This window comes from Shinella sedimenti, assembly GCF_022601905.1.
Classification (GTDB): domain Bacteria; phylum Pseudomonadota; class Alphaproteobacteria; order Rhizobiales; family Rhizobiaceae; genus Shinella; species Shinella sedimenti.
In genome coordinates this window covers 171,923-286,548 of sequence record NZ_JAKVIN010000005.1, presented here as the reverse complement: position 1 = coordinate 286,548, position 114,626 = coordinate 171,923, and the positions used below count along the sequence as shown (strand labels likewise).

103 protein-coding genes, 2 pseudogenes and 1 riboswitch (2 of these 106 running past the window's edge) are annotated in these 114,626 nt (G+C 61.5%); of the genes and pseudogenes, 68 read left to right on the top strand and 37 right to left on the bottom strand.

Going from position 1 to position 114,626, the window contains the following annotated elements; all coding sequences use genetic code 11:
• On the top strand, positions 1-2,469 hold the 3' portion of the coding sequence (gene ligD / locus MKI86_RS13615) for a DNA ligase D (protein ID WP_241601449.1). Its footprint begins 87 nt before the window's first position; 2,469 of the gene's 2,556 nt are visible here — the last part of the coding sequence; the start codon falls outside the window, past its left edge; it ends in the stop codon at positions 2,467-2,469.
• Between the two features lie 2 nt (positions 2,470-2,471).
• On the opposite strand, the gene ku is transcribed toward ligD, so the two are convergent.
• The 3 genes from ku to MKI86_RS13600 form a co-directional block, all read right to left on the bottom strand.
• Positions 2,472-3,269 carry a non-homologous end joining protein Ku gene (ku, locus tag MKI86_RS13610; RefSeq protein WP_241601448.1) on the bottom strand — a complete coding sequence of 266 codons (798 nt, stop codon included), beginning with the start codon at positions 3,267-3,269 and terminating at the stop codon, positions 2,472-2,474.
• Positions 3,269-3,490 (bottom strand): hypothetical protein, encoded by a 222-nt coding sequence (locus MKI86_RS13605; protein WP_241601447.1) that lies wholly within the window; start codon positions 3,488-3,490, stop codon positions 3,269-3,271. Before MKI86_RS13605 ends, ku begins: the two co-directional genes overlap by 1 nt.
• Positions 3,491-3,592: 102 nt before the next feature.
• Entirely contained in the window at positions 3,593-4,054 is a 462-nt protein-coding gene (locus MKI86_RS13600) for an MgtC/SapB family protein (protein WP_241601446.1), read from the bottom strand.
• Positions 4,055-4,376: 322 nt separating this feature from the next.
• Here MKI86_RS13600 and MKI86_RS13595 point away from each other — a divergent pair, with 322 nt between their 5' ends.
• The 5 genes from MKI86_RS13595 (at position 4,377) to MKI86_RS13575 (ending at position 10,413) form a co-directional block, all read left to right on the top strand.
• Entirely contained in the window at positions 4,377-4,934 is a 558-nt protein-coding gene (locus MKI86_RS13595) for a DJ-1/PfpI family protein (protein ID WP_241601445.1), read from the top strand.
• Positions 4,935-4,999: 65 nt separating this feature from the next.
• Positions 5,000-5,362 (top strand): ribbon-helix-helix domain-containing protein, encoded by a 363-nt coding sequence (locus MKI86_RS13590; protein ID WP_241601444.1) that lies wholly within the window; start codon positions 5,000-5,002, stop codon positions 5,360-5,362.
• Positions 5,363-5,437: 75 nt separating this feature from the next.
• On the top strand, positions 5,438-7,309 hold the full coding sequence (locus tag MKI86_RS13585) for a sigma-54-dependent Fis family transcriptional regulator (protein ID WP_241601443.1): 1,872 nt from the start codon (positions 5,438-5,440) through the stop codon (positions 7,307-7,309).
• Between the two features lie 165 nt (positions 7,310-7,474).
• On the top strand, positions 7,475-8,548 hold the full coding sequence (locus MKI86_RS13580) for a 2,3-butanediol dehydrogenase (RefSeq protein WP_241601442.1): 1,074 nt from the start codon (positions 7,475-7,477) through the stop codon (positions 8,546-8,548).
• Positions 8,549-8,613: 65 nt separating this feature from the next.
• Positions 8,614-10,413 (top strand): NAD(P)/FAD-dependent oxidoreductase, encoded by a 1,800-nt coding sequence (locus MKI86_RS13575; protein ID WP_241601441.1) that lies wholly within the window; start codon positions 8,614-8,616, stop codon positions 10,411-10,413.
• A gap of 105 nt (positions 10,414-10,518) precedes the next feature.
• Here the strand turns inward: MKI86_RS13575 and MKI86_RS13570 are convergent, their stop codons facing one another.
• Positions 10,519-11,595 (bottom strand): ABC transporter ATP-binding protein, encoded by a 1,077-nt coding sequence (locus MKI86_RS13570; RefSeq protein WP_256465734.1) that lies wholly within the window; start codon positions 11,593-11,595, stop codon positions 10,519-10,521.
• A gap of 100 nt (positions 11,596-11,695) precedes the next feature.
• On the opposite strand from MKI86_RS13570, the gene MKI86_RS13565 reads away from it, so the two are divergent.
• From MKI86_RS13565 to apnL, 15 genes are all read left to right on the top strand, one after another.
• The gene (locus tag MKI86_RS13565; protein WP_370879975.1) at positions 11,696-12,373 is read left to right on the top strand and encodes a GntR family transcriptional regulator; all 678 of its coding nucleotides are present in this window, start codon (positions 11,696-11,698) and stop codon (positions 12,371-12,373) included.
• 167 nt (positions 12,374-12,540) lie between these two features.
• Positions 12,541-13,353 (top strand): alpha/beta hydrolase, encoded by an 813-nt coding sequence (locus MKI86_RS13560; protein ID WP_241601439.1) that lies wholly within the window; start codon positions 12,541-12,543, stop codon positions 13,351-13,353.
• A gap of 24 nt (positions 13,354-13,377) precedes the next feature.
• Complete coding sequence (locus MKI86_RS13555; protein WP_241601438.1) at positions 13,378-14,577, top strand: ABC transporter substrate-binding protein; 1,200 nt, start codon at positions 13,378-13,380, stop codon at positions 14,575-14,577.
• Between the two features lie 74 nt (positions 14,578-14,651).
• A complete protein-coding gene (locus MKI86_RS13550) occupies positions 14,652-15,575 on the top strand; it encodes a carbohydrate ABC transporter permease (RefSeq protein WP_241601437.1) in 924 nt (307 codons plus the stop codon).
• Positions 15,572-16,405, top strand: coding sequence for a carbohydrate ABC transporter permease (locus MKI86_RS13545; RefSeq protein WP_241601436.1), 834 nt, complete (start codon positions 15,572-15,574; stop codon positions 16,403-16,405). The genes MKI86_RS13550 and MKI86_RS13545 overlap by 4 nt, the downstream gene beginning before the upstream one ends.
• A gap of 58 nt (positions 16,406-16,463) precedes the next feature.
• On the top strand, positions 16,464-17,345 hold the full coding sequence (locus MKI86_RS13540) for a sugar phosphate isomerase/epimerase family protein (RefSeq protein ID WP_241601435.1): 882 nt from the start codon (positions 16,464-16,466) through the stop codon (positions 17,343-17,345).
• Positions 17,342-18,337: a Gfo/Idh/MocA family protein gene (locus tag MKI86_RS13535; protein WP_241601434.1), complete on the top strand. Its 996-nt coding sequence runs from the start codon at positions 17,342-17,344 to the stop codon at positions 18,335-18,337. Before MKI86_RS13540 ends, MKI86_RS13535 begins: the two co-directional genes overlap by 4 nt.
• A gap of 56 nt (positions 18,338-18,393) precedes the next feature.
• On the top strand, positions 18,394-19,530 hold the full coding sequence (locus MKI86_RS13530) for a mannitol dehydrogenase family protein (protein ID WP_241601433.1): 1,137 nt from the start codon (positions 18,394-18,396) through the stop codon (positions 19,528-19,530).
• A 167-nt stretch (positions 19,531-19,697) separates the two neighbouring features.
• Positions 19,698-20,123, top strand: a complete 426-nt coding sequence (locus MKI86_RS13525) for a GlcG/HbpS family heme-binding protein (protein ID WP_241601432.1) — start codon at positions 19,698-19,700, stop codon at positions 20,121-20,123.
• Between the two features lie 515 nt (positions 20,124-20,638).
• Entirely contained in the window at positions 20,639-21,466 is an 828-nt protein-coding gene (locus MKI86_RS13520; protein WP_241601431.1) for a phosphogluconate dehydrogenase C-terminal domain-containing protein, read from the top strand.
• Between the two features lie 179 nt (positions 21,467-21,645).
• Positions 21,646-22,614, top strand: a complete 969-nt coding sequence (locus tag MKI86_RS13515) for a TRAP transporter substrate-binding protein (protein ID WP_241601430.1) — start codon at positions 21,646-21,648, stop codon at positions 22,612-22,614.
• Between the two features lie 58 nt (positions 22,615-22,672).
• Positions 22,673-23,161, top strand: coding sequence for a TRAP transporter small permease (locus tag MKI86_RS13510; RefSeq protein WP_241601429.1), 489 nt, complete (start codon positions 22,673-22,675; stop codon positions 23,159-23,161).
• Positions 23,158-24,426 (top strand): TRAP transporter large permease, encoded by a 1,269-nt coding sequence (locus MKI86_RS13505; RefSeq protein WP_241601428.1) that lies wholly within the window; start codon positions 23,158-23,160, stop codon positions 24,424-24,426. The genes MKI86_RS13510 and MKI86_RS13505 overlap by 4 nt, the downstream gene beginning before the upstream one ends.
• 102 nt (positions 24,427-24,528) lie before the next feature.
• Complete coding sequence (locus tag MKI86_RS13500; RefSeq protein ID WP_241601427.1) at positions 24,529-25,563, top strand: Gfo/Idh/MocA family protein; 1,035 nt, start codon at positions 24,529-24,531, stop codon at positions 25,561-25,563.
• A complete protein-coding gene (gene apnL, locus MKI86_RS13495; protein WP_241601426.1) occupies positions 25,560-27,422 on the top strand; it encodes a D-apionate lactonase in 1,863 nt (620 codons plus the stop codon). Before MKI86_RS13500 ends, apnL begins: the two co-directional genes overlap by 4 nt.
• On the opposite strand, the gene MKI86_RS13490 is transcribed toward apnL, so the two are convergent.
• The gene (locus tag MKI86_RS13490; protein ID WP_241601425.1) at positions 27,395-28,141 is read right to left on the bottom strand and encodes a transcriptional regulator NanR; all 747 of its coding nucleotides are present in this window, start codon (positions 28,139-28,141) and stop codon (positions 27,395-27,397) included. The two genes, apnL and MKI86_RS13490, sit on opposite strands and share 28 nt — an antisense overlap.
• Positions 28,142-28,291: 150 nt before the next feature.
• On the opposite strand from MKI86_RS13490, the gene oiaX reads away from it, so the two are divergent.
• Positions 28,292-29,548 carry a 3-oxo-isoapionate-4-phosphate decarboxylase OiaX gene (gene oiaX, locus MKI86_RS13485; RefSeq protein ID WP_241601424.1) on the top strand — a complete coding sequence of 419 codons (1,257 nt, stop codon included), beginning with the start codon at positions 28,292-28,294 and terminating at the stop codon, positions 29,546-29,548.
• 2 nt (positions 29,549-29,550) lie between these two features.
• Entirely contained in the window at positions 29,551-30,864 is a 1,314-nt protein-coding gene (locus tag MKI86_RS13480) for a four-carbon acid sugar kinase family protein (RefSeq protein WP_241601423.1), read from the top strand.
• Here MKI86_RS13480 and MKI86_RS13475 read toward each other — a convergent pair.
• The 7 genes and pseudogenes from MKI86_RS13475 to MKI86_RS13445 all read right to left on the bottom strand — a co-directional run bounded on the left by MKI86_RS13475 (position 30,852) and on the right by MKI86_RS13445 (position 38,510).
• Positions 30,852-31,745 (bottom strand): shikimate dehydrogenase family protein, encoded by an 894-nt coding sequence (locus MKI86_RS13475; RefSeq protein WP_241601422.1) that lies wholly within the window; start codon positions 31,743-31,745, stop codon positions 30,852-30,854. The genes MKI86_RS13480 and MKI86_RS13475 overlap by 13 nt on opposite strands.
• A gap of 1 nt (position 31,746) precedes the next feature.
• Entirely contained in the window at positions 31,747-32,970 is a 1,224-nt protein-coding gene (locus MKI86_RS13470; protein WP_241601421.1) for an amidohydrolase, read from the bottom strand.
• Positions 32,971-33,068: 98 nt separating this feature from the next.
• Positions 33,069-33,896: pseudogene (locus MKI86_RS13465) on the bottom strand (ATP-binding cassette domain-containing protein); the annotation flags it as partial.
• Positions 33,893-34,873 (bottom strand): ABC transporter ATP-binding protein, encoded by a 981-nt coding sequence (locus tag MKI86_RS13460; RefSeq protein ID WP_241601420.1) that lies wholly within the window; start codon positions 34,871-34,873, stop codon positions 33,893-33,895. The pseudogene MKI86_RS13465 and the gene MKI86_RS13460, both read right to left, overlap by 4 nt.
• Before the next feature lie 11 nt (positions 34,874-34,884).
• Complete coding sequence (locus MKI86_RS13455) at positions 34,885-35,835, bottom strand: ABC transporter permease (RefSeq protein WP_241601419.1); 951 nt, start codon at positions 35,833-35,835, stop codon at positions 34,885-34,887.
• Positions 35,835-36,809 carry an ABC transporter permease gene (locus MKI86_RS13450; protein ID WP_241601418.1) on the bottom strand — a complete coding sequence of 325 codons (975 nt, stop codon included), beginning with the start codon at positions 36,807-36,809 and terminating at the stop codon, positions 35,835-35,837. The genes MKI86_RS13455 and MKI86_RS13450 overlap by 1 nt, the downstream gene beginning before the upstream one ends.
• Before the next feature lie 90 nt (positions 36,810-36,899).
• Complete coding sequence (locus tag MKI86_RS13445) at positions 36,900-38,510, bottom strand: ABC transporter substrate-binding protein (protein ID WP_370879970.1); 1,611 nt, start codon at positions 38,508-38,510, stop codon at positions 36,900-36,902.
• A 160-nt stretch (positions 38,511-38,670) separates the two neighbouring features.
• On the opposite strand from MKI86_RS13445, the gene MKI86_RS13440 reads away from it, so the two are divergent.
• Positions 38,671-39,570 carry a LysR family transcriptional regulator gene (locus MKI86_RS13440; RefSeq protein ID WP_241601417.1) on the top strand — a complete coding sequence of 300 codons (900 nt, stop codon included), beginning with the start codon at positions 38,671-38,673 and terminating at the stop codon, positions 39,568-39,570.
• A gap of 66 nt (positions 39,571-39,636) precedes the next feature.
• A complete protein-coding gene (locus MKI86_RS13435) occupies positions 39,637-40,674 on the top strand; it encodes a DUF535 family protein (RefSeq protein WP_241601416.1) in 1,038 nt (345 codons plus the stop codon).
• A gap of 70 nt (positions 40,675-40,744) precedes the next feature.
• On the opposite strand, the gene MKI86_RS13430 is transcribed toward MKI86_RS13435, so the two are convergent.
• Both MKI86_RS13430 and MKI86_RS13425 read right to left on the bottom strand, forming a co-directional pair.
• Positions 40,745-41,911, bottom strand: a complete 1,167-nt coding sequence (locus MKI86_RS13430; RefSeq protein WP_241601415.1) for an ATP-binding protein — start codon at positions 41,909-41,911, stop codon at positions 40,745-40,747.
• Complete coding sequence (locus tag MKI86_RS13425) at positions 41,908-42,600, bottom strand: response regulator (protein ID WP_241601414.1); 693 nt, start codon at positions 42,598-42,600, stop codon at positions 41,908-41,910. The genes MKI86_RS13430 and MKI86_RS13425 overlap by 4 nt, the downstream gene beginning before the upstream one ends.
• Before the next feature lie 299 nt (positions 42,601-42,899).
• On the opposite strand from MKI86_RS13425, the gene MKI86_RS13420 reads away from it, so the two are divergent.
• Together MKI86_RS13420 and fabZ are read left to right on the top strand one after the other, a co-directional pair.
• Positions 42,900-43,643, top strand: a complete 744-nt coding sequence (locus MKI86_RS13420; protein WP_241601413.1) for a phosphatase PAP2 family protein — start codon at positions 42,900-42,902, stop codon at positions 43,641-43,643.
• A 26-nt stretch (positions 43,644-43,669) separates the two neighbouring features.
• Complete coding sequence (gene fabZ, locus MKI86_RS13415; RefSeq protein WP_241601412.1) at positions 43,670-44,143, top strand: 3-hydroxyacyl-ACP dehydratase FabZ; 474 nt, start codon at positions 43,670-43,672, stop codon at positions 44,141-44,143.
• Positions 44,144-44,199: 56 nt separating this feature from the next.
• On the opposite strand, the gene MKI86_RS13410 is transcribed toward fabZ, so the two are convergent.
• Complete coding sequence (locus MKI86_RS13410) at positions 44,200-45,114, bottom strand: LysR family transcriptional regulator (protein WP_256465733.1); 915 nt, start codon at positions 45,112-45,114, stop codon at positions 44,200-44,202.
• A 115-nt stretch (positions 45,115-45,229) separates the two neighbouring features.
• Here MKI86_RS13410 and MKI86_RS13405 point away from each other — a divergent pair, with 115 nt between their 5' ends.
• From MKI86_RS13405 to MKI86_RS13370, 8 genes are all read left to right on the top strand, one after another.
• Positions 45,230-46,084 carry a branched-chain amino acid aminotransferase gene (locus MKI86_RS13405; RefSeq protein WP_241601410.1) on the top strand — a complete coding sequence of 285 codons (855 nt, stop codon included), beginning with the start codon at positions 45,230-45,232 and terminating at the stop codon, positions 46,082-46,084.
• A 21-nt stretch (positions 46,085-46,105) separates the two neighbouring features.
• Entirely contained in the window at positions 46,106-46,516 is a 411-nt protein-coding gene (locus MKI86_RS13400) for a carboxymuconolactone decarboxylase family protein (RefSeq protein WP_241601409.1), read from the top strand.
• A gap of 12 nt (positions 46,517-46,528) precedes the next feature.
• Positions 46,529-47,518 carry a quinone oxidoreductase family protein gene (locus MKI86_RS13395; RefSeq protein WP_241601581.1) on the top strand — a complete coding sequence of 330 codons (990 nt, stop codon included), beginning with the start codon at positions 46,529-46,531 and terminating at the stop codon, positions 47,516-47,518.
• 193 nt (positions 47,519-47,711) lie between these two features.
• Entirely contained in the window at positions 47,712-48,641 is a 930-nt protein-coding gene (locus tag MKI86_RS13390; protein WP_241601580.1) for an ABC transporter permease, read from the top strand.
• Positions 48,642-48,724: 83 nt separating this feature from the next.
• The gene (locus MKI86_RS13385) at positions 48,725-49,753 is read left to right on the top strand and encodes a sugar ABC transporter substrate-binding protein (RefSeq protein ID WP_241601408.1); all 1,029 of its coding nucleotides are present in this window, start codon (positions 48,725-48,727) and stop codon (positions 49,751-49,753) included.
• Positions 49,754-49,813: 60 nt separating this feature from the next.
• Positions 49,814-51,937, top strand: a complete 2,124-nt coding sequence (locus MKI86_RS13380; RefSeq protein ID WP_241601407.1) for an ABC transporter permease — start codon at positions 49,814-49,816, stop codon at positions 51,935-51,937.
• On the top strand, positions 51,934-53,004 hold the full coding sequence (locus tag MKI86_RS13375; protein WP_241601406.1) for an SMP-30/gluconolactonase/LRE family protein: 1,071 nt from the start codon (positions 51,934-51,936) through the stop codon (positions 53,002-53,004). The genes MKI86_RS13380 and MKI86_RS13375 overlap by 4 nt, the downstream gene beginning before the upstream one ends.
• Positions 53,001-54,488, top strand: coding sequence for a sugar ABC transporter ATP-binding protein (locus MKI86_RS13370; RefSeq protein ID WP_241601405.1), 1,488 nt, complete (start codon positions 53,001-53,003; stop codon positions 54,486-54,488). The genes MKI86_RS13375 and MKI86_RS13370 overlap by 4 nt, the downstream gene beginning before the upstream one ends.
• Before the next feature lie 35 nt (positions 54,489-54,523).
• Here MKI86_RS13370 and MKI86_RS13365 read toward each other — a convergent pair whose 3' ends face one another.
• Positions 54,524-55,729, bottom strand: a complete 1,206-nt coding sequence (locus MKI86_RS13365) for an ROK family transcriptional regulator (protein ID WP_241601404.1) — start codon at positions 55,727-55,729, stop codon at positions 54,524-54,526.
• Between the two features lie 199 nt (positions 55,730-55,928).
• On the opposite strand from MKI86_RS13365, the gene MKI86_RS13360 reads away from it, so the two are divergent.
• The 6 genes from MKI86_RS13360 (at position 55,929) to MKI86_RS13335 (ending at position 61,971) form a co-directional block, all read left to right on the top strand.
• Entirely contained in the window at positions 55,929-57,167 is a 1,239-nt protein-coding gene (locus tag MKI86_RS13360; protein WP_241601403.1) for an extracellular solute-binding protein, read from the top strand.
• A 70-nt stretch (positions 57,168-57,237) separates the two neighbouring features.
• Positions 57,238-58,122, top strand: coding sequence for a carbohydrate ABC transporter permease (locus MKI86_RS13355; protein WP_241601402.1), 885 nt, complete (start codon positions 57,238-57,240; stop codon positions 58,120-58,122).
• Positions 58,122-58,967: a carbohydrate ABC transporter permease gene (locus MKI86_RS13350; protein ID WP_241601401.1), complete on the top strand. Its 846-nt coding sequence runs from the start codon at positions 58,122-58,124 to the stop codon at positions 58,965-58,967. The genes MKI86_RS13355 and MKI86_RS13350 overlap by 1 nt, the downstream gene beginning before the upstream one ends.
• A gap of 2 nt (positions 58,968-58,969) precedes the next feature.
• Positions 58,970-59,986 carry an SIS domain-containing protein gene (locus MKI86_RS13345; RefSeq protein WP_370879967.1) on the top strand — a complete coding sequence of 339 codons (1,017 nt, stop codon included), beginning with the start codon at positions 58,970-58,972 and terminating at the stop codon, positions 59,984-59,986.
• Positions 59,987-60,910, top strand: a complete 924-nt coding sequence (locus tag MKI86_RS13340; protein ID WP_241601399.1) for a PfkB family carbohydrate kinase — start codon at positions 59,987-59,989, stop codon at positions 60,908-60,910.
• Positions 60,907-61,971 (top strand): ABC transporter ATP-binding protein, encoded by a 1,065-nt coding sequence (locus MKI86_RS13335; protein WP_241601398.1) that lies wholly within the window; start codon positions 60,907-60,909, stop codon positions 61,969-61,971. Before MKI86_RS13340 ends, MKI86_RS13335 begins: the two co-directional genes overlap by 4 nt.
• Before the next feature lie 15 nt (positions 61,972-61,986).
• Here the strand turns inward: MKI86_RS13335 and MKI86_RS13330 are convergent, their stop codons facing one another.
• The 3 genes from MKI86_RS13330 to coxB are packed head-to-tail and all read right to left on the bottom strand — an operon-like array spanning position 61,987 to position 65,503.
• The gene (locus MKI86_RS13330; protein ID WP_241601397.1) at positions 61,987-62,304 is read right to left on the bottom strand and encodes a hypothetical protein; all 318 of its coding nucleotides are present in this window, start codon (positions 62,302-62,304) and stop codon (positions 61,987-61,989) included.
• Positions 62,301-64,802 (bottom strand): cytochrome c oxidase subunit I, encoded by a 2,502-nt coding sequence (gene ctaD, locus MKI86_RS13325; RefSeq protein WP_241601396.1) that lies wholly within the window; start codon positions 64,800-64,802, stop codon positions 62,301-62,303. The genes MKI86_RS13330 and ctaD overlap by 4 nt, the downstream gene beginning before the upstream one ends.
• On the bottom strand, positions 64,799-65,503 hold the full coding sequence (coxB, locus tag MKI86_RS13320) for a cytochrome c oxidase subunit II (RefSeq protein WP_241601395.1): 705 nt from the start codon (positions 65,501-65,503) through the stop codon (positions 64,799-64,801). The genes ctaD and coxB overlap by 4 nt, the downstream gene beginning before the upstream one ends.
• 27 nt (positions 65,504-65,530) lie before the next feature.
• On the opposite strand from coxB, the gene MKI86_RS13315 reads away from it, so the two are divergent.
• The gene (locus MKI86_RS13315) at positions 65,531-66,031 is read left to right on the top strand and encodes a DUF2231 domain-containing protein (protein ID WP_241601394.1); all 501 of its coding nucleotides are present in this window, start codon (positions 65,531-65,533) and stop codon (positions 66,029-66,031) included.
• Here MKI86_RS13315 and MKI86_RS13310 read toward each other — a convergent pair.
• The 8 genes and pseudogenes from MKI86_RS13310 to MKI86_RS13275 form a co-directional block, all read right to left on the bottom strand.
• Entirely contained in the window at positions 66,009-66,509 is a 501-nt protein-coding gene (locus MKI86_RS13310) for a CopD family protein (RefSeq protein WP_241601393.1), read from the bottom strand. The two genes, MKI86_RS13315 and MKI86_RS13310, sit on opposite strands and share 23 nt — an antisense overlap.
• On the bottom strand, positions 66,506-67,243 hold the full coding sequence (locus tag MKI86_RS13305) for a cytochrome c oxidase assembly protein (protein WP_241601392.1): 738 nt from the start codon (positions 67,241-67,243) through the stop codon (positions 66,506-66,508). The genes MKI86_RS13310 and MKI86_RS13305 overlap by 4 nt, the downstream gene beginning before the upstream one ends.
• Positions 67,244-67,468: 225 nt before the next feature.
• Positions 67,469-68,542: an AI-2E family transporter gene (locus MKI86_RS13300; RefSeq protein WP_241601579.1), complete on the bottom strand. Its 1,074-nt coding sequence runs from the start codon at positions 68,540-68,542 to the stop codon at positions 67,469-67,471.
• A gap of 122 nt (positions 68,543-68,664) precedes the next feature.
• Positions 68,665-69,473 (bottom strand): annotated as a pseudogene (locus MKI86_RS13295) (transglutaminase-like domain-containing protein).
• A gap of 76 nt (positions 69,474-69,549) precedes the next feature.
• A complete protein-coding gene (locus tag MKI86_RS13290) occupies positions 69,550-69,930 on the bottom strand; it encodes a DUF6481 family protein (protein WP_241601391.1) in 381 nt (126 codons plus the stop codon).
• A gap of 33 nt (positions 69,931-69,963) precedes the next feature.
• Positions 69,964-70,188 (bottom strand): hypothetical protein, encoded by a 225-nt coding sequence (locus tag MKI86_RS13285; RefSeq protein ID WP_241601390.1) that lies wholly within the window; start codon positions 70,186-70,188, stop codon positions 69,964-69,966.
• Between the two features lie 130 nt (positions 70,189-70,318).
• Positions 70,319-70,528, bottom strand: coding sequence for a cold-shock protein (locus tag MKI86_RS13280; protein WP_241601389.1), 210 nt, complete (start codon positions 70,526-70,528; stop codon positions 70,319-70,321).
• A 164-nt stretch (positions 70,529-70,692) separates the two neighbouring features.
• The gene (locus MKI86_RS13275) at positions 70,693-71,007 is read right to left on the bottom strand and encodes a hypothetical protein (protein WP_241601388.1); all 315 of its coding nucleotides are present in this window, start codon (positions 71,005-71,007) and stop codon (positions 70,693-70,695) included.
• Positions 71,008-71,058: 51 nt separating this feature from the next.
• Between MKI86_RS13275 and MKI86_RS13270 the strand changes: the two genes are divergently transcribed.
• From MKI86_RS13270 to MKI86_RS13255, 4 genes are all read left to right on the top strand, one after another.
• Positions 71,059-72,135, top strand: coding sequence for an MraY family glycosyltransferase (locus tag MKI86_RS13270; RefSeq protein WP_241601387.1), 1,077 nt, complete (start codon positions 71,059-71,061; stop codon positions 72,133-72,135).
• Between the two features lie 10 nt (positions 72,136-72,145).
• On the top strand, positions 72,146-72,979 hold the full coding sequence (locus MKI86_RS13265) for a glycosyltransferase family 2 protein (RefSeq protein ID WP_241601386.1): 834 nt from the start codon (positions 72,146-72,148) through the stop codon (positions 72,977-72,979).
• A 76-nt stretch (positions 72,980-73,055) separates the two neighbouring features.
• Positions 73,056-74,336: a hypothetical protein gene (locus MKI86_RS13260; protein ID WP_241601385.1), complete on the top strand. Its 1,281-nt coding sequence runs from the start codon at positions 73,056-73,058 to the stop codon at positions 74,334-74,336.
• Positions 74,333-74,926, top strand: coding sequence for a putative colanic acid biosynthesis acetyltransferase (locus MKI86_RS13255; RefSeq protein WP_241601384.1), 594 nt, complete (start codon positions 74,333-74,335; stop codon positions 74,924-74,926). The genes MKI86_RS13260 and MKI86_RS13255 overlap by 4 nt, the downstream gene beginning before the upstream one ends.
• 11 nt (positions 74,927-74,937) lie before the next feature.
• Here MKI86_RS13255 and MKI86_RS13250 read toward each other — a convergent pair whose 3' ends face one another.
• Genes MKI86_RS13250 through MKI86_RS13240 form a run of 3 tightly spaced genes read right to left on the bottom strand, consistent with a single transcriptional unit; the run spans position 74,938 to position 78,622 of the window.
• Positions 74,938-76,134, bottom strand: coding sequence for a glycosyltransferase (locus MKI86_RS13250; protein ID WP_241601383.1), 1,197 nt, complete (start codon positions 76,132-76,134; stop codon positions 74,938-74,940).
• Complete coding sequence (locus MKI86_RS13245; protein WP_241601382.1) at positions 76,131-77,363, bottom strand: glycosyltransferase family 4 protein; 1,233 nt, start codon at positions 77,361-77,363, stop codon at positions 76,131-76,133. Before MKI86_RS13245 ends, MKI86_RS13250 begins: the two co-directional genes overlap by 4 nt.
• Positions 77,360-78,622 carry a glycosyltransferase family 4 protein gene (locus MKI86_RS13240; RefSeq protein ID WP_241601381.1) on the bottom strand — a complete coding sequence of 421 codons (1,263 nt, stop codon included), beginning with the start codon at positions 78,620-78,622 and terminating at the stop codon, positions 77,360-77,362. Before MKI86_RS13240 ends, MKI86_RS13245 begins: the two co-directional genes overlap by 4 nt.
• A gap of 296 nt (positions 78,623-78,918) precedes the next feature.
• On the opposite strand from MKI86_RS13240, the gene gmd reads away from it, so the two are divergent.
• Both gmd and MKI86_RS13230 read left to right on the top strand, forming a co-directional pair.
• Positions 78,919-79,989, top strand: a complete 1,071-nt coding sequence (gene gmd / locus MKI86_RS13235) for a GDP-mannose 4,6-dehydratase (RefSeq protein ID WP_241601380.1) — start codon at positions 78,919-78,921, stop codon at positions 79,987-79,989.
• On the top strand, positions 79,973-80,962 hold the full coding sequence (locus MKI86_RS13230; protein ID WP_241601379.1) for a GDP-L-fucose synthase family protein: 990 nt from the start codon (positions 79,973-79,975) through the stop codon (positions 80,960-80,962). Before gmd ends, MKI86_RS13230 begins: the two co-directional genes overlap by 17 nt.
• Here MKI86_RS13230 and MKI86_RS13225 read toward each other — a convergent pair.
• Positions 80,953-84,150: a response regulator gene (locus MKI86_RS13225; RefSeq protein WP_241601378.1), complete on the bottom strand. Its 3,198-nt coding sequence runs from the start codon at positions 84,148-84,150 to the stop codon at positions 80,953-80,955. The two genes, MKI86_RS13230 and MKI86_RS13225, sit on opposite strands and share 10 nt — an antisense overlap.
• A gap of 424 nt (positions 84,151-84,574) precedes the next feature.
• On the opposite strand from MKI86_RS13225, the gene MKI86_RS13220 reads away from it, so the two are divergent.
• From MKI86_RS13220 to MKI86_RS13205, 4 genes are all read left to right on the top strand, one after another.
• Positions 84,575-85,267: a LuxR family transcriptional regulator gene (locus tag MKI86_RS13220; protein ID WP_241601377.1), complete on the top strand. Its 693-nt coding sequence runs from the start codon at positions 84,575-84,577 to the stop codon at positions 85,265-85,267.
• Between the two features lie 103 nt (positions 85,268-85,370).
• The gene (locus MKI86_RS13215) at positions 85,371-86,747 is read left to right on the top strand and encodes a glutamate-1-semialdehyde 2,1-aminomutase (RefSeq protein WP_241601376.1); all 1,377 of its coding nucleotides are present in this window, start codon (positions 85,371-85,373) and stop codon (positions 86,745-86,747) included.
• A 129-nt stretch (positions 86,748-86,876) separates the two neighbouring features.
• Positions 86,877-87,947 carry an NAD-dependent epimerase/dehydratase family protein gene (locus MKI86_RS13210; protein WP_241601375.1) on the top strand — a complete coding sequence of 357 codons (1,071 nt, stop codon included), beginning with the start codon at positions 86,877-86,879 and terminating at the stop codon, positions 87,945-87,947.
• A 9-nt stretch (positions 87,948-87,956) separates the two neighbouring features.
• Positions 87,957-89,276 (top strand): DUF4910 domain-containing protein, encoded by a 1,320-nt coding sequence (locus tag MKI86_RS13205; RefSeq protein ID WP_241601374.1) that lies wholly within the window; start codon positions 87,957-87,959, stop codon positions 89,274-89,276.
• Here MKI86_RS13205 and rfbC read toward each other — a convergent pair.
• Positions 89,267-89,812: a dTDP-4-dehydrorhamnose 3,5-epimerase gene (rfbC, locus tag MKI86_RS13200; protein WP_241601373.1), complete on the bottom strand. Its 546-nt coding sequence runs from the start codon at positions 89,810-89,812 to the stop codon at positions 89,267-89,269. The two genes, MKI86_RS13205 and rfbC, sit on opposite strands and share 10 nt — an antisense overlap.
• Before the next feature lie 290 nt (positions 89,813-90,102).
• Between rfbC and MKI86_RS13195 the strand changes: the two genes are divergently transcribed.
• The 6 genes from MKI86_RS13195 (at position 90,103) to MKI86_RS13170 (ending at position 97,206) form a co-directional block, all read left to right on the top strand.
• Positions 90,103-91,398, top strand: coding sequence for a class I SAM-dependent methyltransferase (locus tag MKI86_RS13195; protein ID WP_241601372.1), 1,296 nt, complete (start codon positions 90,103-90,105; stop codon positions 91,396-91,398).
• Positions 91,395-92,207, top strand: a complete 813-nt coding sequence (locus tag MKI86_RS13190; RefSeq protein WP_241601371.1) for a glucose-1-phosphate cytidylyltransferase — start codon at positions 91,395-91,397, stop codon at positions 92,205-92,207. Before MKI86_RS13195 ends, MKI86_RS13190 begins: the two co-directional genes overlap by 4 nt.
• Positions 92,204-92,857 carry a PIG-L deacetylase family protein gene (locus tag MKI86_RS13185; RefSeq protein WP_241601370.1) on the top strand — a complete coding sequence of 218 codons (654 nt, stop codon included), beginning with the start codon at positions 92,204-92,206 and terminating at the stop codon, positions 92,855-92,857. The genes MKI86_RS13190 and MKI86_RS13185 overlap by 4 nt, the downstream gene beginning before the upstream one ends.
• Positions 92,858-92,924: 67 nt before the next feature.
• Positions 92,925-93,728 (top strand): response regulator transcription factor, encoded by an 804-nt coding sequence (locus MKI86_RS13180; RefSeq protein WP_241601369.1) that lies wholly within the window; start codon positions 92,925-92,927, stop codon positions 93,726-93,728.
• Positions 93,729-93,754: 26 nt separating this feature from the next.
• Positions 93,755-95,938 (top strand): GumC family protein, encoded by a 2,184-nt coding sequence (locus tag MKI86_RS13175; protein WP_241601368.1) that lies wholly within the window; start codon positions 93,755-93,757, stop codon positions 95,936-95,938.
• Positions 95,939-95,949: 11 nt separating this feature from the next.
• Complete coding sequence (locus MKI86_RS13170) at positions 95,950-97,206, top strand: polysaccharide biosynthesis/export family protein (protein WP_241601367.1); 1,257 nt, start codon at positions 95,950-95,952, stop codon at positions 97,204-97,206.
• 4 nt (positions 97,207-97,210) lie between these two features.
• Here MKI86_RS13170 and MKI86_RS13165 read toward each other — a convergent pair whose 3' ends face one another.
• The 3 genes from MKI86_RS13165 to MKI86_RS13155 form a co-directional block, all read right to left on the bottom strand.
• Positions 97,211-98,182: a glycosyltransferase family 2 protein gene (locus MKI86_RS13165; RefSeq protein ID WP_241601366.1), complete on the bottom strand. Its 972-nt coding sequence runs from the start codon at positions 98,180-98,182 to the stop codon at positions 97,211-97,213.
• Positions 98,183-98,185: 3 nt separating this feature from the next.
• Positions 98,186-99,640, bottom strand: a complete 1,455-nt coding sequence (locus MKI86_RS13160) for an oligosaccharide flippase family protein (protein ID WP_241601365.1) — start codon at positions 99,638-99,640, stop codon at positions 98,186-98,188.
• Positions 99,641-99,772: 132 nt separating this feature from the next.
• On the bottom strand, positions 99,773-101,011 hold the full coding sequence (locus MKI86_RS13155) for a polysaccharide pyruvyl transferase family protein (RefSeq protein WP_241601364.1): 1,239 nt from the start codon (positions 101,009-101,011) through the stop codon (positions 99,773-99,775).
• A gap of 218 nt (positions 101,012-101,229) precedes the next feature.
• Here MKI86_RS13155 and MKI86_RS13150 point away from each other — a divergent pair, with 218 nt between their 5' ends.
• From MKI86_RS13150 to MKI86_RS13105, 10 genes are all read left to right on the top strand, one after another.
• On the top strand, positions 101,230-102,429 hold the full coding sequence (locus MKI86_RS13150; protein WP_241601363.1) for a glycosyltransferase family 4 protein: 1,200 nt from the start codon (positions 101,230-101,232) through the stop codon (positions 102,427-102,429).
• Between the two features lie 27 nt (positions 102,430-102,456).
• Positions 102,457-103,800, top strand: coding sequence for a glycoside hydrolase family 140 protein (locus tag MKI86_RS13145; protein WP_241601362.1), 1,344 nt, complete (start codon positions 102,457-102,459; stop codon positions 103,798-103,800).
• 56 nt (positions 103,801-103,856) lie between these two features.
• Positions 103,857-104,003: riboswitch (FMN riboswitch) on the top strand.
• An 86-nt stretch (positions 104,004-104,089) separates the two neighbouring features.
• On the top strand, positions 104,090-104,725 hold the full coding sequence (gene ribB / locus MKI86_RS13140) for a 3,4-dihydroxy-2-butanone-4-phosphate synthase (RefSeq protein ID WP_241601361.1): 636 nt from the start codon (positions 104,090-104,092) through the stop codon (positions 104,723-104,725).
• A gap of 188 nt (positions 104,726-104,913) precedes the next feature.
• Positions 104,914-106,320 carry an LLM class flavin-dependent oxidoreductase gene (locus tag MKI86_RS13135; RefSeq protein WP_241601360.1) on the top strand — a complete coding sequence of 469 codons (1,407 nt, stop codon included), beginning with the start codon at positions 104,914-104,916 and terminating at the stop codon, positions 106,318-106,320.
• A gap of 125 nt (positions 106,321-106,445) precedes the next feature.
• Positions 106,446-107,240, top strand: coding sequence for an ABC transporter ATP-binding protein (locus tag MKI86_RS13130; RefSeq protein ID WP_241601359.1), 795 nt, complete (start codon positions 106,446-106,448; stop codon positions 107,238-107,240).
• Complete coding sequence (locus tag MKI86_RS13125) at positions 107,237-108,118, top strand: branched-chain amino acid ABC transporter permease (RefSeq protein WP_241601358.1); 882 nt, start codon at positions 107,237-107,239, stop codon at positions 108,116-108,118. The genes MKI86_RS13130 and MKI86_RS13125 overlap by 4 nt, the downstream gene beginning before the upstream one ends.
• Before the next feature lie 3 nt (positions 108,119-108,121).
• On the top strand, positions 108,122-109,174 hold the full coding sequence (locus MKI86_RS13120; RefSeq protein ID WP_241601357.1) for a branched-chain amino acid ABC transporter permease: 1,053 nt from the start codon (positions 108,122-108,124) through the stop codon (positions 109,172-109,174).
• 17 nt (positions 109,175-109,191) lie between these two features.
• The gene (locus MKI86_RS13115) at positions 109,192-110,520 is read left to right on the top strand and encodes an ABC transporter substrate-binding protein (protein ID WP_241601356.1); all 1,329 of its coding nucleotides are present in this window, start codon (positions 109,192-109,194) and stop codon (positions 110,518-110,520) included.
• A 54-nt stretch (positions 110,521-110,574) separates the two neighbouring features.
• Positions 110,575-111,924 carry an ABC transporter substrate-binding protein gene (locus MKI86_RS13110; RefSeq protein ID WP_241601355.1) on the top strand — a complete coding sequence of 450 codons (1,350 nt, stop codon included), beginning with the start codon at positions 110,575-110,577 and terminating at the stop codon, positions 111,922-111,924.
• A 49-nt stretch (positions 111,925-111,973) separates the two neighbouring features.
• Positions 111,974-112,750: an ABC transporter ATP-binding protein gene (locus MKI86_RS13105; protein ID WP_241601354.1), complete on the top strand. Its 777-nt coding sequence runs from the start codon at positions 111,974-111,976 to the stop codon at positions 112,748-112,750.
• Between the two features lie 39 nt (positions 112,751-112,789).
• On the opposite strand, the gene MKI86_RS13100 is transcribed toward MKI86_RS13105, so the two are convergent.
• Together MKI86_RS13100 and MKI86_RS13095 are read right to left on the bottom strand one after the other, a co-directional pair.
• Entirely contained in the window at positions 112,790-113,848 is a 1,059-nt protein-coding gene (locus tag MKI86_RS13100; RefSeq protein ID WP_241601353.1) for an amino acid ABC transporter permease, read from the bottom strand.
• Positions 113,845-114,626, bottom strand: partial view of an amino acid ABC transporter permease gene (locus tag MKI86_RS13095; RefSeq protein ID WP_241601352.1) — the 3' portion only. It continues 364 nt past the right edge of the window; the window shows 782 of its 1,146 coding nt (coding positions 365-1,146); its start codon lies beyond the right edge, outside the window; its stop codon occupies positions 113,845-113,847. Before MKI86_RS13095 ends, MKI86_RS13100 begins: the two co-directional genes overlap by 4 nt.

Below are 114,626 nucleotides of genomic sequence, written 5' to 3'. Positions count from 1 at the left end.
AGCTTCGTCATCCAGAAGCACGACGCCACACGGCTGCACTACGATTTTCGTCTCGAAATGGATGGTGTCCTCAAAAGCTGGGCTGTGACGCGCGGCCCAAGTTTGGTGCCGAGCGAAAAACGTCTTGCCGTGCACGTGGAGGACCATCCTCTTGCCTATGGCGACTTCGAGGGGACGATCCCCAAAGGTGAATATGGCGGCGGCACAGTCATCGTCTGGGACCGCGGAACATGGGAGCCGATCGGCGACGCCCGAAAGGCCTATGCAAAAGGGCATCTCGAATTCACGCTCGACGGTGAGAAGCTGCATGGGCGCTGGCATCTCGTGCGCATGCATGGCAAGCCCGGCGAGAAGCGGGAAAACTGGTTGCTCATCAAGGGCGATGATGAATTCGCAGTAGCTGAGGGGGAAGACGACCTGCTCGAGAAGCGTCCGCAATCGGTAAAAACGGGACGAGACATCGCCGATGTGGCTGGTGAAGAGCCCGGCTGGTCGTCAAAAACGGGACGCATCCGCAAATCATCGAAGGCAAAAAAACAAGAAAAGGCCGCAGAGGTCGAAGAGACGGCAACGAAGGCACCTGACCCTTCGGATATGAAAGGTGCTCGCAAAGGGAAGCTGCCGGATTTCCTGCCGCCGACGCTTGCGACGCTCGCCAGCGCTCCGCCTGCCGGCGAACGATGGCTGCACGAGATCAAGTTCGACGGGTATCGCCTTCAGGCCCGCATCGAGGCAGGCCGGGTCAAGCTGCTCACCCGAAGCGGGCTCGACTGGACCAAGAAATTCGGCAAGGCCGTGCCGGAAGCGCTGCGGGACTTGCCATTCGGGACGGCCATCCTGGATGGCGAACTTGTCGTGGAGACCGGCACCGGCGCCTCCGATTTTTCAGCCTTGCAAGCCGATCTCAGCGCTGGACGCGACGATCGTTTCACCTTCTATCTCTTCGACCTCCTCTATCTCGACGGATATGATCTGACGGGTCTGCCGCTCGAGCAACGCAAGCGCCTGCTCGAAAAACTTGTTCCGGGAGCGGAGGGGCCGTTGCGCTATAGCGGCCACTTCGACGAAAACGGCGCTCTCGTTTTACGCCATGCTTGCCGCCTCAGCCTAGAGGGCGTGGTATCGAAGCTGCGCGATGCGCCCTATCGGGCCGGGCGCAGCAAAAGCTGGATAAAGTCGAAATGTTCGGCGCGGCAGGAGTTCGTCATCGGCGGCTACGTGCCTTCCACCGTTTCACGCAAGGCGATCGGCTCGCTGGTGCTCGGTGTCTACAACAAGGGCGAACTGGAGCCGGTCGGCCGTGTCGGCACGGGCTTTTCTGCGCTCGTGGCAGAGGATATCTTCAAGCGTCTGTCGCGCATTCGGACCGAGGAAAGTCCCTTTGGCCGGAAGCTGACGGCGGAAGAGGCGCGCCAGGCCCGTTACGTGCGGCCCGAGCTGGTGGCGGAGGTGGAATTCCGTGCGTGGACGGCCGACGGCCATCTTCGGCACGCATCCTTCCGGGGTCTCAGGGAAGACAAGCCCGCACAGGAGGTCGTTGCCGAAATGCCCAAGTCAACGAAAGCCACCGCGGCGAAAGCGCCAAACCCGCAACGCCGTACCGTGCGCCTCACCCATCCCGACCGGGTCTACTGGCCCGAAGAAGGGGTTACCAAGGAGGGGCTCGCGGACTATTATACCGAGGTCTGGCGCTATATCGCGCCGCACATCGTCGGTCGGCCGCTTGCGCTTTTGCGTGCGCCCAGCGGCATCGATGGACAGACCTTCTTCCAGAAACATGCCTGGAAGGGAATCAATACAAACGTTGTCGAGGTGCAGGACCCTGCGGAGAAGGACGACGAGCCCTATGTCGCCATCAACGATCTCGATGGCCTTATAGGTCTCGTTCAGGCGGCGGTGCTTGAAATCCACCCATGGGGCTCGACGCTTGCGGACTGGGAGCGGCCCGACCGCATCATCATGGACCTCGACCCCGGCGAAGGCGTCGAATGGCAGACGGTCATCGACGGCGCGGAAGAGACGCGCAAGCGCCTTGAAGCTGCGGGCCTCAACGCTTTTGTCAAAACCTCGGGTGGCAAGGGCCTGCATGTCTGCGCGCCGCTCAAGCCTTCCGCGCGCTGGCCCGCAGTCAAGGCCTTCTGCAAGGGCATTGCCGACTCCATGGCAAAGGACAGCCCGGACAAATATGTGGCGACGATCACCAAATCGAAGCGTCGCGGAAAAATCCTGATCGACTACCTGCGCAATCAGCGCGGCATGACCGCGGTCGCCCCGTACTCGACGCGAGCGCGACCCGGCGCCGCCGTCTCCATGCCGCTTGCATGGGATGAACTCAGCGCCGATATCGGCCCGGCCTATTTCACGGTCGAAAACACACCCGCACGACTCCAGTCGCTGAAGGCTGATCCATGGACTGATTTCACGGGCGCCGCCCGGCCGTTGAAGACTGTAAGGCAGAAGAAGACCTGATCCTATTTGCCCTTGCCTTCAGCCTTGATGCTCTTGCGCAGTGCATCCATGATATTGATGACGTTACTGGATGTCTTCGGCTGAGCCTTGCGTTTGGAAGGCTGCTTACGCCCCTTCTTCTTGGCCGCGATGATGTCGAGCAATTTCTCTTGTACGGGATCGTCGACCATCTTGGGATTCCAGGCTTTGGTGCGCTCCTTGATCAGCGTCTTGACGAGGGCCAGCGCCTTTAAATCCGGTTTTGCCGCCTTCAGGTCGGCAAAATAATCTGACTCTCCGCGCACTTCATCGCCGTACCGCAAGGTCCATATCACGATGCCCTTGCCTCGCGGTTCCAGCATAACGGCCCGTTCGCGGCGGTAGAGCACGAGCCGGGAGATACCCACTGTGCCGGTCGAGGCCATGGCCTCGCGGATGACGGAGAACGCTTCTTCCCCGACCTTATCGTTCGGTACCAGAAAATGCGGAGAATCGTACCAGATCCATTCGATCGTCTCGCGCGGCACAAAGGTCTCGATATCGATGGTGCGCGTGCTTTCCAGCGCCACCGCATCGATTTCGTCGTCCTCCAGCATGACATAATCGTTTTCGCCGCGGGGATAGCCTTTCACCTCATCGTCCTCACCGACTTCCTTGCCAGTGACGGCATCCACATAGCGGCTGACTACCGGATTGCCTGTCTTGCCGTTCAAGGTGCGGAAGCGGACCTTGTCCTCCTGCGAAATCGCTGGTGACATGGCCACTGGGCACGTCACCAGCGAGAGTTTGAGATAACCCTTCCAGAAGGCCCGCGGCGCCATCATCCCTTCCTTTCAAGCGGAAGATGCTTCGAGAGTGCAAAACGCTCGGCGAACTCGATATCCTCTTGCGTCACGATGGGGATGGGGTCTGACAATATGGCGAGGAGCGTTTCGCGCGAGATGGATTCTTCTTCCAGCGCGTCCATCAACGCGCCGCGGGTTTCGCGCTCCGCACGCAGAAGGGCCGCCAACGCCAGGATCAGCCTGTCCTTGTTATCCATGGAAATCTCCGCAGTCGCATGCCTTTGGATGTAATGCGCAATTGACGCATCGGTTCCTAAACAACGGCGGGGCAGGGGCTTGAGCATTCCTCGCCGCAAGGATCACTCCGAATTGCGGGTGAAGTCTTCCGGCTCTTCCTTGAAGGTCGACATGGCGCGAAGGGTCAGGAGCGTCACGACGGACAGCACGATTGCCGTGTCATAGGAACCGAGCCCGACGGAGGTGCCGATGGCGCCCGTTGCCCAGAGGCTTGCAGCCGTTGCGGTGCCGCGCACGCTGTTCTTCACAACGAGAATGGCGCCGCCGCCGATGAAGCCCATTCCGGTGATGAGCCCCTCGACGATACGCGCGGTCGCTTCGGCATTGCCATTGATGAGCGGTTCCGCCGCCTGCACGAACCCGCAGCTCGCGATGGCGACGAGAGGAAATGTCCGCAGTCCGGCGCTCCGTTCGTGACGTTCCCGATCCCAGCCGATAGGCAGCGCCAGGATGTAGGCGGTCAACAGGGTGCCGAGATGAGGTAGAACGTCGAGGTTGATGCCGATGCTCTGCAACCACTGCATGACGGGATCCTTGGGTTCGGTTGGGTTAAACCTCCAGATATCCTCGCTTCGCCCTGCGACAAGATCGCTGCCACTCAGATATTTGATTTATCACTTCGACTGGAGCGGATGATGACGAGCTTGCGACCTATGTGAGATCGACCTGGAGTGTCGGGCCGCCGCCACTGGGCGACCAGGTGCGCCTATACCGACGGCGCTGAAGACATGACCAAAAGCTCGGCAAAAGCGCGAGGGCATGGCGGGTAGTATCGGAATAACACCCGCTTCGAAGTCACAAGACCTATTCTGCCGCGATAACCATCAAGGCAAGGGAGGATGTACGATGGCGAAGATTCTCATGATCACTGGTGACTTCACGGAAGACTATGAAACAATGGTCCCATTCCAGACGCTTCTGGCTTGCGGCCATGTCGTCGATGCCGTCTGCCCCGGCAAGAAGGCTGGCGAGACGGTAAAAACGGCGATCCATGACTTTGAAGGCGATCAGACCTATTCGGAAAAGCCCGGGCATAATTTCGCGTTGAACGCCGATTTTGCTGCTGCTGATCCGGCCGGCTACGATGCGCTGGTCGTTCCGGGCGGTCGCGCGCCCGAATATCTTCGAATGAATCCGGATGTGCTCGCCAAAGTGAAACACTTCTTTGACGAGGGAAAACCGGTTGCCGCGATTTGTCACGGCGCACAGCTGCTGGCAGCGGCCGGCGTTCTCAAGGGGCGCACCTGCTCGGCGTACCCCGCCTGCGCCTATGAGGTGACAGCGTCGGGTGGAACATTCGCCGATATCGCGGTGACAGAAGCCGTGACGGATGGCAATCTGGTGACGGCGCCGGCATGGCCGGCACATCCGGCATGGCTCAAGCAGTTTCTGGCGATCCTGTAAACAGCGCGGCTGACCGGTTCGACATCCGGACGGCGCCGGGATCGAAGGCAAGGAGGGCCGTCTGTATGTGCGAACTCTTCATCAAGGCCGATGCCAGCCAATGGCAAAGCCGAACCCACAGCCTGAGAATAGATGGTGTCGCCACCTCGATCCGCATCGAGAACCACTTTTGGGACACGCTGACCGAAATCGGACTGCGCGACGGCATGACTGTCGCGCAGCTCATAACGAGGCTCTGGCACGAAGCGATGGATGCTGATCACGATCTCGGCAATTTCACCTCGTTCCTGCGGGTGTGTTGTGCCCGGTATCACGCGCTCATTGCAGCTGGTGAGATATCAAAGGATCTCAATGTCCCCATCGCCGATCACGCGGCGCGGGAGATCCTCGCCCGGGAAGCCCAACGCCGTCACGCCGTGATCAACTGACCCTACCTGCCGGCGCATTCTCTGAATTGCCGTCAACCCGATCCTGTGCAACGATACGCACAGGAGGAAGAGCGGATGGTGTCGACATTGTCGCACATACGGGAGATCGAGCGCGTCGGAATGGGGGCGGTCAGCCCGCGTGATGCGCCCGTCGTCCAGTCCTGGCTGCGCTGTCTCAACGACTACAAGCTCGATCCGACGGTCGCGCAGGAAGCCTATATCGTTCCCGAGCTGAAGCTGCGCGAACATCGTGAGCAGGCGGAGGAATTGATCCGCATCGGCCGATCCGGCCTCGAAACCCTGTTCAATCAGATCGCCGAGCAGAACTATGTGCTGCTCCTGTCGGATGCGCGGGGCGTGACCGTCGACTTCATGGGCGATCCGACCTTCGACAACCAACTGCGCCGGGCCGGCCTCTATCTCGGTTCTGAATGGTCGGAGAGCCGGGCGGGTACCTGCGCGGTCGGCGCCTGCCTCGTCTCTGGCGAGCCGGTGATCATTCATCAGGACGACCATTTCGATACCAGCCATATCGGCCTCACCTGTACCGCTGCACCCGTTTTCGACACGCTGGGCGACCTGACGGCCGTGCTCGACATATCGCAGCTACGATCGCCGACAGCCAAGGCAAGCCAGCAACTCGCGCTGCACCTCGTCGCCTCCACGGCGCGCCGCATCGAGCTTGCCAACCTTATGACCCGCACCCGCAACGACTGGGTGCTGCGGCTCGCGCGCTCGCCGGAATTTCTGGACGTCGACCCGGATGCTGCCATCGCACTTGATGGCAGCGGGCGCATCACGGGCATGACCCACGGCGGCTTCGGCGCGCTTGCACGGTCGATGAACCTGCGCGGCTTTTCCACACGGGATTTCCTGGGGCAGTCGATTTCTCAGGTTTTCGATATCGATGTCGATGATCTGCCCCGTTTCATGCGCGGCAGGCCCAACGGCGAACGATTGATACGGGCGCGCAACGGACTTGTGCTGTTTGCCAGCGCCATCGCGCCCGCCGTTAGCCTGCGTGGGCCCGCCGCGCCTGAACCGCGCCTGCCGCGAGTGTTGCGTGATCTGAGTGGCGGAGATATTGCCATGGAGCGCGTGCAGGCGCGTGCGGCAAAACTTTCTGCCCGCGACATCCCAATCCTCATCCAGGGCGAGACCGGCAGCGGCAAGGAGTTTCTTGCGCGCGCAATTCACGACAGTTGCGCCAGTCCGGGCAGCTTCGTAGCGGTCAATTGCGCTGCGATCCCTGAGCATCTCATCGAGTCCGAACTTTTTGGATACGTGCCGGGTGCCTTCACCGGCGCCAATCCAAAGGGCAAGCGCGGCTTGATCGAGGAGGCGAGCGGCGGCACGCTGTTCCTCGACGAGATTGGCGATATGCCGCTTGCCCTGCAAAGCCGGCTCCTGCGGGTCCTCTCGGAAAATGAGGTACAGCCCGTTGGTGCGCTGAAGGCACGGCCGGTTCGCCTGCGCGTGCTCTCCGCGTCTCATCGCGATCTCGTCGAACTCGTGAAGGAAGGCCGTTTCCGTCAGGACCTCTACTATCGCCTCAACGCAGCGACGCTCAGCCTGCCACCGCTGCGCGACCGAACCGATTTGGGCTGGCTGATCGGCCAGCTTCTTGGACGGATCGAGAAGGAGAATGGGGAGGCCTATCGTCTGGACAAGGATGCGCGGGCGGCGCTTCTGTCGCATGCCTGGCCGGGCAATCTGCGCGAGCTTTCCAATGCGCTGCGGGTCGCTGCGGCTCTGTCGGACGGTGGTCTCGTCACACCGGATTGCCTGCCTGATCACATTTTCGCTGTGTCCGCGCCCGCCGCTGTCGGCGATGACGGGGCCTTGCGCCGCGCGTTGAGCGAGTGCGGTGACAATGTCTCCGCGCTGGCTCGCAAACTCGGTGTCAACCGGTCCACGATCCATCGCCGCCTGAAGCGCCTCAACTGATGCAACACCTGCAACACCTGTTGCGGGCGATCTGGTGCATTTGATGGATGCCTTCGCGAGGCCTCGCTGCAAGCTTTTGATAGCAATCAAGAAATAGGCTGTCAGTTTTCTGGCACGGCGCTTGCTGTCCCTCCTGTGCAAGAACAACATCAGGAGGAAATGCCAATGAAAGCTCTGCGCTTTCACGCCGCCAAGGATCTGCGTATCGATACGATCGACGCTCCGCCGTCGCCCGCCCCGGGCGAGGTGCTGATCGAAAACCGTTTCTGCGGGATTTGTGGCACGGATCTGCATGAATATGCCTATGGCCCGATCTTCGTGCCCAAGGAACCGCATCCCTTTACCGGTGCCCATGGCCCGCAAGTCCTCGGTCACGAATTCGGCGGCGTCGTCAAAGCCGTCGGCGACGGCGTCAGCCATGTAAAGCCGGGTGACCGGGTTTCGGTGCAACCGCTCATTATGCCGCGGCATGGCGACTATTATGCCGACCGCGGCCTCTTTCACCTGAGCAGCGACCTCGCGCTTGTGGGGCTTTCCTGGCATTCCGGCGGCATGGCGGAAGCATCGCTTCTGAATGACTACAACGTGCAGCCTATTCCCGACGATTTGAGCGACCAGGAGGCGGCCCTGATCGAGCCGACCGCGGTTGCCGTATACGCCTGTGACCGCGGCGGTGTAACGGCCGGCAACAGCGTGCTTGTGACCGGTGCCGGGCCGATCGGTATCCTTGTCGCCATGGCAGCGCGGGCGGCCGGAGCCTCGCAGATATTTCTCTCCGATCTCAACGATACGCGGCTGGCGCTGGCCCGCGAGGCGCTGGGCGGGGTCCGCACCATCAATCCGAAGACGGAGAAGGTTGGTGACGTGATCCGTGCCGAGACGGAAGGCGGCGTCGGCTGTGACGTCGCGATCGAATGCGTCGGCAACGAGCATGCGCTGAAGAATTGTGCCGATGCGGTTCGCAAGCAGGGCGTCGTGGTCCAGACGGGGCTTCACCCGGGTGAAAATCCGTTGAACTGGTTCGATGTTACGTTCAAGGACATCGATATCCGCGGTTCCTGGGCCTATCCAACCCACTACTGGCCGCGCGTCGCCCGGCTGATCGCCAGTGGCCAGATTCCGGCTAAGCGCATCGTGACGAAATATGTCTCGCTGGGCGAGGCTGTCACTGAGGGGTTCGACCAGTTGCTCGACCCTGCCGGCCAGCATTTGAAAATTCTGATCGACCTGTCCCGATAGGCCGGTCCGTTCTGCGGGGCGGTTGAGGAGCCGTCCCGTTTTTCCACTGAGCAGGAGGAGAAACTATGCTCGATAAAACCCCCACCACTCGCGTCCAGACGCTACTCGATACACTCGGCACCGCCCTAGCCACCGGCCGGATCGACGACGCTGTCAATCTCTTCGCAGAAGAATGCTATTGGCGCGACCTCGTTGCCTTCACCTGGAACATCAAGACCGTCGAAGGACGCGATCAGGTGCGGGATATGCTGCAGTCGCAGCTGTCGACGGCCAAGCCGTCTGACTGGCGCGTTGCTACGGGCGAGGAGGCTACGGAAGCCGACGGCGTGCTGGAAAGCTGGATTACCTTCGAGACGGCGACCGGGCGTGGCTACGGCCTGGTGCGCTTCAAGAACGGCCTGATCTGGACGCTGCTCACCGCGCTTTCCGAACTGAAGGGACACGAGGAGAAATCCGGCTTCACCCGTCCGCTCGGTGCCAAGCACGGTCAGGATCTCGGTGCCAAGACCTGGAAGGAAGAGCGCGAAGAGGAGGAACGCACGCTCGGCTATGAAAAGCAGCCCTATGTCGTCATCATCGGCGGCGGGCAGGGCGGCATCGCGCTTGGCGCCCGGCTGCGCCAACTTGGCGTGCCGACCATTATCCTGGAGAAGAACGACCGTCCCGGCGATAGCTGGCGCAAGCGTTACAAGTCTCTCTGCCTGCACGATCCCGTCTGGTACGACCATCTGCCCTATATCGACTTCCCGAAGAACTGGCCTGTCTTCGCGCCGAAGGACAAGATCGGTGACTGGCTGGAATTCTATACAAAGGTGATGGAGCTGAACTACTGGACACGCTCGACCGCCAAATCGGCCAAATGGGACGATGCAACGAAAGAATGGACAATCGTCGTCGACCGTGACGGCGAGGAACTGGTGCTGCGGCCGAAGCAACTGGTCTTCGCCACCGGCATGTCCGGCAAGGCGAATATCCCGGACTTCAAGGGCCGCGAGCGGTTCCGCGGCGAACAGCACCATTCCTCCCAGCATCCGGGACCGGATGGCTACAAGGGCAAGAAGGTGCTGGTGATCGGCTCGAACAATTCGGCGCACGATATCTGCGCGGCGCTCTACGAGGCCGGTGTCGATGTCACGATGATCCAGCGCTCAACGACCCATATCGTGAAATCCGACACGTTGATGGATATCGGTCTCGGTTCACTCTATTCCGAGCAGGCCTTGGAAAACGGGGTGACGACGGCGAAGGCCGATCTCATCTTCGCGTCATTGCCCTACCGGATCATGCACGAGTTCCAGATCCCGCTCTACGACAAGATGCGCGAGCGCGACGCCGATTTCTATGCGGCGCTGGAAAAGGCCGGCTTCCAGCTGGACTGGGGCGCGGATGGTTCGGGTCTCTTCATGAAGTATCTGCGCCGCGGCTCCGGTTATTACATCGATATCGGCGCCTCTCAGCTGATCATCGACGGTAAGGTGAAGCTGGCTGCGGGTCAGGTCGAGGAGATCACGGAAAACGCCGTCAAGCTCTCGAATGGCAAGGAAATTCCGGCCGATGTCATCGTCTATGCGACGGGCTATGGTTCGATGAATGGCTGGGTGGCCGACCTCATCGACCAGGCGACCGCCGATAAGGTCGGTAAGGTGTGGGGGCTTGGCTCTGACACGCCCAAGGATCCCGGTCCGTGGGAGGGCGAGCAGCGAAACATGTGGAAGCCGACGCAGCAGGAAGCGCTGTGGTTCCATGGCGGAAACCTGCACCAGTCGCGCCACTATTCGCAGTATCTCTCTTTGCAGTTGAAGGCGCGGCTGGAAGGCATCCCCACTCCAGTCTATGGCCTCCAGGCCGTTCATCACCGAAAGTAGAGCGCCCAGATCAGGCGGCCCGCCGAGGCCGCCTGCCATCAGGACTGTTCGGACACGCTTCCGGTGATGAAAGCCCGAGCAGTTATTTCGGGAACTGCAACACGTCTAGTGGCTTGTCGGTAACCGTTTCTCAGTCTTCGCATCGAAGAGATGGACGCTCTCCGGATTGCCACGGAAATGCAGGGTCTGGCCGACCTCAAGCTTGCTGTTGCGGGGAAATTCGACACTCAGCATCTTCGAATGCCCGATTTCGATGTAGCCGTAGGTCTGGCTTCCCAGGCATTCGGCAACAACCAGTTCTCCGCTGAACCAGGCCTCGTCGGGCGAACATTGCGCGATATCTTCCGGTCGCAGACCGACGACAACGGATCTGCCGTCGTTGGCCACACCAGCCGCTCCTTCAAATTTGATCGTCCGACCAAGGATCTGAAGCGCACCACCCGATAGGGTTGCCGGAAGCGTGTTCATAGTCGGGCTGCCGATGAAGCGCGCCACGAACAGGCTGGCCGGGTTGTGGTAAAGGTCCAGCGGCTTGCCGATCTGCTCGACGACGCCGCCGTTCATGACGACAATCCGGTCGGCGAGCGTCATGGCCTCCACCTGATCATGCGTGACATAGACGGTGGTGGCCTTCATGCGATTGTGCAGCTTGGCGATTTCCAGGCGCATTTCCACCCGCAATGCAGCGTCGAGGTTAGAGAGAGGCTCATCGAAGAGGAACGCAGCCGGTTCACGAACGATTGCGCGGCCCATGGCGACGCGCTGGCGCTGCCCGCCCGACAGCTGGGCCGGCCGCCGCTCGAGGTAATCCGTGATCTTCAGGATCTCGGCGGCGTGCTGGACCCTGCCGCTTATATCCGCGTCCTTATTGCCGCGCATCTTCAGGCCGAACGACATGTTCTCGCGCACGCTCATATGCGGATAAAGTGCATAGTCTTGGAAGACCATCGCGATATTGCGCTCTGCGGGCGGCAGCAGATTGACCACCTTGCCATCGATATTGAGTTCTCCGCCCGTGATCTCTTCCAGGCCTGCAATCATCCGCAGCAGCGTGGACTTGCCGCATCCGGACGGCCCGATGAGCACTAGAAACTCGCCGCTCTGTATGTCGATGTCGATATCATGAATGACTTTTAGATTGCCGTACGACTTCCGGATTTCCTTCAGTGCAATTCCAGCCACGATTTCCTCCTAAGCGCAACTTTCGTGCTTGACGATCATTATCGATGTCAATATCGATAATGATAAGTTCACGAATACGCAACAGCTCAGGCAGGTCACGATGGCGTATTTTCCACCCAGGCAGACAAATACCAAATCTCCTAAGTCCGGCGCCGCATTCGATGCCTTGAAGCGCGACATCATGTTGGGCGTGCTCGAGCCTGGCACCGGTTTGACCGAACTGGAGCTTGCCGCGCATTTTCAGTGCAGTCAGGGGACTGTACGTGAGGCTTTGCTTCAGCTGCAGGAGGAGGGCCTCGTCCTTCGCAAAGGCCGCCGCGGGACGCAAGTTTCCGAGTGCACCGAAGACGAGGCGGTCGAGATGTTTCGGCTGCGCCAGCAGATCGAAGGCAACGGAATGGTGCGGGTGATGCGCTCGCCAAGCCGCACATTGATCAAAGACTTAAGTGAACTTCTTGACAAGATGCTCAAAGCGGCTGCCGCGGCTGATGAGCTGGAACTTGCTTCATTCGATCGCGATTTCCATCGTCGTCTTTTCGAGGACGCCAACCTGCCGGCACTCGATCCCATCCTGCACCGTTGCCTGGTTCACAATCATCGGTTCAAGATTTCCCGCAGCCCGATGTCTCGTGATCTCGAAGCGACCGCACTTCGCCATCGCAGCATCATCGAGGCTATCGGAAGCGGGGACGCGGGCCGCGCGGCCGCGTCCATGCAGCATCATATCGCGACGATAGTTGATCTCGGGCCTGAAGTGTTCCCGGAGACGGTGCAGTGAGCGCCGGCCCGGACATGTCAGGCGTACTGTCGCGCGAAACCGTTGCCTTGGTTGAAAGGGTGCTCGCGGAGCTAGGACCCTTACCGGATCCGACAACATTGCCGCCAACGGAAGGGCGGGCGCTATCCCTCTTCGCCAACGCGCGCTGCAACGTCGATTTGCCGCCTATGCAAGGTGTTTACGAAGTGTGGGTCGAGGAAGATGCCGAGCTCGGTGCCACGCGATGTCGTTTGAAGGTCCTCGTGCCGCCGGATGCCGCAGAAGGCGCGATACTCTTCGTTCATGGTGGCGGTTTCGCTTTCTGTTCGCCGGAAACCCACGAGCGTTGCGCCCGCGTCTTGGCAATCGAAAGCGGCATGCCGGTCGTATTGCCCGACTACCGGCTTGCCCCGGAAGATTCGTTTCCGGCCGGCCTGAAGGATGTGGTGTCGGCCCTTCGCAGCATGTTCGATGTCACGGCAAGCGCTGGCATTTCACGCGGTCCGTTGCTGATATCCGGCGATTCCGCAGGCGCCAACCTCGCGCTCGCGGCCATGCTGCATGAGCTGGCTGCGGATCGTGCGCTTCCGGATGGTGCGCTGCTTTTCTATGGCAATTACGCGCGCTCGTTCGAAACGCCGTCCTATATTCGCTTCAGCGAGGGGCCTGGCCTGACCCGCGCTAAGATGCAACGCTACTGGTCTTTCTACGCCGGCGAGCAGGCAATCGAGGTCCATCCTTTGGCATGCCCTCTGCTTGCCTGCGATGACGCACTCGCAGCCTTGCCGCCGCTTCATCTGATGGCGGCAGCGGTCGATCCGTTGCTGTCCGACACCTTGATGTTGAGCGAGCGCCTCAAGGCGCTCGGGAGAGACGACGAACTGAGCATCGTCCCCGGCGTCATGCACGGTTTCCTGCAAAACACATACGAACTGTCTGCCGCACGGGAGGCTCTGGCGGCGGCAGGGCGGGCAGCAAGGCGGCTAACCGGCCGCATCTGATCTATCAACTCGGAGGAGGAAGACATGAAAATTCTGAAAACACTCGCACTAGGCGCCGTTCTTGCGGCGTCCGCTGCCTTTACCCAGGCTCAGGCTGAGACCGTCCGCTTCTGGTATCACTTCGACAACCCGGCCAATCCGATGGGCGATCTGGTCAAGAAATTCGAGGCCGCCAATCCGGGCATCACGATCGAAGCAGAAAATGTGCCGTGGAACAGCTACTACGACAATCTCTATACATCGCTTGTCGGCGGTAACGCGCCTGACGCGGCGATGGTGAAGCTTTTTGCGCAGCCGCGACTTGTGGAGATGGGCGCGCTTGAGCCGCTCGCGGAACGGATCGATGCCTGGCAGGGCAAGTCTGACCTGCTCGACAACGTGCTCGAACTGAACAAAGGGCCGGACGGCACGCAATATTACCTGCCGATCCAATATGTCGTTCTCTACCTCTATTACCGGACGGACCTGTTCGAATCGGCCGGTTTGCAGCCGCCGAAGACCTGCGAAGACTTCCGCGACGCGGCCATCAAGCTGACGAAGGCGCCTGAGACCTATGGGTTTGGCCTGCGCGGCGGCAAGGGTGGCTGGGACCAGTGGGGTGCGTTCGTGATGTCGCAGGGCGCCGAACTGAAGCCCGGCGGTCTCGTCAATCCCGAGGCTATCGCCGCAAATCAGTGGCTGATTGATCTGTTCCAAAAGGACAAGGTTATTCCGCCGTCCGCCCCGAACGACGGCTTCCAGGAAATCATCGCCGCCTTCAAGTCGGGCAAGACGGCCATGACCATTCACCACATAGGCTCTTCCAAGGATCTGGTGGCGGCTTTGGGCGACAAGGTTTCTGCCGTGCCGGTGCCAGCCTGCGGCAATGGCCGGTGGACATCTTACGGTGACGAGTCCCTGGCGATCTTCTCGAATTCCGAGGTGAAGGACGCAGCCTGGAAGTGGATCTCCTTCCTTGCAGAAGGCGAGAACAACGTCGCATTCAACAGCGCGACGGGCCAGATGACGGTGACCAAGAGCGGCTCGGCCGACTGGAAGCTGCATGAACGGCGGTTTGTGGATGCAACGGTCCAGTCCCTGCCGTTCGCGAAGGTTTTGCCTCAGACTTCAGCCGTCTCTGAATTCGTCAACACGGCTTGGCAAACGAACATGCAGCAGGCGCTGACCGGCCAGATCACCGCGGCGCAGATGATGGAACAGCTCCAGACGCTGTTTGCCGAATAACACACGCTACCGCATTGCCCCGACATCCGTGTCGGGGCGCTTCCCCCGGCCTTGAAATGGAGGCAGGAGCAGTCATGTCTTTGTCGAATATATCCCCCGTACAGCGTCATTCGATCTTCGCGTGGCGGTCGGAACGGCTTCTTCCCTATCTTCTGCTTGCACCTGCCGTCGCCGTCACCCTTGTCATCGTCTTCATGCCCATGGTGCAGGCGGTCTGGACGAGCTTCTACGATCTCATCCTGTTCAAGCCGAATGCCAGCAAATTTGTCGGTTTCGGCAACTATGTGAAGCTTTTCAACGATCCCGTCTTCTGGACGGCGCTGTGGAACACGCTGCTGTGGATCGGCCTCACAGTTCCCTTGCAAATGGGGCTTGGTCTTGTCGCCGCCCTGCTTCTGAACAGGGAGTTTCCGTGGCGCGGCCTGGCGCGCGCGCTGATCATCATTCCGTGGGCGCTACCCAGTGTGGTCATCGCGCTGATGTGGCGCTGGATCTATGACCCGAACACGGGCGTCCTGAACGATATCCTGGTCTATCTGTCGATCGTTCAGACCGCCGTGCCGTGGCTCGCCGATCCCGATGTTGCAATCTACGCCATCATAGCGACGCTGACCTGGCAGGGCTTTCCCTTTTTCGCCGTCATGATCCTGGCGGGCCTGCAGGGCATTCCAAAAAGCCAGTACGAGGCTGCATCGATCGACGGGGCTTCCGCCTGGAGGCAGTTCATCCACATAACATTGCCGGGCATCGCGCCGGTCCTGGCGACGGCCGGCCTGCTTCGGGTGATATGGGTCGCCAATTCCATGGACGTCATCTTCGTGATGACCGGTGGTGGGCCGGGTTATGCGACGCATACGCTGCCGCTCTACGCCTTCATCAAGGCCCGCCAGAATCTCGACTTCGGCTACGGTACGTCGATAGCCGTCACTTTCACCATTCTTCTGGGTGCGTTCGTGGTCCTTTATCTCGCCCGCACCATGCGTGAGGTAGAACGATGACGCAGCAAAGCACGCTTCGCCGGATCGTCACCACCGACCTGCCGGTTTTCTTGATCGTTCTCTTCGCCATGGCGCCGTTCGTCTGGATGATCCTGACATCGCTGACGCCAACGGCGATACTGTCGGCTACCGGTGTCTCGCTTTCGCCGATGGGCTGGAGCATGGACAACTATATCAGGCTCTTCGAGCAGACGTCGTTCCTGAAGAACATGCTCGACAGCCTCATCATCGCCGGCGGGACAGTCGTTGTCGGCCTGCTCGTTTCGGTGACGGCCGCCTATGCCTTCTCCCGGTTTCGCTTTACCGGCCGCAAGCTGCTGATGATGCAGTTTCTGTTGATCAACATGTTCCCGATCGTGCTGTTGATCCTGCCGCTCTTCGTTCTCATGCGCAGCATCGGCATTCTCGACACGCATTTCGGCCTGATCCTCGCCAACGCGACGGTGGCCATTCCCTTCGCGGTCTGGATGCTGACGAGCTATATCGCCGCGATCCCCAAAAGCCTCGACGAGGCGGCGATGACGGATGGGTGCTCCCGGCTAACGGCCCTCCGCAAGGTGGTTCTGCCACTGACCATGCCGGGGATCATATCGACGGGCATCTACATCTTCATCACGGCGTGGAACGAATATCTCTATGCGTTGACGCTCGGCGGCCGAAACGTGCGGCCGGTGACGGTCGCGATCCAGACACTGATCGGGGAATATCAGATTGAATGGGGCTTGCTGGCGGCAGGCGCCGTGGTCGGTGCGATGCCGGCAACGATCCTGTTCCTGCTCGTTCAGCGCCGTCTGATCGGCGGCCTGACCCAGGGTGCCGTGAAGGGGTGACGGCGGGTCGCGAAACCAGCCTAACAATGAATGTTATACGACTGAAAAGGAAAGACAGATGAACCCCGTCGGGTTGATTTCCATGCAATATGCCAGACCGTTCACCGCTGAACACTTCTCGCTCTTTGCGAAGATGCGCGACCATGGCTATGACTTTGTCGAGCTTCTCGTTCCCGAAGTCGGCGAACTCGATATCGCTGAGACCCGGAGAGCGCTGGACGATGCAGGCCTTGGCGTCGTCCTCGCCGCCCGCGTCAATCTGCAGCGCAACCTGTCCTCCGCCGAAGCCGAAGCGCATCGATCCGGGATCGACTATCTGAAATACACCGTCGATTGCGCCGCCGGCCTTGGCGCGACGATTGTCGGCGGGCCCCTGACCGGCAACCCGCTCGTTTTTGCAGGCCGTCCCCCGCAGCCGGTTGATGAGGCCGAACGCCTTGCGCGAAAGGACCGATGCGTCAGAGGCTTGAAAGAGGCGGGAGACTATGCTGCCAACGCAGGCGTTCTTCTCGCGGTCGAGCCGCTGAACCGTTTCGAAAGCGACGTGCTCTGCACCACGCAGCAGGCGATGGAATTGCTCGACGCCGTTGACCATCCGGCCGTAAAGCTCATGCTCGACACGTTCCATATGCATATGGAGGAAAGCTCGCTCAGCGAAGCCATCCGTCTCGGTGGCGATCGCCTGGTGCATTTCCAGGCCAACGAGAACCATAGAGGCTTCCCCGGTACCGGGCAGACCGACTGGGTCGAGGTGTGCCGCGCGCTACATGACGTCGGCTACAAGGGGCCGATCTCACTCGAACCCTTCCGCCGTACCGATGACCGTTTCGGTGTGCCTTTCGCCCAGTGGCGTGCGCCGCACGAGGACGAGAGCGATCGTCTTGCTGCATCCAGCGCCTTCATCAAGTCCCATCTCCTGCTTACGGAATATCGTCGATGACTATGAAAATCGGTTGGATCGGTTGCGGCATCCACGCCACCCAGATGCTGCTTCCGCAGCTTGTACGCCACGATGTCGAGCTCGTCGCGCTCTGCGACATTGACGCCGAACGCCTCAGGAATGCCGGTCGCCAGTTTGGCGTCAGGAACCTCGTAACCAATGTCGAGGACCTGCTGAAGACGCCGGGTATCGATGCGGTCGGCATGGCGGTCGGGCCGGACCAGCACCTTGCCTTCGGTAAGGCTGCACTGGAGCGCGGTCTGCCGGTCTTTATGGAGAAACCGCCGTCGGGGTCGGCGGCCGGCGCGCGCGAACTTCTTGCAGCCTCTGAAAAGGCGAAGAAGCCACTGTTACTCGGCTTCATGAAGCGCTATTCGATCGGCAACCGGATGGCGGCAAACATCGTCAAATCCGGCCGGTTCGGCGACGTGCTCGGCGTGACGGGCTATTACATGACGGCGCCGGGCTACTTCGCCGGCAATGTCGACTACACCGGGTTTTTCCTGCACCACTGCGTGCATTACATGGATCTGGTGTCCTTCCTTGTTTCGCCAGTCCGTTCGATCTCTGCCCGTAAGGTGGAGAAGACGCCGGGCCGGGTGCTCTTCCATGTCGGCTTCGAATTCGAATGCGGCGCGATCGGGAACATTGCCATGGGCACGATCCAGTCTCGCGGCACGCCGGTCGAACGCATCGAACTCATGGGCGACCACCAGCGCATCGAGGTCGATGACGTTATCGAGATCAAGTGGCATCGCAATCCACCCTTCAAGATCGACGATCTCGGTGCGACCCTCTCGGAGGACTGCGACACGCTGACTTGGAAGCCGAATTTCACGGCGGCTGCCAACGAGGATCCGAAGGGTTACCATTCCCTGTTGGCCGATGTCGTCCCGGCGCTTGGTGGCGCCTCGACGCCGGCGCCGACCATCGCAGATGGGGTGATCGCCATGGAGCGTTTGGAAACCCTGCGCCGCGAACTGGATCTTTAGGTATCGAACTGCGGCCCCGGAACGTCCGGGGCCGGCTCTTCACGAGGAACAAAACGATGGCTGTTGCCCTGACCCCGATACTCCAGTTCGGAACGAGCCGTTTCCTTCTCGCCCATGCCGATCTGTTCATATCCGAGGCTATGGAACAGGATGAAGCGCTTGGGTCCATCACCGTCGTGCAGACGACGGGCAACCCGGTCAGCGCCCGCCGGATCGAGGCTCTTGCCGACGGGCAAACCTATCCGGTGCGAATCCGCGGCCTCAAAGATGGGAAGACGATCGACGAAGTGCGGCAGGGCAGGGCCATATCACGGGCGCTGTTCACCGGAACGGACTGGCCTGCCATCGTTAGCGCCGGGATCGCCGCGGACGTCATCCTCAGCAATACCGGGGACAGGGGCTATGATCTGGACGACGGCGATGATGTCTCGCTCCTTTCCGAGCCGGACAGGGTTCCGGCAAGCTTTCCCGTAAAGCTGCTGACGCTGCTTCATGTACGCTGGCGCGTGCGGCCGGAACAGCCCTTGTCAATTTTTCCCTGCGAGCTCGTACAGCGTAACGGCGACAAACTGAAGGCGATCATCCTGACGATCGCCAAGGATTGGAACCTGTCACCCGACTTTCTCGGCTACATCGGGCGGCAATGTCACTTTGCCAACAGTCTGGTCGATCGGATCGTGTCCGAGCCGTTGGAACCGGTTGGAGCGGTTGCCGAGCCCTATGCGCTTTGGGCTATCGAGGCGCAGGAAGGTCTTGTTCTTCCCTGTCGGCACCTTTCCGTAGTCGTGACCGACGATCTTGATCGTTACGAACATCTGAAGCTGCATATTCTCAACCTCGGCCACAGCTATCTTGCCGAACGTTGGCTTGCGGACAATCGTCCCCGAGACGAGACGGTGCGCGAAATCATGGCGGACACCGCCATCCGTCGCGACCTGGAAACCGTCTGGCGTGAAGAGGTCGTGCCGGTTTTCGCTTTGGACGGAATGCAGGCCGAAGCCTTGAGCTACATCGACGAGGTGCGCGAGCGGTTCCTCAATCCTTATCTCGATCATCGCCTTTCTGATATCGCAGGCAATCATACCGAAAAGAAATTGCGACGCATCAAGCCTATGTTTGACAGGGGGCAGGCTGCGAAGCCGCCGATAGCCCAACCCCTTCTTGCAGCCGCTCTGGAGGCCGCGCATGGGTGACGACAGCAAACCTCGTCAAACCCGCGCTATGGCGTAGCAACGGCCAGATTTTCGAACCTGTTCGCCTACTCCGATCGCAATCCAGCCGATTACATCGTTGAAATCACCTGACATCCAGATAGTAAGGCTTTTGGAAACCTGGATTTTACGAGGGAAGGACCTTCATTATGTTGACTATCCGCCGTCTGGACATCGAAGATGCTCGCATCCTGATTGCGGGCGCCCGCGCCAAGGCAGAGGAAATCGGGGTGCCGATGTGCATAGCTATCACCGATGAGTCGGGCCAGTTGCTTGCGTTCGAGCGTATGGATGGCGGAAAGATCACGAGTACCATCATCGCACAGGACAAGGCCTACACAGCCGCGGGCGCGAAGCGGACGACCGAGAGCTATGGATCGGCAAGCCAGCCGGGCAGCCCTGCCTACGGCATCAATTCCGCAATCGGTGGTCGTCTGATGGTGGTTGCTGGTGGATTGCCGGTGATAATCGATGGTGATGTCGTGGGCGCCATCGGCCTCAGCTCAGGTACGCCGGCGCAGGATACGCAGTGCGCCCAGGCCGGTATTGATCATTTTCTGGCAACGAGAGGTTAAGGAAGCCGCAAAGGCAGCATTTCCCCCATGCGTGGTCCAGTGAACCGCACGAGGTTCCTGGGCCACCGGAGGCCGGAATTCTCGGCTTTCAAAAACGAACTAGCGGCCGGCCCGCCGGCCTTGACCGCAATGAGCGGTTCGCGCGCGCATTGCCGCGCGGTATGATCGCCTCGCCCGAGGCGACTCCCAACACCGAGAACCACAGGACGCGCAAGCTGTTCGCTCCTGCGCCACAAGGCGCCAGGAAGGTGGATGGCAGCGTCGAGTGTCTGCCGCATCCGGTGACTGCATTCTGACTTCAGACAAATAGTGGTTTTCTCAAATAATTGCGCCGGTCGCCCGTCTGTCGCTGATCGCGACTTTCCCCGGGGCCCGACGTTTCGTGACATGCTCTGTGATATAATTATTGACTTGTTATACCAGTTGGGAAATATAGGCGCACGGCAGGTTGCCGGTTGAGGACATCCGGTTGGGTCGGTCTATGCGTCCCGACCGTTCGCATTTTGGAGATTTCAATGACATCAATCGCGTTGTTCGGCGCCGGCGGCAAAATGGGCTATCGGCTCGCCAAGAACCTCAAGGGTTCGCGGTTCGATGTGCGTCATATCGAGGTGAGCGAGGCGGGCCAAAAGCGACTGTCCGACGATCTCGGCCTCGCGTGTGTATCCGCCGATCAGGGCCTCGAAAGTGCTGATGTTGTCATTCTCGCCGTTCCCGATACGGCGATCGGAAAGGTGGCTGCCGGTATCGTCGACAAGCTGAAGCCGGGCACGATGGTCTTAGCCCTCGATGCGGCCGCACCCTTCGCCGGCCATCTGCCCGAGCGTGCGGATCTTACTTATTTCGTTACGCATCCCTGCCATCCGCCCATCTTCAACGACGAAACGGATCCTGCGGCGAAGCGGGACTTTTTCGGAGGCGTCGCCGCCAAGCAGCACATCGTTTCCGCGCTGATGCAGGGTCCCGAAGAGGCCTATGCGCTCGGCGAGGAGATCGCCAAGGTAATTTGGGCACCCGTCATGCGTTCGCATCGTGTCACCGTGGAGCAGATGGCGCTTCTGGAGCCGGGCCTTTCGGAAACGGTCTGTGCTTCGCTGCTCGACGTCATGCGAGAAGCAATGGATGAATGCGTGCGCCGTGGTGTGCCCAAGGAGGCCGCGCGCGACTTCCTGCTCGGCCACATGAATGTACTTGGCGCTGTCATCTTCGAAGAGACGCCCGGCGTGTTCTCGGACGCCTGCAACAAGGCCATCGAGTTCGGCAAACCCGTGCTGATGAAGGATGACTGGAAGCGCGTGTTCGAGCCGGCGGAAATCGCGGCCAGCATCCAGCGCATCACCTGAAAAAATACGGGAGTGGCGTTGCCCTCCCGGTGTCCGGCTGTCGAGGAGTGCGGCCGGCCAAGCGGGCCGTCGGCCGGCGGAATGCCTGTTCTTGTCGCGTGATTGCGGCCTTTTGGCTGGGCGGTCCGGTTTATGGCAGGCGCAGGATTCGGTATCAGAACGATCCAAGGGGGGACTATATGAACATGAAACGTCTCGCGGCCACGGCCGTAATCTTTGCCGCTACCGGTTTTGCCCCGGCATTGGCGCAAACCGTCGTCAATATCGGGCACGGCGTGCAGACCGGCCATCCGACGCATATCGGTCTTTTGAAGCTTGCCGAACTCGTCAAGGAGCGCACCGACGGCAAGGTCGTCATCCAGGTCTATCCCGACCGGCAGCTCGGCGAAGAGCGCGAGATGGTTGAAGGTCTTCAGCTTGGCACGGTCGAGATGACGGTCGTCTCCACCGGCCCTGTCGTCAATTTCGTACCTGAAGCCGGCGTGCTCGATCTGCCATTCCTGTTCGAGAATTCCGCGCACGCCTACAAGGTCTTCGACGGCGATATCGGCAAGGAGCTTCTGGCGAAGTTCGACGGCGCCGATATGGTCGGCCTTGCCATCTGGGAAAACGGCTGGCGTCACCTGTCCGCAAAGAAAGCCGTCGAAAAGCCAAGCGATCTTTCCGGCATGAAACTTCGCACCATGCAGAACCCGGTCCACATGCGCGCCTTTGAAGCGCTCGGCGCGTCACCCATTCCCATGGCATGGGGCGAGGTCTTTACCAGCCTCGGCCAAGGCGTCATCGACGGCCAGGAAAACCCGATCACCATCTTCTACACCAATTCGCTGTGGGAAGTGCAGAGCCATATCGCGCTGACAGGCCACGTCTACGGCCCGCACATGGTGCTGGCGAGCAAGTCCGTTTGGGAAAGCTGGCCGGAAGAGGTCCGCACCGCCGTTCTTGAAGCCCTTCCGGACGCGACAGCCTTCCAGCGCTCCGAAAGCCTTCGTCTGGAGACCGAGCAGGCCGAGCTGCTGCGCGAACGCGGCGTGAACATCGCCAAGATCGACACCACGCCGTTCCGCGAAAAGGCGCAGGCTGTCTATTCCAGCTTCGATTTTGACCCGGCCCTGCTGGAGCGCATCCGCGCCGTGGCAGCCGAATGATGCATGGCGGTGCGGTCCTTGAGGCCGCGCCGCTTTTTCCACGCCGGGAACCGCCAACATGGTAATATCGAAGCCCCGTATGGTCGCTCGCCGGATCGGTGAGGCCGCCATTATCGTCCTGTTCGGCATCATGGTCGCCTCGGCGGTCGGGCAGGTCATCAGCCGCTATGTATTCAATGCGCCGCTGACATGGTCTGAAGAACTCTCTCGCTATGTCTTCATATGGCTGTCGTTCCTGGGCGTCTGGTATGCTTGGGTCAGGCGAGAGCATCTCGGTATCGATGTCCTGCCGCAGATGCTGCCGCCGCGGCCGCGCCGCCTGCTTATGACTTTCCTCGAATTCACAGTGCTGGTGTTCGCGATCGCCAGCTTGTACTACGGCCAGCGCATCCTTGAGGTATCCATCCGCCAACCGTCCGCGGTGCTGCGCGTGCCGATGGCCTGGATCTACGTCTCCTATTATGTCGCGATGACCCTCGTCTCGCTGGAGATTCTGCTCGACTGGTTCAGCCGCTGGCGTCACCCCGTTCCGGAGACCGAAGGATGATCGCCGTCCTCGTCGTTACATTCGTCATACTCGTCGTGCTGGGTTCCCCCGTCGCCTTCGCGCTCGGCCTTTCCTCCATGGCGGCCCTTATCTGGGAGGGCATGCCGCTGACGCTGGTGGTGCAGCGCATGGTGGCCTCGATCGACAGTTTCGTCCTGTTGGCCGTGCCGTTCTTCCTGCTGACCGGCCACCTGATGGCTCAGAGCGGCATCGCCCGCGACATCATCGCCTTCGCGGAGGCGCTGCTTGGGCGTCTGCGCGGTGGGCTCGGCCACGCGAACGTCGCCACCAGCGTGTTGATGGGCGGCATGACGGGCTCAGCGGTCGCCGATACTGCGTCTAGCGGCACCGCCATCATTCCGGCGATGGTCCAGCGCGGTTACAGCGGACAGTTTTCCGCCGCCATCACCGCCTGCTCCTCGACCATTGCAGTCGTCCTGCCACCCTCCGTGCCGATGATCGTCTTCTGCGTGGTGACGGGCGCCTCTGTCAGCCGCATGTTCATCGCGGGCATCATTCCCGGTCTGCTCATGGCGCTCGGGATGATGCTGACGATCAGCCTCGTCGCCCGCCGCCAGAACCTGCCGCGTGGCGAACGGGTGGCGCTGCCCGAGATCGGGAAAGCCTTCCTGCGCAGCATCGTCGCCCTGACCCTGCCAGTGGTGATCATCGGTTCCATCCGCTTCGGCGTCGCGACGCCCACCGAGGCGTCGGCAATAGCGGTTGTCTATGCCTACCTGGTGGGCCGCTACTGGTACAAGAGCCTGTCGCTGAGCGACCTTCGCCCCATCTTCCTGTCGGCGGCGTCCACCACAGGCGTGGTCATGCTGATGATCGCGGCTGCGTCGCTCTACGGTCTGATCCTGACGCGGGCGCAGGTTCCGCAGGCGGTGGCGGAAATGATCGCGCACCTGACGAGCAGTCCCTATGTGGTTCTTCTGCTCATCCTGCTCCTGTATCTCGTCGCCGGGGCGATCCTCGACCTGACGGCGAACATCATCATCCTCGTGCCGATCCTCTTCCCGGCGACGGTGGCGCTGGGGATCGACCCCATCCAGTTCGGTATGGTCACGATCATCGGCCTTGCCATCGGGCTCGTGACGCCCCCGGTGGGGATCTGCCTGTTCGTCTCTGCTTCCATTGCCAAACAGCCAGTGATGCGCGTGGCGCTTGCCTGCGTGCCCTATCTCGCGTCGATCATGGCGGTCGTGCTGGCGATCATCTTCTTCCCGGCGATCGCCACCTGGCTTCCGGGCAAGGGATAAGGCGCGCCCTCCTGCTTGCGCGATCAGCAGGATGAAGCGAAAGTCCGAAATGCCCGCTCCGCCTCGGCGGGGCAGGGCCACGTATCGAGAAGGAGCGGCTGCATGGCGGCATATAGGGGTGCATTGATCGGCTGCGGCTTCTTCGCCGTCAACCAGATGCATGGCTGGCGGGACCTTTCCAACGTGGAGATCGTGGCGATCTGCGACCGGGATTCGGAGCGGCTGAGAATTGTCGGCGACCAGTTCGGTGTAGAACGGCGCTACCAGTCGGCAGAGAAAATGTTCGCCGATGGCGGCTTCGATTTCGTCGATATCGCGACGACCGTCGGCAGTCACCGCGCGCTCGTCGAGCTTGCCGCCGGCTACAAGGTTCCAGCGATCTGCCAGAAGCCTTTTGCGCCGACGCTGGCCGATGCGAAAGCCATGGTCGCTGCCGCGGATGCCGCCGGCATTCCGCTGATGGTCCATGAGAACTTCCGCTGGCAGACGCCGATCCTCGCGGTCAAGGCGGTGCTGGATAGCGGCGCGATCGGTGAGCCCTTCTGGGGCCGGGTCTCCTTCCGCTCAGGCTTCGACGTCTTTTCCGGCCAGCCCTATCTCGCCAAGGGCAAGCGCTTCATCATCGAAGACCTTGGCATCCATTCGCTGGACATCGCGCGCTTCCTCTTCGGGGACGCAAGCCGCATGACCGCCCGCACTCGGCGCGTCAATCCTGAGATTGCCGGTGAGGATGTCGCCACGATGCTGCTCGACCATGATAGCGGGGTGACCTCCATCGTTGATGTCAGCTATGCGACCAAGCTACCGGAAGAGCCCTTTCCTGAAACCTTCGTAGAGATCGATGGAACCAGGGGCACGCTGCGTCTTGGCAAGGACTACAAGCTGACGGTCCATGGCCCTGACGGCACGCTACAAAGCGTGGTCGCACCGAACCTGCTGCCCTGGGCGTCGCGGCCCTGGCACAACATTCAGGAAAGTGTTGCGCTCATCCAGAAGCATTGGGCCGAACGGCTGGCGGAAGGCCGCGAGCCGGATACATCTGGGCGCGACAATCTGAAGACTTTCGCCCTCGTCGAGGCCGCCTATCTCAGCGCCGAACGCGGCGAGACCATCGTGATTGCGGATTTGCTGGCATGAGCGGCGACCTGCTCAGGCTTTACGGCACGAACGAACGCGAGCCGGACAGCCGCACGCTCGTCGCCGGCGACCTGAGCGTGGTATTGCAGGACGGCAATCTGAGGACCCTGCGGTACCGTGGCCATGAGGTGCTGCGCGGTGTGGCCTTCCTCGTTCGCGACAAGGATTGGGGTACCTGCGGGGCGGCAATCAACGATCTTGAGGTGCGGGCGACGGACGCGGGTTTCTCGGTCACCTACAAGGCTCGCTTCAGCGCTCCCGACGGCGCCAATCTCGATTGCGCCATCACCATATCCGGTACGGCCGAAACCGTTGCCTTCTCCGCCGATTGCTTCAGCGACGCGGCGTTCGAGACTGCGCGTGCCGGATTTGTGGTATTGCACCCCGTCGTCGGCGTCGCAGGGCAACCTGTTACGGTGCGTCATAGCGATGGCAGCGTCGAGCATGCGCATTGGCCGGAGCGGATCGAGCCCTGGCAACCCTTCATGGATATTTCGGCGATCACCCACCAGGTGGCGCCTGGCATCTCGGCGGTGACGCAGTTCGTCGGCGACATCTTCGAGATGGAAGACCAGCGCAACTGGACGGACGGCTCCTACAAGACCTATGTGCGCCCGCTGGCGCTGCCATGGCCTTACCGTATCGCTCAGCATGAGCCGTTCAGCCAGAAGGTTCTCGTTGAAATTCAGTCGGTCGACGATGCCGGCTTCGCTAGCGACAATTCCGATGCGGTAACGTTGACGCTCGCGCGGACAGACCGCCGCTTCCCCGAAATCGGCGTCGGCCTGCGTCCGGAATGCCTTGCAGAGGAACGGTTGGCGCTCGGAGTGCTCGAGACCGTCGGCGCGCGTCATCTGATCGCGCATTTTGATCCCGGTGCGGGCCACGGCCTGCCCGCACTGAAGGGCTATGCCGACATTGCGGAAAAATCGGGGCTGAAGGTCACCCTGGAGGTCGCCGTCGCCTGCCAGCGTTCGTTGGACGAGGAAATGTCCGAGCTCGCGTCGCTGGTTCGCGAAGCGGGGTTGTCGCTCGACAGCCTCTTCGTCTGCCCGTCGGTCGACCGCCAGTCGACGCCGCCGGGAAGCGCATGGCCGGAATGCCCGCCGCTGGAGAATGTTTACGCCGCCGCACGGACTGCCTTCCCGAATGTCCGGCTCGGTGGTGGCATGATGAGCTACTTTACCGAGCTCAACCGCAAGCGCGTGCCCGGCAACCGCATCGATTATGTGAGCCATTGCACGAACCCCATCGTGCACGCCGCCGACGATCTCTCGGTCATGCAGACGTTCGAGGCTCTGCGTTACGTGGCCGGCTCGGTCCGGGCACTCTATGGCGAGACGCCCTATCGTATCGGGCCTTCGACGATTGCGATGCGCCAGAACCCCTATGGCAGCGTGACCAAGGAGAACCCTGCCGGCCAGCGCACTCCGATGGCCAGTGTCGATCCGCGCCACAATGGTCAGTTCGGTGCGGCCTGGACGCTGGCTTACGCCGCAACGGTCGCCACAACCGGGCTCGAGGTGCTGACGCTTTCCACACTCGCCGGCTCCTTCGGGCTGGTGGCAAGGGCGGGCGAGGTGATGGCTCCTGGCGAACTGCGACCGCTTGCCCATGTCCTCGCACGCTTTGGCGCGCTGGCGGGACACAATGTGCGGTCTGTCGAAACGTCACGGCCGGATGCCGTTCTGGGGCTTGCGTCGGATAGGGTGATCCTGCTCGCCAACATCACGCCGGAACCACAGACCGTGGTGCTTCCGTCTCTGCCGCGCCAGGTTTCGTTGATTGGCGGCGAGGGGCTGCCGGCGGACGAACAGGTCGTCCTGCCGCCCTACGGCTGCGTAGAAGCTGTGCTCTGAGGCAATTTGTGTCCCTTCAGCGTATAGAGCGCGCGGGAACGTTCGAGATGCTTGATCATCACCTTTTCGGCCTGGTCCGCATTGCCCTTTTCGATGGCGCGGATGATTTCTTCGTGCTCGGCGAGGGTGACATTCTCACGGCCTGTCCAGATCAGCATTTCGGTGTGATAGGACTTCAGCCAGCCCAGCATCGCGCCGCTGACGGCGGCGAAGATCGGATTGCCGGAAATGCTTGCGATGCACTGGTGAAAATCCATGTCGGCCTCGATGAAGGCGTCCGCATCGCCAAAATTTGCCTTCTGCCTGTCGAGAAGGGTGCGCAGCTCAGCGATATGCTCCGGCGTCGCCTTGACGGCGGCCTCGCGGATCATGCCCCGTTCGAAGAAGATGCGGGCATTCTTCAAGTGTTCCAGCGAGTCGGAAGAACCCGAGAGCATCAGCTTGGCCGGCAGGTCGACCTGCCGGATGATGGACTCGGCCGTGATGCGCAGCACCTTGGCACGCTCGCCCTGCGAAATCTCAACCAGTCCCTTGCCGGCGAGCGCCTGCATGGCTTCGCGGATCGCGGGGCGGCCGACGCCGTAGCGCTCCATGAGTTCGCGTTCGGAGGGCATGTCGTCGCCGGCCTGCAGTTCGCCGGTCTCGATCATGGCTTTCAGCCGCGCAAAGACTTCATCGGAGAGTTTCTTGCGGATGATCGGTTCGGAAACGACGGTCATGAGTCACCTGATTTCGACAGGCTTGAATATGCATCAAGTTCAATGGTCGCAACAGCTTTCGCCGCAAACGGCTTGCAATAACATGAATACTCATTATACCAGTTTTTGATGCCGAACAAGCTGATTGCGCCGAACTGCGGAGGAGAAAACATGATCCGTCTGACCTATCGGATAGAGACAGCAGGTTCGGTGGAGAAGATGGCGGCGAAGATTGCCAGCGACCAGTCCACCGGTACCTTTGTAGCGTTGCCCGGCGAGACGGAAGAGCTGAAGGCGCGCGTCGCGGCCCGCGTGGTTGAAATCCGTGCGCTGCCTCCGGCCGATCGACCATCGTTTCCCGACGAAGCTGGCGGCGCGACGCGGTTCAACCGAGCCGATGTCGATATCGATTTCCCGCTGGATGCCGTCGGCACCGATCTTGCCGCGCTGATGACGATCGCGATTGGCGGCGTCTTCTCCATCAAAGGCATGACCGGTATCCGCATCGTCGACATGAAGCTGCCGCAAGAATTCGCGGCTGCCCATCTCGGCCCACAATTCGGTGTGCCGGGCAGTTTTGCGCTGACAGGCGTGAAAGACAGGCCGATCATCGGTACCATTGTCAAGCCGGCGCTCGGCCTTCGACCGCATGAGACCGCTGAGATGGTCGGCGAACTTATCGACGCCGGCGTCGATTTCATCAAGGACGATGAGAAATTGATGAGCCCTGCATATTCGTCGCTGGGCGATCGTGTGGCAGCGATCATGCCGAAAATCCTCGATCACGAACAGAAGACCGGCAAGAAGGTCATGTACGCCTTCGGCATAAGCCATACCGATCCCGACGAGATGATGCGCAACCACGATCTGGTTCTGGCGGCAGGCGGCAATTGCGCAGTCGTCAACATCAATTCTATCGGCTTCGGCGGCATGGCGTTTCTGCGCAAACGATCCGGGCTCGTTCTGCACGCCCATCGCAACGGCTGGGATATCCTCACGCGCCACGCGGGCCTCGGTTTCGAGTTCTCTGTCTGGCAGCAGTTCTGGCGGCTGCTCGGTGTCGACCAGTTCCAGATCAACGGCATCCGTGTAAAATATTGGGAGCCGGATGAAAGTTTCGTGCGCTCCTACAAAGCCGTCACCACACCGCTCTTCGCGGAAAGCGACGTAGCACTTCCGGTCATCGGCTCGGGTCAGTGGGGCGGGCAGGCGCCCGACACGATTGCCGCGACTGGCGGCTCGACCGATCTGCTTTATCTCTGCGGCGGGGGTATCGTCAGCCATCCGGGCGGACCGGGTGCCGGGGTGAAGGCCGTCAAACAGGCGTGGGAGGCTGCTGTCGCGGGCATACCGCTTGATACCTACGCCAAGGACCATCCGGAACTGGCGCAGTCCATCGAAAAATTTGCCGACGGCAAGGCGGCGTGAACATGACGCGACCTCTGATCAGCTATTACGGCGACGATTTCACGGGTTCCACCGATGTCATGGAGGCGCTGTCCTCGAACGGCGTCGAGACCGTGCTCTTCCTGAAGATGCCGGATGCCGACCTGCTCTCGCGCTTCCACGGAGCCCGTGCCTTCGGCCTTGCCGGCACCAGCCGCAGCGAAACGCCCGAATGGATGGATGTTCACCTGGCTCAAGCATTTGCCTGGCTCAAGTCTCTGGACGCAGAGTTTTGCCATTACAAGGTCTGCTCGACCTTCGATTCCGCGCCGCACGTCGGCAGTATCGGTCGGGCTATCGAAATCGGCCGTGCAATTTTTGGCCAGGCCACTGTTCCCCTCATCGTCGGCGCGCCGCAGGTCCGCCGTTACACGGCCTTCGGTGAGCTGTTCGCTGCGTATCAGGGCCGTAATTATCGTATCGACCGCCATCCGGTCATGTCTCGCCATCCCGTTACGCCTATGGATGAGGCGAACGTGCTGCTGCATCTTGCACGACAGACCGGACTAACGTCTGCACTGGTGGACAATGTCGCGCTACTCGGTCATCCGAAGCCTGACGAAGCGGACATTCTGCTGCTCGACGTGCTCGATGCCCAGACGCAGAAGGCCGCCGGCAACCTGCTCTGGAACGGTTTGCGCGCGAAGGGCCGTTTCGTCTGTGGCTCCTCGGGCGTCGAATATGCCCTCATACCTGCGTGGCGGGATAGCGGCCTGATCGGTGCGGCTCCGGCCTTTGCCGCTGCCGGTCCGGTGGACCGCATTGCGGTCGTGTCCGGCAGCGTGTCGCCTACGACGGAACGCCAGATCCGGCATGCGCTGGCAAATGGGTTCGAAGGGGTGACGATCGATCCAATCGCGCTGTCGGCGCAAGAGAATGCGAGTGCTATCCCGGACGCTATCTCGGCCGGTCTCAAGGTGCTGGAGAGCGGCAGAAGCGTGGTGCTCTACACTGCGCTCGGACCGTCCGCCGATCGCGGCAATGAACTGGATTCCACTACCGGCGCGCGTCACCGGCTCGGCCGTGCGCTGGGACGTATCCAGTCCGAACTGATCAAACGCGCTGGCCTCTCGCGTGCCGTTGTCGCCGGCGGCGATACGTCGAGCCACGCGCTCGGGGAAATGGGCATCAGCGCCTTGACGCTGAAAATGCCGCTTCCGCAAACGCCGGGTTCACCGCTGTGCAAAGCCCATGGTGGCGTTGCAGACGGCCTGGAGATCGCCCTCAAAGGCGGCCAGGTCGGGGGTGACGATTATTTCAGCATGATCAGAGCCGGTGGGACAGGTCACGCGACGTAGGCGCGGCCAGCGTCGCATTGTTCAGGGGCGAGCATCGCGGTGCGCAAGGCTCCTTCGTCAGGTTCCTGCCCGGTGAACAAGCGGAATGCGTGGGCGCCCTGGTGGAAGAACAGTTCGTAACCGGAGAGGATTTCGGCGCCAGCTGTTCGCGCGGCCGCAAGGAACTGCGTTTCGACGGGAGTGTACACCGCGTCGAATGCCCAACGGCTGTGCTTGAGGTCAAGGCCATCGAACACGTTGCCGTCATGTCCGACCATGCCGATCGGGGTGGAATTGATCAGGCCATCGGCACCGTCCACAGCCTCGGCGAGCGTCTCCGGCCGGCTGATGTCGAGGTTCGGAAAGTAGGCCGCCAGTGACGCCGCCAATGCGGCGGACTTGGACTGGTCGGGATCGACGAGGGCGAGGTGTGTGGCGCCGAGTTTGCCGAGCGCAAAAGCGATCGCCTTGCCGACGCCGCCAGCGCCGGCCATCGTGACGCGCCCCGGCGCCACACTGCCGAACGCGCTCACGAAGGCGCTGGCAAATCCGCTGCTGTCGGTGTTGAATCCGCGCGGGCCGTCCTGCTCGAAAAGGATCGTGTTGCAGGCGCCCAGAGCCCGCACTGTCGGATCATCTATCCGCACCTTGTCGATCACGGTTTCCTTGTAGGGATAGGTGATGTTGACGCCGCGAAAGCCGTCGGTCCTGCACCGCTCGAAGACCTGATCGAAGTTCATCCCGAGATCGGCCGGTATGAGAGAGGCATAGCTGACGTCCAGCCCGCACATACGCCCCGCCAGCCGGTGGAGGCGGGGTGATTGCGAGCGGGCGATGTTGTCGCCGATCAAGCCGAGCTTGACGCGTGACGGTCCGACCGGCGTCGATTTCGATGCGTGCATGTCACGCGACCTTTCCGTCTGACGTCGCTGTCTCGTCGGAACGAAGCTCGGTGTGAACCAGATTAACCCAATAGGAGACGCCGTAGGGGATCGATGCATCGTTGAAGTCGAAACGATCCGTATGGACATCGTGCACGAGGCCATCAGGACCGACACCGCCCCCCATCCACATATAGGTGCCGGGCACGGTATTGGCGAAATAGGCGAAATCCTCGCCGCCGGTCGACAGGGTGCGTTCACGTTCGACCTTGTCCTTGCCGAAAGTCTTTTCAGCGGCGGCGAGCGCGCTCTCGAATGCCTCGGGGTGGTTCACCAGCGGCGGCGTGCCTTCATTGATCTGGATGTCGACGCTGCAGTTGCTAGCATTTGCGAAGAGTTCGGCCTGATTGCGCAGGCCGCTCACGATGATTTGCTGTACGTCGTCGCGGAAGTAGCGTGCGGTGCCGGAGACCAACATTTCAGCCGGCATGACATTCGGCGAGCCCTTCGAGCCGCCCGAAATGTGTCCGATGGAAATCACGGCTGCATCGATCGCCGCGACCTTGCGGCCCACGATCGACTGGAGCCCCAGAATGAAATGCGCGACAGGGATGGTGCAATCGTCCGCCAGATGCGGAGCGGCCCCGCCATGTCCGGCCGTGCCCTTGAAGGTAACGTGGAACGACATCGATCCGGCAAGCGCAGGACCGATGCGCGAGGCGATTTCGCCAACGGGACGACCGGGCTCCGTATGCAGGCCGTAGACGGCATCGCAGGGGAAGCGGTCGAACAGACCGTCCTTCATCATGGCCGGTGCGCCGCCGGCGCTTTCTTCGGCAGGCTGGAAGATGAAGTGCACGGTGCCGGCGAAATCCGGGTCCTGCGCGAGATAGCGGGCCGCACCGAGAAGCATGGTCGTATGGCCGTCGTGGCCGCAGGCATGCATCTTTCCCTCGACCGTCGAGGCGTAGTCGAATTCGTTGCGCTCGAAGATGTGCAGGGCGTCGATATCGGCGCGAAGGCCGATGCGGCGCTGGCCAGGGCGCGACCCCTTGAGCACGCCTACGACACCGGTCCGGCCGATGCCCTCATGGACCTGGATACCCCATTCCCTGAGCTTTTCAGCGACCAGCGCAGAGGTGCGGACTTCTTCGAAGGCCGTTTCGGGATGGGCGTGGATGTCGTGGCGCAGGGCGATCAGGTCCGGCATGTAGGCGTCGAGCTTGCTGCGATCGATGGAGGACATGGAAGGTCATTTCCTTGATTGGAGGACGACAAGGTCTTGCGCCGTGGCGAGACGGCGACAGGCATGTTTGGTTCGCGGAGGCGCTGGCGGCGTGGTTATCTGCGGGTTGCCGCGGAAATGTCCGGCACCGCGTCGATCAGCATGCGCGTGTAGGATTGGCGGGGATTCTTGAACAGGGCCCGGGATTCCTCCACTTCCACCAGCTTGCCGAAATGCATGACGCCGATGCGCGAGGACATATGGCGCACGACCGCAAGGTTGTGGCTGATCAAAAGATAGGTCAGGCCGAACTGCTCCTGCAGGTCGCGCATGAGGTTGAGAATCTGCGCCTGAACCGACACATCGAGCGCCGAGGTCGGCTCGTCGCAGACGATGAACTCCGCCTTTGCCGCAAGCGCGCGGGCGATTGCGATGCGCTGGCGCTGGCCGCCGGAGAATTCGTGCGGGTATTTGCGCCCGTCGAGCGGATTGAGGCCAACGACCTTCAGAAGCGCGCCCGCTTCGTGCTGCGCTTCGGCCTTCGATTTCACGATGCCGAGGGCCAGCATGGGCTCTGCGATGATGTTGGCGACGCGCCAGCGCGGATTAAGGCTGGCATAGGGATCTTGGAAGATCATCTGCATACGGCGGCGCAGCGCACGCATCTGTGCCCGGTCATGCTTGCCTGTGATCGAAACGCCGTCGATCTCGACGGTTCCGGAAGTGGCTGGCAGGAGCCCGACGACCATCTTGGCCACCGTCGACTTGCCGGAGCCGGACTCGCCGACCAGCGCGAAGGTCTTACCCTTGGCGATCGAGAAGCTGACATCGGTCGCGGCATGCACGAAGCGCTTGGGCTGGCGCTCGATGATGCGGTTCAGGAGCGGCTTCGAGACATCAAAGACCCGGTTGAGCTTCTCGACCCGGACGAATTCACTGTCGCTCATGCCGCCACCTCTTCGCGCTCGTGAAGATGGCAGGCGACCTTGTGGTCGATGCCACCAAGAAGGGCCGGTGCGCGCTGGCGGCATATATCCATGGCGCGCTCACAACGCGGATGGAACGAACAGCCGCCCGGCAGCGCCGTCAGCGAAGGCATCGAGCCGGGAATCTGGCGAAGTCGCGGCTCCTCGTTGTCGAGCGAGGGAATTGCCCCCATAAGACCCTGCGCATAGGGATGAAGCGGTGCGCCGACGACCTGGCTGACCTTGCCGATTTCGGCGACCTTGCCGGCGTACATGACCGCCACGCGATCGGCCGTCTCGGCGATCATACCCATGTCATGAGTGATAAGCATGAAAGCGGTGCCGCGCGTGGAGCACAGCTTGCGGATCAGCTTGATGATCTGGGCCTGAACCGAAACGTCGAGCGCTGTCGTCGGCTCATCCGCAATGACCAGTTCAGGTTCGGCACAAAGCGCGAGCGCGATGACCACCCGCTGCCGCTGTCCGCCCGAAAACTCATGCGGGTAGGAATCGATGCGCACCGTCGGGTCAGGAATACCCACCTCTTCGAGCAGTTCGATTGCGCGGGTGCGCGCCTGGCGACGATTGAGCGGCAGATGCACCCGGATCGTCTCGGTCAGGTGATCGCCGACGGTCATCAGAGGATTGAGGCTGGTCAGCGGGTCTTGAAAGATCATGCCGATACGCCGGCCGCGAATGGCTTCGATGCCCGTTCGATCCAGGTTGTCGATCCGCTGGTCGCCCAGCAGAATGCGGCCGCCCGCGATGCGGCCCGGGCGCGGTATGAGATGCATGATCGCAGCACCCGTCATCGATTTGCCCGCACCGGACTCACCGACGACGCCAAGAACCTCGCCCTTGGCGATGGAGAAGCTGATGTCGTCGAGGGCGACGAGCGTTCCGCGGCGCGTCTCGAATTCGACGCGCAGGTTTTCGACCGAAAGAATCGTCTCGGACATGGTTCTCCTCCTTACCGCAGCCGGGGATTGAGCGCGTCGCGCAGCCAATCGCCCAGGAGATTGATGGTCAGGACCAGTGCCGCCAGCGCGATGCCGGGGAAGGCGACGATCCACCATTCGCCGGAGAACAGGAACTCCTGGCCGATCCGGATGAGCGTGCCAAGCGAAGGCTGCATCGGTGGCAGGCCGACGCCTAGATAAGACAGTGTCGCCTCCGTGATGATTGCCAGCCCGAAATTGATGGTGAGGATCACGAGGACCGGCCCCATCACATTCGGCAGAATGTGGCGCGCCATGATGGCGACGGGCGGCAGACCGAAGAGACGGGCGGCGTTCACGTAGTCCTTCTTTCGCTCCACCATGGTGGAGGATCGGATGGTACGGGCATACTGAACCCAGAAGGACAGACCGATCGAAATGATGATCACCCAGGACGCGCTGCTTTCGCGCGATAGCGACGGCAGCATGCCATGCAGAAGACCATCGATCAGAAGTGCGATCAGGATGGCGGGGAAGGTGAGCTGGATATCGGCCACGCGCATGATGAACGCATCGAGGAACCCACCGAAGTAGCCGGCAAGCACGCCGAGACAGATGCCGATGGCAGCGGCAAGAAACACGCCGAGCGCGCTGATGATGATCGAGACGCGAAGGCCGTAGAGCACCGCCGACAGCATGTCGCGCCCCTGATCGTCGGTTCCTAGCAGGAAAGGCCATTGGCCATCGGCCTGCCAGACCGGCGGCAGGTTCGAGTTCATAATGTCGAGCGACAGCGGGTCGAACGGGTCCGTCGGTGCGATCCAGGGAGCCAGCAGGGACGCACCCAGGATGAGGACCAGCAGCGCTGTGGCGAACATAACCAACCGGTTGCGCTTGAAGTCGATGAAGATGTCGTTGTCGGCGATCCGCTCGCGCAGGCTCGGTTCGACCGGCTTTGTGGTATCGGAAGAGGCCTCTGCCATTAGCTTGCAGCGTCCTTGAGGCGCGGATCGATGAGATTGTAGATCAGGTCGACGATGAGATTGACCGTGACGAACAGCAGCGCGATCAACAACAGGTAGGTGGAGATGATCGGAATATCGACATTCTGCACAGCCTGCAGGAACAGGAGCCCCATGCCCGGCCACTGGAACACGGTCTCGGTGATGATCGAAAACGCGATGATCGAGCCAATCTGAAGGCCGACCACGGTGATGACGGGCACCAGCGTGTTCTTGAGGGCGTGACGGAAGTAGAGCCGTGCACGCGGCAGGCCGCGGGCGACGCCGAACTTGATGAAATCGGTACGCAGCACTTCCAGCATTTCGGACCGCACGAGGCGCATGATCAGCGTCATCTGGAAGAGCCCGAGCGTGATCGCAGGCAGAAGCAGCGACTTCCAGCCTTCGATAGTCAGGAGGCCGGTCGACCAGTTTTCCGTCACGGGGATGAGACCGTTGCGGCCGAAGGCGGGCAGCCAGCCGAGTGAGACGGAAAAGATGTAGATCAGCAGGATGCCGATCAGGAATGTCGGCAGGCTCACGCCGACCAGCGACACGCTCTGCAACAGGGAGGAAATTCGGCCGCGCGGATTGAGCGCGCTGTAGACACCAAGCACGATGCCGGCGAAAAGCGAGATCAACGCGGCGACGAAGGATAGCTCCAGCGTCGCTGAAAGCCGCTCGGCGAGAAGTTTCGTCACGGGCTGGCGGAACTGGTAGGAAACGCCAAAATCCAGCGTGACAACGCGGCCGACATAGCGGGCGAACTGCACGAGGGTCGGCTGATCGAGGCCGAGGCTTTCACGGACGGCCTGCCGCTCCGCTGATGTGGTTTCCGCGCCGACCATCTGGTTGACGGGATCGCCGGCATAGCGAAACATCACGAAGGCTAGCAGCGAGACAACCAGCATCACGGCAAGCGATTGCAAAAGCCGTCGGATGACAAGGGCAATCATTCGGTTCATCCTGTCATGCGGCGCGCAGGACTGCGTCAGGCGCCTGGTCGGGATCGGCCGGCGATCGAAAGACCGCCGGCGAAAGGCACATCACTCGCCCTTCGTGACCCAGTAGAAGCGGAAGTCGTTGTCGGCGCGCTGCACGACCTTGACCTTGTTCGAGACGCCCCACGCCAGCGACTGCTGGTGCAGCGGCAAATACGCCGTCTCCTTGTTCTGGGCGATGTCGTAGGCCTGGCGAATGAGTTCGTTGCGCTTCGCCTCGTCGGGCTCGTGCCCGATCTTGGTGATCAGCGCATCGACCTCTTCGTTGCAGTAGCCGCCGACATTCGAGCCGCCGCCATTGCCGGCATCGTCGCGGCAACGGTAGAGGTCCTGAAGAACGCCGAGGCTGCCGGAGCCGTTTGTCTGCCAGCCGAGCAGGTAGAACGAGGTGCGGTAGCCGCCGCTGGCGAAGATGCGGCCGAAATAGGTTGCCTTCGGCTCAGCGTTCAGGTTCACCTTGATGCCGATGCGCGCCAGCATGGGAACGACCGACTGGCAGATGCGCTCGTCGTTGACGTAGCGATCGTTCGGGCAATCCAGCGTGACTTCGAAGCCGTCGCCGTAGCCCGCCTCGGCCAGCAGCGCGCGGGCGGCATCCGGGTCATAGGCAGGGCGTTCGAACTTGTCGGCCAGCGGGAACAGTTCCTTGGCGACGATGAGCGCCGTCGGCACCGACGCGCCGCGCATGATGCGCTTGTGGATCGCCTCGATATCGATGGCCTGATAGACCGCACGGCGTACACGGCCATCCTTGAAGGGGTTCTTGCCCTTCACCGAGGAGAACAGCAGCTCATCACGACGCTGGTCGAAACCGAAATAGATCGTGCGGACTTCCGCTCCCTGCAGAACCGACGCGTTGCCGCTCGCATTGATGCGGTCGACGTCCTGCAATGGCGCCGGGTCGATCATGTCGACTTCACCCGAAAGCAGCGCCGCGACGCGCGTCGCGCCCGATGCGATCGGCGTCAACACCACTTCATCGAGATTGTGCTTCGGCGTGCCCCACCATTCCGGGTTCGGAACCCAAGTTGTGCGAACGCCCGGCTGATGCTGCTGGAGCTTGAAAGGTCCCGTGCCGTTTGCATTGAGCGAGATATAGGACGGAGCAGACGAGGCGCTGGCGACTTCAGTCGCAGCATGTTCCTCGGCCCAGGACTTGGAGACGATGTACCACGTATCCCACACTGCATGCAGCAGTGGAGAGGGCTCCGGCGTTGTTACCTCCACGGTATAGTCGTCGATCTTCTTGAACACCGCATTGGCCGGAACGCGGGTCTTGAGATCGGAGCCAGCCGAGCGGACGCGATCGGCTGAGAAGATGACGTCGTCGGCGGTGAAATCCTGGCCGCCCTGGAACTTTACGCCTTTGCGCAGATGGAAGGTCCATGTGCGGGCATCCTCGGAAACATCCCAGCTTTCGGCGAGCGCCGGCACGAGCTTGAGATTTTCGTCACGCGCCACCAGGCCTTCGTAGATGCCGCCGATCATGGCCAGCGAGAAGGTCTCGGCGAGCGCATGCGGATCGAGCGACTTGAGGTCGCCCTGAGAAGCAAAGCGGAACGTCTCGGCCTGAGCTGCGCTTACCGTACCACCAAGAGCCGAAACCGACGTTGCAAGTGCCAGCGCCGCCGCTGTCAAAATTCTTCTGATACGCAAAGCTATCTCCCAATCGCTAATGGTCGTGATCGACGCGACGTCACCTTCATCGCATTCGCCGCCAGCCATAAAAGGAAATTCTGTTGCGAACAATTGCCGAGAGGCATATTGCATGTTGCGCAAAAAGCAACAATTGCGCAACAGTCGACCCGGAGAAACGATGCTTGACCCCACCCGCCTGCGCTATCTGTTCTACACCGATGCTTGCGGTGGCATCCGTCAGGCGGCTGAAGAACTGAAGGTCAATCCATCGTCGATCAGCCGGCAGATCGCCATCCTGGAAGGGGAACTTCAACTTACGCTCCTGGAAAAACGTGGCCGCAAGGTCAAAGTGACGGAGACCGGCAGCGCGCTGTGCGAGTATTACCGGACGCAACGATCGGCCGACATACAGCTGCGCGCCCGCCTCGACGAGTTTCGTAACATCAAGCGGGGCCTCATCCGCCTCTCGATGGGGGAGGGCTTCGGCGAATGGGTGGTGAACGGGCCGCTGCGCGCGTTTCAGACGCAGTATCCCGGCATCGACCTCGACATACGTATCCACCCCACGGATGAGACGGTTCGGGCCATTCTCGAGGATGAGGCCGATATCGGTGTCACCTATTTTGCGCCGAATGACCGGGATCTGAAGTTCCACGCCCGGTCCGACGTACCGATTTGTGTCGTCGTTCATCAGGACCATCCGCTGACGCGGCTCGGGCGTGATCCCAAGCTGACGGATGTGGTCGATTATCCCATCGGGATGCTGCATCCGGAGTTCGGCGGACGGCAGGTCACGGATCTCATTGCGCGGTCGGAGAATGTGGTACTGCGTCCGTCGCTGACGGCAAATTCCTACGCCATCGTGCGCAAGTTCGTGCTGCTCGGTGAAGGGGTTTTCCTGATGCCGTTTCGCCCATCACCGCAGCGCGAGCTTGATGACGAGCTCGTGCCGCTGCCACTCGACTATGCCTCGAAAGTCACGTCGCAAACGCAGGTGATCACGAGAAGCGAGCGCCATTTGACCAACGCGATGCGCATGCTGATCAAGTCGCTCATCGAGAGTGGCCAGTTCGGGTAAGCGAGCGCGCCGGCGGCCACTCCATGGCAAGCCGTACTTGCGTGCTTCGGTGCGAGTGCCGGCAGGATGCACCTGCATTCGATATCAGCCATCCGGTCGTCCATGAAAGGCAGACCCTTTCTTCGCACAACCTTGACAATGTCGACGCAGATGTTCGCGGAACATCAACGACGGACATTGATCATGCACCAGAAAAAGCTGAGCGCCCTGCCATTTGAGGGCATGTCGCCTCATCGAGAGCGGGTGGCGAACCCGCCCCATGCCATGGCCTGGCGCATCCTGACCGCCGTTTCGAGAATGCGGTGGAAACGCAGTGTTCTGCTCTGGATGCGCTTTGCAGCCAATCCGCCGCTTACCCTGGCATGGTGGCGATGGATGGCAGCCTTTGCCGCGTCACGCGGCTATCCTCTCCCGCACGACGATCTTCTGCAGAAACCGCTGTCCAAATTCCTCGTCTACGGCCTGAGCGGTTCGCAACGGCTGAGGCTGCTCATCGATCATTTCACGATTGCCGAGACAATCCTGTCTAGGGACAGCATGATACGGCTCTGGAGCGGCGAAACCATCGACATGGGAGAGGTACATGGGCGCAACGACACCTATTCGTGCCGTCTCGTTCTGGCCGACCGCTGCGGCGGACGCCATGAGGGCGCCTTCGGGATCGAGCTTGTGCGGACCCGAGACAACGCGGCACTGTGCACTGTCCGGTTCACATTCGTGCGTGACAGCGCAGGGCAAGGGTACACGTTTGTGGTGGGAAGCCTGCAAGGCCCGCGCAACGCCAAGCGGCTGATGGTCGAGACCACCCGCGATCTATCCGGCCTTCGGCCGAAGGAGGCTGTCCTCATGGTGTTGCAGGGACTGGCCGCAGAAGGAAATGCACGGCATTTCCGGGCCATATCGCAGGCCAAGCACCCGATCCTTTATCGGCGCTCCCGGCGGCAGTCTATGTTGCTGTCAAATATCGACGGCTTCTGGTGCGAACGCTGCGGTGAGCCGGATGATACCTATGGCTTCGTCGTTCCCTATTCGCAGATCGATAGAAGCGACCGGAGAAACGCAAGCAAATCGCAGTTCAATCGGGTTGGCGAGCTGTTCTGCTGAGGGGGCAACGCGGATTGCGTCGAGGGCCTTGCCGATCTGCTCCTACATTCAGCGCAGGCCCGCTGCATTTCTATTCGGGGCGCAAATGGATGGCGACCAGCGCGCCACCGCCCTGCCGGTTGGTAAATTCCAGATGGCCGCCATGCGCGGTCGCAATGGCCTGAACCACCGAGAGCCCCAGCCCCGTTCCGCCTGTGGCGCGCGAGCGTGACGCGTCGCCCCGCCAGAAAGGATTGACGGCAATTGCATCCATGTCTTCAGGAAAGCCTGGACCTCGGTCGAGAATACGAATGATCACGCTTTCGTCCGACAACCGTTCTGTTTCACACCGCAGCCATCCACCGCTTTGCGCATAGCGGCTGGCATTTTCCAGAACCGCCAGCACGGCCTGGCGGATTCGCGAGGGGTCCGCGGATATGCAGGCAGGCTGAAGCCCGGTTTCGATTTCCATCTGGCTCGCATCCAGCATAGGTTTTGCTGCCGCAAGGACGGTTTCCACGACCTCTGCCACATCGATTGGTTGCCGCTGCATCACGAGCTTCTGGCCGATCGCTAAGGAAAGAGTGCGCAAGTCCTCGACGATCTTCCCCAGACCTTCGACCTGGAGTAGAAGATCGGAAATGATCTTTCGGTCCATCGGGAAGACGCCGTCTACCATGCCCTGCAACGCACCCTGCAGTATCGTCAGCGGCGTACGCAGCTCGTGCGCAATGGCCATGTTGTTGAAGCGCAGTCGCTCCTCCATCCTGTCGAGGCTTGTGGCGAGAGCGTTGAAGGTCTCTACAAGGCTTGCCACCTCGCGCGTGCTGCTGGATGAAGCGGCAACCCGGGCCGAAAAATCGCCCGACGTGAGGGATGTCGCAGCGACAGTGAGATCCTCCAGAGGCCGGGCGATACGTCGCGCAAGATAGATGCCGATAACGGCGCAGACGAGAGCGGAAAGCAGGCCGCAGATCAGGACAGCGAGCTGGATCTTGAAATCTGTCGGTGCTGCCTGCTCGTTAAGATGCTCAAGCAGGGTCTTGAGCGCGTTGCTGTCTGGAACCCGGCCTTCATTGACCATCTTGTAGGCGTTCGCAGCCTCGGGTGGCAGCGCGTCGGCCATGCTGTCCTCGAGATAGGTCGAATACCAGGTCACCCCCAAATAGGCGATGCTCACGCTGAGCACGAGCATCGTCGTAATCACGGTCGCGGTGAGCGTGGCAAGCGACAGGGTCGGGAATCTGGGCATCTTCATTGGGGATCAAAGAACCGGTAGCCGACGCCACGCACGGCAGGGAAGAAACCGGTCTGACCCAGCTCTTCAAGCTTGCGTCGAAGGTTGGAAATGTGGGTGTCCACGGTACGCACGAGCGCATCGCTTTCCGGCAGGCAGGCATCAAGGATATCGGCGCGCGCAAAGGCCTGGTTCGGGTGGCGGATCATATGGGCAAGGATGCGGAACTCGCTGAGCGTCAGGGACATCGGGATGCGCTTCCCGTCGCGGTTGACGACAACGGAGTAGCTGGAAAAATCGACTTCTATTTCGCGGAACCGGCGGACGGAATCCCGTCGCTCACCAAGCGTCCGGCGCAGCACGGCTTTCACCCGCGCGACGACTTCCTGCGGGTTGAAGGGCTTAACGACATAGTCGTCTGCACCGAGATGCAGGCCGCTCAAGCGGTCTAGGTCATCGGCAAGCGCCGTCACCATGATGACAGGCGTCGAACTGGTTTGCCGAAGGCGGGCGAGCACGCCAAGTCCGTCCAATTTCGGGATGCGAACATCCAGAAGCACGATGTCCGGCTTCAGGAGCGCATGGTGCTGAAGGGCAGTTTCGCCATCGGCGGCCTGCACGGTCCTGAAGCCATCACGCAAGAGATACCCTTCGAGAATTCTTGCAATCGCCGGCTCATCCTCAACGATGAGAACAAGATTATTATCCACTGTGATGCCTTGCTGCCTTGTCTTTACTCGCGACTTTGCCGCGCAACGACTATCGGCGAGATGATCGGCTTGCGCAATTCCAAACGCCCTCTCGGCGGACGGATAACCGATTCCGGACGGGCCCTTGATCCTCTCTTGGCCGTTTCTTGATAATCGCGCTCCAAGTTGCCGTCGTTCCAGAGCGCGCGGCGTCCTTCCAGTCGCTTGCGGCCGCTCTATCCATCAAAATCGCGCATCCGGCGACACGGCAATCGAAAGAGATTTGCGGGTCGCGGCTGTCGCCTTGTTGAAAGATCGACATGCAAAAAGCTGTATCAAGCGACCTGCGTCCATTTTCCGTCCAACAGCCGTCCACCGCCGACAAAGCGCTGACCGTTCTGGGGACGTCGATCATCTGCGTCAGCTTTTTCTTCATGATCTTTCCCATGGTTGATCTTGCTGTGTCACAGTGGTTCGCCCGGGACCAGGTCTTCGTTCTGCCAGAGCAGCCGTTCCTTCAGGCCGTGCGGCGGATCGGCCGGGACGGTCAGGCCTACCTCATCGGCGCGATGCTGCTATTGATTGGCCTGCAAGCGTTCGGGCCGAAACGCTACGAATTCGGCCAGCCCCACAAGCCGCTGTTCGTGCTTCTGAGCTTTGCGGTTGGGCCATTCATCGTTGTCCATGTCCTGAAATTCCTGATTGGACGCGTGCGCCCTCGCGACCTGTACGAGTTCGGCGGAAGCGCCGACTTTACGCCGGTCTGGCAATTTTCCGCCGCGTGCAGCCGCAGTTGTTCCTTCCCGTCTGGCGAGTCGTCTGCGGCCGCGGCAGCCCTTTCCCTTCTGGTTTTCGTCCCGGCAAGGCTGAGAGGGATCGCGGCTCTGGCAATGGTGCCGTTCCTATTGATGATCGCATTCAACCGCGTTCTGTTCGGCGCGCATTTCTTGTCCGACATCATGCTTGGCTGGCTTTTCACCATGTTCGCCATGGTGCTGATCTGGCGATGGATGGAGCCCCGCTCAGACGCCATTTGCCGGTTCATCACGAGGGCGCGGCGATGAGGCGCAAACTGTTGGGCGAGGCGGTCATGTCCCAAGAAATGAGCACGACCCTTGGTGTAGTCGGCATCCATGATTTGATGAAGCTTTTGCCGCATCGTTATCCCTTTCTGCTCATCGACAGGATTATCGACATCGATGCCGACAATTCAGCTATCGGCATCAAGAACGTCACGGCAAACGAGCCGCATTTCGCGGGTCATTTTCCCGAGCGCCCGGTCATGCCGGGCGTTCTGATCGTTGAAGCGATGTGCCAGACGGCAGGGGCCATATGCGCCCGCAAACAGGTAGGCGTCGGCCATCTCGTTTATCTCATGACGATCGATAAAGCCCGTTTTAGAAAACCCGTCGAACCCGGTGACCGGCTTGAAATTCATGTCTGCAAGCGCCACCGGAGGCACAATGTCTGGAAGTTTCATTGCGAAGCCGAAGTCGACGGTGCTGTCGTCGCTGAGGCAGATGTTTGCGCGATGCTCGTAATCGAGGAAAATGAATATATCTGACTGTTATCGCTATAAAATTTTGGCGAAGCGGATTGCCGCTGCCCGCATTCGGAACCTTACTGCGCGCTGACCACGGTTGCTGGTGCGGGCAGGAGGCGATCGCGGATGTGGGCGATGAACCGGTGGCCGTAGCCGGGCAGGGGAACCGAGGAGGGCCAGATCGCCGACATTTCGAAATCGAGTGGCTTGCCGCGGTGCAGAATATCGTGGGCGACCAGGCCTTCGACTGCGCCCGTGCCCATATGCGGTACGATGGCGACGCCGCCGCTGCTTCGGGCAATAGCCAGCAGGGTATGCGGCGATCCCGATTCGAGCGCCGGCTGCGCGAGGCAGCTCTCCGCCTGGCAGGCCGTTTCGAAGAGTTCGCGCGTGAAATGCCGGCGATTCAGAAGAAGAAGCGGCTTGGAGCAGAGCTGTGCGAGCGTGATCGTATCCGGCTCCGCGGTGAAGGCCGAGGGGATGCAAAAGGCGCGCACGCGCATCGCGCCAAGGTCAACGCGGCTGAAGCGGTCCGGCCGCGCAAAGTGGCGGGCATTGATCGCCAGGTGCAATTCGTTTTCATCGAGACGGCGGGCAAGCTCGGCACCGCCGCCTTCCTCCAGCCTGATGTCGATATTGGGGTTGTCCTGCTTCCAGGCCGGCAGCACTTCGCTCATATGCCGCTCGATCATCTGCGAGCAGGCGCCGATCCGCAGGATGCCGTATTCTCCCTCGCGCATTTCCGAAACAGCGTCGTGCAGGCGCTTGCTTGCTGCCAGAACGGCCTGCGCGTCGCCGAGGAGTCGGTCGCCATGCACGGACAGCCGTAGATTTCGGCCGCTGCGCTGAAACAGCGTCAAGCCCAACTCCTGCTCAAGCCTCTGGATCTGTCGCGACAAAGCCGGCTGGGTGAGGTTCAGCCGTTCCGCCGCTGAGGTGACGCTGCCGAGCTGTGCGGTCGTCACAAAACTCTTCAAGAGCCGCTCATCCACCGTTCGTCCCCTTTATATCCATGCCATTTGTGCATGCATTGAAGTGGAATATTTGCATTGGACGCATGAGGCAAGGTGTGTGTAGGTAAAGGACCGTATAAAATCGAGGTTTCCGATGTCGCAAGCTCCTTCCGTCTGGACGTGGTACGATAACCGGTGGCACGAAGGCGATATTCGCATTCTCGGCGCCGGGTCGCATGCAACCTGGCTGGGCTCGCTGGTGTTCGATGGTGCCCGCCGTTTTGAGGGCGTCGTTCCCGATCTCGACCTTCATGCCGAGCGGGTGAACGAATCCGCCCGCGCGCTTGGCCTCGCGCCAACACTAACCGCCGCACGCATCATGGAACTGGTCGAAGAGGGGCTCAAGCATTTCGCGCCCGATGCTGCCATCTACATCCGCCCGATGTACTGGGCGGAGGAAAGCGATGCGAGCGTCGTTGCGCCCGATCCGGAATCGACCGCATTTGCCTTGTGCCTGGAAGAGCGGCCCATGGCCGTACCCGGCGGCTTCACGATTACCACGACCCGCTTTCGCCGACCAACGTTGGAAACGATGCCGGTCAATGCCAAAGCCGCCTGCCTTTACCCCAACAATGCCCGCATGCTGGCGGAGGCACGCGCCAAGGGCTTCGGCAATGCGCTTGTTTGCGACACGCTCGGTAATGTCGCGGAACTGGCGACATCGAATGTCTTCTTCGCCAAAAACGGCGCTGTGTTCACACCCGTCCCGAACGGCACATTCCTTGACGGGATCACCCGGCAGCGTGTCATCGAACTGCTGCGCCAGGACGGCGTGCAAGTCTACGAGAAGACGCTGACGGTCGGTGATTTCCGGGCGGCGGACGAGATATTCAGCACCGGCAACATTTCCAAGGTCATGCCTGTGCTCGGTTTCGACGACCGTACCTTTGAATACGGCCCATTCGCACGCAGGGCGCGGCAGCTCTACTGGGATTGGGCGCATGGCTGAGGCCTTGAGAGGAGTTTTTCAATGAGCACAGTTCGTCTGTGGACCGACGCCGAAGTTGAAGCGAACCCGCGCGTTAAGGCGGTTTTCGACGATATCAGGGCCACTCGTAAATCCGACTTCGTCAACAATGTCTGGCGTGGACTGGCCAACCAACCCGATACACTGGAACGCATTTGGGCGGGCCTGAAGGATGTCATGGTCAAGCCGGGCGCGCTCGATCCGCTGGTCAAAGAAATGCTTTACATCGCGGTGTCGGCCGCCAACGGCTGCAGCTATTGCGTCCATTCACACACGGCGGCCGCGAAGGCAAAAGGCATGACCGAGGCGCAGCACGAAGAACTGCTGGCCGTCATCGGAATGGCCTCGCAGACCAATGCCCTGTTGAATGCCATGCAGCTTCCGATCGATCCGCAATTCCTGGTCGAAAGCTGAGACATGGCGCCGATGAACGCTGGTGCGGTTGTTGCACGCAAGCCCGGTGGCCCGGAGGTTCTGGAATGGGTGGAGCTCGCCGTTGATACGCCAGGCCCGGGTGAGGTTCTGATCCGTCAGGAAGCGGCAGGGCTTAACTTCATTGATACCTACTACCGCTCGGGGCTTTACCCCTGGCCGGGCGAGATGCTCGTCCCGGGTGCGGAAGCAGCAGGCACCATCGTAGCGATCGGGCCGGGCGTCGAGGATTTTTCGGTCGGCCAGCGTGTCGCCTATCTGGAACGCACCGGCGCCTACCGGGAAATGCGCGTCATGCCCGCCGAAAGGCTATTCTTGCTTCCCGACGGCATCGATACGGCTCTGGCGGCGTCCGTGCTGCTGAAAGGGCTGACAGCGCAGGCGTTGGTTTCAACCGTAGCACCCGTCAAGGCGGGGCAGACGGTTCTGGTTCATGCCGCCGCCGGTGGCGTGGGACTGCTGCTTGGTCAGTGGATTTTGGCGCTGGGGGCGCGCGCGATCGGAACTGCGGGTTCGCCGGAAAAGGCCGAGCTGGCCCGTGCTCATGGCTATGACGCTGTGATCGAGTACCGCGGCGAGGATTTCGCAGCACGCGTGGCGGAACTTACGGACGGAGCGCTGTGCGACACGGTTTTCGATGCCGTCGGCAAGGATACCTGGCGCGGTTCGCTGAATAGCCTGCGCCCGCACGGCCGTTTCGTAAATTTCGGCCAGGCGTCCGGACCTATCGAGGGGTTCAAAATTTCTGACCTTGCCGCAGGCTCCAAATCGGTCATCCGGCCGGTCGTGTTCGATTATCTGACGGGCGCGCAAGAGCGTCGTCAGCGCAGCGCAGAACTCTTTGCGCGTCTTGCGGATGGCAGCCTGCGCGCGGGTGCGGCGTCGAGCATACCCCTGCGCGAGGCGGCGCGGGCGCATCGCGCCCTCGAAGGCAGAGCGACCACCGGATCGACGATTTTGACGATGGACGGATTTTCCGCGTGAGGCTTCATCGGCGGAAAAACCTGCCCCATCAAGCACGTAAAACAAAATCGATAGATATTGTCGGCCTTTGCGCCCAGCAGTATCACCTTGACCGCGGGTGCGCCCGAAATCGAATGCATTAGACGGAAGTCATCAGGTGCCAAGCAACCGCCCGCTTTTGAGAATATTCACACAGGAAACCATCGTTCTCTTGATGGCGGTCGTGTTATTCGCCGGTTTCGCTGTGGCGCTCGACGGTTTCACCGCTCCAGCCAATCTGCTCAATATCGTGCGCAGCGTATCGGTGCTGGGCATCCTGGCGGCGGGCATGGGCATCGTCGTTATCGGGCGGGGCATCGATCTCTCGATGGTCTCCATCATGGTGGTGACGGTCGCTATCCAGCTTCAGCTGTTGCAGGCTGGATGGTCGCTCTGGTCGGCCACGGCGATTGTGGCTGTCATCACGGTCGGACTTGGCCTGATGAACGGTTTCATGGTGGCCTACGCCGGTGTTTCCGCGCTCTTTGCCACACTGGCCTCGAGCGCCTTCGTCTTCGGTTTCGTGCGCTCGCAGATTCTCACTCAGGATGTGATCTACATACCTGAGACGGCTGGATCGCTGCTGTGGCTCGGCAAGGCCCGTCTGTTCGACCTGCCGCTCGACGTCATCGTCTTTCTGGCGGTCGTGCTGATAGCGCTGGTTTTGCTGCGCTGGTCGCGGCCCGGTCGCTTTCTCTACCTGATGGGCGACAACTTCCAGGCTGCGCGCACAATGGGCATCCCCGTGCGTCCCCTGATCGTGGCATCCTTTGTCGCGAGCGCGGTGCTGGCATGGCTGGCGGGCATTGCCAGTGCGGTCAGCCTTCAAAGCATGAACACCCGGCTGGTCAATTCGGCCCTGCTCTATGACGTGGTTCTTGTCGTGGTGATCGGTGGCATCGGCCTGTCTGGCGGCAAAGGCGGTATGCGAAATGTGGTGGTCGGCGCGCTTCTCATCGGTATCCTGCTCAATGGAATGACAATTCTCAACCTCCCAAATATCCACCAGAACCTCATCAAGGCACTGATCCTGCTCGGCGCGATCATTCTCGATGGGCAACTCAACCCGCGCGACGAACAAACCAGTCAGCAGGGGGACATCTAGCCGGAGGGCGTAATGCCCTCCGTTCATGAAGATCGCAACAACCGCGGCCCGGAGAGGGGCGCATTCTCAGCGGAGACGTAAACATGAGCAGCCTGAAAAAGACATTCCGGGATATCGTTCTTGCAGGCGCTTGCCTTGCCGGTGCGGTCAGCGGTGCTTACGCGCAGGAAACCAACCCAGGCCCTGAAGCATACCGTTCGGCGCTGGAAGGCAAGCGCGTCGTCATGGTGCCGATGACCATGGGCTTCGACCTGGCTCAGGGCTGGAACCACTTCATCGGTGAGGAGGTCAAGCAGTTCGGTGGCATCTGGGAGACCCGTGATCCGAACTGGAGTGTCGACGCCGGCGCACAGGCCATCACCGACCTGATCTCTTCTGCCGAAAAGCCGGATGTGCTGATCGTCCAGACGCCGGACCTCAACTCCTACTCGCGTCTGTTCAAGCGTGCGCAGGAAGCCGGTATCTTCGTCGTGCAGGTCGACAACCCGTCGAACTACGCATCGGACGTGTTCGCCGGTTCTGACTGGAAGCGTCTCGGCGAGTTGGAGACGCAGGCGGTCATCGACCATTGCGGCGAAAACTCCTCCAAGAAGATCGCGGTCATCCAGGGTGACCAGGTCAATGCGTCGAGCCTCGACCAGTGGGCCGGTGTGCAGGCCGTTCTGGAGCGCAATCCGGGCTGGACGGTTGCCGGTACCGCCGATTCCAACTGGGATGCGACGACCGCGCGCAACGCGGCGGCAACCATCCTCCAGCAGCATCCCGATGTCTGCGGTATCGTCGATTTCTGGGATGCGACTGCGCAGGGTACGGCTTCGGCGATCCGCGACGCCGGCCTGAAGGACAAGATCTTCCTTGCAACGACGGGGTCCGGCGAAGCCATCGATTGCAAGCTGCTCGAAGACGGGACGTTCGGCGCTATCGTGACGAGCGAACTGCCGCGGCAGTCGCAGGACGTCGTGGCCGCGATCAAGATCCTGCTGCAGAGCGGCATCAAGCCCGGCGCCAGCAAGAACTACCTCTACACGCATGAAGTTGCCCGTACCAAGAAGGACCTGACGCCAAACACGTGCTGGAGCCAGGCCGCCATCGAGGCAGCCGCCAAGAAGTAACGATGACACGGAGGGGGCCGGCCAGCGGCCAGCCTCCTCCAGCCTACGGAAGCGGCACGCATGAACCTTCGCGAAAGACTAACCCGCCTGCGCTACAACAAGGTGCCCGATCACCTTTTGGGCGAACTTCTCTCGAAGAGCTGGGCCGACAATCTTGTGCCTTTCGTCTTCCTCGTCGTGGTGGTGGCGGCGTTCGGCATTCTGCTGCCGGGTTTCTTCGCGCCGTCGAGCCTGCTCGACACTACGCGCCAGCTCGGCGAGTTCCTGATCGTCGTGCTTGGCCTGACCGTCGTCATCATCGGCGGCGGCATCGATCTTTCAGTCGGCTCCATCTTCGCGTTGGGCGCGTTTGCGGCGCTCTGCGTCATCTATATCGCAGAGGGCCCCACTTGGCTCGCCTTTCTGGCTGCGCTTGGCGCGGGCGCGCTTTTCGGCGCATTGAATGGTTTCCTCGTCGGTTATCTCAGGCTTCGGGCCTTCCTGACCACGCTGGTTACTCTCATTATCGGGCGCTCGATCTATGATATCCTGATCACGACCTGGGGCACCCGCATCCAGAGTTCACCGGTGTGGAACGACACCTTCGATCACATCGGCACGGGGGCGATCTGGGGGCAGCCGATCAGCGCGCTGATTGCACTCGGTTTCGCGCTGGCTGCGCATATTGTCATGAGCCGCTCGCGCATTGGTTGGCATTTTACCGCGGTCGGTGGTGCGCGGCGCTCGGCCTTCAATGTGGGCATCAATGTCCGCCGGACGATCTTCCTCACCTATGTCGTCTCGGGCGCGGCCTGCGGCATTGCCGGCTTCCTGTTTGCCGCGCGTCTTTCCGGCGTGGGGCCGGGCACCGGGCTTGGACTGGAGCTGGCGGCGCTGACCGCTGCCGTCGTGGGTGGCAACAGCCTGGGTGGCGGCCGCGGCTCTATCGCCAAGGGCCTGATGGGCGCCATCATTGTTCTGTTGATCACCAATGGCTTGATCCGCATGGGGGCTGGCACCGGCACCAGCCAGCTCATTGTCGGCCTGTTGCTTGCCGCCGCGATCGTGCTTGATGTCCGCTGGCTGAAGAACAGGCACAAAGTGCTGTCAGAGGTCTATGTGGCCCCGCTCCACCACGCCATGCAGCCCGCGCAATCCGCCCTGCCGGGCTCCGGCACGGCCTATGCGCTGAACAACACGCTTGCCTCTGCTCAAGCGATTGCACTCGGCACGGTTGAAGGCCCTGAGGATGTCATTCTCGATGCCGCTGACAATCTCTACGCCGGCACCCGCCACGGCGAGATCGTGCGATGGTTTGCACCCGACTACACGCGCTCAGAGGTTTTCGCACATATTGGTGGGTTCCCGCTCGGGCTCGCGATGGCGCGGGATGGGGAAATCGTTTCCTGCGTGGGTGCGATGGGGCTTTACGGTGTAGCGAAGGATGGAAAGGTCAAAGAGCTTTCCACCGAAACGCAACGGTCGCTTCTTTCCGTCGTCGACGACGCGCGCCTGCGTGATCCGAACGACTGCGACATCGGCCCGGACGGGCGCATCTGGTTTACCGACTCCACCACGCGTTACGACGCGCATGACTGGGCGCTCGATTCCATCGAGAGCCGCCCGACCGGCCGGCTTCTCGTACACGATCCGAAGACCGGCAAGACGCGGACGGTGCTGAAGAATCTACGCTACGCCAACGGTGTCTGCCTCAGCCATGACGGCCAGTCGCTGCTGATTGCCGAAAGCTGGGCCTGCTCGGTGCACCGGTACTGGATTGCGGGGCCGAAGGAGGGGCAACTCGAACCCGTGATCCGCGATATGCCGGGCTATCCCGACAACATCAATCGCGCCTCCGACGGTACTTACTGGATGGCGTGGCTCGGCATGCGCACCCCGAGCTTCGACCTAGCCCTGCGTCATCCGGCGATGCGAAAGCGCATGACACGCAACCTGCCGCAGGATGACTGGCTTTTCCCCAACATCAACACGGGCGGTGTCGTGAAATTCGACGAGACCGGCGCCATTGTCGCGACACTAGGCGATCTTGGCGGGGCGGCGCACCCGATGGTGACCTCCATGCGCGAGCACAAAGGCTGGCTCTATATCGGCGGTATCCTGAACAACCGGATCGGCCGTATCCGCCTGCCGGATGCCGATCCGAACTGGACAAGCTGGAATTCCTACTGGGGAGGCCGGGCATGACGCTCCTCGACCGCTTGCTCGATCCGTTTCGCGGCGAGGCCATCACCATCCCGCCCTATGACGGCGCGTGGAAGCCGAATACGGATATCGAAACCGCCGCCCGTGTGGCAAGCCTGCCGGAGGCGGACAATCTCGTGCAGGATGCGGAAGGCGAAATCTGGCTGACGGCCGGCTATGCGCTCTACCGGCTCGACGCCCGGAACCCGACGCCGGTCGAGCGTTTCTCCTCGCCCGTGACGGCGCTTGCCGCCCCGCCGCGGGGCGGGCTTGCGATCGCGACGGCCGATGGCGGCCTTATGCTGCGGCGGAACGGTGAGACGCAGGATCTGCGTGCAGCTTTTCCCGCGGTCGTATCGGCCACGGCGCTTCTCGCGGGCGATGACAACACGCTCCTCGTCGCGCAGGGCTCGGCGCATTCCGCCGCGACCGATTGGGTGCAGGCCCTCATGCGCAAGCAGCGTGACGGCGCCATCTGGCGGCTGGACCTTTCCAGCGGCAAGGCAGAGCGCATCGCCGACGGACTTGCCTTCCCGGCCGGGCTGGCGCTTGACGAAAACGGTGCGCCGGTGGTGGCGGAGGCATTCGCCCACCGCATCATCAGCCTGGCCGGCGCGCGTGCGCGCACGGTTCTCGACCGTATTCCCGGCTATCCCGGCCGATTGGCACCGGCGCATGATGGCGGCTGGTGGTTGGCGGTCTTTGCGCCGCGCAACCGGCTCATCGAACTCGTGTTGCGCGAAGACCGGTTCCGCGCCGACATGATTGCCACCGTGCCGCAGGATTACTGGATCGCGCCTGCGCTACGATCAGGCGAAAGCTTCCTCGAACCGTTGCAGCGCGGCGGGGTTCGTACCATGGGCGTACGCAAACCCTGGGCGCCGGCGCGGTCTTATGGTCTCGTCGCAAGGCTGGACGCGCAGTTCCAGCCGGTCGGGAGCCATCATTCGCGCGCCGACGGGCATCGTCATGGTGCGGTCTCGGTTCTGGACTTGCCAAATGCCCGACTGGTGGCCTTCAAGGGGGCGGGCGAGATCGTCGATATCCGCAAGCGGGAGCCTCTGGCATGACAAGCATCCTCCAGGCACGCGCGCTGACCAAGGCTTTCCACGGCAATGTGGCGGTCGATGCTGTTGACTTTGACCTGCACGCCGGCGAGGTTCACGCGCTCCTTGGCGAGAACGGGGCTGGGAAGTCGACCTTCAGCAAGCTGCTCGCCGGCGTCTATCCGCCTGAAGGCGGGGAAATCCTCTATCTTGGAAAACCGTTGCACGCGGATGGGCCGGCTGAGATGCTGCGTCGCGGTATCGCCATGGTCTACCAGGAGACGAGTCTCGTGCCATCGATGACCGTGGCGCAGAACCTGTTTCTGGGGCACGAGAAGGCCTTCAACCGCTTGCGGGGCATCACGATCGCCGCCCAGCAGTTCCTGCAATCCCTGAATTTCACCGTAGATCCGACGGCGCTGGTCTCCAGCCTCGGGGCCGCAAAACGGCAAATGGTGGAGATTGCGCGTGCCGTGAGGCTGAATGCAAAGGTTATCATCTTCGACGAGCCGACCGCGACGCTTACACCCGAGGAGCGCCGGCATTTCTTCTCGCTGATCAATCGCCTTCGCTCCCGCGGCGTCGCCATCATCTTCATCACGCACGCGCTGGAGGAAGCGCTGCAGATGTCCGACCGCATCACTGTCATGCGCGACGGGAAGCGTGTGCTGACGGAAAATGCCAGCGATCTCACGCAGGGGCGTATTGTCCAGGCCATGGTGGGCCGCGAGCTCGAAACGGAGTTTTCACCGCGAAGCGAAACGCGTCCGGCTGGAAAACGCGTGCTTTCGGTCGAGGACGTGTCGATGGGGACGCTTGTGCGCAACACGTCCTTCTCGGTCTTTGCGGGACAGGTGACCGGCCTTTTCGGCCTTGTCGGCTCCGGTCGCACCGAGACGGCGAAGATCATCGCGGGTGTCTTCAAGCGTGATTTCCTGCGAGGCGGGGCCATCGCCTATGAAGGCAGGCCGGTGCGCTATGCGACGCCCGGTCCGGCCGTCGCGGACGGGATTGTCTACGTCACGGAGGATCGAAAGCTTGAAGGCTTCTTCGAGAACATGTCGATTGCCGAAAATCTTTATGCGGGCCTTCTGGCAGCCGGTCTCAACCGTTTTCCCTTTGTCTCCATCGCCGAGATGAAGTCGCTGGCGGAGGTGTGGACGGACAAGCTTGCGATCCGCTCGATCGGCGGCGAAGCGCGTGTCGTCGAGCTTTCCGGGGGCAACCAGCAGAAAGTGGTTATAGGCAAGGCGCTCATCCAGAAGCCGCGTCTCATCATCTTCGATGAGCCGACGCGAGGTGTCGATGTCGGCGCGGTAGCTGAGATCCATGCGTTGATCCAGCGGCTTGCCGACGAAGGGCTCGCCGTCGTCGTCATCTCGTCCTACCTTCCCGAAATTCTCGCCCTATCCGACCGCATCCTCGTCGCGCGCCAGGGGCGGGTCGTGGAAGAGTTCTCACCGATGGACGCCTCCAGCGAGGACATCATGTACGCCGCGGTGCACTGAAGCGAGCGGAAAGCTGCCGGATATAAGGGCAGCGTTCAGGGGGCTTCCTTCAGGATCGCGGAAAAGAGCGGGTCGAATGCGCGCCGGATGGGGGCAGCTGCGGCGCCGAGCGCGACGGCCCAGGGATCGATCATGCCGAGCTGGACGCGCGGTATGGTTCGGCCGGGGCGTTCGGCAATCGACGGCAGAGGGGGGTGCATCGACTCGAACAGCCTTCGTGAGAGAGCCGGCGGCGCGCTGCCATTCAGGATGACGGTCTCGGGGTCGAAGATCGTCTCGACCATGTGAACGGCCTGCCGAAAATCGGCGCCAGCACCCTCAAGCCATTGGCGGATGCGCGGATCGTCTGCAAGCGTCAGCCGCTCGACCTCGTCATAGGCGTCGGTCGTTGCGGTGCCAAGGCCGAGATGCTGAAGCAGGGAAGCGAAGGAGGATCGGTGCTCGAATGGGGCGACCGTGCCACCCCGCGAGAAGAGAACCATGCCGATCTCGCCTGCATTGCGGTTGCTGCCCGTGTAGATCTCGCCGCCGAGAATGAGGCCGGCGCCGATGCCATAGCCGAAATAGAGACAGACGGCGTGGTCAAGGCCATCCGCTACGCCGTTCATGCGTTCGGCGGTCGCACAGGCGGTCGCGTCGTTCTGCAGGGTCGTCTCGAGACCGGTGCCTGCGGCCAGTGTTTCTAGCAGGGGAAAGGACTGCCACTTCGCCATCATCCAGGGGTCGTCACCGGAGGGCTTCAGCCCATAGGGTCCGGGCATGGCGATGCCGAGACCGGTGAGGCGCTGCGTAGACATAGGGATACGGTCGGCAAGATCGCGCCGGACCTGTCCGATGTGATGGAGGATCACCTTACTGCCTTCCTCAGGCTCGCCGGGCGGAAGGTTCGCAACGGCACGAGCCACCTCTTGGCCCAGGAAATCGACAGCCACGATCCGTGTGAGTTCCCGATCGATCTGAACGCCGAGCGCAAAGGCGCCCTCGGGAACCAGCCTGTAGGGCGTGGAAGGTTGGCCGCGGCCGCCGCGCACAACATCTTCCGATGCCACGAGCCCGTCTGCTTCTAGGCTTTCGATGAGGTTGGAGACGGTCTGTTTGGTCAAGTGTGTGGCGCGGGCGAGAGCGGCGCGCGACAGCGGACCATTGACGCGGATGGCCTCGATGAGCACGCGCCGGTTATGCGCGCTTGTGCCCTCCTGATTGGTCCCGCTTCTGGCGCGGATCGTCCGCAGTTCGTTCATCGACGATTCCCTCTTGACACCATTTGGATATTACACAAGACTTAAGTCAATACATTTGACTTAATAAGGAACCGAAGAGTTCCGGGGAACAAGGGGCGAGGCGATGCCGCGCCCAGAGCGATCCGGCGAAAGCCATAAGGCGCAGTGAGCACGCGTGCCCAAGGGCACGTCGGGATTCAAAACCAAACTGGAGGCAGGCATGTTGAAATCGATGAAGAAGACCCTGTTGTATGCAGCGCTGGTCGCGGCCGTTTCGGCTCCGCACGCGTTCGCCGAAACGACACTCAACGCGCTGTTCATGGCGCAGGCCGCTTATAGCGAGGCGGATGTCCGCGCCATGACCGACGCCTTCACGAAGGCCAATCCCGATATCAAGGTGAACCTCGAATTCGTTCCTTATGAGGGCCTGCACGATAAGACCGTGCTGGCACAGGGTTCCGGCAGCGGTTACGACGTCGTTCTGTTCGACGTGATCTGGCCTGCGGAATATGCCACCAACAACGTTCTGGTTGATGTGACCGGCCGTGTGACCGACGAGATGAAGAAGGGGGTGTTGCCGGGCGCCTGGACGACCGTCAACTACGACGGAAAGTCCTACGGCATGCCGTGGATTCTCGACACCAAATACCTGTTCTACAACAAGGAAATCCTGGAAAAGGCCGGCATCAAGACACCGCCGAAGACCTGGGAGGAGCTGTCCGAGCAGGCGAAGATCATCAAGGATAAGGGCCTGCTTGCAACACCCATCGCCTGGAGTTGGGCGCAGGCGGAAGCCGTGATCTGCGATTACACCACGCTGGTCAGCGCCTATGGTGGCGAATTCCTGAAGGATGGCAAGCCGGCCTTCGGTGAAGGCGGCGGCCTCGACGCACTGAGATACATGGTCGACAGTTACAAGTCGGGCCTCACCAACCCGAACTCCAAGGAATTCCTGGAGGAGGATGTCCGCAACGTCTTCCAGAACGGCGAGGCGGCTTTCGCGCTCAACTGGACCTACATGTACAACATGGCCAATGGCGGCAAGGACAGCAAGGTAGCCGGCAAGGTCGGCATCGTTCCCGCGCCGGGCGTCGAGGGCAAGAGCGAGGTTTCGGCCGTCAACGGTTCGATGGGCCTCGGCATCACGTCCACGAGCCAGCATCAGGAAGAAGCCTGGAAGTACATCGTGCACATGACCTCGCAGGAAACGCAGAATGCCTATGCGAAGCTGAGCCTGCCGATCTGGGCATCGTCCTATGAGGATCCGGCCGTGACTGCCGGCCAGGAAGAGCTGATCGCTGCCGCCAAGCTTGGCCTTGCAGCCATGTATCCGCGGCCGACGACACCGAAGTATCAGGAGCTTTCCACGGCCCTTCAGCAGGGCATACAGGAAGCGCTGCTCGATCAGGCAACGCCTGAAGACGCGCTGAAATCCGCCGCCGAAAACAGCGGGCTCTGATCCCGAGCGCTTGCGGGTGGCTTCGGCCACCCGCACAGTATTGCCCCCGACAAGCGACGAAGAAGACGTGATGTCCAGCACCTGGATGACGACCCGGGCATGGCTTCTCATGCTGCCCCTTCTGATCATCATGACCGCCGTCATCGGCTGGCCGATGATCGATACCGTCAGGCTTTCCTTTACCGGCGCCAAGCTTGTCGGGACGGGAGGCGCCTTCGTCGGGTTCGACAACTACGTCAAGATGTTGTCGAGCAACAATTTCCAGCGCGCGCTCTTTGCCACGACGTGGTTTGCCGTCATCTCGGTCACCGCCGAAATGGTGATCGGTGTCCTCGCTGCCCTTCTCCTCAACCAGCAATTCTACGGCCGCGCCGTGCTGCGCGCGCTGCTGATCCTGCCCTGGGCGCTGCCGACCGTCGTCAACGCCACGCTGTGGCGGCTGATCTACAATCCCGAATACGGCGCGCTGAATTCCGCGCTCACGCAGATCGGGCTGCTCGACAGCTATCGTTCCTGGCTGGGTGAGCCGGGCACGGCCATGACCGCGCTGATCGTCGCGGATTGCTGGAAGAACTTTCCGCTTGTGGCGCTCATCGCGCTTGCCGCGCTTCAGGCGGTGCCGCGTGACATCACGGCCGCATCGCTTGTCGATGGCGCGGGACCCTTCGCCCGCTTCCGTTTCGTCATCCTGCCCTATCTTGCGGGCCCGCTGATGGTGGCGCTGGTTTTGCGCACGATCGAGGCCTTCAAGGTGTTCGACATCATCTGGGTGATGACGCGCGGCGGCCCGGCCAATTCGACGCGGACCTTGTCGATTCTCGTCTATCAGGAAGCCTTCTCCTTCCAGCGCGCAGGCTCCGGGGCGTCGCTTGCTCTGGTCGTCACGCTTATCGTGACGGTGCTCGCGGTCGGCTATGGCATGCTGGTGCGTCGCACGGCGGGGAGTGCCGCCTGATGGAACGCCGCAGCCTTCTCGTCTCCGTCTTTATTTATGCCGCGGCGCTGCTTCTCGCCGTCGTCATCGTCGCGCCGGTGTTCTGGCTCTTCGTGATGAGCATCTCGCCGGCCGCGGATCTCGTTGCCCGACCGCTCAATTGGTGGCCGAGCGCGGTCGATTTCTCGCGTTACGCGACATTGCTTTCAAGCATTCCCAATAGTGCGGGCGCCAACTTTGTTGCCTCGCTGGTCAACAGCGTCCTCGTCGCCGGCATGGCGACGCTCGCGGCTATTGCGCTTGCGGTGCCGGCCGGATGGGCCGTTTCGCGCACGCCCTCCATCAGTTGGTCGCTGTCGCTCGTGATCGCCACCTACATGCTGCCGCCGGTCGCCCTTGCGGTTCCACTCTACATGGCACTGGCGGCTCTCGGGCTGCTGAACTCCGTCTTTGGGCTGGCGCTGGTCTATCTTACCATTCTGGCGCCCTTCACGACGTGGCTCATGAAGTCCGGTTTCGACGGTATTCCCCGCGAGATCGAGCAGGCGGCGATGATGGATGGCGCTAGCCTGTTTGCGACCTTGCGCATCATCACGCTGCCGCTTGCCATGCCCATCGTTGCGACCTCGGCGCTCTTTGCCTTCCTGCTGGCCTGGGACGAGTTCTTTTATGCGCTGCTGTTCACCTCGGACCAGCGCGCCCGAACCCTGACGGTGGCTATCGCCGAACTCGCGGGTGGCAGGGTTTCCGACTACGGGCTGATCGCGACGGCCGGCGTGCTTGCCGCGCTGCCGCCCGTCCTTGTCGGCCTCATCATGCAACGGGCCCTGATTTCGGGCCTCACCAGCGGCGGTGTGAAAGGATGATCATGACCGAGACGACAAATCGGCCGAAGGGGCTCCAGGCAATCGATCGGGAGATGGCGCGCCAGCATGCCGATGCCATTGCCTCCTTCCGCACCAATGGCGAGACGGCCGAGAAGGCCGCCGCCAGCCTGAAGCGGACCGGCAAACTTCTGCTGCTCGGCATGGGCGGTTCGCATGCCGTCGGCCGTGCCGTCGAGCCGCTCTACCGCGCCCTTGGTATCGACGCCATTGCCGTCCCCCTGTCCGAGCAGCTTTCCGCACCGCTGTCCCTGGATGGGAGGACAGTCTTCATCACCTCCCAGTCCGGTGAAAGCGCGGAAGTGCTGCGCTGGTTTGCGGAGACGGGCGGCAATGCGGAGACCTTTGGCTTCACACTTGAAAGCGCCTCTTTTCTAGGCCGCAGTGCACCTTGCCTCGTCGGGCAGGGGGGTACGGAGCAGGCCTTCGCCGCAACACGCAGCCTTACCATCAGCTTTGCGCTGCATCTTGCCATTTTGGCAGCGCTGGGCGAGGACGTTTCAACTGCGCTCGCAGCCCTTGACACGCCCCTGGCGCCGCCGATTGATGAGGCTGTTGCCACCCTTTCGGATGTGCAATCGGTCGTGACATCCGGCCGCCGATTGCAGGGCATGGCCGAAGCCATCGCGCTTGGCTTTGCGGAACTCTCCCGGGTACCAAGCTTCTCGCTGGAGGGCGGGCAGTTGCGCCACGGGCCCATGGAGATGCTTTCTCCCGAGATGGGCGTCATCCTCTTCCGCGGTGACGACGAGACCGCCGATCTGGTGACCGCGATGGCGGTTTCCGTTGCCGGTACCGGCGCCAAACTCGTGATGTTCGATTGCTCCGGCCGGCCACCGGTTGCGGGCGCCTCGACGATTGCCTTCCCGGCATCGAACGGCCTTGCCGCGATCTTCACGATGCTGCCGACAGCGCAGCGCCTCATGATCGCTTTCGCTGAAGCACGCGTTCCCGACGCGGGAACGCCGGTGCGGTCAACCAAGATTACCCGGAGTGAATGAGTGAGGCCGCTCGCCGTCATCGGAAACGTCAATGTCGACCTCATCATGGGGCCGGCCGCGCCTTGGCCGCAGCCGGGTACCGAGGTCATCGTCGATCACGACGAACTGCGGGTCGGCGGTTCGGCCGGCAATACGGCGCTGGCGTGGATGGCACTCGGCACACCGTTCGAGATCGCCGCCAGCATCGGTTGTGATCAGTTTGGGTCTTGGCTTGCTGCAAGCTTCGGCGACCACGCGCGGCATTGGCCGGTACATGGCGAAAGCACCACGCTGTCCGTCGGCATCACCCATCCGGATGGCGAGCGAACCTTCTTCACGACGCGTGGCCACCTGCCGCTGTTCAGCCTGGAGGATGTCTTCGCGGTGCTCGACGGTGAACGCCTTCGCGGCGGCATTGCCCTTCTTTGCGGCTCCTTCCTCACCGACAAGCTGGTCGAGGATTACGACCGCCTGTTCGATTGGGCGGACCGCCACGATATCTGCGTGGCGCTGGATACCGGTTGGCCGCTGGAGGGCTGGACCGATGCTAACAGGCGCGATGCAGCGTCATGGCTGTCGCGCTGCCGGATTGCGCTTCTCAATGAAGTGGAGACGACGAACCTCGCCGGTGTTTCCGATCCCGTGGAAGCCGGTCACGTCTTGCGTCGGGGCATGTCTGCCGGTGGTCTTGTCGTTGTGAAGTGCGGCCCAAGGGGCGCGATCGCCATTGAAGGCGACGGAACAGTCACCCGTGTGGATGCGCCGCGCGTGGCCGTGGTCGATACGATTGGCGCCGGCGACGTCTTCAATGCGGCCTTTCTCGCTGCTTATGCGGAGGGCAAGGGCGTGAAGGCGAGCCTCGAAGCAGGAACGGGCGTCGCATCGCGCGCCATTTCGACCCATCCGCGACGTTACGAAGCGCCCCAGCAGAAAGCCATGGCATGAGCACTCTGACCATCGACGCTATCCGCAAGAGCTACGGTCCGGTCGAAACGCTGAAGGGCATCGACATAGCGCTGGAGAGCGGAGAGTTCCTCGTTCTGCTCGGCGCGTCCGGTTGTGGAAAGTCCACCCTGCTCAATATCATCGCAGGCCTCGGTGAACCGACCAGCGGAGACGTGCGTATCGATGAGCGCTCGATCATCGGAGTGCATCCGAAGGACCGGGACATCGCCATGGTCTTTCAGTCATACGCGCTCTATCCCAATCTGACCGTGCACCGAAACATCGGCTTCGGGCTTGAAATGCGCAAGGTCGACAAGACTGTTCGAGACAAGGCGGTCTTGGAGGCTGCAACACTGCTGCAGATCGAAAACCTGCTGGATCGCAAGCCCGCTCAGCTTTCGGGCGGCCAGCGTCAGCGGGTCGCCATCGGCCGCGCTTTGGTGCGCAACCCGAAGGTCTTTCTGTTCGACGAACCGCTGTCGAACCTCGACGCGAAGCTGCGTCTGGAAATGCGCACCGAGCTGAAGCGCCTGCATCAACTGACGAAGACGACAGTCGTTTATGTGACGCATGATCAGATCGAGGCGATGACGCTCGCGACGCGCATTGCCGTCATGCGCAATGGACGCATCGAGCAACTCGATACGCCCGAAAACATCTACAACCGCCCGGCCACGCTTTATGTCGCGACCTTTGTCGGCGCTCTACCCATGAACCTGCTGGCCGGGACGATGGGAGAAAATGGTGTGACGATCGATGGGACAAGCGCGACGGTTGCTGTTCCAGGGCTGGAAGCCATCGCGCCGGGCCGTCGCGTCACACTCGGCATCCGTCCGGAAGCGATCGGCAAATCGCGCGAGCCCTTGTTCCGCGACGCGCGCTGCGAGGTTGCCGAGCTGACCGGCCCGGAGCTCGTCGTCACCGCGCGGATCGGCGATCAGCGTGTCGTGGCGGCCATGCCGGCGGATGCGGGCATAAAAGCCGGGGACGCAATCACCATCCATGCCGATGCCTCTGCCTTTCATGTCTTCGACGCCGAAACGGAGCAGCGCCTCAACTGACCGATTTCTCTCAGGTCACGCGCACAGGCGCAGCCATACCACGCCGGCAAAACACATCGTGGCGAGAATTGCGGCGCCGTTCGCCAGGACTCCGATCTTCGCCAGCGAAGAGGTCGAGCCATCCCGGTGTGCCTTCGCGGTAAGCCAGAAAAGCACAAGGACGATGGCCGCTGTTGCGATGATCAGCAGCAGGCGTAGCAGTGAGATCGGGCCGAGCATCTGCTCGTTCCAACCGGCCCGGCACCCTGTCGCTTGAACGGCGTAGAGAAACAGAAAGCCGCCCGCCCAGCCGATCCAGGCGATCAGGATACCGAGCAACGCACGTCCGCTCATGGGCCGGCCCCTCCGGCGAGAAGATTGATGACCAGAGGGAATGCCAAGGCGATCAGGCCTGTGGTCAGCGTGAACAGGTGCCATTGGCGGCCAAGCCGCAAGTCGAGATCCCTGCGGACGGAGACATATCCGCTTCTGACGCGCCAGAGACAGAACAGCGACAGGATAAGCCCGACGAAAATATGCAGGATCGCATAGGTCTTGACCGCAAAGATGCTGGCCATGGCCGCATGCTGCGTCGCCTCGCCGTGGGTGTTGATGAGGAAGTAGCCGAGAGCCAGGAGGGCGACGCCATAGGCAAGCGCGACGATGCAGAGGTTTCTTTCGGTTCGGCCCGTGAAGGTTGCTCGCCCGAAACCCGCTGCCACGACAAGCGCGGCTGCCGCAATCAGAGACGTAGTGACATCGATGGGAATTGCGCTCTCCGGGGGCCAGTTCGGGGCTGACAGCCATAGAAAGAGCGAACCGAAGAGCAACGACGCGAAGAGCGTTGCATCGGCGGTCAGGGTGAATGCCATCGCCCAATAGGATGGAGGCTGCTCGGTCTGGTAGTGATGCGGCAGGTTGGTACCGTGACCGACAGGGAGGTCGGCCAGATCCGATTTCAGGCCGCAATCGCGGGTCCATAGCAGGAAGAGCGCCGCGACGATCAGGAGTGCAATGGGCGCAAGCCAATAGAGTTTCACGAGGAGAAGCGCAAAGAAGCTGCCGGTCGCGATTGCCGTCAGCAAGGGAAGGCCGGTTCTCTTCGGCAAGACGACGACCTGCTCTGGCTTTCCCGTCACCATGTCGACGCCAATCACCTCCATCCAGCCGTGACGTGTTGCGCCAAGATAGCCTTGTCCCGAAGCCAGCACTGGCCCGAGACGGTCCGGATCGAGCTGGTCGGCGCGCGCCGAGATTTCGGGCAGCGACGCGAAGGCATAGGCAGTCGGAGGCGTTGGCATAGCCCATTCCAGCGTGCCGGCTTGCCACGGATTGCGGCGGAAGGGCTTTCCGAAGACGGCAAGCAGCAACAGGTCGAGCGCGACAAGGGCGAAACCCGTTGTCATGATGAAGCCGCCCATCGAGGAGATGAAGTTGAGCGTTTCCCAGCCCGCCTCCGGAGGATAGGTCGAAATGCGCCGCGGCATGCCGCGCAGACCCGTCAGGTGCATGGCGAAAAAGGTCAGGTTGAAGCCGATGAAGATCATCCAGAAGGCGGCATGCGAAAGATGCTGCACGGCCTGCCGGCCGAAGATGTGGGGTAGCCAGTAATAGGCTGCGGCGAGCATGGGGAAGACGAAGCCGCCGACCAGCACATAGTGGAGATGGGCGACGACGAAATGCGTATCATGCGCCTGCCAGTCGAACGGCACCATCGCAAGCATGACGCCAGTCAGCCCACCCAACACGAAGACGAACATGAAGCCGAATATATGAAGCATCGGCACCGAAAGTCGCGGCTTGCCATGGGCGAGCGTGGCAAGCCAGGCAAAAATCTGCACGCCGGTTGGAACCGCCGCCAGCCCGCTGGCGGCCGAGAAGAAGGAGAGAGCGACATGGGGAATGCCGACCGTATACATGTGGTGGACCCAAAGCCCGAAGGAGAGGAATGCGAGCGCGATGACCGCTGCCACGACGATCTCGTAGCCTTCGAGCGGGCGACGCGCGAGCGTTGGAATGATCGTCGAGAGTGCGCCGGCCGCCGGCAGGAAGATGATATAGACTTCGGGATGGCCGAACAGCCAGAAGAGGTGTTGCCACAGCAGTGGATCGCCACCGCGGGTCGGATCGAAGAACGGAAGGCCGAAGGCCCGCTCCGCTTCCAGCAGGATCGAGCCGAGAATGAGCGGCGGGAAGCCGATCAGCATCATGCCGGCGACGATCAGCATGTACCAGGCGAATATCGGCATCCGCGTCAAGGACATGCCCGGTGCGCGAAGCTTTAGCACCGAAACGAGGATCTCAACCGCCGCGGAAAGCGCCGAAATCTCGACGAAAGTAATGCCGAGCAGCCAGACATCGGCATTGACGCCGGGCGAATAGGTCGATGACGACAGCGGCGTGTACATGAACCAGCCGCCGTCGGGCGCGACGCCCGTAACGAGCGCGCCGACGAGAAAGGTCCCGCCGAACAGGTAACACCAGTAGCCGTAAGCGGACATGCGCGGGAAAGCGAGATCGCGGCTTCCCAGCATCTTCGGCAGGAGATACATCGCGAGCCCCTCGAAGAAGGGGATGGCGAAGAGGAACATCATCACCACGCCATGCATGGTGAAGACCTGTGCATAGGTGGCTGCGTCGAGGAAGGCGCTTTGGGTTGTGGCGAGCTGCGTGCGGATGAGCATGGCCAGTATGCCGCCGATGGCGAAGAAGACCAGCGCGGTCAGCATGAAGCGCTTGCCGATGACGGTATGGTTGACAGCTTGCAGGCGGCCCCATCCGGGCGGCGTGCCCCATATTTCCGTCAGTTCACGATGAAGGCGCAGCGCCGATTTCCGGGGGGCTTGCGTCATGGGGCGGGCTCCTGCGCTTCGGGCAGACCGGCCAGAACGGCTTCGAAATCCTTTTGTGTATGGGCATGCACCTCGAAGGACATGCCATCGTGACCAGTTCCGCAATATTCCGAACAGACGCCGCCATAGATGCCGGGACGGTCTGCGAGAATGCGTATTGTGGCGGCGTGGCCGGGGATTGCGTCGATCTTGCCTCCGAGGCGGGGCGCCCAGAAGCTGTGGATCACATCATTGCTGGTCGCCGTCACCACGACCGTCCTGCCTGCCGGGATGTGAAGGATGCCCTGGCTTGTCCGCACACCTTCGGCATAGCGGAAGTCCCAGCGCCACATGCTGCCGCGCGCCTCGACGTTGAAGGGTTCGCCACCGATCCCGAGATTTAGGATATACTCGCCGCGCATCAGTCCATGGCCGATCAGCGCGACCAGTGTCACGAGCGGAAAGGCGATTCCACCTAGCCAGATCCAGCGGGAAGGCGATACCCGACGTCCGGTTCCCGGCCGGAAGACGACAAGCAAGAAAAGTGCAAGGACAAGCAGGAAGATTACCGCCGAGCCAGCCAACATCAGCCACCAGAGGTTTGCGATAGCGCCGGCGAAGGGACCTGCCGGATCAAGCGCGGAGAGATCACCCGTGCAGCCGGTGAGCAGAAGCGGGGACGAAAATACGAGGACGCCGCGGAACCCGACTGCTCGTCGCACGGTTATCGGCGGGAAGGGAGAACACGCATGGAAGAAACGCAGGACAAGGGCAACCCCGTCATCCAGAAGGTCGAGGAAAAGGATGCCAGCTCGCTGGTCGCGATTAGCGGGCACCCGCTGCATGCCATGAGTGTGCACTTTCCCATCGCCTTCGTGTTCGCCACGCTTGGCGTGGACGTGCTCTACTGGTGGACGGGCGATGCCTTCTGGCTTCGTGTCGGACTGTGGTCTTCCGGCGGCGCATTCTTCCTGGGGATGGCGGCGGGCCTCGTCGGCACCGCAGAGCTTCTGCTTGTGCCGGGTATTCGCGCACGGGCGGCCAGTTGGGCGCATGCGATTGCCGCCATGACCCTCATAGCCGTGATGGGTGCCAACTGGGGAACGCGCATGATCAATCCGCTCGACGTTCTCCCGCAGGGCCTCTTGCTCTCGGGGCTGGCCGCGGTTCTCACGGGGATAGCAGGCTGGCATGGCGGCAAGCTCATCTTCGATCACGGCGTCGGCCTCATGGTTTCCCCCAAGGATTGAATTCGTCGTAGAGGCGCTTCAGGCCACCTGGCTCGGAGAGGACGTCGATGAGCGCCAGATCCACTGTCGGCTTGGCCAGCACGATGAAGAAGATCGCGACCACGACCCCGCCACTGAGAACCGTAGCCGTCACGAAGCGCCAGGGCGGATAAATTTCACCGTCGCGAAAAAGCCTGATGACGACGAGACCGGTCAGCACGTGCAGAATGGCGAAGACGCCGACGAGGGCGAGTTTGATGGAGAACCACGCCTCGAACGTCTGTCGCAGGAAGATCAGCATCGTCCCGGTGAGAACGGCCACGAAAGCTGCCGGCGATATGATGCCGATATAAGCGAACCGCACCAGCCGCTGCAAACGCAAGAGCGCATCCTCGTCTTTCACATGGGCGCGCTGCACGTAAAGCCCCGGCAGACTGACGACACCGGCCGCCCAGATCGCGATGGCGGCGATATGCAGGAATTTGGCAAGCGCGATCACGATGCCGGCCGATCGAGGCTGTTCTGCGACAGCAGGGTGCGGATGCGCCACAGCATGGCGACGAGATAAGGACCGGCGGCCGGAACCCACATCAGAACGCCGGCCAGTTGCTGGTCTTCGAGTGGCGTCACGCCGAAAGCCGCAGTCGTGGTCAGATGGACGTCATAGAGTGGGTTGCGCGAGAAAGTGAGAAGTGCAGCCAGCATACCCATCTGCAGCACCGTGCCGAACAGAACCGCGCAGGCATTGCCAGCGGAGGTCCGGGGATCGAGCGCGATCATCCACAGCCACATCGCGGAGCCCAGCAGTGAAAGCTGCATCAGCCAATAGGCGGCATAGGAAGAAAGCGCGAAGTGATAGGCGACAGGCGAATGCCAGAGCCAGAACAGCAGCGCATGGACCGCGAAGGCTATGTGCGGCGCGCGGGGGCGCCATGGCAGCCGACCCAGGGCAAGAACCAGGAGCGGCGCTGCTATGGCGACGAGCAGAATGTGATGAAGCACTCTGGCGGAGAAAAGGGCGGACGCCAGCGCGCAGAGCGGGGACACGAAGGCGACGAGAAGCACCACGACGGCGGCGGCAGCATAGTTGCGGCGCGGCCAATCGCTACCGTGGCGATAAAGGGAAAATGAAAGAAGCGTCAGCGCCGCCAGCAGAACAGGATCGAAATTCCACCGCCATGGCAGGGACAGAAGGTCCGGGGCCGGCCCGCAATAGATTTCGTCGTTCGGCATCGTTCTCTCCGCTCGGTGCTTCACGCATGGGGCTTTGCAAGCAGGCTGGCCTGCGCCTGCGCCTTGTCCGGCGTCGCCGCGCCGCCCAAATTGCCCCTGTCCGAAGCGACATAGGTCGCGGTGGCGGCAAGTCCATAAACCGGCTGCTTTTTTCCACCGACGATGCGAGAGGTGAGAACAAAAGAAGCAGGGCTTGTCAGCCCTACATCTCCACTTCGCGCATTTTCATAAGGCCGTAGAGTCCGTGGGCCTTTTCTTCTCGGCGTTTTGTTCCTGCATAAAGAGCGACCAGGCGGAAATGAAAAGGGCGGCTATCAGGGGGCCGATGACGAAGCCGTTGATGCCAAACAGCGAAATACCGCCGACCGTCGAGATCAGCACAACATAGTCGGGCAGCCTCGTTCCCTTGCCTACGAGCGGTGGCCGCAGCAGGTTGTCGATCAGCCCGATCACAAACACGCCGATGAGAACCAGAATCACGCCCTTTAACCAAGCGCCTGCGAGGAAAAGCCAGATTGCGGCGGGAATCCAGACGAGCGCCGCGCCGACAGCGGGCAACATCGACAGGAACGTCATGACCACGCCCCACAACAGGGCAGCTTCAATACCCAGAGCCCAGAAGCTGACGCCGCCGATCGTACCTTGAGCGATCGCGATGATGATGTTGCCCTTCACCGTGGCGCGCACCACGTCTGCGACCTTGTCGATGAATTTGCGGCTGTAGTCGTCACTCAGCGGTATCGCCTTGCGGATCGTCACGCCGAGCGCGGCGCCATCTCTGAACAGGAAGAAAAGCAGGTAGAGCAGGATGCCGAAGCTGACGAAGAACTGCAGCGTGTTCTGACCAAAACTCAGAATGCTTCCCGCAATCGTCTGGCCGGCCTGCATGAAGGCAGAGGAAATCTGGTCGCGCAGTTCGGCAAAGCCGCCCAGCCGCATCGAATTGAGCCAGTTGTCGACGCTCGCCGGCAACGCGTCCTGGATACGCGTGAAATAGGCATTCAGGTCGATCTCGTTGCTGCTGATCCGCTGGTAGAGGCTCGTTCCCTCCTGAATGAGAGAACCGAGTATGATCATGGCCGGCACGATGACGAGGCAGATGCACAACAAGACCGTCAACAGGGCGGCGATGGTGCTGCGGCCGTGGAGCCGCCGTTCCAGCCTCGTGTGGACCGGAAAGAAGATGATGGCAAGGATAACTGCCCAGAAGATCGCAGTGTAGTAGGGCAGCAGGAGCCAGAGGAACGCGACCGTCAGGAGTGTCAGAAGAACGTAGAAGCTCGTACGTTGAATAGACATGGTTGCCTTGCTGGCTAGGCCGCTCGTGACATTCCTGCCGGACGGATGCAGAATATTTCGGGCGAACAATAAAGACAGATTCAATCAAAGGCCAATGGGAAACCGCCCGGCGAGGGTGGCTGTTACCCTGCAGATTCTTCCGTCACGACCTCGAATCGCGTCAGGAGTGCGGGTCCGAAGGCCGTCGAAAGGGCGACGTCAGTCGCATCCCGCCCCGTCGCCATCAAAATCCTGCCGATGCGGGGCGTGTTATGACGCGCATCAAGCGTATACCAGCGTCCGCTGAAATAGACTTCGAACCAAGCGCTGAAATCCATGGGATGCGGATCCCGGGAACGCCGATATCGCCAAGATAGCCGGTGCAGTAGCGTGCGGGAATGTTCATGCAGCGGCAAAGGGTGATCGCGAGATGCGCGAAATCGCGGCAGACACCGGTCCGATCGTTGAACCCGCCGTAAGCTGTTCGGAGCGGGTCGGCCTTGTTGTAATCGAAGGTTATGTGATTGTGTACGAAGTTGACTATCGCCTGCACGCGCGGCCAGCCGAGCGGCGTGGTAGAAAACCGTTTCCAGGCAAAATCTGCGAGCCGGTCCGTATCGCAGTAGCGACTGCCGAGCAGGAAAACCAGCACGTCGTCGGGCAGATCCTTGATGTCGTGCTGGAAGGCGTTCTCCGGTATGGGATCCGGCAGGCCGCTGTCATAGATTTCGAAGCGGGTGGAGATCGTCGTCAGGCCGGCGGGGGCCAAGATGCGGCTGCAGGCGTTGCCGAACCCGTCCAGATATTCCCAAGCCTCAATCGGGCGGTCGAAGGTCAGGATCTGCTCCGTGAGCAGATCGGCGCGCCGGCTGGGGTGGATATTGAGAACCAGCAGCATGGCCGTATCGTTCTCGCACTCGTAACCGATGTCGAAGCCGGCGCGTATTTTCATTGGCATACCCCTGGAACAGCCATGATAAAGCGCAACGCTTTCGCATGCTTGACGTTCCATTCAGGGCGAAGAAGACCTATGCGCGCCGGGCCTTGCGGTTTGCGTAGCGTAGGTCGCGCGCTGCCTTTCGCTCTGCCTCGTCTTCGATCACGCGCGCGACACGCGCTTTTTCGGCGCTCTCGCGGGCATGCGTCTCGGCAAGCGCAGCCGCTTGCGCCTCGGCCTGCAAGGCGGCTTCTTCGGCGGCGATTCGTGCCTGCTCTTCCGTCTTTACGCGTTCGCGTTCGGCGCGCCGTTCCTCGCGTGCCGCGGCGACGAGTGCACGTTCAGCCTGGCGCTCCGCTCTGGCAGGTGCCGCGGTGGCCTGGGCCGCGCGATAGGCTTTCAGCAGGGCCGACTTCGCATCGGCCGATGCCGTGCGGCGGTCGGAAAGCTGGTTATCTCTGGCGTTCTTCAAATTTTCGTCCTGTCTGTTGTGGTTGAGAAGGTATCACCGCGCCGTAGCGCGCTTTGCGAGGAGAGCTGAGGTGGCGGATGCGCTGTCTTCCATTTTCTTCGCAAGCCGTGCTTCGCGGAGCCGTTGGGTCTTGGCGTCGCGGGACTGGCTGATGGAGGCAAGCTCCTCAACCGCCTCGGCCTTGGCGAAGAAGGGTGTCTGGATGGCATTGAACGCGATCTCGGCCATCTGGCGCGAGCGGCTGTGTTTTTCGGTCATTGGATTTCCTGTGGTGACGCCCGGCAGGCGAGCGGAAAACAAAAGGCCAGGCGGTTTGCCTGGCCTTGCTTTGGGTGGCGCGCTTCCGGCAGTGCCAGTACATCCGTGGTCAAAGGGAAGCGCTACCTGATCAGGCAGCCTGGAGATTGCAGGCCGACATCTTGCCGGACTTGTTGTCACGCTCCAGGTCGAAGCCGATCTTCTGGCCTTCGACGAGTTCGCGCATTCCGGCGCGCTCGACGGCGGAGATGTGAACGAATGCGTCTGCATCGCCGTTGTCAGGCTGAATGAAGCCGAAGCCCTTGGTGGAATTGAACCATTTAACTGTGCCAGTGGTCATGATGAACCCTTTCATAGCAACATTGAGAAACCGATGCGCCAAGGCACGCCGGAGGATGATAGCGATTTTGAAAGGAAGTTCGTTCAGGGCGCGGTGCCAAGCGCGCAACAAGCAAAGCTCAAAGCAAATTCGATGCGCACTTGTACCCTGGTAATGTGGGCGGGTCAACTATTAGTTTTTTCAGCATTCAATCTCGTCATTTGGTTGTGCGGTGATGGCGTACACGCGCCGGCTCGTTCAACGACCGCTTTGATCCTGGGCGCTGTCTTCTTGTCTCGGGGCACGTCGTACAGAATGCTGGTCGCAAAGCGGGTGGCAGCGACATCTGCCACCCTCGGCCAAAGGGAGGATACAGGGATGGAAAGGGAGTAGACGGGGTGGGCCACGCCGTTGAAATCACCCTTCGCGCCGATCGCCTTGGCCTTTTGCTCGAATGGTGTGACCGGCGAATCAAACGTTATGCTTGCATCATCGCCCATGCGACCTGACCGATTAAGGGAAGGGCATCGGCGCGATTGCAGGGGCGTCAGATGATCTTCTTGCTGGTCGAAAGCTCGGCTTCTCTTGTGCTGAGCACCGTTTTTGTCGTTCTGTTGCGCTGGCTTTCGGTGCCGCTTCGCCTGATCGATTTGCCGGACCACCGCAAGATCCATGAAGGCGCCGTGCCGCTGTGCGGGGGGATTGCGATCTTCATGGCCTTCGCCGGCATGAACCTGCTCACGGCCAATGGAATGGATGTCGGGCCGGGCTTCTGGCTGGCGACGATCCTCGTCGTCACGCTAGGGGTCCTGGATGACCGCTTCACCTTGCCTGCGCGTTTGCGGTTCGCTGCACAGGTCATGATTGCCGTGGCGCTGATCGCCGCCGAAAGCCTGGGGCAGATGTCGTTCGGCGACATTCTGCCGGTAGCCGGCCCAGGCGCCTATGTCGTGCTGCTCGTCATCTCCGTTGGCTTCGTCGTCGGGTTGGTCAATGCCTGGAACATGGCTGATGGCGTTGATGGCCTGGCTGGCGGCATGGCCGCATCCACTCTGGTGTGGATCCTCGTCCTCGTGCTTCAGATGGGAGAAGACGGGCTCATCTTTCCAGTCGCGGCGCTGCTTGCGGCGGTCGGTGGCTTTCTCGTCTTCAATTTGCGCAGCCCATGGCGCGCACGCGCCTCAGTCTATCTCGGCGATGCCGGTAGCACGGGGTTGGGCGCGATCATCGCCTATCTGATCCTGCGCCTGTCGGATGGTGCGCAGGGCCTGCCGTTTCCATCCCTTCTGTGGCTGGTGATCGTTCCTGTCATCGATACGCTGAGCCTCATGGTGCGCCGCCTGCTCGATCACCGCAGCCCGATGTCGGCGGATCGCCGGCACCTGCACCACCTCATGATCGATTCCGGTCTGTCTCAGGCTGCGACGAGCTACATCATCATCCTCGTTTCGTTTCTGTGTGGCGGTATCGGCTATCTGGGCTTGCTCTTCGAGGTGCCGCAGCAGGTAATGGTTGCCGGCCTGCTTCTCGTGACGGTCGTTCACAGTGCTTTCGTTCTGACCGTCGAGACGGCCACGCATCGGCGCGCCAATCGGGCGGCAAGTCCATCCATCAAGCTGCAGATATAGGAGGAGCACGATGTCGATCTCCGTGCTGATCATGACGCTGAACGAGGAGAAGAACCTGCCCGCCTGCCTCGCCTCGCTGGACTGGTGCGACGATATCGTCGTGCTCGATTCCTACTCAACCGACGCGACCGTGGAAATCGCGCGGGCCGCCGGCGCCCGTGTCTATCAGCGGGTCCACGATACAGAATCGAACCAGCGAACCTATGGACTGAAAGAGATCGAATACAAGCATCCCTGGGTCTATACGCCCGATGCCGACGAGGTGACGCCGCCCGACCTGCGCGACGAGATGCTGGCGATTGCCCGCGATCAGAGACGGCCCGAAAGCGCCTTTCGCATCCGTTACAAGAACATGTTCATGGGACGCTGGATCAAACACAGCAGCCTGTACCCGACCTGGATCACTCGGCTGGTGCGGCCTGACCGCGTGCGCTATGAACGCGATGCCCATTCCCGCTGTCTGACTGAAGGCCCGGAAGGCCGGCTCAATGCGCATTTCATCCATTACAGCTTCAACAAGGGCATGAACGCCTGGTACGAGAAGCATAATCGCTACTCCTCTTCGGAGGCGCGCGAGACGGTGGTCAGCCTGCGCGAGAAGCGCGTGCCCTGGCGTGATGTCCTAAGTGGCGTACCGGAGCTTCGTCGGCGGGCACTCAAGGAACTGTCCATGCGCCTGCCATTCCGACCAACGGCACGCTTTCTCTACATGTATGTGCTGCGCGGCGGCTTCCTCGATGGAAAGGAAGGCTACCACTACTGCCGACTGCTCGCCGCTTACGAATACATGATCGTCATCAAGACCGAAGAACTGCGACGCAGGGAAGAAGGCTTGCCGGTCTGATCGTTGTCGCGGGCCGCACGTGCCTTACGGTGGCTGATATTTCGTGAGCCCGCACATTAAAGAAGGAGGCGCGCCCGTGACGCTGCTGTTGACGTGTCTGCTTTGCCTGACGGTTGCGATGCTCCTTCTGTGGGGCATGCTGGCTCCGGGGCGCATCTATCAGCTTCCCTTCCTCGTCGGCGTCATGGCCGGGAGCTTTCTTTTGCCGCAGCTTCCCGGACTGATGGACGACCGGTTCCTGCCGCGCGGCGCCTACGACCGGATGGTGGCGTTCACGATCCTGTGCCTTGTGGCCGCGTGGCTCGGCTGGATTTCCACCCGCAAGCCTGTCGCCTTCCTCCGGGGGAATTTCGGCGAGAGGCGCCTGCTGATCATCTCCGCCGCGCTTTCCGTCATCGGCGCCTATTTCTATTTCAAGCTGAGCCGCCTGCCGGGCGACATGGTCGTCGGCGTGCAGATGAGCGGCGTACCGGTCATATACCTTTTTGTGGCACGTCTGATGACCTACGGACTTGCGATCGGCGCGCTCTGCCTTGCAAGACGGACGTCGCTCTTCGCGCTGTCGATCGTTGTCTTCGATCTTGTCTTCTACCTCGACCGCATCGTGGTGACGGGGAAAAGGGCGGAAACCGTCGAGCTGTTCGCGATCTTCGCCGTCGCCTTCTGGTTCCACCGCGGGTGGCTGGCGCCTCGGACGATCATACTTGCGGGCGTGCTGGTGGGGACGTTCCTCATGAACAGCATGGGTGATTACCGCGCGATCACGCGGGAGAATTCCTCCCCAATCTGGCAGGATATCAGCCAGATCGACGTCACCGCCAATTTCAGGGCAACCCTGAAGGAGGGTGGTCTGGAAGTGCGCAATGCGATCCTGCGGATCGATCATGCCGCCGACTCGCTCGAATTCGACTACGGCAAATTTCATTGGAACCGGCTGGTGTTCAACTACGTGCCCTCCCAGATCGTCGGTGAGGCGGCGAAGCGGTCGCTGATGCTCAGAACGCCGGCAATGGCACGCGACTACAACGCGCTGACGGGCACGACGGAGACAGGCATGGCTGACGCGTTCCAGTCCTTCTGGTATTTCGGTGCTCTGAAATTCTTCCTGATCGCCTATCTTCTTGCCCGGCTCTGGGCGAGCGCAAAGGAGGGCCAGGCAGCGGGGCAGATCGTCTACATGCTGTCGGTCGTGCCGGCCATGCATGTCGTGTCGCATCAGACCGACTGGGTCATTATGGCCTGGGTGCACATGGTGCTGTTTCTCGTGCCGTCGCTGGCGCTGGCGGCCGTTCCCGCACGGCGAGATCCTGGCGCCCATCCCGATCCGTTCGCGTCAAGGAGGCTCGTCCATTCATGAAATCGCGTTATGACGATCCCGCGTTCAAAGCAAGCGGCCTCGCCACACCGCTTCTCGGCGGGCCGACTTTCGCGTTGCGGTTCCGCCTCATGCGGCTTGTCTGGCTCGTTGCCTGGCAATGTCTTGCCGCCTGGACTCCGTCTCCCTTCCATCCATGGCGAAACCTTCTGCTGCGGCTGTTCGGTGCGAAGGTTCATCCGACCGCCATCGTGCACGGCAGCACGGTAATCTGGTGGCCGGGCAATCTCGTGATGGGGCGTAACGCTTCGATGGGGCCGGGTGTCATCTGCTACAACGTGGCACCAGTGACGCTCGAGGCTCTTGCCATCGTCTCGCAACGCGCGCATCTGTGCACAGGCACCCACGATATTCATAAGGCATCTTTTCCATTGGTAGCGCGGCCCATCATGCTGCGTCATAAGGCATGGGTTGCCGCAGAAGCCTTCGTCGGGCCGGGAACGGAACTCGGAGAGGGCGCGGTGCTTGGTGCGCGGGGCGTGGCCGTCAAATCACTGGAGCCCTGGACGGTCTATGCCGGCAATCCGGCGAAGGCTGTCGCGAGCCGCCGGCGGAGTGCGGACGACGTTTAATCGGGCTGTGACTATCGTCTCGCAGCCGTCAGGCTTTGTTTTGCCGCCACCGGTCTGTAGGCCTCGTAAAGGCTGATGGTCCGATGCGCTATGCGCGGCCAGGTGTAGTTCTCGAACACCAGCCGGCGGCCTTTGTATCCCATTGCCGTCGCTGCGAGAGGATGGGAGAGCACATCAATCAGGGCTGTGGCTATTTCCATCGGATCGAGGCTGACGACTGCGCCCGCACCGGCCGCGGAAACTTCCGGAAAATGGCAGGCATCGGTAATGACCACGGGCGTGCCGCAGGCGAGCGCCTCGGTGATGGCGATGCTGAACCCCTCCTGACGACTGGGCAGGCAGAAACAGGCCGCCGCCGCAAAGGCCTGCAGCTTGGTCTCGCCGTAGATCGGGCCTACCATGAACACGCGGCTCTCGAGGCCAAAGCGGCGCACGAGATCACGGAAATCGTTCTCCGCGCCACCATCGGGGCCGGCGACGACGAGATCGACATCGGGGCATTGCCGCGCCACGAGCTGGAAGGCGCTTGCCAGGAGATCGAGCCCCTTCTTGTAATGCAGCCGCGACAGGAAAAGCACGAAACGTCGCCCCGTCGGCAAACCAATCAGAGCTGGGAAAACTGCGGCGGACGGCAGGGTTTCGAATTCTTCGGTGAAGACGCCGTTGGGGATGATTTCCGCCGGCGCTTTCAGCTGAAGTGGGCGCATCAGTTTGACCTCGTCGCGGTTGAGCGCGTGAAGAAACGCAGCACTATCGAGCATCCGACGGAAAGCCACGGCGAGAGCGAAACGCTTCTTCCAGGGCTTTTGCGCGAGGCTCCAGGTGTCTAGCATTCCAGCGGGGCAGACGCAATAGGGAATGCCGTTGTGCGTGGCGATGGCCGCGGCGCAGGCAAGGATCGGTTCCCACACACCGTGCAGATGCACCTGCTCGCTGTCGACGAGAATGCGCGTAAGGAACGGTCGCGCCTTCAGGCACAGCAGCGCCTCGAGCGTGCCCGGGGGCGGCAGAATATGCCAAACAACCCGCCGGAAGCCGGGAATGGCGGCCCCGAGCCGCGCGACGCTGGCGAGTGTGCGGTCGTCGGCCTGGCTGACCACCCGGACATCGTGCCCTAGGCTCGCCTGGGCTGCGGCGAGCCGCATCACCACGGCCTGTGGCCCACCGCTGTCAGGGTCGATCGAGGTGATCACGTGGACGATCTTCATGAGGGAGATCCGCTGAGCGAGGACAGGACGCCGAGAAGGCGGGCACCATATTGTTCGACGGTATATTCCTGCGCGCGAAGCCGGGCGTTGGCTGCCATGGTCGTGCGCACGTCCTCGTTGTCGGCAAGATAACGGACGGCATCGACGATGGCCTGCGGATCCCGCTCCGGCACGATCAGTCCTTCCACGCCATCGCGCACGACGCTTCCGGTGCTATAAGTGGTGATAACGGGGAGCCCCGAGGCCAGCGCTTCGTAGACCACTGTTGCCGACCCCTCGCAAAGCGAAGGCAGCAGGAACACGTCCGCCCAGCGATATTCGTCGGCAATTGCCGCGCGTGGTACGATGCCCCTCAGCTCAATCGAACGGCTTAGCCGGCGGCGGATCGGTTCGGGCAGCCGGTCGGGGCCGGCCATGCGCATACGCACAGCGGATCCGAGGCGTTCGGCAGCCTGCAGCACATAGGGCGAGCCCTTGCGCAGGCCGACCTCGCCGATCGTCAATATGCGCAGCGGCCCAGGTGTACGTATGGCCGCGCTCGAATGGTCCTTCGCATCGACGCCATAAGGTACGACCACGCAGCGCTCTGCCGGAACGCCCTCGGCGACAACATGGTCGCGCACGAATTCCGAAGGGCAGACGATGCGGTCGGCCAGCGCCCATTCCGCGCGCTCGCGCTCCGCGAATGCCTGGGCGTGAGGATTCGGGTGCGGCGGCCCCGCCCATTCCGGGAAACGCCGCATTTCCTCGGCGAGAACGGTCTCCACGATGGCGCGCGGTGCGATCATCTGCTCGACGGTGACCCAAAGACCCTGCCGTTTCGCCGCCTGCATCTGCTCCAGCGCGTCACCGCTATAGGCGTAGAGACCCGCGGCGTCGTGGAAGCCCTGCATGGCGACGAGGGTCGAGAACCGGCTGCCAGCCCACACGGCGTGCGAGGCTTCTTCTGCGGCATCCTCGATGCGCAAACGGCGGATGGCGGAGCGGACGCCAAAAAGCGGGAAATCCGTAATCAAATTCGGCGGCACACCATTCGGAACCCGTCCGACCAGCCGTCGCACGGCACGAGGCAACAGGGCGGGCGGCAGGAGGCGCAGCAGTGCCGGCCAGCTTTTCGTGCCGCAGATATCGGTGAAGAAATGGCCAAGCCGTCCTTCCTTCGCCAGGATGCGGGCGACGGCATAATGCATGCGGGCGCCGAGCTGGCTCACAACGATGGTCTGGGTCATGACGGTCGATGCTCCAGCACGATAGCACCCGCCGGAATGGGGTCTTTCTCGGCGATCTCGGCGAGAAGCGCGCTCCAGGTCGTGAGCGCGCGCTCATAGGCATAGTCGGCTTCGAGCACTGCCCTTGCGGTTGCGCCCATCGCCGTCACTCTTTCTGGATCGGCGGCGAGATCGGATATCGTTCTGGCAAGCGTTTGCGCCTCACCGATCTCTATATTGACGCCGCAGCGCTCGGCAGCCACGACGGCGGCGACACTCCCCCTGGGATCGCCGATGAAGAGTGTCGGTTTTCCCGCCGCAAGGATGCCGTAGAACTTGCTTGGAATGATGCAGTGTTCGAGGCAGGGCAGCAGGGAGACGACGTGAAGGTCCGGCACGCCCAGGCTGTCGGCAAGCTGTCTGGCCGGTTGCAGCGGCTTGAAGGCCACATTGGCCAGGCCGCGTTCGCGTACGGCATCCAGGACGGATTGCAGCTTGTAGCCGCCCCCGACCATGAGAAAGCGGACGTCGGGATGGTCCTTCAAAAGCGTCGCCGCTTCGATCAGTGTCTCGAATTCGTGAGCACGGCCGAAATTGCCGGAGTAGCCGACCACAAACTTGTCCGAATAACCCCAGGCGGCGCGCAGCGGATTCTTTTCCTTCGAGACGGGATGAATTTCGGCGGTGTCTGACCAATGGTGCAGCACGCGGATCCGCTTTGCCGGCAGACCTCGTGTCACGAGATAGTCCGCCATCCGCTCTGTCGGACAGATGGTCAGCCGCGAATGGGCAATCGACCGGTCGCGCAGCCATGCCGCAAGCCGGCCGAGGATAGGGGCGGTGCGCAGGAGACCAAGCTCGATTGCAGTTTCTGGAAAGAGATCCATGACCCAGTTGACCATGCGTCCGCCGCGCAGCTGGATGGGCAGCGCGCAGGCAAGCGAGATCAGCGGCGGATCAGTACAGACGACGACGACATCGCCGCGCCTGATGTTGCGGGAGAGCCAGGCGAAGGCTGAAAGATGGAAGGACAGGTAGTCGGCGGCCCGGCCGGGCAGGCTGCCACGACCGAAGCGCGAGGTAGACAGTCGCACGACCTCGACGCCCGAACAGATTTCCTGCTCGGCGAGCGCCGCGGTGGAGTCGTCGTGAAGCGTTCGGCTGGTGAGGACGGTGACCGCGCCACCGTGTCTGGCGAGGCCGAATGCCAGCGCGGACACCATGCGGCTCGTCGCCGACTGGTCGGGATGGAAGTACCGGTTTACGAAGATCGTCCTCATCGAGCCGCCCCGCACTTTTTTCTGCAAGCCGTGATCTTGACAGGAGGCCGGCAGGCGGCAAGTTCTCCAAAGGCGCTAGCGGGCATGCCTGCTTTTCAACCGCTCTACGCCTTCCGCCCGAAAGACATGCACCTTCGGCGTATCGGATAACGGCATCACCCATCCGGCGGTCATCGAGCCGCCTTCCATCCCCCGAACGGTTACCTTGCCGCTCAAACCGTACTGTCGCTAACTCTCCGACAGTCGGTGTGCGGAGGATCGTGCACGCCATTTCCTCGTGTGAAAGCTGGTGGCGCATGTCTGAAAAGAAAGCCTTGATCATCGGCGTGACGGGCCAGGACGGCTCCTATCTCACCGAACTGCTGCTCGAAAAGGGATACCGGGTGCACGGCCTCAAGCGGCGCTCGTCCTCCTTCAACACCGCCCGCGTCGATCACCTGTATATCGATCCGCGCTCGCCGGATGTGCGCTTTCACATGCATTTCGGCGATCTGACGGATGGAACAAACCTTTGCCGGGTTATCCAGGAGGTCTGCCCTGACGAGATCTACAATCTCGGCGCCCAGAGCCATGTGCAGGTAAGCTTCGAGACACCGGAGTACACCGCCAATACGGATGCGCTCGGCACGCTGCGGCTACTGGAAGCAATGCGCCTTCTGAAGGTGGGAGATCATTGCCGCTTCTACCAGGCGTCGACATCGGAACTGTTCGGCGGCATCGGCGAAACGCCGCAGCGCGAGGGCACGCCCTTCCATCCACGCAGTCCCTATGCTGCGGCCAAGCTTTACGCTTACTGGATGACGGTCAACTATCGCGAGGCCTATGGCTTCCATGCTTCGAACGGCATCCTCTTCAATCACGAAAGCCCGCGGCGGGGCGAAACCTTTGTCACGCGCAAGATCACGCGGGCGGTCGCCGCAATCGAATGGGGGCTGCAGGACAAGCTCTTCCTCGGCAATCTCGATGCCAAGCGCGACTGGGGCCATGCGCGCGACTACGTGGAGGGCATGTGGCGGATTGTCCAACAGGATGTTCCCGATGATTACGTGCTCGCCACGGGCACGACCCACACCGTTCGCGAATTCGTGGAACGCGCCTTCGAGGTTGTCGGCAAGTCCATCGAATGGGATGGCGTCGGCGTCGAAGAGATCGGCTACGACCGCAGGAGCGGCCGCGCCCTCATTGAGATCGATCCGCGCTACTTTCGTCCTGCGGAAGTGGACATTCTGCTCGGCGATGCAACCAAGGCGCGGGACAGGCTCGGCTGGCAGCAGACCGTGTCCTTCGAGGATCTCGTCTCGGAAATGGTGGAATCGGATCTGCGCGTCATCACGAGGGAGGAAGGCCGCAATGATCTTCACGGATGACAAGACCGCGGTATCGTACGATCTGCGCGGCAAACGCGTCTGGGTCGCCGGCCATTCGGGGATGGTCGGCTCCGCCCTTCTGCGACGGCTCAAACGAGAGCGCTGCGATATTCAGACGGTGTCACACGCCGAGGTCGATCTGACGCGACAGTCCGATACCGAAAACTGGATGCGCAAGGCACGGCCGGAGGCGATCTTCATAGCGTCCGCGCGCGTCGGCGGCATCGGGGCGAATGCCCGTTATCCCGCGGAATTCCTGTCGGAGAACGTGCTTATCCTCGTCAATGTCCTCAAGACGGCGTCTGACCTTGGCGTCGAGAAGCTGATGTGTCTGGGATCAAGCTGCATCTATCCGAAACATTCCGAGCAACCCATCCGTGAGGACGCGCTTCTAACAGGTGGTCTCGAACCCACAAACGAAGCCTACGCGCTCGCCAAGATCACCGGCCTGAAGCTTGCAGCCGCCTATGCCGAGCAATATGGCCGCCGTTTCATCTCCGTCATGCCGACCAATCTTTATGGTCAGAACGACAATTTCGATCTCGACCATTCCCACGTCATTCCCGCGCTGATCCGCAAGATGCACGATGCGAAGGTCGCCCATCGCGACAGCGTCGTTGTCTGGGGAACGGGAACGCCGAAGCGGGAATTCCTGCATGTCGACGACCTGGCAGATGCCTGTGTCTTCCTCATGAAGGAATATGAGAGCCCGAAGCCCATCAATGTCGGATCGGGGGAGGAGATTTCCATCGGCGAACTGGCGTTCCTGATCGCAGATATCGTCGATTATCGCGGCCACATCGTGTTCGACGCCTTCAAGCCGGATGGAGCACCCCGCAAGCTCCTGGACAGTTCGCGGCTTCGTGCGCTCGGCTGGTCGCACGAGACGCAGCTGCGTACCGGCATCCGTGACCTGTATCACCGGTGGAGGGAAAGTGACAGTCGGCCGGCCGTCCGACAGGATTATCCCTGATCGTCGTGTGCGAGCATGACCAGCCGTGCGAGCGCCGGAAGAGAACTGACCTGCATGCGCCGCATGATTGCGGCGCGATGGGCTTCGACCGTGCGCTGGCTGACATCCAGATCTTGGGCGATTACCTTGCTGGGCTGGCCCGCGAGCACCCGGTCGAGGATCTCCCTCTGGCGTTTCGTCAGCCGCGCCAGGCGGAGCTTCGCATCCCGCTGCCTTTTATTCTCGGTCCCTGTGCTGGAGCTATACGAGAGAGCCTCGGAGATGCTTGCAAGCAAATCGGCAGGGCCGACCGGCTTCTCGATGAAATCGGACGCCCCTGCCTTCATCGCCATTACAGCGGTCGCAACGTCGCCTTCGCCTGTTATCACGATGATGGGTAGCCGTGCCCGGCGCGCGCGTAGTGTGCTGACCACGTCCAGCCCGCTCATTCCCGGGAGCCTTACGTCGATCACAAGACATCCGATGGATGCGTTGTCGAACGCGGCGAGAAAAGTCTCGCCATTGGGAAATGTCTGAACACGACGCCCCTCGACTTCGAAGAACTCATGCAGGGCGGTTCGTGTCGCGTGGTCGTCCTCGACGACGAAGATCGTCGGCCTGTCTGGCGAAGAGACTTCGAGTACTCGCGGCCCGGCGTCGTGTTCGAGCCTGCTGGCATGCAGCAGAAGCTGGATAGCCTTCAGTAGATCACTGAGGCTCACGGGCTTTGGCATGTAGAGGCAATCCTCAGCCGGCAGAAGGCGCAGGGTATTGGCCGTGATATCCCCCGTGAGGATGATCGCAGGAACATGGCGGCCAAGGGCCGAGCGAATATCTCTGACGACATCGATGCCATTGGCCCCGTTTGGAAGGTTGTAGTCGGCGAGAATGAGTGTCGGGTCCACGATGCCGGTGGAAACAAGGTCCACCGCTGTTGCGCCGTCGTCTGCGGCGTAAACCGTATGCTGCTCGTCGCGCAGCCCGATCTCGATCAAGCTGCGGACCTTCCCATCATCTTCCACGACAAGAACGGTGCCACGGATAGGCGGTCCCAGTTGGCCTCGTCTCTTTATTGGGAGCGGTTCGTGCTGTCCGTCGTCTCGGCCAAGCGCGACATGGACGGAGAACACCGAGCCCTTGCCGGGAACGGATCGAACCTGAATGCGGTGGCCGAGCACCGTACTGAGGCGCTTGACGATGGACAGCCCGAGGCCAAGGCCCAGGTCGGTTTCGGACTCGCTGTCGGCACCATCACCGATTGCCTGGTGGTACTCGTCAAAAATGGTCTGAAGTTCATGCGCCGCAATGCCGATACCACTGTCCCAGACTTCGATGGTGATCGCATCGTCGTGCCGCCGGCACCCTAGCAGGATCTTGCCATGTCGCGTGTACTTGAGGGCGTTCGCCATCAGATTGCGGATCATTTGTTCGAGAAGACGAGGGTCGGTCCGCACCAGCAGGCTCGATGATACAAAGCGAAGGGAAAGGCCCTTTTCCATAGCGCTGTAGCTGAATTCGTCATTCAGGCGTCGCAAGACGTCATCGACCCTGCATGTCATGATGCGCGGATAGACCGTACCCGCTTCAATCTTGTTTATGTCCAGAAGCGTGTTGAGCATTCCAGACATGGAGGCGAGAGTGTCGCGAAAGCTTCGCACGAGCTTCTGGGATCGCTCTCCTTCCGCTGATTTCTCTAGGAGGCCTTGTAGCAGTGCGAGCGACTGAAGCGGTTGGCGCAGGTCGTGGCTTGCGGTGGCGAGGAAGCGGGACTTCGCGGCATTGGCGCGCTCAGCCGCCCGTTTTGCCCGGGTGAGCGCTTCATGGGCACGGTGTTGCGCGGAAACGTCGGAGAAAATGATCACGACACCAGCTGTCCCGCCTTCTTGGGTTTTGTACGGCATGACACGCCGCATGTACCAGGTGCCGTTTGCGATGCGGATTTCGCGTTCCCTTGTCACGCTGTCGTCCAGGACCCCCGCGGCGTCGCCGAGCAGGGTCGGATCGGGCGCGCGTGCGCAGATGTCCGCCAAAGGCCGACCGACGTCGTGCATGGTGATCTTGAAAATCGAGAGTATTGCGGGTGTGAAATAGCGGATGTTCAAGTCGCCATCGAGGAAGACTGTGGCGACGTCGGTGCTTTCAAGCATATTCTCGATATCGCTGGCCGTCGCGCGCTGGACCGATGCATCCGTCAGCTCATCGCGGAGTGTCCCGGTGGCATCGTACGTCGGGCTTGGCCGGTCAGCATCAAGGAAGCTTACGAGAAAAAAATCTTCGCCGTTGCTTGTCACAGGCTGCACCGCGATGTCGTAACGGATTCGCATATCGGAGGTGCCTTCGTGCAGGCCAACCGCCACTGTGCGCGCCTTTTCCTCATCCGCGCGGTGCAACGCTGAGCGCAGTTTGGCGTGCACGCTGAGCGGCATGATGCTTAGGAGGTCTTGGGCCGAATGGTCGGGCGCGCTGCGCAAGTAGCGCTGCACAGGACCAAGCCAATGAAGGCATTCATACTTCCGGTTGATCAGCACCGTGGCAGGGGCGTAGGTGTCGAGGATCGTGCTGTGGCAGAGTTCGCCGAGTGACAGCTGTCGTCCCACGACGGGACCCGGCTCCTCTTGCACCATAATATTGTCGCCTACATCCTCACCCGCCGGCTTGTTGGGCTCGTGCAAGGCTTGCGCGATGGCCGCGAGCGGTGTGACATGCACGGCCATTTCCGGATCGATCATGCCCTTCCCCGTCCATTTAAAGTCGGCTTCCGCCGGGTCTCGCAGATAGACACGGCCGCCTGCGTCTAGAATGAAACGGATACCCATGCTTCCATCTGTGTCTGTACCAAGCAGGACGACGGCGGTGGCCCGCGTGCCGTATTCGGCAGCAAGAGAACGCAGCAGCACATCGTAAGGGGTGTGCAGGCCAAGGGGTTTCGGCGGCTTGGTAAGTTGGATCGTGCCGTCCTGCACCGTCATGGACCAGCCAGCCGGGACTACGAAGAGATGTTCAGGCGCAAGCGTCTGGCCGTCTTCGGCTTGGACGGCCGTCATGGTCGTATGGTTGGAGAAGGATTCCACCAACATGGTTTCATGCATCGCGTCTTGATGATGGACGAGGATGAAGGCGTTTCCGCCGCCCGAAGGTATGGTCTCGAACAGGGTTCGGCAGGCATCGAGATCGCCGGCTGCGACACTGATGGCGACAACACCGGTCACAGGTTTCCCGGAGGTGGTTTCGCCTCCAAATGAGATGCTTGAAAAAGAGCGGTTTAAACCCATGGGTGCAATCTCAATAATTATGCAAGCAAATTGAGAATTCGTCGCGGGTGTATGGAGTTCACGATAGTATAGGTGTCGTCGTCGTGATTGCCTACCCTCGGCTGTAGGTATTTTCCGAATCTTTTCGCAAGAATTTCATTTTGATATGGATTTAAAATTGTAAAAAATGATGATGACGGGAATAAATTTTAGTCCTTAAGCGTCTATATGATGTCTCGTCCTGAGACAAATTTGGCCTTCTGTGAGCTTGTTTATTAAAGAATGGGTGCTCCAAGTGTGATTTCTCAATCGTGGGGGTAGTGCTGTGGTTGAAGTCGGAGGTGCTAACGGGGCAAATCACCGCGTTGTTGCAAATGCGGCGATGAGGTTGCCAGCGCTCAAGCTTGCCAATACCGCAAAGAATGCGTTGACAGGCCTGCGCGTCTTGGACGTTATCGACGAACGGGCTCTGGATCGGGAATGTCTTTCTCAAAGCCTTGTATCGCACGGTCTCGACATGACGATCGTGCTTTTCAACTCGATCGAAGCGTGGATGTCGAAATATGCGGAAGCATCCAGCGGCGTGCTGATCAACATCGGCAGCCGCGATTGCACCGAGCCGCGCATCGAAAATGACATTCGCATGCTCGTATCACGCTTCCCAAATCTGCCGGTCATCATCCTTTCGGACAATCATGATTTGCGCCAGGTCCTGACGGCGCTCGATCTCGGGGTGAAAGGGTTCATTCCCTCGGCCGTGGGCATTTCGGTATGCGTGAAGGCGATCTCGCTTGCACTGTCCGGTGGCGTCTTCATCTCCACCGAGAGCCTGCCCGAACTGCGAAGGTTGATGTCGGCAGCCGATCAGCAAGAGCGCAAACGGGCAGAAATCTTCACGTGCCGAGAAGAAAATGTAATCGCCATGCTCAAGCTCGGCAAGGCCAACAAGATCATCGCCTACGAACTCGGCCTGCGCGAAAGCACGGTCAAGGTCCACATCCGCAACATCATGAAGAAGCTGAAGGTCCGTAACCGTACGGAAGTGATCTTCAAGCTCAACGACCTCTACGGCTGATCCCTACGCCTATCGGTCATGCCCTATCCACCAAAAGCGCGGATGCGCCTGCCGCGCATGGCGCGATAGTGCCCGAACGGGCTGGCTGGCAGAGGAGACTGCGATGGATGCGTTCATTCACGACTTCGAGAATTCGGATCGGCTTCGCCAGCGCGCGCATCGGATCATTCCCGGCGGCGCGCATACCTACGCCAAGGGCGATGATCAGTATCCAGTCCTGTCCCCGGGTTTCATCGTCAACGGTTACGGCTGCCATGTGTGGGACGTCGATGGCAACGCCTATATCGAATACGGCATGGGCAATCGCGCGGTCGGTCTCGGGCACGCCTATCGCCATGTCGTGGAGGCCGTCGCGCGGCAGCTGGAATTCGGCTGCAATTTTACGCGGCCCGCGAGTATAGAGCTCGAATGCGCCTCGACCTTCCTCCAGATGGTCCCCGGCGCGGACATGGTGAAATTCTGCAAGGACGGATCGGACGCGACTTCAGCGGCGGTGCGCCTCGCGCGGGCCGCAACGGGCAGGGATCTCATTGCAAGGTGCCGCGATCACCCGTTCTTCTCCACGGACGACTGGTTCATAGGCACGACGGAGATGAATGCCGGCATTCCCGCAGCCATCCGAGACCTCACGCTCGGCTTCCGCTACAACGACCTCGATGATGCGCGTGACCTCTTCGCCCGTCATCCGGGCAGTATCGCCGCTCTCATACTCGAGGCCTCGCGCGGCGATGATCCGGCCGAAGGCTATTTGCAGGATTTGCAGGCGCTTTGCCATCGCCATGGCGCGTTGCTCATCCTAGACGAGATGATCACCGGCTTCCGCTGGTCGCGCGGCGGCGCGCAGGAGTATTACGGGCTGCGGCCGGACCTTTCCTGCTTCGGCAAGGCGCTCGGCAACGGTTTCGCCATCTCTGCGCTCGCCGGCAAGCGGGAATTCATGTCGCTCGGCGGCATCGAGCAGACCGAAAAGCCCCGCGTATTCCTGCTGTCCACCACCCATGGTGCAGAAACGCATGCCATGGCGGCGGCGATAGCGACCATGCATGTCTACGCGCAGGAACCGGTCATCCCGCACCTGCGCAGCCAGGGAATGCGGCTCAAGGCGGGTATCGAGCAGGCGGTTGCCCGGCATGGGCTCGCCGGCTTTGTCGGCGTCACAGGCCATCCTGCCTGCCTCAGCTATTTTACGAAGGACGGCAGCGGAACACCTTCGCAGGCCTTCAGGACGCTGCTTTTGCAGGAAACCATACGCCGCGGCGTGCTGGCGCCGTCGCTCGTGGTGAGCTATACGCACGGCAACGACGAGATTGACCAGACGATCGAGGCCTTCGATGGTGCGCTCGGTGTTTACCGTCAGGCCCTCGACCACGGCATCGAAAACTATCTGGTCGGCCGTCCTTCGGAAGTCGTTTTCCGCAGCTTCAACACCATGACAGAGCCCCGCGACGCGGCACCGGCGACGAGGGCGCAGACGGCCTGACCTGTCCGAAAGCGGTAGTAAGAGCGTCCGATACGACATTTGGGTGCGCGCCGCCGTCTTTGTCGTCAATCGTGGTCCGCACTGCGCCGACATAGCATCTGCTTCAGCAAAGAAGCGGGAGACACGGACATGAAGGTGCTTGTAACGGGACACCAGGGTTATATCGGCTCCGTGATGGTGCCGACCCTCCTGGCGGTAGGGCATGAGGTGCATGGCTACGACAGCAGGCTCTACCGGCGCTGCGCCTATGCGCCCGGCGGGCAGATGACCGAGGTTCCATCCACGCTGAAGGACGTAAGGGATATTGTACCCCGCGACCTCGAAGGTTTCGACGCGGTGATCCATCTGGCGGCGCTGTCGAATGACCCGTTGAGCAATCTCGATCCCGAAGTCACTTATGACATCAACCACAAGGGCAGCGTGTGCGTCGCGCGTGCGGCCAGACAGGCCGGCGTCGCGCGCTTTCTCTTCGCCTCGTCTTGCAGCAATTACGGTCTTGCCGGCGAGGACCTCGTCAACGAGGATGCGCCGCTCAATCCGGTATCGGCCTATGGTCGCTCCAAGGTAATGGCTGAGGCCGACATTGCGGAGCTGGCGGATGCCGGTTTCTGCCCGGTCTTCCTGCGGCCGGCGACGGCCTACGGCCTGTCGCCCATGTTGCGCTTCGATATCGTTCTCAACAACCTCGTCGCCTGGGCCGTCACGCGGGGCGTTATCCTGCTCAAGTCGGATGGCACGCCCTGGCGGCCGATCGTGCATATCGAGGATATCTCGGGCGCATTTCTGGCAGCGCTCGAAGCACCGAGGGATGCCGTCTTCGCCGAGGCGTTCAATGTCGGTCGGACGGAGCACAATTATCAAGTTCGGGACATTGCCGACGTGGTGGCGCGAACGGTGCCGGGTTGCCGGCTCGAATATGCCAGCGAGGCCGGGCCTGACCCGCGCTCCTACCGCGTCGATTTCGGCAAGATCGCACGCACGCTGCCGGCCTTCAGTCCGAGGTGGGACGTGGTTTCCGGGGCGCAGCAGCTCTACGACGCCTATCGCAGCTCCGGACTGACGCTCGAGGAGTTCGAAGGCCCGCGCTACCAGCGCATCGGCCATATCCGCTCGCTTCTCGCAAGCAACACGCTCGACCGGAACCTGAGATGGCGTGCTGCCGCGAAAGTGCCTGCGGACATGATGGCAATGCGTGCCTGAGGGACGGCGATGAACGAGGCGGCATGGTTCCCTCCATCGGCGGAAGAGGCGGCCGATATCGGCGGGGAGATCCATGCGCTCGTGTCCCGGCTTTTTCCGATCTGCCGCAGCATTACGGGCGAGGGCGTGCGCCGCACGCTCGCAATCCTGTCCGAGCATGTTGACGTCGCTATCCGCGAAGTGCCCTCCGGCACGAATGTCTTCGACTGGACCGTTCCGCAGGAATGGAATGTGCGGGGCGCGTCCATCCGCACCGCGAGCGGCAAAACCGTGGTCGATATCGCGGACTCCAATCTCCACCTCGTCGGTTACAGCGAGCCGGTGGCGCGCCGCATGCCGCTTTCGGATCTTCGGGCCCATATCCACACGCTGCCCGACCAGCCAGATCTCATTCCGTACCGGACGAGCTACTACAGCCGCAGCTGGGGCTTCTGCATGGCTCACTGCGATTATCTGGCGCTGGAGGAGGGGGATTACGACGTTGTGATCGATACAACGCTTGCCGATGGATCGCTTACCTATGGCGAGGTCTTCCTGCCGGGCGAAACTGAACACGAGGTCCTGCTCAGCGCCCACATCTGCCACCCCTCGCTCGCCAATGACAACTGTTCCGGCCTTGCGGTTCTCGCTTTCCTGGCACGGGCGCTTGCCGGGCGGCGCAGGCGGTTCGGATACCGTTTTCTCTTTGCGCCCGGAACGATCGGGGCGCTCTGCTGGCTCGCGGCAAACGAGGACCGGCTTTCAAAGGTTCATCACGGTCTCGTCGTTTCCTGTATCGGAGATGGTGGCGGGCCGGTCTACAAGCGCAGCCGTCGCGGCGATGCGATGATCGACCGGGCAATCGAGGTTATCCGGTGTGACGGTCGGAAGGTCACGATGGTCGATTTCAGTCCCTTTGGCTATGACGAGCGGCAGTTCTGTTCGCCAGGGTTCAACCTGCCTGTCGGCCTCCTACAGCGCAGCGCCTTTGGCACCTTTGCCGAATACCACACTTCGGCGGATGATCTGGATTTCGTATGGCCGGAGCACCTTGCCTCCTCCTTTCGCATGATCATGGACATTATCGACGTAATCGAAACCGACCGAATACCCCTCAATCTCTCGCCGAAGGGCGAACCGCAGCTCGGAAAGCGGGGGCTGTATTCTGCGACCGGTGGCCACAAGACGACGCCTGAAATCACGATGGCCTATCTCTGGGTGCTCAACCTTGCCGATGGCAGCCATTCCCTGCTCGACATCGCTCGCCGATCCGGGCTTCCGTTCTCGACGATCGCCACTGCGGCCACGCGGCTGGAAGCGTGCAGGCTGCTCGGAGACGTTCAGGCGTGACGTGTGATGTCCGCAAGCAGCGGCCAGTTTCTGTCCTTTTCCGACATCACGGCCGGTGCTGCCGGCCAGTCAATCGCAAGGGCAGGATCGTCATAGCGGATACCGGCGGCTGACGCCGGGTGATAGCGTGTCGATATCAGGTAGCCCACGACCGCACCCTCCGTCAACGACAGGAAACCATGGGCGAAACCCTTGGGAATATAGAGCTGGCGCATGTTATCGGCGCTGAGTTCCGCGGCCGTCCAGCGGCAATAGGTCGGTGATTGCGGGCGCAGGTCGACGGCGACGTCCCAGATCGCGCCGTTCAGACAGGACACCACCTTGACCTCTTCGTGCGGCGCGCGCTGGAAATGCAGGCCGCGCAGGGTGTGCTTTGCCGCTGAGCGCGAGAGGCTATGCTGGACGAAGCAATGCTCGAGCCCTCGCGCTTCCATCTCGTCGACGCAGAAGGTCCTCGCGAACGAGCCCCGCTCGTCCCTGATCGGCGACGCTTCAAGCAGCCATACATCCTTGAGATCGGTTCTGGTGAACAGCATCGCTGCGTCTTCTCCCTGTTTCCTCGAATCTGACGGATGCAGCGGGGCTGCCAAGTGCGGCTTCCGGCGTATCGTTGCAGGCGCAGCGGTAGGATAGTCAATGTTCGTTTAAGTGCGTTTCATAGTGCTACGCCTTTCGGACAGGTGCGGTATTCGCAAGGTAGTATGGCTGGCTTCGTACGCCACGTCTAATCTGGCAACACGTCGAGAAACGGTCCCTTCGCAGGCAGGCTAGCTTCGATCGCCTCCCTTTCCAGGTTTGGACCGGACATCTCCATGGAGGCGTTGTCATGAGTTTTCAGGCCAGCCATTCGCTCGATCAGTCTCCCAGCCTGTCGCTCCGACCGGCGTGCCGGCTGTGCGGCAGAACCTTGAAACATACTGTCGTCGATCTCGGCATGTCGCCACCATGCGAAAGCTTTCGCCAGGAAAGCGAGCTCGGCCTTATGGAGGCTTATTATCCTCTGCATGTCCGGGTGTGCGAAGAGTGCATGCTGGTGCAGCTTGAGGAATATGTCAGCCCCGAGAGCATTTTTGAGGAGTATGCGTATTTCTCCTCTTACTCCACAAGTTGGGTGGCGCATGCGGAGCGCTACTGCGAGAAGATGATCGAGCGCTTTGGTCTGGACGCACGAAGCTTTGTCGTCGAGCTCGCCAGCAATGATGGTTATCTTCTTCAACATTTCGTGGCGCGGGGTATTCCTGTTCTTGGCATCGAGCCGGCGATCAACGTGGCCGAGGTGGCGATTTCCCGCAACATACCCACGAAGATCGCTTTCTTCGGCAAACGGCTTGCAGGCGACATGGCGGCAGTCGGCCAGAAGGCCGACCTGATCGTCGCCAACAACGTGCTGGCGCAGGTGCCCGACATCAACGATTTCCTGAGTGGCATGAAGCGCATCCTCAAGCCACAGGGCGTTGTGACGCTGGAGTTCCCCCATGTCGCCACCCTGATCGCGCAGAACCAGTTCGACACGATCTACCATGAGCACTTCTCGTACTTTTCCCTGTTCACGGTGCAGGTCGCTGCCCGCATACACGGCATGGAGATCTTCGACGTTGAGGAACTGCCGACCCATGGCGGGTCACTCCGGGTCTATCTCGGCCATGTCGGACGATCCGGGGTGATCAGCGCGAATGTCGCGGCTCTCCTGCAACGGGAGCAGCAGGCCGGCCTGCACGGCATCGAGGCCTACACGTCTTTTGCCGACCGCGCGCGGCAGGCCAAGCGCAACCTCCTCTATTTCCTGATCAGCGTGAAGGAGAGGGGGGCGAGCATCTGCGGATACGGTGCGCCCGGCAAGGGCAACACGCTTCTGAACTATTGCGGTATTGGCACGGACTTCCTGGATTTCACCGTAGACCGCAATCCCTACAAGCATGGCCGGTTTACGCCAGGCATGCACATTCCCATCCTGCCCGTCGAGGCGATCGACCGCCACCGGCCGGACTACATCCTTATCCTGCCCTGGAACCTGAAGGCCGAAATCGTCCAACAGATGCGCCATGTCGGGCAGTGGGGTGCAAAGTTCGTCGTTCCCATTCCCGAGGTCGCCGTCATTGATCCGCTGGAGGATCTGTCATGAAGGTCGTTCTTTTCTGCGGCGGACGCGGAACCCGTATTCGCGAATATTCCGAAGCTGTTCCCAAGCCCATGATCCCGCTCGGCGCGCAGCCGATCCTGCGCCACGTCATGCAGTACTACGCGTCCTACGGCCACGACGATTTCACGCTGTGCCTTGGATATAAGGCCAACGTCATCAAGGACTTCTTTCTGAACTGCCGGCCGCAGACATTTTCGGATTGCATCGTGTCCGGCGAGGGACGGGTCGAGCTTCTCGGCGATGCGCAGGAACACTGGCGCATCGCGCTGATCGATACCGGTATCTGGCGCAACATCGGCGAACGTCTGTGGGCCGTGCGCGAGCAAGTGCGCGGTGAGCGGATGTTCCTTGCCAACTACAGCGACGGCCTGACCGATGTCGACCTCGACGACATGGTCGCCCGCTTCGAGGCGAGCGGCAAAATCGCCTGTTTTCTCGCGGTACGACCGCCCCTTACCTACCATCTCGCCGATATTGACGAGGCAGGCCAGGTGCGGGAATTCCGCTCGTCGGACCGGTCGGAGATATGGATCAACGGCGGCTATTTCCTGATGCGCCACGAGATATTCGATTACATGCGCGAGGGCGAGGAGCTGGTCCTCGAACCTTTCGAGCGGCTGATCCGGGACGACATGCTTATGGCTTACAAGCACGAGGGCTTCTGGCGCTCGATGGACACGTTGCGCGACTGGCAGATGCTGGAGGAAATGGTGGAACGCGGCGAGATGCCTTGGGTGCGTCAGACGGAAAGAGAACGCGTTTCCCGGCTTCGCAAGGTCGGCAGATCATGAAAATGCTGCCCCTTGCCTCCGCCGGGCATCGGCTTCGGGTTCTCTGTCTCGGCGCGCATGCAGACGATATCGAAATAGGTGTAGGTGGCACGATCCTCGGTCTTATCGCTGCCGGCGTGGAGCTGGAGGTTTTCTGGTGCGTGATGAGCGCGACACCGGAGCGCGCCGCCGAGACGCGACTGGCCGCGGCCGCCTTCCTTGAAGGCGCGGCCTCAGCGACGGTGGAGGTTTGCGGCTTCGAGGACAGCTACTTTCCAAGCCAGAGCCGCGAGATCAAGTCTTTCATGCTGTCCTTGCGCGACCGTGTCGAGCCGGACGTCATCTTCACCCACAGCCGCCATGATGCACATCAAGATCATCGAGAGCTAAATAAGTTAACAATGAATATATTCCGAGACCATTTCGTCTTAGAGTATGAGATCCCGAAATGGGACGGGGACATCACGCAGCGTAATGCCTACGTGCCTCTCCAGCCCGGGGTGATCGATCGCAAGATCGATCTGCTCATGGCGCATTTCGCGACCCAACGGTCCAAGGACTGGTTCGACGCGGATGTCTTTCGGGGTTTGGCCCGCATGCGCGGGATGGAATGCCGATCGCCCTCGCTTTTCGCGGAGGCCTTCACGGTACGCAAGATGGCTCTTGTATAGGGCGGACAGCACAATCGAACGCAGGCCCGAACTCGTAATTCTGACCAGGAAATTAGTGAGGGGTACCATGACAAGAAGTGACAGAGCGGATTTCGATGACCAGTCGATCGATATTTTCCGGGCAAGGAATTCTATCGACAGCGACCAAAAGGCAGAAATCAGGGTGCCGGTCGACCGGCGACAACCTCAGCAATATGCCGCAAGCGACTATGTCGCAATCTTCGACAAGCGCAACCTGGACAGGGAATGTCTCGCAAACAGCCTGCATTCCCATCGCATCGGCATCAATGTCTTCACCTTTTCAGGGCTTGCCGCCTGGCAGCAGAGCAAGGCCAGCCTCGGCACCCTTCGTGCCAGTCTCGTCAACATCGGCAGCAAGAGCGTCTCTGATCCCGAACTCAGGGACGAGATCACGCAGCTTCTGACGACACTCGAACCGGTACCTATCGTGGTGCTTTCGGACAACCAGACGCTTGAGCACGTGCTCGACGTCATCGATCTCGGCGTACACGGCTTCATTCCGAGTTCGGTCGATATTGACGTTTGCATCGAGGCGATCGGGCTCGCCATTGCGGGTGGGCAGTTCGTTCCGGCGAGCAGCATATTGGCGATGCGGGGCCTGCTCGGCAGCTATCCGCAGAAATTCTGCGGCCGGGATGCCTTCACGGTACGGCAGGCGGCCATCGCCGAGGCGTTGCGCCGGGGAAAGGCGAACAAGATGATCGCCCGTGAACTCAATCTCTGTGAAAGCACCGTGAAAGTTCACATCCGCAACATCATGAAGAAGCTTGGTGCGACCAATCGCACCGAGGTGGCCTGCAAGTTCGGCGAGATCATGTCGGACGATGCCTATCATAACAGCCGGGTGTAACCGGCTCGTAAAGCGGGAACAATGCCATGATCTGGTCAATGAAACCGGCTGCCTCGGAGGAGCTCGTCCTTCCCCGGGTCCTGACAGTCATTGTCGAACGAAGGCGGGCGATCCTTGCCTGTCTTGCCGCCGGTGTCGCCCTTGCGGTGATCGGTTATCTCGACCAGCCGTCCCGCTACGGTGCGGAGGCGGTGCTGGCGCTCGATATGCGCAAGTTCCAGGCGCTGCCGACGGAATCGGTCGTTTCGCCGCTGCCGCAGGAAAGTCCGGTGCTGCGAACCGAGGTAGACATCATCAGTTCGCGTTCCATGGCCGAGCGGGTTCTCGCCCTTTTGCAGTCTCAGGGCATCGATGCCGCCAAAGGCTTCGGTTTCACAACAGAAAATGCAACCGGTCAGTCGGCCTCCGGGCGTGTGAACCGTGTGGTTTCGGACCGGCGCGCCCTTCTCGACAGCCTCATGTCCGGGGTGCGCGTCACCAATGACGGCCGTTCCTACACGATCTATGTCGCTTTCACTGGCATGGAACCGGAATTCACGGCCGCAGTCGCCAATGCCTATGCCGAAGCCTACATCAACTATCAGGTCGATGTGCAGACGACGGCGACACGGCGGGTCAGCGACTGGCTCGGGACACGCCTGATCAGCCTGCGTAGCGAGCTCGAGCGCTCCGAACATGCGGCGACGGTGTTTCGCGAGAAGTCCGGCGTCGCCAAGTCGAACGGTACAACGCTGCTCGCTCAGCAAATTGCTGGGCTGAATAACGAACTTGCGCGGCTGAGGGCGCAACTCGCCGGCTCGCTCGCGCGTCTTGCGACCGCGGTCGACATGTCGGATGGAAAAGCGGGTCTAGCCCTTCCCGAGGTTCTGAATTCGGCAGCGATCCAGCAGTTGCGGACCGAGGAGGCGCGCCTCAAGCGCCAGCTTGCCGCAATCAGCGAAAGCGGCGCGATCAAGAATCCGCAAATCCCGGAACTCACCTCGCAGCTGGAGACAATTCAGAAGCAGATCGACGCGGAGGTGGAACAGATCGTTGACAGCCTGCGCACGGAGATAGAGGTGGCGCGGCGCCAGCAGACCGGGCTGGAGGCAAGCCTGAAGCAATTGCAGGCCGAGATGTCGAACGCCAACGATGCACTCGTGCAGGCTGACCAGCTTGACCGCGAGGCCAGCGCAAACCGGGCGATCTACGAGAGCTATCTCACGCGTTACAAGCAGACGATCGAACAGGATGGCATTGCGATGGCCGAGGCGCGCATCATATCGCGCGCCGTGCCGTCTGCATCGCCATCAAGCCCGAGCGCTCCCGCCTGGCTCATGGGCGGTCTGGTTTTTGGCCTCGCCGGCGGTGCGCTTGCAGCCCTTCTTCTCGAACTTCGCGCCGGATACCTTCGCCGCGCCGATCCGGAGGAGGGTGGTTCCGGCATTCCGGTCATCGGGCGCATCCCCGAGCTTTCCGCATTGCAGCGTGCCGGTATCGGCGATCTTGTTCGCCATGCCCGCGAGCCGTTTGCCCATGCCATTGCCGACATTCAAAGCCGCCTGCGCCTTTCCGCCCGACCCGGCCAAGTGCCGGTCATCGCGGTAACATCGGCCACCTCCGGACAAGGAAAGACGCTCGTCGCGTCGTGCCTTGCCCGCTCCCTTGCGGCCACCGGCCTGCGCACGCTGTTGCTTGACGCTAATCTCACCGCGCCCGGCGTAGCCGCCGAGTTCTGCGCGCGCCCGTCGCGCACCGTGGATGCAATCAGCGGGCGCGAAGACTTGGAGATCGGCGACTTCGTTCGTCACGATGGTTCCTCGGGCGTTGATCTGATCTGCGCGGGGACGTCTAGCGGTCCCGCCGAGCATATTCTCGGGCACGGCGGCTTCGCGCGTCTCCTGGCCGCACTGAGAAGTGCCTACGACGTGGTGGTAATCGACTCCACAGCGGTGTCAGACGGTTCGGGTGCGCTGCTGGTTTCCGCGCTTTCCGACCGGACGATCCTCGTCGTTCCCGAAAGTGTCGAACGCGCAGATACCGACCGCGCCATTCGCAAATTCGGTATGGCCGGTCTCACGATCGACGGTCTCGTCGTCAATGGGGCGTCGCGTGCCACTCTGGAGCGCAGCAATGTCGTTTCCTTTGCGAACGATTATGCAGGTTCAGCCGCTGAAGCCCGGAAGCGTATGGAAATGCCCACCGACATGCCTTCGATTGTCGGGTTGTGAGGTTGAATGCAATGGCACATATTCAAGCTGAACACTGCAACGACCAACACTTCAGATGGCGTTCCCTCCTTCAGAAGGTCTGCGCCTTTATCCTGCTCCTCGTGGCTGCGGTTGTGCCGGCAGGCGCGCAGGGACAGGATTACAAGGTTACGAGTGGCGATGTGCTGCGCATCACCGTTTATGGCGATCCGGGACTGAGCGGGTCCTTCCCCATCGGCACTGACGGCACGATCGGCTATCCGCTGCTTGGCAATGTCGCCGTCAATGGCAGGCCTGTCGAAGAGGTTCGCCAGGCCATCGATGCCGGACTTAAAGAGCACATCGCAAATCTGTCGGTCGCGGTCGTGGTGGAAACCTATGCACCGGTTTTCGTCGTTGGCGAAGTCCAGAGACCAGGCCGCTATGAGTTCCGCCCCGGCATGATCGCGCTCGAACTCTTTGCGCTCGGCGGCGGACAGAAGGAGGTGCTTGCGCGGGGCGACAACGCCGGAATACAACTCGCCGGCCTGCGGCAGGAATATGCCGATCTCGGTGCGCAGCTTCTGGGCCAGGATGTGAAGCGGGTGCGACTAGAGGCAGAGCTCAACGGGCAGCCGTTCACCTATCGTCCGAACGACGAAATCGGCACGCCGGATCCGCGAATCGTCAATCAGATCGTGGAAGCCGAACGCACAGTCTTTGAACTTCGCCGCACGACGCTGGAAGCCGAGTTGAAGAGCCTGGAGCAGCAGCGGGCCGGTTATGTCGACGAGATCGAAACGTTGGAACAGAGCGGCAAGCTGCGCAATGGCGAGCTCACCTTGCTGGATGAGGACGTCAAGCTCGCACAAAGCATGGTGGCGCGGGGATTGACCTCGAAGACCCAACTGAGGGACAAACAGCGGGAAATTTCCGCGACCAACCGCGATGCGCTGGAATTCGGCTCCTTCCTGGCGCGCGCCCGACAGAACCTGACCGTGATCGATAGCCGCCTCGGGTCGTTGCGCGAACAGCGCCGGGGAGAAGTCGCAGTGGAGCTGCGCGAACTGAACATCGATATCCTGCGCCTTCGCCGCAAGATGAACTACAACCTGCAGGCAATGGCCGAGGCCGGCATCGCGATCGAAAGGAAGGGCGGCACGCGACAGACGGCATTCCGCTTTTCCGCAGTGCGGCTGGTCGACGGAAAGTACCGAGAAGTGCCGGTGGGCCAGACGGATGCGGTGCGGGCAGGCGACATCCTTCGGGTCAGCCTTGCCCTTGATACGGGCGACGTGGCGGAACGCTGAGATACTATCGCCAGACCTTGGCGAGTAGAGAGCGCATGCGCGACATCGTATCGGGCCGATGCAGCAGGTAACCTAGCGGCGGCAGTACAGCTGTCGCCGGTGCCATGCTAAAGGCGAGCATCAGCAGCTTCCACGCTTCCCCGTTTCCCCTGAGCACATGTGATACTGCCGACCAATAGGCGCGTTCTGCTATGCCACGTCGGGCGCGGCGACGTAGCATCTCCGCTCCATCGAGCCATCGTCCTTCATGATAGAAGAAGCTCTCCGCAGCGTCCGCCGTATGGCGGATGTGCAGGATCTGGTGCGCCCAAAGCTCGGTCGAGCGGTTGGCGTCGTGCGAACGGATGCCGGCCTGAACGCAATCCAGCTCGGCAACGGTTCCGTGCAGCGCAAGGCGCAGCCAGAGTTCGTAGTCGTCGCTATGCGGCAGGGTTGGCCGGTAATGGCCGGCACGCTTCTGAGCGCTCGTGCGCACGATAATGGACGGTCCGGGTATCTGGAAGACACCGAGGCGGCAGAAGCGCTCGATGAAGGCTCTGCCTGTCATCAATCTGACTGGGGGACTGGTCGGCTGTGGCTCGATCTCCGGGATCGCAACATTGCCTTGAATCGCCACATCACGGCCGTAGCAGAAGGCGATACCGCGATCTTGTTCCATGACGGTGGTCGCCCTGTGTAGCGCGCCCGGCACCAGAAAATCATCCGCAAAGAGCAGGAGAAAGTAATCGGCTCGCGCCCAGTCGATCCCGGCATTGAAGGAGGCGTGGGGACCGAGGTTTTTCGGGCGCAGCAGCAGCTCGACACGTCGATCCGCGGCCGCAAGGCGCTTCGCCACATCGGTGCTGTCGTCCGTCGACGCGTTGTCGACGATCAGGACTCGGACCTCGGCTATATCCTGCGACAGCACGCTGTTCACGCAGGCCTCGAGATAGCGGCCGTAATTGTAGTTGGGGATGACGACGTCGATGCTTGCCATGGCTCATGCTCCCGATGCGACGAGAAACCGTCGCAGACGGCGTGCGCGATTGCGGCCTGCATTCAGCAGGACGTGGAGTTCGGTGAGAAATGGATGGCGCGTGGCGAGAAGCCCGATCAGCCAGCCCCCGCCTGCAAGAAGGACCGTTGCAAGTAAGACGAGGAGGCCCCCTTCCTCATGTCCGGGCAATGCAATCAGCGCGACAGGCCCGATCAGCGCGAAACCGGTCACGATCGCGCTCGGCATCAGCGCTGCCACAAGGCTCGACAGGGAGAAGCGCACGTGACGATGCACGAAGGCCAGCGCAATGATCATCTGGAGGGGCAGCGAGACGAACTGGCTCCACGCCATAGCCATCACACCGTAGAGACTGGCCGTGCAAAGGATGCCGGCGGCAAGGCAGCGTGAGACCAGGCTTGCAAGGAAGGCGTCCCTGTTGCGGCCAAGCGCGAGCAGAAGCGGTCCCGTGACGATGACGGGCAGCCAGAAGACGGCAGCGAGCGAGAGCACACGGACGAGCGGCACGGCCTCGGTCCATTGCGGGCCAAGCACGATCCCGACGATCGAAGGGGCGAGGAAAGAAATCAGCACCACGCCCGGCCAGTAGAGAACGGACAGATAGGCGAGCACGCCGAGATAGGTCTTCTCGATGTCATGCCCCTCCCGCACGCGGCTTGCCAGTGCGGGAAAGGCCATGCTGTAGAAGGCCGACATGATGATGCGGTCAGGGATGCCGCAAAGGGTGTTCGAGCGGTTGTAGAGCGCGACCGAGGTCATGGAGGCGATGCGCCCCAGGATCAACTGCGGCACGGTTTCGTGCAGGCGCTCAACCACGAGCGCTGCGCCCTTGAACAGGCCGAAGCTCAGCACTTCGCGCCAGCGCGCAAGACCCGGGCGAAAGATCGCCGCTGCGGGAAATGGTGAGCAGGTGACGGACAGGACTGCCAGCGTCAAGGATCCCGCGAGCATACCCCATGCGAAAGCTATGGGGCCGAAGCCGAGAGAGGCGAGGATGATCGTGGCCAGTGCGGCGGTCAGCGAAACCGCGGTTCTGATGCAGGCGAGAACCCCGAATCCCATTTCGCGTCTCAAAAGAGCGATGACGGGCTGGGCGAGCGCCTCGACGACGCCCGCCACCGCTGCCAGAGAAAGGAAAAACGAAAGATCCGGAGCAGCATAGAAGCGGGTGATAAGATCAGAGAGGGCAACGAGGGCTGCCGCGATCACCACGCTGACCGCAACCTGAAGCGTCAGCGCAGTGCGAAGCGTCTCGACATCCACCGTGCCACGCTGGATGAGAAATTCGGACGTCACGAATTCGCGCGCGGAGAAGGCGACCACCGCGATGGCCAGGCCCGTGACTGCCTCGCCGATCTCCCCAGGTGTCAGGATGCGCGCCATGATCACCAGCACTGTGAAATTGATGAGTAGCGCGAAATACTGCTCGAGGGATGCCATCACATAAGCGCGTCGGACCATGCGGTTCACACTTTCGGGAAGGACTGTAGCCTTCCGGTCTCTGGATCATGGGCTTCACTTCGTTGGTTGCAAACAGTGTAGGCGCACGCGCAACGATGCCCACTTGTCCATTCAGCGTAGGGCATCCTGTACAAGTGGTAGGGCGTTGCCCCGCCGATCGACCAACACCTCTGCGAGAAGCAGATCCTCCTGCCGCCTGAGCTCGGCGCGGATCGCGATATTGTGGCGGGATATGGCGCTTTCGGCGGCTGTCAGGTCATCCAGAACGATGTCCACCTGCCGCAGGACCTGGTCCACGTCGAAGCACTCGATATGCTGGCAGAATTCGGAGCGATCGAACGCCCCCATCAATTCATCGTTCTTTTCCGCATAGCCGAGCGAGAGCGTAGGCCGGCCGAGCTTGAGCGCGCAGAGCAGATTATGAAAGCGCGATACGATGGCCATATCGACTTTCAGGACCTCGTCCATGACCGCCTGCAAAGAGGCGGTGCGGGTCGCTGAAAGGTGTCCCGTACCGCCGGTTTTCCGCAGCGCCGCAAGGATATCGTCGAGCGCCTTTTCGTCGGCCCTGTCGCCCATGAAGAGTCGGACATCACGGCCGCCATCGAGAAGCCGGCGTGTGAGGGTCGCGATCTTTGCGATGTAAGTGGTGTAGATGGCATCAGCATTGGCATGGTCGCGCTCCCACCCTCGATATTGCATGACGCCAATTCCCACCGTCGCCGGCTTTTGCCGGTCACGTACGGCTCCGGATTGCGCCGGCTCCTGCAGCCCGAAGGCAAGATCGGGAAAGCGATGGTCGGAATCGGTGTCGATGCCCAGGCCCTGGACATAGCGCAGTGAGAAGTCGTCGCGGTAGGAGCGGTAGCTGGCCATGCGCGCGGCCGATGTGAGGAACCAGCGGCTGAGGCCGCCACGGATCGGGCCGGCGCCAATGCTGACGAAGGCAATGCGGGTACCGCGTAGCCGGGCGGCAAAGCACCACCAGTAGACGATGAAAGGCCAGCCGAAAGGCGACTCCTGGAAGTCGTCGAGAATTCCCGTCCCCGGGATCACCATCACATCGACATCGCCCAGTATCCGCAGGATGGAGGCGAGGCCGAGCAACCGACCGATATTTCGTCCCAGCCTGCTGTCGAGCCAGCGCCGCGTCGGTGGGAAAAGGGCCGTGCGGGCGCGCAGCCCGGTCACGTCAAGCCTGAAGCGCTCGCGGATCGCCGCGGGATTGGAGCAGATGCACAACAGGGCCGCATCGGGACACGCGCTGCGCAGAAAGCCCAGCATCGCTTCCAGCGAGCCGTCATTTCCAGAGTTTCCGGACCCGAATTGCCCAAGCAAGGCGATTTTCATGAAATGTCCGCCGCTGTCGAGTGTAAGTTGAATGGACAGCCCAAGCGGCCGCACTATCGCGCCATGACGCAGTGCGGAAAACGCCGATGTTCGGCGACAGGACCTGCGCCGAAAGAGGTAGAAAACCGACCGTATTCTGCCAAGAGCCGCTTGCGCTCTCCAATGCCCACCTTCCCCAATCGCCCGTCCGGCTTAACAAGAGAAGCGGAGGGCTGCCCATGAAGATCGCCTACTTCGTCCTGCCGCATCTCGGCGGAACCTACACTGTCTTCAGAAACCTGCGTGCTGGTCTGGCGCCGCACGGTATCGAGCTTTGCTGGCTCGGCTTCGTGCCGGTCGGACAGGGACTAGCACCGGGACTGGAACGGGAAGCCGCATTCGGTACGCTTGTCGAGGTGCCGTCGCAGGATGACGACAGGGTTGCTGCGCGCCTGATGGAGAAGGCAATCCTTGCCGGCGCGTTCGACGGTGTGGTGGTCAACGTACTCAGCGATCGCATACAGACCAATATCGTACGCTATCTTCCGGCTGATCTCCTCCGTTTGATGGTCGTGCACAACATCACGCCCGGAACCTACGCGGCGGCCGAGGTGATCCAACCCCATGTACATGCCACCGTCTGCGTATCGCAGCGCTGCCGCGACGACCTTGTGAAACGCCACCATTTTCCGGCCATGCGCACCAGCGTCATCGCCAATGCCGTTGCGATCGATGCCTTTTCTGCAACCGACCGGTCGCCGCGACCGATCGGGCAGGGGCTTCGCCTTCTCTTTCTCGGCCGGATCGAGGATGCCTCGAAAGGTGTGCTCTGGCTGCCCGATATTCTGACGCGGCTGCCGGCATCTTCTACCCTTACCATCGCTGGCGAGGGGCCGGATCTTAGGCGACTGAAGGCTGTCATGCCGGAGGATGCGCCGCGCGTCATCTACGCCGGACCCGTTGCGGCGCAAGCCGTGCCGGCGCTGCTGGCGCGCCACGACATCTTCCTCATGCCTTCACGCTACGAAGGTTTGCCGATGGCACTGGTGGAGGCCATGACGGCCGGATGCGTGCCGGTCGCCTCGCGGATTCGCGGCGTTACCGAGATGATAATAGAGCATGGCCGTGACGGGTTGCTTTTCCCGGTCGGCGATACCGTCGGTGTTGCGGAGATCGTCCGCGCGCTGGACAAGGACCGCGCGCGACTCGGCAGCCTTTCGGCCGCTGCGCGCCGCAAGGTCGAAGGCGCATTCACGGTAGAGCGTATGGCGGCGGACTACGCCGCCATACTCCGCGGCGTCGCGGCAGACCCGCCGCCGATCGCGGCACCCCTTCCAATGGACGCGTGGTCGATGCCGCGCGGGCTGCGCGCCGGTCTGCGCACGTTCCTGCCGCGACCCGTGAAGAACTGGCTGCGGGGTATCCGGGAGCGGCTTTGAGCCATGTCTGAAACAAGGAGCAAATGGATGCAGATCATCGGCTTCACTATGCGGATCGTCTTCGTGCTGCTGATCTTCCTGGCCGGCCGCGTCATGCCCGCCGGCGCCGAGGCGCGCTTTCCCTTGCGTATCGCCGCTTCAGGCACGTATCTGGAGGATGCGGATGGAAAACCTTTCCTCATCACGGGCGACGCGGCCTGGTCGTTGATCGCAGATCTTCCGCCCGAGGATGCAGACCTCTATATCGCCGATCGCAAGGCGCGGGGCTTCAACACCATCCTGGTCTCGCTGATCGAGCATGAATTCGCCCGCAACGCGCCGAACAACGCCGCCGGCATCGCACCTTTTTTGGCACCCGGCGATTTTGCGCGGCCGAACGATCACTATTTTGCCGATGCCGAGCATGTGCTCGACGCGGCACGTCGAGCGGGCATGCTGGTGTTGCTGGCACCCGCCTATGCCGGTGCGAATGGCGGGCCGCAGGGATGGTATACCAAGATGGCGGCAGCGGGGCCGGACGCCTTGCGCGCCTACGGGCGCTATCTCGGCAAGCGCTATGCTCGTTATCCCAACATTATCTGGGTGCAGGGCGGTGATTATGATCCGCCGGATCGTGCGCTTGTCGATGCGCTGGCTAAGGGCATTGCCGAAGTGGCGCCGGGCGCTCTGCAGACCGTGCACGGCAATCGCGACAGCGTGACCGCTGCCTATTGGCCCGATGCGAAATGGCTGTCGATCGATACGGTTTACACCTATGGCGATGTTGCCGCAGCCGTACAGGCGCGCTATCGCGCCGGGCCACACCGGCCCTTCTTCCTGATTGAAGCGCTGTATGAAGGCGAACACGGGGTCAAGACGGAGGAAATCCGCAAGATCGCCTACGGCGCGCTTCTGTCGGGTGCGAGTGGCCAGGTCTTCGGCAACAACCCCGTCTGGCATTTCGGTGGTCCTGCGCTCTACGAGACGCCGGCAGATTGGCGGAAGTCGCTAGACAGCGAGGGAGCAAAGAGCATCGGCCATCTGGCGACCCTGTTCCAACGCTTTGAGTGGTGGAAGCTGAAGCCGGACGACGGACGGTTTGTGCGCCATGTCGAGGGTGCGCCATCCGCTACCGCCCTATCCGCGGTCGCTGGCGATGGAACCTTCGCCGTCGCCTACATCCAGGGTGCGGTCGCGCTCGATTTCGACCCGACCGTTCTTGCGGCCGCGAGCGGCGCCGTCGAATGGTACGATCCCTCGACCGGTGCACTGGCCGTCGCGGAGCCCGAAGCCGACCTGAGGCGACTTGTGGTGCCGACGTCTTCGAAAGTATCTGACGCCGGGGACTGGCTTGTCGTGCTGCGGACGGATGGTGGCTTGCAGGACAACTAGATCGATTGATGCTTTAAGCCGGCTCTTGCATTTGCCCACCAAAATTCCTTATCTAGAGATGTTCTCAGGGCGGGGTGAAACTCCCCACCGGCGGTATCGGGTGAGAGCCCGGAGCCCGCGAGCGCCTTTCGCGAATGAAGGGGTCAGCAGATCCGGTGCGATGCCGGAGCCGACGGTCACAGTCCGGATGGAAGAGGACATGTCTGTAAACCCGCTCTTTCAGGGCGGTTGCAGGCCTGTTCGCCCAAGGGATGAATCGCCGGTACGGCAACCCTTGAAAGGCAATGAAATGGCACTCTCGAAAATTGAAGACGCAATCGCGGCCTTGGCGCGTGGTGGTATGATCGTGGTCGTCGACGACGAAAACCGTGAAAACGAGGGGGACATCATCGTCGCCTCGCAGGCGGTGACGCCGGAGATCATCGCTTTCATGATGAAACACGCCCGCGGTCTCATTTGTGTGGCGATGGAAGGCGAGCGGCTCGATGCACTCGACATTCCGCTGATGGTTCCCCAGAACACGGAGTATCTCCAGACCGCCTTCACCGTCTCCGTCGATTATCTTTCCGGCACGACGACGGGTATTTCGGCGGCTGATCGGGCGGTAACCGTCAAGGCTCTGATGGATCCCGCCGCACGGCCGCAGGATTTTGCACGACCGGGCCACATTTTCCCTCTGCGCGCCCATCCGCGCGGCGTGCGCGGCCGACCGGGCCACACGGAAGCCGCCGTCGATCTCGCGCGTCTCGCTGGCAAGGCGCCGTCGGGTGTGATCTGCGAGGTCGCCAACGATGACGGCACCATGGCGCGCCTGCCGGAACTGATGGCCTTCGCAGAGCAGCATCAGCTGCCGCTGATCACCATCGAGGATCTGATTAGCTTCATTGAGGCACGCCAATCCGGCGCGTCCGCGAACGCGGCTTGATCGGGTCTCTGGCTAAGTCAACGACGAAGGGCTTTGAACTCAGGGTATCGGCTTGTTGAAAGGCCGACACCCTGAGCCTGAAGCGCAGCGGAAATTTGTTTCAAGATAAATTCTATAAAAAATATAGAATGCCTGTCCGCATCGTTTTGGGATCATAATGTCTCGTCCAGCCAAACGGACGAGACTTCATGAGCAAGACGATACGATTCAATGCCTTCGAGATGAATTGCGTGGGACACCAGTCTCCCGGCCTGTGGCGTCATCCGCGCGACCGTTCCTGGGAGTACAAGGATCTCGACTACTGGACGGACCTCGCGAAGCTTCTTGAAACCGGGTTCTTCGAATCTGTCTTCATCGCTGATGTCGTCGGTTATTACGATGTCTACAAGGGCAATCTCGACAACGCCCTTCTCCAGGGCGTGCAGATCCCGGTCAACGATCCGCTGCAACTGGCCAACCCCATCGCCCAGGCGACCAAGCATCTCGGGATTGGCATTACCGCCTCCACCTCTTTCGAACACCCCTACACATTCGCGCGGCGCCTTTCGACGGCAGACCACCACACCAAGGGTCGTGTCGGCTGGAACATCGTGACCTCCTACCTCGAGAGCGGTGCCAAGAATGTCGGGCAGGGCGGGCTTCGCTCCCATGACAACCGCTATGATGTGGCGAGCGAATATGTCGAGGTGCTCTACAAGCTCCTCGAGGGCAGCTGGGAAGAGGGCGCTGTTGTCAGGGACAAGGAGCGCGGCATCTTCGCCGACCCTTCGAAGATTCACGAGATCGGCCACAAGGGCAAGTATTTCGAGGTTCCGGGCTATCACCTGAGCGAACCGTCGCCACAGCGCACGCCGGTACTTTTCCAGGCCGGCGCATCGGGCGCGGGCAAGCAGTTCGCGGCAGGCCATGCGGAATGCGTCTTCATTTCGACACCGCTCAAGGATGCGACGCGGGCCTATGTGTCTGACATCCGCCAGCGCGCCGCCGCGCAGGGCCGGGATCCGAGGAAGGTCCTCATCTATGCAATGGCGACGATCATCGTCGATGAAACCGATGCCAAAGCACGGGCGAAATACGAGGAATATGTGAAATATGCTTCGTATGACGGTGCCCTTGTGTTGATGTCCGGCTGGACGGGCATCGACTTCGGTCATTACAAGCCCGCCGACACGGTCAAGAAGGTCAAGACGAACGCCATCATCTCCGCCGTCGAGCACCTGGCGGAAGGCGACAAGGTCTGGACGATCGAGGAACTGGCGAGGTGGGGTGGCATCGGTGGGCTTGGGCCGCTGTTTGTTGGGTCCGCCGCCACGGTAGCCGACCTGTTGCAGGAATGGGTGGAAGAGACCGATATCGACGGCTTCAACCTGGCCTATGCCCTTGCGCATGAGACCTTTGCCGACGTGATCGGTTATCTCGTGCCGGAACTCCAGAAGCGCGGTGTCTATGCTACTGGCTACCGGGACGGCACGCTTCGCGAAAAACTCTTCGGCGATGGCCCGTATCTTCCTGAAAGCCACCCGGCCCATCGCTTCCGCGATATCGAACGGGTCAAGCGCGAGGAGGCGAATGCCGCCGCCGGCGAGGCTGCATGATGCCGGCCTAGTTCAAACGCGGCTGAAACCGCCAACCATTCCCAGCACACAGACCGGACGCCCCGTTACCGATGCGGGCGAGCGCGGCCGTGTGTGCGTCAGGACGAAATGAGGAGAATGATCCGATGGCCACATCAGCCGGTCCCGCCCTGGAAGTCAGAAATGTTTCACTTTCCTTCAAGGGCGTCAAAGCGATCTCGGAGCTCTCGTTTCAGGTCGAGCGTCGTGAAATCTGCGCTCTGATCGGCCCGAACGGCGCCGGAAAGAGCTCTCTCCTGAATATCCTGAACGGCGTCTATATTCCGGATTCCGGTGAAATCGTCTTTGAGGGCGAGCACTTCCGGCGCATGCAACCGCTCGAGGCCGCGCGGCGCGGAATCGGTCGGGGTTTCCAGAACAATGCGCTGTTTTCCGGCATGAGCGTACTGGACAATGTCATTGCCGGCTTGTCCCGCAAATCCCGTGTGACGCTGTTCGAGGAGGCATTCCGATTGCCGCGGGCACTCTCGCAGGAGAAGGCGTTTCGTGCGCGGGCGCTGGATGTGCTCAAGCTGTTCGACCTCGAAAAACATGCCGAAACCGTTGTCGGCACCTTGCCCTATGGCGTGCAGAAGAAGGTCGAGATCGCCCGCGCCATTGTCGCGAAGCCGCGCCTGCTCCTGCTGGACGAGCCGCTGGCGGGAATGAACGCCACTGAAAAGCAGGAGATCGCGGCCGTTATCGCACGGCTCAACAGGGAACTCGACCTCACCATCGTCCTCATCGAGCACGACATCGGCATCGTGTTGAAACTCGCCCACCACGTCGTCGTACTCGACTACGGACGCAAGCTGGCCGACGGCCCGCCGGAAACCATCCGCGACAACCCGGATGTCATCGCCGCCTATCTGGGCGCGCAACATGCGGAGGCCGCGGCATGAACATGTTCCTGGAAACCCTGATCGGCGGCCTGCTCGCCGGCACGATGTACTCCCTCGTCGCGATCGGCTTCGTGCTGATCTACAAGGCGTCGGGCGTCTTCAACTACGCCCAGGGCTCTCTGCTGTTATTTGGTGCGCTCACTTTCGTCACACTCACCGACCAGGGCGTGCCGGCGCTCGGCGCGATTGCCTTGACGATCGCTCTCTTGATCCTCACAGCCATCGCCATCGAAAAGCTGTTGTTGCGCCCGCTGACCAATCGTAGCCCCATGACGCTCTTCATGGCCACGCTCGGCCTCTCCTATGTCGTGGAGGGCGTGGCGCAGGGCATCATGGGATCGCAGGTGCGCGCCCTGAACCTCGGCATCGATGATCTGCCCATCTTCCTTGGCGATATCATGATCAGCCAGTTCGATCTCATTGCCGCCGCCGTGGCGCTTGCAATCGTCGTCGTGCTGTCACTGCTCTTCAATCGCACGCGTATCGGCATCCAGCTGCGGGGCGTGGCAGATGATACGCGCGCGGCCCTTTCGCTCGGTATCGATATCAACCGCATCTGGCAGGTCGTCTGGGCGGTCGCCGGGCTGGTCGGCCTTGTCGCCGGCCTGCTGTGGGGCGCGCGCCAGGGGGTGCAGTTCTCGCTGTCGCTCGTGGTGTTGAAGGCGTTGCCGGTCCTCATCATCGGCGGTTTCACGTCGATCCCCGGCGCCATCGTCGGCGGGCTGATCGTGGGCGCCGGCGAGAGCCTGGCCGAGACCTATATCGGCCCCTATCTCGGCGGCGGCATCACGCCCTGGTTCGCCTATGTGCTGGCGCTCGTCTTCCTTTTTATCCGCCCGGCCGGCCTGTTCGGCGAACGACAGATCGAGAGGGTCTGAGTCATGTCCGAGATCAACCTGCCCGCCGCTGCCGAACCCGTGGATTCCATCGGCCTCAAGGCGCTTGGTGTTGCGGCTGCAATAGCGGTGCTCCTTGCCGCGCCCTTCCTCGCTTCGGAGTACTGGATCAACGCGATCATCGTGCCGTTCCTGATCCTGTCCCTCGCTGGCCTCGGCCTCAATCTCCTGACCGGCTACGCGGGCCAACTTTCCCTTGGCGCCGGCGCGTTCATGATGGTCGGCGCCTACGCGACCTTCTCGCTTCAGCTGCGTGTTCCCGATCTGCCGTTGCCGCTGGCGCTGATCGTGGCGGGTCTCATTGCGGGTGCTGTCGGGCTTTTCTTCGGCATTCCATCGACGCGCATCAAGGGCTTCTACCTGATCGTCAGCACACTGGCCGCCCAGTTCTTCTTCGAGTGGCTGTTCCTGAAGTTTCCATGGTTCTACAACGGTAACTCGTCCGCCACCATTGCGTTGTCGCGCGGCCTGTCCTTTTTCGGATTGGATGCCAACGGACCGCATGGGCGCTACTATCTGACGCTCGGCATCGTCGCGCTCCTGACGCTCCTCTCCTTCAACCTGATCCGCGGCCAGACGGGGCGGAACTGGATGGCGATCCGTGACATGGATACGGCGGCCGCAGTCATCGGCGTCCCGGTCTTCCGCGCAAAACTGCAGGCTTTTGCCGTCTCGAGCTTCATTCTCGGCATTGCCGGCGCGCTTTGGGCCTTTGCCTATCTCGGATCAGCCAGCGTTCAGAGCTTCGGCCTCACGCGCTCCTACCAGATCCTGTTCATCATCATCATCGGTGGTCTCGGCACCATTCGTGGCGCCTATTTCGGCGCGGCCTTCGTCAGCCTTCTGCCGCTCGCGCTCGACTGGCTGTTCCAGCACGTCTTCAGCGGCCATGTCGATGCCGGCCTGCTTCAGAACATCCAGAAAGCCATCTTCGGCCTCCTCATCATCTGGTTCCTGATCAAGGAGCCGGAAGGGTTGGCGCGTCTGCTCGGTTTGCGGCGTGCGCAGGGCGCGCGCCGCCGTCTCTTTCCATCATGAACCCTAGGAGTTGAACCATGAAACGTCTGCTCGTCGCCGCTTTGCTAGCCGGCACGCTTCTCTTCAGCTTCGCCCCGGCCTCTGCCGAGGAAGTAAGCCAGTACATCCCGCTGCCGACCTATCGCGTCGGCGCCTATGCCTCTTCGGGAGAACTCTGGTGGGCCGGGGAGCGGGACTATTTCCGCTACATCAACGAGGTTGAAGGCGGCGTCGAGGGCGTGAAACTCAATTACGAGGAATTCGAGACCGAGTGGAGCCCGGACCGTACCGTCGAGGTCTATGAGCGCGTGAAGGCCGGCAAGGACGGCTCGCCGCTCGCCTTTTTCTTCACGCACGGCACGCCGGCGACCTATGCGCTGCTCGAAAAGGCGGCGGCCGACAAGATCCCACTGATCGATCCGGCCGGCGGCAAGACGGAGACGGTCGACGGCACGGTCTTCCCTTACGCCTTCCCTCTGCTGTTCAGCTATTACAGCCAGGCCTCGACGGGGATCAATTATATCGCCGAGAAGGTCGGTGGCTTCGACAAGCTCAAGGGCCTGAAAATCGCGACCGTCTATCATGACAGCGCCTATGGTCGCGCCAGCCAGCCGGCCGTCGACGCGCTCGCCAGGAAGTACGGCTTCGAGAACATCCAGATCCCCGTGGCCGATCCGGGCAACGAGCAGTCGCCGCAGTGGCGCCAGATCCGCGAGCAGAAGCCGGACTGGGTTTTCCTGCGTACCTGGGGCGTCTCGACGGTCGTTGCGCTGAAGACGGCACAGCGCTTCGGCTTCCCGGCCGATCACATCATCGGCGATGTCTGGGCGGGCTCCGAATCCGATGTGATTCCCGCGGGAACGGCGGCCATCGGCTATTCCGCGCTCGCGCCCTATCCGGGCGGAACGGATTTCGAGATCCACAAGCGTCTCAAGGCGGAAATCCTCGACAAGGGCAAGTCCGACCTGCGGGATCAGAAGCTGTTCGGCGCCGTCAACTACAATATCGGCCTCGTCAATGCGGCGCTGGCCGTGGAGGCGCTGCGCACCGGTTACAAGCATTTCGGTGCGCGCCCGCTGAACGGCGAGGAGGGCCGCTGGGCCTTCGAACACTTGACCATCGATGACAAGCGCCTCGAGGAAATCGGCTTCAAGGGCCTGCTTCAGCAGATCAGGATCACGCCCACCGATCACGAGGGCGGCGGCGCGGCCCGCATCCAGAGCTGGGACGGCGAGAAGTGGGTTCTTCAGACCGACTGGATCAAGGCCGACCACGAACTTCTCAATCCGCTGATCAAGGAGGGCGCTGCGGCCTACGCCAAGGAAAACGGCATCACGCCGCGTACGCCGGAAACCGAAACCAATTGATTCCATGGCGGGGCGTGGCGGGTGCCACGTCTCGACCCCCAACAGGAGATGGGTATGTTCAAGACTTTCTTGCGCGGCGCGATCGTAGCAGCCGCTTCCGTGCTGGTGCTTGCAGGCTCCGCACAGGCAATCGACACGACGCCGGGACCGGACAGCGACAAGCAGTTCTTCCCGATCGCCAGCTATCGCGTCGGTCCCTATGCGGCCTCCGGCGCGTCGATCTGGGCGGGTCGCATCGACTATTACCGCTACATCAATGACGTCGAAGGCGGCATCAACGGCGTGCCGATCGTCTGGCAGGAATGCGAGACGGAATGGACGGCCGAGAAGGGCATCGAGTGCTACGAGCGCTTCAAGCGCGGCCTGAACGGGGCACCTGTCTCGGCCTATTTCCCCAATGGCGCGCCGGCCGCCTACGCATTGTCCGACCGTGCGGCTCAGGACAAGATACCGTTGGTGACACTGGCCTACGGCCGGACCGAAGCCACCGACGGACGCGTCTTTCCTTATATCTTCCCGGTCATGGTGACGTTCTACAGCGAGGCTTCTACCGTCGTGAACTACATCGCCGAAAAAGAGGGCGGCTTCGACAAGCTCAAGGGCAAGAAGATCGCCACCGTCTACCATGACAGCGCCTATGGCCGAGAAACGCTCGATCCGCTGGCGCTGCTTGCCGAGAAGTACGGTTTCGAGAACATTCAGATTCCGGTGCCGGATCCGGGCAGCGAGCAGTCTTCGCACTGGCGCCAGGTCCGTGAGCAGAAGCCGGACTGGGTTTTCCTGCGCACCTGGGGCGTTTCCACGCCGGTCGCCATTAAGACGGCGCAGCGCTTCGGCTTCCCGGCCGACCGCATCATCGGCGATGTCTGGGCATCCTCGGAAGAGGACGTCATTCCGGCCGGCGACGCCGCAAAGGGCTATCTCGCCTTGACGCCCTATCCCGCCGGCGCCGATTTCGAAATCCACAAACGCCTCAAGCAGCACATCATCGATACCGGCAAGTCGGATCTGCGCGATCCCAAGGCCTTCGGCAGCGTTTACTACAATTCCGGGCTCGTCGATGCGCTGATATCGGTCGAAATCGTGCGTCAGGCGCAGGCGAAATTCGGCAACCGGCCAATCACTGGTGAAGAAGGCCAGTGGGCGCTGGAACACCTCAAGCTTGACGATGTAGCACTCGAAAAAGCGGGCTTCCTCGGTCTCGTCCAGAACCTGCAGTTGACCCCTGCCGACCACGAGGGCGGTGGAGCGGTGCGTGTGCAGCAGTGGACCGGTGAAAACTGGAACCTTGTCAGCGACTGGGTTCAGGCCGATCGCGAGGCGCTTCGCCCGCTGATCGAAGCAAAGTCCGCCGCCTACGCCAAGGAGCACGGCATCACGCCCCGCGACGTCGGCACAAACTGATCCATCAGGACCGGGGCGGGAGCCGCCCCGGTCCCACAAGGAGAGAAAAATGACCCTTCAGCCTGAACTGCCTGTCGCTGCCAACCGTCGTCTTCTGGACGTGTCGGGCATAGAGGTCGTCTATGGCGGCGCAATCCTGGCGGTCGCGGATGTTTCGCTGACCGTCGGCCAGGGAGAGATCGTTGCCCTGCTCGGCGCCAATGGTGCCGGCAAGAGCACGGTACTCAAGGCAATATCGGGGCTTGCAGCTGCCGACAGGGCGACCGTGCGGCAAGGGCATGTGCGCTTTGACGGCCAGGACATTTTGGGGACGGCGGCAAACCAGCTGGCGAAACGCGGCATCGTGCATGTGCTTGAGGGGCGGCGGGTGTTTTCACATCTGACGGTCGAGGAAAACCTGTTGTCCGGCGCGTTCCTTCACAAGCCGGCGCGGGGCGAACTCGTGCGCCAGCTCGACGACATCTATGCGTGGTTCCCGCGCCTGAAGGACAAGAGACGAACCCTCGCCGGGCTCACCTCCGGTGGCGAGCAGCAGATGCTCGCGATCGGTCGCGCGCTCCTCACGCAGCCGCGCCTTGTTTTGCTGGACGAGCCGTCCATGGGGCTCGCGCCGACCATCGTCCAGGAGATCTTCAGGATCATCGTCCGGCTCAATCGCGAGAAGGGGGTCGCCTTCCTGCTTGCCGAGCAGAACGCCGCCCTTTCCCTTGCCCATGCCTCCCGCGCCTATTTTCTTGAAAGTGGCCGGGTGGCGCTGGAAGGAAAAGCGGAGGATCTCGCGCGGCGCGATGACCTTCATCACATCTATCTTGGGTCCGGTGCCTGAGTTCCAAACGTTCACTGATTTGTGTGCGGCGGGGTGCGCCTATACGGGCGCAGCCCCGCGATTTCCCAGCTGGCGTTCGAGCCATTGGCTATAGCGCGAGGCGCCGAAGCAGATCACGAAGTAGATGACGGCCACGACGATATATGCCTCGTTGTAGAAGCCGAGCCATTGCGGATCGGCAGCGGAGGCGCGGGCGGCGTTCAGGAGGTCGAATATCCCGATGACGGCGAGCAGCGAGGTCGCCAGCAGGAAGCCGATGGCGAGGTTCACGATGCCGGGGATGACGATGCGAAAGGCCTGCGGCAGGATGACAAGGCCCTGGATGCGCCAGTATCCGAGCCCGAGCGCCGTTGCTGCTTCCGTCTGTCCGCTCGGCACGGCCTGAAGGCCGGCGCGGATGACCTCGGCAATATAGGCGGCCCAGAACAGCGTCACCATGATGATCGCGCGCAGCATCTTGTCGATGGAAAGCCCGTCCGGCAACGCCATAGGCAGGATCAGCATGGCGACATAGAGAATGGCGACCATCGGCGTGCCGCGCATGAGTTCGATATAGAGGACGGCAAAGGTGCGCAGCCCTCCGAGGGTCGAGCGGCGGGCCAGCGCCAGAAGGACGGCAATGGGCGTCGCGGCGGCAAAGCACAACGCCCAGACGAACAGCGTCACCGGCAGACCGCCCCACTGATTGGAGGGGATGGGTGTTGCCGTGAAGGCACCTTGCATGAGCAGCCAGCAGGCAAGGATCGTCAGCGGCCAGGCAAGGATGAGCGAGCGCCCCCAGAAGCGCGGCAGGGCGCTTGCCGAAAGAATCGCGCATAGGAGAAGAATCACCAGAAGCGGTCGCCATTGCAGGTCCGGCGGATAGAAGGCGAAGAGGATGAAGCGCAGCTTCGCCGTCACGAAGGCCCAGCAGGCGCCCGCCCGCGTACACGCATTCGCGTCACCGGTGAAGGTGGCGTCGAGCACCGCCCAGCGCAAAAGCGGCGGAACGATTTGCCATAGCAAAAGAACTGTCGCCAGCGTGATGAGTGTATTGGCGCGCGTTCCGAAGAGGCCGGCGCGCAGGCCAGGCAGCGCACGGGCAAGGCGTGTGGTCATCGTCTGCTTCCCTTGAGCGCAACACGATTGTTGTAGATGTTCATCAGGGCCGACAGCGCGAGATTGATGGTGAGGAACGCGCCGATGAGAATGATCAGCGCCTCCATGGACTGGCCGGTCGTGTTGGCCGTCGTGTTGACGATGCTGACCAGGTCGGGAAAGCCGATGGCGACGGCCAGACTCGAATCCTTGGTGAGGTCCAGATAGCTCGACGTCGTCAGCGGCGTTATCACGCGCAGTGCCTGCGGCATCACGACGAGGCGAATGATCTGACCGTCATGCAGCCCCAGCGCCCGCGCTGCCTCCCACTGACCCTTGCCGACCGATTGTATGCCCGCGCGGACAATCTCCGCGATCAGCGCCGCGAACTTCACCACGAGGCCGGTCAGCAGTGCGGCGAATTCCGGGGAGAGGTTGAGGCCGCCTCTGATGTTGAAGCCTGAAAGTGCCGGCAGTTCCGCCGCCGGCCGTGCACCAATCATAAGAAGGAAGGCGAAGGGTGCCGCAACCGCGATTCCGGTTGCAGCCATGCCGGAACGACGAGTCAGTTTGCCGGTGGCCCGCAGGGCGATGATGAGGAAAAGAGTTCCTACCGCTGCTGTGCCGAGAGCCGCGGCAATCCCGAAGGGACCACCCACGAAGGAGAGCGAGGGTATGTAGACACCTCTGTTGGTGAGGAAAACCGCGTCGAAAAGGCCAGATGCCTGGCGCGGCGCCGGCAATGCCTTGGCCAGCGCCATCCAGAAGAACAGCTGCAGCAGAAGCGGCGTGTTGCGGG

Coding starts and splice junctions, on each gene's coding strand:
- ku (WP_241601448.1), bottom strand. CDS start 3,269: ATGGCGCCGCGGGCCTTCTGGAAGGGTTATCTCAAACTCTCGCTGGTG.
- MKI86_RS13605 (WP_241601447.1), bottom strand. CDS start 3,490: ATGGATAACAAGGACAGGCTGATCCTGGCGTTGGCGGCCCTTCTGCGT.
- MKI86_RS13600 (WP_241601446.1), bottom strand. CDS start 4,054: ATGCAGTGGTTGCAGAGCATCGGCATCAACCTCGACGTTCTACCTCAT.
- MKI86_RS13595 (WP_241601445.1), top strand. CDS start 4,377: ATGGCGAAGATTCTCATGATCACTGGTGACTTCACGGAAGACTATGAA.
- MKI86_RS13590 (WP_241601444.1), top strand. CDS start 5,000: ATGTGCGAACTCTTCATCAAGGCCGATGCCAGCCAATGGCAAAGCCGA.
- MKI86_RS13585 (WP_241601443.1), top strand. CDS start 5,438: ATGGTGTCGACATTGTCGCACATACGGGAGATCGAGCGCGTCGGAATG.
- MKI86_RS13580 (WP_241601442.1), top strand. CDS start 7,475: ATGAAAGCTCTGCGCTTTCACGCCGCCAAGGATCTGCGTATCGATACG.
- MKI86_RS13575 (WP_241601441.1), top strand. CDS start 8,614: ATGCTCGATAAAACCCCCACCACTCGCGTCCAGACGCTACTCGATACA.
- MKI86_RS13565 (WP_370879975.1), top strand. CDS start 11,696: ATGGCGTATTTTCCACCCAGGCAGACAAATACCAAATCTCCTAAGTCC.
- MKI86_RS13560 (WP_241601439.1), top strand. CDS start 12,541: ATGCAAGGTGTTTACGAAGTGTGGGTCGAGGAAGATGCCGAGCTCGGT.
- MKI86_RS13555 (WP_241601438.1), top strand. CDS start 13,378: ATGAAAATTCTGAAAACACTCGCACTAGGCGCCGTTCTTGCGGCGTCC.
- MKI86_RS13550 (WP_241601437.1), top strand. CDS start 14,652: ATGTCTTTGTCGAATATATCCCCCGTACAGCGTCATTCGATCTTCGCG.
- MKI86_RS13545 (WP_241601436.1), top strand. CDS start 15,572: ATGACGCAGCAAAGCACGCTTCGCCGGATCGTCACCACCGACCTGCCG.
- MKI86_RS13540 (WP_241601435.1), top strand. CDS start 16,464: ATGAACCCCGTCGGGTTGATTTCCATGCAATATGCCAGACCGTTCACC.
- MKI86_RS13535 (WP_241601434.1), top strand. CDS start 17,342: ATGACTATGAAAATCGGTTGGATCGGTTGCGGCATCCACGCCACCCAG.
- MKI86_RS13530 (WP_241601433.1), top strand. CDS start 18,394: ATGGCTGTTGCCCTGACCCCGATACTCCAGTTCGGAACGAGCCGTTTC.
- MKI86_RS13525 (WP_241601432.1), top strand. CDS start 19,698: ATGTTGACTATCCGCCGTCTGGACATCGAAGATGCTCGCATCCTGATT.
- MKI86_RS13520 (WP_241601431.1), top strand. CDS start 20,639: ATGACATCAATCGCGTTGTTCGGCGCCGGCGGCAAAATGGGCTATCGG.
- MKI86_RS13515 (WP_241601430.1), top strand. CDS start 21,646: ATGAACATGAAACGTCTCGCGGCCACGGCCGTAATCTTTGCCGCTACC.
- MKI86_RS13510 (WP_241601429.1), top strand. CDS start 22,673: ATGGTAATATCGAAGCCCCGTATGGTCGCTCGCCGGATCGGTGAGGCC.
- MKI86_RS13505 (WP_241601428.1), top strand. CDS start 23,158: ATGATCGCCGTCCTCGTCGTTACATTCGTCATACTCGTCGTGCTGGGT.
- MKI86_RS13500 (WP_241601427.1), top strand. CDS start 24,529: ATGGCGGCATATAGGGGTGCATTGATCGGCTGCGGCTTCTTCGCCGTC.
- apnL (WP_241601426.1), top strand. CDS start 25,560: ATGAGCGGCGACCTGCTCAGGCTTTACGGCACGAACGAACGCGAGCCG.
- MKI86_RS13490 (WP_241601425.1), bottom strand. CDS start 28,141: ATGACCGTCGTTTCCGAACCGATCATCCGCAAGAAACTCTCCGATGAA.
- oiaX (WP_241601424.1), top strand. CDS start 28,292: ATGATCCGTCTGACCTATCGGATAGAGACAGCAGGTTCGGTGGAGAAG.
- MKI86_RS13480 (WP_241601423.1), top strand. CDS start 29,551: ATGACGCGACCTCTGATCAGCTATTACGGCGACGATTTCACGGGTTCC.
- MKI86_RS13475 (WP_241601422.1), bottom strand. CDS start 31,745: ATGCACGCATCGAAATCGACGCCGGTCGGACCGTCACGCGTCAAGCTC.
- MKI86_RS13470 (WP_241601421.1), bottom strand. CDS start 32,970: ATGTCCTCCATCGATCGCAGCAAGCTCGACGCCTACATGCCGGACCTG.
- MKI86_RS13460 (WP_241601420.1), bottom strand. CDS start 34,873: ATGTCCGAGACGATTCTTTCGGTCGAAAACCTGCGCGTCGAATTCGAG.
- MKI86_RS13455 (WP_241601419.1), bottom strand. CDS start 35,835: ATGGCAGAGGCCTCTTCCGATACCACAAAGCCGGTCGAACCGAGCCTG.
- MKI86_RS13450 (WP_241601418.1), bottom strand. CDS start 36,809: ATGATTGCCCTTGTCATCCGACGGCTTTTGCAATCGCTTGCCGTGATG.
- MKI86_RS13440 (WP_241601417.1), top strand. CDS start 38,671: ATGCTTGACCCCACCCGCCTGCGCTATCTGTTCTACACCGATGCTTGC.
- MKI86_RS13435 (WP_241601416.1), top strand. CDS start 39,637: ATGCACCTGCATTCGATATCAGCCATCCGGTCGTCCATGAAAGGCAGA.
- MKI86_RS13430 (WP_241601415.1), bottom strand. CDS start 41,911: ATGAAGATGCCCAGATTCCCGACCCTGTCGCTTGCCACGCTCACCGCG.
- MKI86_RS13420 (WP_241601413.1), top strand. CDS start 42,900: ATGCAAAAAGCTGTATCAAGCGACCTGCGTCCATTTTCCGTCCAACAG.
- fabZ (WP_241601412.1), top strand. CDS start 43,670: ATGTCCCAAGAAATGAGCACGACCCTTGGTGTAGTCGGCATCCATGAT.
- MKI86_RS13405 (WP_241601410.1), top strand. CDS start 45,230: ATGTCGCAAGCTCCTTCCGTCTGGACGTGGTACGATAACCGGTGGCAC.
- MKI86_RS13400 (WP_241601409.1), top strand. CDS start 46,106: ATGAGCACAGTTCGTCTGTGGACCGACGCCGAAGTTGAAGCGAACCCG.
- MKI86_RS13395 (WP_241601581.1), top strand. CDS start 46,529: ATGAACGCTGGTGCGGTTGTTGCACGCAAGCCCGGTGGCCCGGAGGTT.
- MKI86_RS13390 (WP_241601580.1), top strand. CDS start 47,712: ATGGCGGTCGTGTTATTCGCCGGTTTCGCTGTGGCGCTCGACGGTTTC.
- MKI86_RS13385 (WP_241601408.1), top strand. CDS start 48,725: ATGAGCAGCCTGAAAAAGACATTCCGGGATATCGTTCTTGCAGGCGCT.
- MKI86_RS13380 (WP_241601407.1), top strand. CDS start 49,814: ATGAACCTTCGCGAAAGACTAACCCGCCTGCGCTACAACAAGGTGCCC.
- MKI86_RS13375 (WP_241601406.1), top strand. CDS start 51,934: ATGACGCTCCTCGACCGCTTGCTCGATCCGTTTCGCGGCGAGGCCATC.
- MKI86_RS13370 (WP_241601405.1), top strand. CDS start 53,001: ATGACAAGCATCCTCCAGGCACGCGCGCTGACCAAGGCTTTCCACGGC.
- MKI86_RS13365 (WP_241601404.1), bottom strand. CDS start 55,729: ATGAACGAACTGCGGACGATCCGCGCCAGAAGCGGGACCAATCAGGAG.
- MKI86_RS13360 (WP_241601403.1), top strand. CDS start 55,929: ATGTTGAAATCGATGAAGAAGACCCTGTTGTATGCAGCGCTGGTCGCG.
- MKI86_RS13355 (WP_241601402.1), top strand. CDS start 57,238: ATGTCCAGCACCTGGATGACGACCCGGGCATGGCTTCTCATGCTGCCC.
- MKI86_RS13350 (WP_241601401.1), top strand. CDS start 58,122: ATGGAACGCCGCAGCCTTCTCGTCTCCGTCTTTATTTATGCCGCGGCG.
- MKI86_RS13345 (WP_370879967.1), top strand. CDS start 58,970: ATGACCGAGACGACAAATCGGCCGAAGGGGCTCCAGGCAATCGATCGG.
- MKI86_RS13335 (WP_241601398.1), top strand. CDS start 60,907: ATGAGCACTCTGACCATCGACGCTATCCGCAAGAGCTACGGTCCGGTC.
- MKI86_RS13330 (WP_241601397.1), bottom strand. CDS start 62,304: ATGAGCGGACGTGCGTTGCTCGGTATCCTGATCGCCTGGATCGGCTGG.
- ctaD (WP_241601396.1), bottom strand. CDS start 64,802: ATGACGCAAGCCCCCCGGAAATCGGCGCTGCGCCTTCATCGTGAACTG.
- MKI86_RS13315 (WP_241601394.1), top strand. CDS start 65,531: ATGGAAGAAACGCAGGACAAGGGCAACCCCGTCATCCAGAAGGTCGAG.
- MKI86_RS13305 (WP_241601392.1), bottom strand. CDS start 67,243: ATGCCGAACGACGAAATCTATTGCGGGCCGGCCCCGGACCTTCTGTCC.
- MKI86_RS13300 (WP_241601579.1), bottom strand. CDS start 68,542: ATGTCTATTCAACGTACGAGCTTCTACGTTCTTCTGACACTCCTGACG.
- MKI86_RS13285 (WP_241601390.1), bottom strand. CDS start 70,188: ATGACCGAAAAACACAGCCGCTCGCGCCAGATGGCCGAGATCGCGTTC.
- MKI86_RS13280 (WP_241601389.1), bottom strand. CDS start 70,528: ATGACCACTGGCACAGTTAAATGGTTCAATTCCACCAAGGGCTTCGGC.
- MKI86_RS13275 (WP_241601388.1), bottom strand. CDS start 71,007: ATGGGCGATGATGCAAGCATAACGTTTGATTCGCCGGTCACACCATTC.
- MKI86_RS13270 (WP_241601387.1), top strand. CDS start 71,059: ATGATCTTCTTGCTGGTCGAAAGCTCGGCTTCTCTTGTGCTGAGCACC.
- MKI86_RS13265 (WP_241601386.1), top strand. CDS start 72,146: ATGTCGATCTCCGTGCTGATCATGACGCTGAACGAGGAGAAGAACCTG.
- MKI86_RS13255 (WP_241601384.1), top strand. CDS start 74,333: ATGAAATCGCGTTATGACGATCCCGCGTTCAAAGCAAGCGGCCTCGCC.
- MKI86_RS13250 (WP_241601383.1), bottom strand. CDS start 76,134: ATGAAGATCGTCCACGTGATCACCTCGATCGACCCTGACAGCGGTGGG.
- MKI86_RS13245 (WP_241601382.1), bottom strand. CDS start 77,363: ATGACCCAGACCATCGTTGTGAGCCAGCTCGGCGCCCGCATGCATTAT.
- MKI86_RS13240 (WP_241601381.1), bottom strand. CDS start 78,622: ATGAGGACGATCTTCGTAAACCGGTACTTCCATCCCGACCAGTCGGCG.
- gmd (WP_241601380.1), top strand. CDS start 78,919: ATGTCTGAAAAGAAAGCCTTGATCATCGGCGTGACGGGCCAGGACGGC.
- MKI86_RS13230 (WP_241601379.1), top strand. CDS start 79,973: ATGATCTTCACGGATGACAAGACCGCGGTATCGTACGATCTGCGCGGC.
- MKI86_RS13220 (WP_241601377.1), top strand. CDS start 84,575: ATGAGGTTGCCAGCGCTCAAGCTTGCCAATACCGCAAAGAATGCGTTG.
- MKI86_RS13215 (WP_241601376.1), top strand. CDS start 85,371: ATGGATGCGTTCATTCACGACTTCGAGAATTCGGATCGGCTTCGCCAG.
- MKI86_RS13210 (WP_241601375.1), top strand. CDS start 86,877: ATGAAGGTGCTTGTAACGGGACACCAGGGTTATATCGGCTCCGTGATG.
- MKI86_RS13205 (WP_241601374.1), top strand. CDS start 87,957: ATGAACGAGGCGGCATGGTTCCCTCCATCGGCGGAAGAGGCGGCCGAT.
- rfbC (WP_241601373.1), bottom strand. CDS start 89,812: ATGCTGTTCACCAGAACCGATCTCAAGGATGTATGGCTGCTTGAAGCG.
- MKI86_RS13195 (WP_241601372.1), top strand. CDS start 90,103: ATGAGTTTTCAGGCCAGCCATTCGCTCGATCAGTCTCCCAGCCTGTCG.
- MKI86_RS13190 (WP_241601371.1), top strand. CDS start 91,395: ATGAAGGTCGTTCTTTTCTGCGGCGGACGCGGAACCCGTATTCGCGAA.
- MKI86_RS13185 (WP_241601370.1), top strand. CDS start 92,204: ATGAAAATGCTGCCCCTTGCCTCCGCCGGGCATCGGCTTCGGGTTCTC.
- MKI86_RS13180 (WP_241601369.1), top strand. CDS start 92,925: ATGACAAGAAGTGACAGAGCGGATTTCGATGACCAGTCGATCGATATT.
- MKI86_RS13175 (WP_241601368.1), top strand. CDS start 93,755: ATGATCTGGTCAATGAAACCGGCTGCCTCGGAGGAGCTCGTCCTTCCC.
- MKI86_RS13170 (WP_241601367.1), top strand. CDS start 95,950: ATGGCACATATTCAAGCTGAACACTGCAACGACCAACACTTCAGATGG.
- MKI86_RS13165 (WP_241601366.1), bottom strand. CDS start 98,182: ATGGCAAGCATCGACGTCGTCATCCCCAACTACAATTACGGCCGCTAT.
- MKI86_RS13160 (WP_241601365.1), bottom strand. CDS start 99,640: ATGGCATCCCTCGAGCAGTATTTCGCGCTACTCATCAATTTCACAGTG.
- MKI86_RS13155 (WP_241601364.1), bottom strand. CDS start 101,011: ATGAAAATCGCCTTGCTTGGGCAATTCGGGTCCGGAAACTCTGGAAAT.
- MKI86_RS13150 (WP_241601363.1), top strand. CDS start 101,230: ATGAAGATCGCCTACTTCGTCCTGCCGCATCTCGGCGGAACCTACACT.
- MKI86_RS13145 (WP_241601362.1), top strand. CDS start 102,457: ATGCAGATCATCGGCTTCACTATGCGGATCGTCTTCGTGCTGCTGATC.
- ribB (WP_241601361.1), top strand. CDS start 104,090: ATGGCACTCTCGAAAATTGAAGACGCAATCGCGGCCTTGGCGCGTGGT.
- MKI86_RS13135 (WP_241601360.1), top strand. CDS start 104,914: ATGAGCAAGACGATACGATTCAATGCCTTCGAGATGAATTGCGTGGGA.
- MKI86_RS13130 (WP_241601359.1), top strand. CDS start 106,446: ATGGCCACATCAGCCGGTCCCGCCCTGGAAGTCAGAAATGTTTCACTT.
- MKI86_RS13125 (WP_241601358.1), top strand. CDS start 107,237: ATGAACATGTTCCTGGAAACCCTGATCGGCGGCCTGCTCGCCGGCACG.
- MKI86_RS13120 (WP_241601357.1), top strand. CDS start 108,122: ATGTCCGAGATCAACCTGCCCGCCGCTGCCGAACCCGTGGATTCCATC.
- MKI86_RS13115 (WP_241601356.1), top strand. CDS start 109,192: ATGAAACGTCTGCTCGTCGCCGCTTTGCTAGCCGGCACGCTTCTCTTC.
- MKI86_RS13110 (WP_241601355.1), top strand. CDS start 110,575: ATGTTCAAGACTTTCTTGCGCGGCGCGATCGTAGCAGCCGCTTCCGTG.
- MKI86_RS13105 (WP_241601354.1), top strand. CDS start 111,974: ATGACCCTTCAGCCTGAACTGCCTGTCGCTGCCAACCGTCGTCTTCTG.
- MKI86_RS13100 (WP_241601353.1), bottom strand. CDS start 113,848: ATGACCACACGCCTTGCCCGTGCGCTGCCTGGCCTGCGCGCCGGCCTC.